This is a genomic window from Paracoccus caeni (assembly GCF_016629665.1).
Classification (GTDB): domain Bacteria; phylum Pseudomonadota; class Alphaproteobacteria; order Rhodobacterales; family Rhodobacteraceae; genus Paracoccus; species Paracoccus caeni.
This window is the reverse complement of record NZ_JAEPRQ010000002.1, coordinates 450,413-560,220: the sequence shown is the minus strand read 5'-3', so window position 1 is coordinate 560,220 and position 109,808 is coordinate 450,413. Positions and strand designations below refer to the sequence as shown.

The 109,808-nt window shown below is 62.3% G+C and carries 121 protein-coding genes, 1 tRNA gene and 1 riboswitch (2 of these 123 running past the window's edge); of the genes, 54 read left to right on the top strand and 68 right to left on the bottom strand.

The window, feature by feature from the left end; translation table 11 throughout:
• Window positions 1–373 carry the 3' portion of a hypothetical protein gene (locus JJJ17_RS09430; protein ID WP_200685720.1) on the top strand. Its footprint begins 56 nt before the window's first position, so the window shows 373 of its 429 coding nt (coding positions 57–429); the start codon falls outside the window, past its left edge; it ends in the stop codon at window positions 371–373.
• 72 nt (window positions 374–445) lie between these two features.
• On the opposite strand, the gene JJJ17_RS09425 is transcribed toward JJJ17_RS09430, so the two are convergent.
• Window positions 446–664 (bottom strand): hypothetical protein, encoded by a 219-nt coding sequence (locus tag JJJ17_RS09425; RefSeq protein ID WP_200685718.1) that lies wholly within the window; start codon window positions 662–664, stop codon window positions 446–448.
• Window positions 665–677: 13 nt separating this feature from the next.
• A complete protein-coding gene (locus JJJ17_RS09420; protein ID WP_234463994.1) occupies window positions 678–1,313 on the bottom strand; it encodes a peptidoglycan recognition protein family protein in 636 nt (211 codons plus the stop codon).
• 65 nt (window positions 1,314–1,378) lie between these two features.
• Between JJJ17_RS09420 and JJJ17_RS09415 the strand changes: the two genes are divergently transcribed.
• A complete protein-coding gene (locus tag JJJ17_RS09415) occupies window positions 1,379–1,588 on the top strand; it encodes a hypothetical protein (RefSeq protein WP_325168793.1) in 210 nt (69 codons plus the stop codon).
• Window positions 1,589–1,795: 207 nt separating this feature from the next.
• On the opposite strand, the gene JJJ17_RS09410 is transcribed toward JJJ17_RS09415, so the two are convergent.
• From JJJ17_RS09410 to JJJ17_RS09330, 17 genes are all read right to left on the bottom strand, one after another.
• Complete coding sequence (locus tag JJJ17_RS09410; protein WP_200685716.1) at window positions 1,796–2,158, bottom strand: hypothetical protein; 363 nt, start codon at window positions 2,156–2,158, stop codon at window positions 1,796–1,798.
• 457 nt (window positions 2,159–2,615) lie between these two features.
• Window positions 2,616–2,891: a hypothetical protein gene (locus JJJ17_RS09405; protein ID WP_200685715.1), complete on the bottom strand. Its 276-nt coding sequence runs from the start codon at window positions 2,889–2,891 to the stop codon at window positions 2,616–2,618.
• A gap of 7 nt (window positions 2,892–2,898) precedes the next feature.
• Window positions 2,899–3,642 carry a hypothetical protein gene (locus JJJ17_RS09400; protein ID WP_200685714.1) on the bottom strand — a complete coding sequence of 248 codons (744 nt, stop codon included), beginning with the start codon at window positions 3,640–3,642 and terminating at the stop codon, window positions 2,899–2,901.
• Between the two features lie 3 nt (window positions 3,643–3,645).
• Window positions 3,646–5,280 carry an SGNH/GDSL hydrolase family protein gene (locus JJJ17_RS09395; RefSeq protein ID WP_200685713.1) on the bottom strand — a complete coding sequence of 545 codons (1,635 nt, stop codon included), beginning with the start codon at window positions 5,278–5,280 and terminating at the stop codon, window positions 3,646–3,648.
• 13 nt (window positions 5,281–5,293) lie between these two features.
• Complete coding sequence (locus JJJ17_RS09390) at window positions 5,294–7,177, bottom strand: phage tail protein (RefSeq protein ID WP_200685712.1); 1,884 nt, start codon at window positions 7,175–7,177, stop codon at window positions 5,294–5,296.
• Between the two features lie 16 nt (window positions 7,178–7,193).
• Window positions 7,194–7,337, bottom strand: a complete 144-nt coding sequence (locus tag JJJ17_RS09385; RefSeq protein WP_200685711.1) for a hypothetical protein — start codon at window positions 7,335–7,337, stop codon at window positions 7,194–7,196.
• Between the two features lie 179 nt (window positions 7,338–7,516).
• Window positions 7,517–7,882 carry a hypothetical protein gene (locus tag JJJ17_RS09380; RefSeq protein ID WP_200685710.1) on the bottom strand — a complete coding sequence of 122 codons (366 nt, stop codon included), beginning with the start codon at window positions 7,880–7,882 and terminating at the stop codon, window positions 7,517–7,519.
• Entirely contained in the window at window positions 7,879–8,307 is a 429-nt protein-coding gene (locus JJJ17_RS09375) for a phage tail tube protein (RefSeq protein ID WP_200685709.1), read from the bottom strand. Before JJJ17_RS09375 ends, JJJ17_RS09380 begins: the two co-directional genes overlap by 4 nt.
• Before the next feature lie 25 nt (window positions 8,308–8,332).
• Window positions 8,333–8,755: a hypothetical protein gene (locus JJJ17_RS09370; RefSeq protein ID WP_200685708.1), complete on the bottom strand. Its 423-nt coding sequence runs from the start codon at window positions 8,753–8,755 to the stop codon at window positions 8,333–8,335.
• Window positions 8,756–8,758: 3 nt separating this feature from the next.
• Window positions 8,759–9,085: a head-tail joining protein gene (locus tag JJJ17_RS09365; protein ID WP_200685706.1), complete on the bottom strand. Its 327-nt coding sequence runs from the start codon at window positions 9,083–9,085 to the stop codon at window positions 8,759–8,761.
• A complete protein-coding gene (locus JJJ17_RS09360; RefSeq protein WP_200685704.1) occupies window positions 9,085–9,435 on the bottom strand; it encodes a DUF2190 family protein in 351 nt (116 codons plus the stop codon). The genes JJJ17_RS09365 and JJJ17_RS09360 overlap by 1 nt, the downstream gene beginning before the upstream one ends.
• A 77-nt stretch (window positions 9,436–9,512) precedes the next feature.
• Window positions 9,513–11,648, bottom strand: a complete 2,136-nt coding sequence (locus JJJ17_RS09355; RefSeq protein ID WP_200685702.1) for a head maturation protease, ClpP-related — start codon at window positions 11,646–11,648, stop codon at window positions 9,513–9,515.
• Entirely contained in the window at window positions 11,645–13,198 is a 1,554-nt protein-coding gene (locus JJJ17_RS09350; RefSeq protein WP_200685700.1) for a phage portal protein, read from the bottom strand. Before JJJ17_RS09350 ends, JJJ17_RS09355 begins: the two co-directional genes overlap by 4 nt.
• A gap of 5 nt (window positions 13,199–13,203) precedes the next feature.
• Entirely contained in the window at window positions 13,204–13,410 is a 207-nt protein-coding gene (locus JJJ17_RS09345; RefSeq protein WP_200685818.1) for a phage head-tail joining protein, read from the bottom strand.
• A complete protein-coding gene (locus JJJ17_RS09340; protein ID WP_234463993.1) occupies window positions 13,401–15,590 on the bottom strand; it encodes a phage terminase large subunit family protein in 2,190 nt (729 codons plus the stop codon). Before JJJ17_RS09340 ends, JJJ17_RS09345 begins: the two co-directional genes overlap by 10 nt.
• A gap of 2 nt (window positions 15,591–15,592) precedes the next feature.
• Complete coding sequence (locus JJJ17_RS09335) at window positions 15,593–16,261, bottom strand: terminase small subunit (protein WP_200685698.1); 669 nt, start codon at window positions 16,259–16,261, stop codon at window positions 15,593–15,595.
• A 118-nt stretch (window positions 16,262–16,379) separates the two neighbouring features.
• Complete coding sequence (locus JJJ17_RS09330; RefSeq protein WP_200685696.1) at window positions 16,380–17,102, bottom strand: hypothetical protein; 723 nt, start codon at window positions 17,100–17,102, stop codon at window positions 16,380–16,382.
• Between the two features lie 156 nt (window positions 17,103–17,258).
• Here JJJ17_RS09330 and JJJ17_RS09325 point away from each other — a divergent pair, with 156 nt between their 5' ends.
• Both JJJ17_RS09325 and JJJ17_RS09320 read left to right on the top strand, forming a co-directional pair.
• The gene (locus JJJ17_RS09325) at window positions 17,259–17,750 is read left to right on the top strand and encodes a YciE/YciF ferroxidase family protein (protein WP_200685694.1); all 492 of its coding nucleotides are present in this window, start codon (window positions 17,259–17,261) and stop codon (window positions 17,748–17,750) included.
• 543 nt (window positions 17,751–18,293) lie between these two features.
• A complete protein-coding gene (locus JJJ17_RS09320; RefSeq protein ID WP_200685692.1) occupies window positions 18,294–18,722 on the top strand; it encodes a hypothetical protein in 429 nt (142 codons plus the stop codon).
• Between the two features lie 108 nt (window positions 18,723–18,830).
• Here JJJ17_RS09320 and JJJ17_RS09315 read toward each other — a convergent pair whose 3' ends face one another.
• The 5 genes from JJJ17_RS09315 to JJJ17_RS09295 all read right to left on the bottom strand — a co-directional run bounded on the left by JJJ17_RS09315 (window position 18,831) and on the right by JJJ17_RS09295 (window position 21,646).
• The gene (locus tag JJJ17_RS09315) at window positions 18,831–19,313 is read right to left on the bottom strand and encodes a hypothetical protein (protein ID WP_200685690.1); all 483 of its coding nucleotides are present in this window, start codon (window positions 19,311–19,313) and stop codon (window positions 18,831–18,833) included.
• Between the two features lie 247 nt (window positions 19,314–19,560).
• Window positions 19,561–20,130, bottom strand: coding sequence for a hypothetical protein (locus JJJ17_RS09310; RefSeq protein ID WP_200685688.1), 570 nt, complete (start codon window positions 20,128–20,130; stop codon window positions 19,561–19,563).
• A 244-nt stretch (window positions 20,131–20,374) separates the two neighbouring features.
• Window positions 20,375–21,007, bottom strand: coding sequence for a DUF1376 domain-containing protein (locus JJJ17_RS09305; protein ID WP_200685686.1), 633 nt, complete (start codon window positions 21,005–21,007; stop codon window positions 20,375–20,377).
• A complete protein-coding gene (locus tag JJJ17_RS09300) occupies window positions 21,004–21,282 on the bottom strand; it encodes a hypothetical protein (RefSeq protein WP_200685684.1) in 279 nt (92 codons plus the stop codon). The genes JJJ17_RS09305 and JJJ17_RS09300 overlap by 4 nt, the downstream gene beginning before the upstream one ends.
• A 142-nt stretch (window positions 21,283–21,424) precedes the next feature.
• Window positions 21,425–21,646: a hypothetical protein gene (locus JJJ17_RS09295; RefSeq protein WP_200685682.1), complete on the bottom strand. Its 222-nt coding sequence runs from the start codon at window positions 21,644–21,646 to the stop codon at window positions 21,425–21,427.
• 441 nt (window positions 21,647–22,087) lie between these two features.
• On the opposite strand from JJJ17_RS09295, the gene JJJ17_RS09290 reads away from it, so the two are divergent.
• The 12 genes from JJJ17_RS09290 (at window position 22,088) to JJJ17_RS09235 (ending at window position 28,233) form a co-directional block, all read left to right on the top strand.
• Window positions 22,088–22,348, top strand: coding sequence for a helix-turn-helix domain-containing protein (locus tag JJJ17_RS09290; RefSeq protein ID WP_200685680.1), 261 nt, complete (start codon window positions 22,088–22,090; stop codon window positions 22,346–22,348).
• 640 nt (window positions 22,349–22,988) lie between these two features.
• Complete coding sequence (locus tag JJJ17_RS09285; protein WP_200685678.1) at window positions 22,989–23,360, top strand: hypothetical protein; 372 nt, start codon at window positions 22,989–22,991, stop codon at window positions 23,358–23,360.
• A 12-nt stretch (window positions 23,361–23,372) separates the two neighbouring features.
• Window positions 23,373–24,356, top strand: a complete 984-nt coding sequence (locus tag JJJ17_RS09280) for a DUF2303 family protein (protein ID WP_200685676.1) — start codon at window positions 23,373–23,375, stop codon at window positions 24,354–24,356.
• A 112-nt stretch (window positions 24,357–24,468) separates the two neighbouring features.
• Window positions 24,469–24,636, top strand: a complete 168-nt coding sequence (locus JJJ17_RS09275; RefSeq protein WP_200685674.1) for a hypothetical protein — start codon at window positions 24,469–24,471, stop codon at window positions 24,634–24,636.
• The gene (locus tag JJJ17_RS09270; protein WP_200685672.1) at window positions 24,633–24,800 is read left to right on the top strand and encodes a hypothetical protein; all 168 of its coding nucleotides are present in this window, start codon (window positions 24,633–24,635) and stop codon (window positions 24,798–24,800) included. Before JJJ17_RS09275 ends, JJJ17_RS09270 begins: the two co-directional genes overlap by 4 nt.
• Entirely contained in the window at window positions 24,797–25,159 is a 363-nt protein-coding gene (locus JJJ17_RS09265; protein ID WP_200685670.1) for a hypothetical protein, read from the top strand. Before JJJ17_RS09270 ends, JJJ17_RS09265 begins: the two co-directional genes overlap by 4 nt.
• 110 nt (window positions 25,160–25,269) lie before the next feature.
• Window positions 25,270–25,506, top strand: coding sequence for a hypothetical protein (locus JJJ17_RS09260; RefSeq protein WP_200685668.1), 237 nt, complete (start codon window positions 25,270–25,272; stop codon window positions 25,504–25,506).
• The gene (locus JJJ17_RS09255) at window positions 25,503–26,144 is read left to right on the top strand and encodes an HNH endonuclease signature motif containing protein (RefSeq protein ID WP_200685666.1); all 642 of its coding nucleotides are present in this window, start codon (window positions 25,503–25,505) and stop codon (window positions 26,142–26,144) included. Before JJJ17_RS09260 ends, JJJ17_RS09255 begins: the two co-directional genes overlap by 4 nt.
• A complete protein-coding gene (locus JJJ17_RS09250) occupies window positions 26,141–26,746 on the top strand; it encodes an MT-A70 family methyltransferase (protein ID WP_200685664.1) in 606 nt (201 codons plus the stop codon). The genes JJJ17_RS09255 and JJJ17_RS09250 overlap by 4 nt, the downstream gene beginning before the upstream one ends.
• A complete protein-coding gene (locus tag JJJ17_RS09245; protein WP_200685662.1) occupies window positions 26,743–27,006 on the top strand; it encodes a hypothetical protein in 264 nt (87 codons plus the stop codon). Before JJJ17_RS09250 ends, JJJ17_RS09245 begins: the two co-directional genes overlap by 4 nt.
• Window positions 27,006–27,215: a hypothetical protein gene (locus JJJ17_RS09240; RefSeq protein ID WP_200685660.1), complete on the top strand. Its 210-nt coding sequence runs from the start codon at window positions 27,006–27,008 to the stop codon at window positions 27,213–27,215. The genes JJJ17_RS09245 and JJJ17_RS09240 overlap by 1 nt, the downstream gene beginning before the upstream one ends.
• Window positions 27,190–28,233: a tyrosine-type recombinase/integrase gene (locus JJJ17_RS09235; protein WP_200685658.1), complete on the top strand. Its 1,044-nt coding sequence runs from the start codon at window positions 27,190–27,192 to the stop codon at window positions 28,231–28,233. The genes JJJ17_RS09240 and JJJ17_RS09235 overlap by 26 nt, the downstream gene beginning before the upstream one ends.
• Window positions 28,234–28,303: 70 nt before the next feature.
• On the opposite strand, the gene JJJ17_RS09230 is transcribed toward JJJ17_RS09235, so the two are convergent.
• Window positions 28,304–28,379, bottom strand: a tRNA-Trp gene (locus tag JJJ17_RS09230).
• A gap of 271 nt (window positions 28,380–28,650) precedes the next feature.
• Here JJJ17_RS09230 and JJJ17_RS09225 point away from each other — a divergent pair.
• Complete coding sequence (locus tag JJJ17_RS09225) at window positions 28,651–28,857, top strand: cold-shock protein (protein ID WP_200685656.1); 207 nt, start codon at window positions 28,651–28,653, stop codon at window positions 28,855–28,857.
• A gap of 124 nt (window positions 28,858–28,981) precedes the next feature.
• On the opposite strand, the gene JJJ17_RS09220 is transcribed toward JJJ17_RS09225, so the two are convergent.
• Together JJJ17_RS09220 and JJJ17_RS09215 are read right to left on the bottom strand one after the other, a co-directional pair.
• Window positions 28,982–29,362, bottom strand: a complete 381-nt coding sequence (locus tag JJJ17_RS09220; protein WP_200685654.1) for an acyl-CoA thioesterase — start codon at window positions 29,360–29,362, stop codon at window positions 28,982–28,984.
• A gap of 89 nt (window positions 29,363–29,451) precedes the next feature.
• Window positions 29,452–31,305, bottom strand: coding sequence for an ABC transporter ATP-binding protein (locus JJJ17_RS09215; protein WP_200685652.1), 1,854 nt, complete (start codon window positions 31,303–31,305; stop codon window positions 29,452–29,454).
• Window positions 31,306–31,534: 229 nt separating this feature from the next.
• Between JJJ17_RS09215 and JJJ17_RS09210 the strand changes: the two genes are divergently transcribed.
• Window positions 31,535–32,038, top strand: coding sequence for a DUF892 family protein (locus JJJ17_RS09210; protein WP_200685650.1), 504 nt, complete (start codon window positions 31,535–31,537; stop codon window positions 32,036–32,038).
• A gap of 10 nt (window positions 32,039–32,048) precedes the next feature.
• Here JJJ17_RS09210 and JJJ17_RS09205 read toward each other — a convergent pair whose 3' ends face one another.
• The 7 genes from JJJ17_RS09205 to JJJ17_RS09175 all read right to left on the bottom strand — a co-directional run bounded on the left by JJJ17_RS09205 (window position 32,049) and on the right by JJJ17_RS09175 (window position 37,793).
• Window positions 32,049–32,702, bottom strand: a complete 654-nt coding sequence (locus JJJ17_RS09205) for a CatB-related O-acetyltransferase (protein WP_200685647.1) — start codon at window positions 32,700–32,702, stop codon at window positions 32,049–32,051.
• A 180-nt stretch (window positions 32,703–32,882) separates the two neighbouring features.
• Window positions 32,883–33,296, bottom strand: coding sequence for a GFA family protein (locus tag JJJ17_RS09200; protein WP_200685645.1), 414 nt, complete (start codon window positions 33,294–33,296; stop codon window positions 32,883–32,885).
• The gene (locus JJJ17_RS09195; RefSeq protein WP_200685643.1) at window positions 33,293–33,688 is read right to left on the bottom strand and encodes a VOC family protein; all 396 of its coding nucleotides are present in this window, start codon (window positions 33,686–33,688) and stop codon (window positions 33,293–33,295) included. Before JJJ17_RS09195 ends, JJJ17_RS09200 begins: the two co-directional genes overlap by 4 nt.
• A 60-nt stretch (window positions 33,689–33,748) precedes the next feature.
• A complete protein-coding gene (locus JJJ17_RS09190; protein ID WP_200685641.1) occupies window positions 33,749–34,144 on the bottom strand; it encodes a VOC family protein in 396 nt (131 codons plus the stop codon).
• Window positions 34,145–34,157: 13 nt separating this feature from the next.
• Window positions 34,158–35,177 (bottom strand): ABC transporter ATP-binding protein, encoded by a 1,020-nt coding sequence (locus JJJ17_RS09185; RefSeq protein ID WP_200685639.1) that lies wholly within the window; start codon window positions 35,175–35,177, stop codon window positions 34,158–34,160.
• Window positions 35,174–36,790 (bottom strand): ABC transporter permease, encoded by a 1,617-nt coding sequence (locus tag JJJ17_RS09180; RefSeq protein ID WP_200685637.1) that lies wholly within the window; start codon window positions 36,788–36,790, stop codon window positions 35,174–35,176. Before JJJ17_RS09180 ends, JJJ17_RS09185 begins: the two co-directional genes overlap by 4 nt.
• A 7-nt stretch (window positions 36,791–36,797) precedes the next feature.
• Window positions 36,798–37,793: an iron ABC transporter substrate-binding protein gene (locus JJJ17_RS09175; RefSeq protein ID WP_234463992.1), complete on the bottom strand. Its 996-nt coding sequence runs from the start codon at window positions 37,791–37,793 to the stop codon at window positions 36,798–36,800.
• A gap of 632 nt (window positions 37,794–38,425) precedes the next feature.
• Between JJJ17_RS09175 and JJJ17_RS09170 the strand changes: the two genes are divergently transcribed.
• A complete protein-coding gene (locus JJJ17_RS09170; protein WP_200685636.1) occupies window positions 38,426–39,349 on the top strand; it encodes a PLP-dependent cysteine synthase family protein in 924 nt (307 codons plus the stop codon).
• A gap of 144 nt (window positions 39,350–39,493) precedes the next feature.
• Here JJJ17_RS09170 and acnA read toward each other — a convergent pair whose 3' ends face one another.
• Window positions 39,494–42,265, bottom strand: a complete 2,772-nt coding sequence (acnA, locus tag JJJ17_RS09165) for an aconitate hydratase AcnA (protein WP_200685635.1) — start codon at window positions 42,263–42,265, stop codon at window positions 39,494–39,496.
• Window positions 42,266–42,619: 354 nt separating this feature from the next.
• On the opposite strand from acnA, the gene JJJ17_RS09160 reads away from it, so the two are divergent.
• Window positions 42,620–43,525: a DUF1223 domain-containing protein gene (locus tag JJJ17_RS09160; protein WP_234463991.1), complete on the top strand. Its 906-nt coding sequence runs from the start codon at window positions 42,620–42,622 to the stop codon at window positions 43,523–43,525.
• Window positions 43,526–43,534: 9 nt separating this feature from the next.
• Here the strand turns inward: JJJ17_RS09160 and JJJ17_RS09155 are convergent, their stop codons facing one another.
• On the bottom strand, window positions 43,535–44,107 hold the full coding sequence (locus JJJ17_RS09155) for an ankyrin repeat domain-containing protein (RefSeq protein WP_200685633.1): 573 nt from the start codon (window positions 44,105–44,107) through the stop codon (window positions 43,535–43,537).
• Between the two features lie 232 nt (window positions 44,108–44,339).
• Between JJJ17_RS09155 and JJJ17_RS09150 the strand changes: the two genes are divergently transcribed.
• Window positions 44,340–45,239: a DMT family transporter gene (locus tag JJJ17_RS09150; RefSeq protein WP_200685632.1), complete on the top strand. Its 900-nt coding sequence runs from the start codon at window positions 44,340–44,342 to the stop codon at window positions 45,237–45,239.
• Between the two features lie 17 nt (window positions 45,240–45,256).
• On the top strand, window positions 45,257–45,862 hold the full coding sequence (locus JJJ17_RS09145; RefSeq protein WP_200685630.1) for an inner membrane-spanning protein YciB: 606 nt from the start codon (window positions 45,257–45,259) through the stop codon (window positions 45,860–45,862).
• A gap of 59 nt (window positions 45,863–45,921) precedes the next feature.
• On the opposite strand, the gene JJJ17_RS09140 is transcribed toward JJJ17_RS09145, so the two are convergent.
• A complete protein-coding gene (locus tag JJJ17_RS09140) occupies window positions 45,922–48,336 on the bottom strand; it encodes a penicillin acylase family protein (RefSeq protein WP_200685628.1) in 2,415 nt (804 codons plus the stop codon).
• A 184-nt stretch (window positions 48,337–48,520) separates the two neighbouring features.
• On the opposite strand from JJJ17_RS09140, the gene JJJ17_RS09135 reads away from it, so the two are divergent.
• From JJJ17_RS09135 to JJJ17_RS09125, 3 genes are read left to right on the top strand one after another with little or no spacing between them, the layout of a single operon-like run.
• On the top strand, window positions 48,521–49,387 hold the full coding sequence (locus JJJ17_RS09135; protein ID WP_200685626.1) for an NAD(P)-dependent oxidoreductase: 867 nt from the start codon (window positions 48,521–48,523) through the stop codon (window positions 49,385–49,387).
• Window positions 49,388–49,413: 26 nt separating this feature from the next.
• Window positions 49,414–49,800, top strand: a complete 387-nt coding sequence (locus tag JJJ17_RS09130) for a PaaI family thioesterase (RefSeq protein ID WP_200685624.1) — start codon at window positions 49,414–49,416, stop codon at window positions 49,798–49,800.
• 58 nt (window positions 49,801–49,858) lie between these two features.
• Complete coding sequence (locus JJJ17_RS09125; protein WP_200685622.1) at window positions 49,859–50,983, top strand: zinc-dependent alcohol dehydrogenase family protein; 1,125 nt, start codon at window positions 49,859–49,861, stop codon at window positions 50,981–50,983.
• Here the strand turns inward: JJJ17_RS09125 and JJJ17_RS09120 are convergent.
• Both JJJ17_RS09120 and JJJ17_RS09115 read right to left on the bottom strand, forming a co-directional pair.
• Window positions 50,970–51,755 (bottom strand): hypothetical protein, encoded by a 786-nt coding sequence (locus tag JJJ17_RS09120; RefSeq protein ID WP_200685620.1) that lies wholly within the window; start codon window positions 51,753–51,755, stop codon window positions 50,970–50,972. The genes JJJ17_RS09125 and JJJ17_RS09120 overlap by 14 nt on opposite strands.
• A 178-nt stretch (window positions 51,756–51,933) precedes the next feature.
• Window positions 51,934–52,539 (bottom strand): CatB-related O-acetyltransferase, encoded by a 606-nt coding sequence (locus tag JJJ17_RS09115; RefSeq protein ID WP_200685618.1) that lies wholly within the window; start codon window positions 52,537–52,539, stop codon window positions 51,934–51,936.
• A gap of 265 nt (window positions 52,540–52,804) precedes the next feature.
• Here JJJ17_RS09115 and JJJ17_RS09110 point away from each other — a divergent pair, with 265 nt between their 5' ends.
• From JJJ17_RS09110 to JJJ17_RS09095, 4 genes are all read left to right on the top strand, one after another.
• Window positions 52,805–53,620 (top strand): TIGR00282 family metallophosphoesterase, encoded by an 816-nt coding sequence (locus JJJ17_RS09110; RefSeq protein ID WP_200685616.1) that lies wholly within the window; start codon window positions 52,805–52,807, stop codon window positions 53,618–53,620.
• Between the two features lie 89 nt (window positions 53,621–53,709).
• Window positions 53,710–55,491 (top strand): SLC13 family permease, encoded by a 1,782-nt coding sequence (locus JJJ17_RS09105; protein ID WP_200685615.1) that lies wholly within the window; start codon window positions 53,710–53,712, stop codon window positions 55,489–55,491.
• Window positions 55,492–55,617: 126 nt separating this feature from the next.
• Window positions 55,618–55,845: a hypothetical protein gene (locus JJJ17_RS09100; protein ID WP_200685614.1), complete on the top strand. Its 228-nt coding sequence runs from the start codon at window positions 55,618–55,620 to the stop codon at window positions 55,843–55,845.
• Between the two features lie 147 nt (window positions 55,846–55,992).
• The gene (locus JJJ17_RS09095; RefSeq protein ID WP_200685613.1) at window positions 55,993–56,736 is read left to right on the top strand and encodes a YebC/PmpR family DNA-binding transcriptional regulator; all 744 of its coding nucleotides are present in this window, start codon (window positions 55,993–55,995) and stop codon (window positions 56,734–56,736) included.
• A 320-nt stretch (window positions 56,737–57,056) separates the two neighbouring features.
• Here the strand turns inward: JJJ17_RS09095 and JJJ17_RS09090 are convergent, their stop codons facing one another.
• Window positions 57,057–57,917, bottom strand: a complete 861-nt coding sequence (locus JJJ17_RS09090; protein ID WP_200685612.1) for a LysR family transcriptional regulator ArgP — start codon at window positions 57,915–57,917, stop codon at window positions 57,057–57,059.
• Between the two features lie 84 nt (window positions 57,918–58,001).
• On the opposite strand from JJJ17_RS09090, the gene JJJ17_RS09085 reads away from it, so the two are divergent.
• Both JJJ17_RS09085 and JJJ17_RS09080 read left to right on the top strand, forming a co-directional pair.
• Entirely contained in the window at window positions 58,002–58,595 is a 594-nt protein-coding gene (locus tag JJJ17_RS09085) for a LysE/ArgO family amino acid transporter (protein ID WP_200685611.1), read from the top strand.
• A 39-nt stretch (window positions 58,596–58,634) separates the two neighbouring features.
• The gene (locus JJJ17_RS09080) at window positions 58,635–59,543 is read left to right on the top strand and encodes a DMT family transporter (RefSeq protein WP_200685610.1); all 909 of its coding nucleotides are present in this window, start codon (window positions 58,635–58,637) and stop codon (window positions 59,541–59,543) included.
• Window positions 59,544–59,564: 21 nt separating this feature from the next.
• Here the strand turns inward: JJJ17_RS09080 and JJJ17_RS09075 are convergent, their stop codons facing one another.
• Complete coding sequence (locus tag JJJ17_RS09075; RefSeq protein ID WP_200685807.1) at window positions 59,565–60,938, bottom strand: M20/M25/M40 family metallo-hydrolase; 1,374 nt, start codon at window positions 60,936–60,938, stop codon at window positions 59,565–59,567.
• A gap of 179 nt (window positions 60,939–61,117) precedes the next feature.
• On the opposite strand from JJJ17_RS09075, the gene hemA reads away from it, so the two are divergent.
• Entirely contained in the window at window positions 61,118–62,347 is a 1,230-nt protein-coding gene (gene hemA, locus JJJ17_RS09070) for a 5-aminolevulinate synthase (protein WP_200685609.1), read from the top strand.
• 113 nt (window positions 62,348–62,460) lie between these two features.
• Window positions 62,461–63,759 carry a helix-turn-helix domain-containing protein gene (locus JJJ17_RS09065; RefSeq protein WP_200685607.1) on the top strand — a complete coding sequence of 433 codons (1,299 nt, stop codon included), beginning with the start codon at window positions 62,461–62,463 and terminating at the stop codon, window positions 63,757–63,759.
• Between the two features lie 111 nt (window positions 63,760–63,870).
• Here JJJ17_RS09065 and JJJ17_RS09060 read toward each other — a convergent pair whose 3' ends face one another.
• Window positions 63,871–64,920: a dipeptidase gene (locus JJJ17_RS09060; protein ID WP_200685605.1), complete on the bottom strand. Its 1,050-nt coding sequence runs from the start codon at window positions 64,918–64,920 to the stop codon at window positions 63,871–63,873.
• 138 nt (window positions 64,921–65,058) lie between these two features.
• On the opposite strand from JJJ17_RS09060, the gene JJJ17_RS09055 reads away from it, so the two are divergent.
• Complete coding sequence (locus JJJ17_RS09055) at window positions 65,059–65,382, top strand: antibiotic biosynthesis monooxygenase family protein (protein ID WP_200685603.1); 324 nt, start codon at window positions 65,059–65,061, stop codon at window positions 65,380–65,382.
• A gap of 75 nt (window positions 65,383–65,457) precedes the next feature.
• Window positions 65,458–66,093 (top strand): ParA family partition ATPase, encoded by a 636-nt coding sequence (gene parA, locus JJJ17_RS09050; protein ID WP_200685602.1) that lies wholly within the window; start codon window positions 65,458–65,460, stop codon window positions 66,091–66,093.
• Window positions 66,094–66,119: 26 nt separating this feature from the next.
• Here parA and JJJ17_RS09045 read toward each other — a convergent pair whose 3' ends face one another.
• The 6 genes from JJJ17_RS09045 to JJJ17_RS09020 all read right to left on the bottom strand — a co-directional run bounded on the left by JJJ17_RS09045 (window position 66,120) and on the right by JJJ17_RS09020 (window position 72,109).
• Window positions 66,120–66,860, bottom strand: a complete 741-nt coding sequence (locus tag JJJ17_RS09045; RefSeq protein WP_200685805.1) for an ABC transporter ATP-binding protein — start codon at window positions 66,858–66,860, stop codon at window positions 66,120–66,122.
• Window positions 66,857–67,843, bottom strand: coding sequence for a FecCD family ABC transporter permease (locus JJJ17_RS09040; protein WP_200685600.1), 987 nt, complete (start codon window positions 67,841–67,843; stop codon window positions 66,857–66,859). The genes JJJ17_RS09045 and JJJ17_RS09040 overlap by 4 nt, the downstream gene beginning before the upstream one ends.
• The gene (locus JJJ17_RS09035; RefSeq protein WP_325168791.1) at window positions 67,840–68,667 is read right to left on the bottom strand and encodes an ABC transporter substrate-binding protein; all 828 of its coding nucleotides are present in this window, start codon (window positions 68,665–68,667) and stop codon (window positions 67,840–67,842) included. The genes JJJ17_RS09040 and JJJ17_RS09035 overlap by 4 nt, the downstream gene beginning before the upstream one ends.
• Before the next feature lie 148 nt (window positions 68,668–68,815).
• Window positions 68,816–70,663, bottom strand: a complete 1,848-nt coding sequence (locus JJJ17_RS09030) for a TonB-dependent receptor plug domain-containing protein (RefSeq protein ID WP_200685598.1) — start codon at window positions 70,661–70,663, stop codon at window positions 68,816–68,818.
• Between the two features lie 131 nt (window positions 70,664–70,794).
• Window positions 70,795–70,986, bottom strand: a riboswitch (cobalamin riboswitch).
• A gap of 130 nt (window positions 70,987–71,116) precedes the next feature.
• On the bottom strand, window positions 71,117–71,794 hold the full coding sequence (locus JJJ17_RS09025) for an NAD-dependent deacylase (RefSeq protein WP_200685597.1): 678 nt from the start codon (window positions 71,792–71,794) through the stop codon (window positions 71,117–71,119).
• 12 nt (window positions 71,795–71,806) lie between these two features.
• A complete protein-coding gene (locus tag JJJ17_RS09020) occupies window positions 71,807–72,109 on the bottom strand; it encodes a hypothetical protein (protein WP_200685596.1) in 303 nt (100 codons plus the stop codon).
• A gap of 359 nt (window positions 72,110–72,468) precedes the next feature.
• Here JJJ17_RS09020 and JJJ17_RS09015 point away from each other — a divergent pair, with 359 nt between their 5' ends.
• From JJJ17_RS09015 to JJJ17_RS09000, 4 genes are read left to right on the top strand one after another with little or no spacing between them, the layout of a single operon-like run.
• The gene (locus JJJ17_RS09015; RefSeq protein ID WP_200685595.1) at window positions 72,469–73,161 is read left to right on the top strand and encodes an HAD family hydrolase; all 693 of its coding nucleotides are present in this window, start codon (window positions 72,469–72,471) and stop codon (window positions 73,159–73,161) included.
• Complete coding sequence (locus JJJ17_RS09010; protein ID WP_200685594.1) at window positions 73,158–74,108, top strand: DMT family transporter; 951 nt, start codon at window positions 73,158–73,160, stop codon at window positions 74,106–74,108. The genes JJJ17_RS09015 and JJJ17_RS09010 overlap by 4 nt, the downstream gene beginning before the upstream one ends.
• A gap of 50 nt (window positions 74,109–74,158) precedes the next feature.
• Entirely contained in the window at window positions 74,159–75,958 is a 1,800-nt protein-coding gene (lepA, locus tag JJJ17_RS09005) for a translation elongation factor 4 (protein WP_200685593.1), read from the top strand.
• Window positions 75,951–76,844: a toll/interleukin-1 receptor domain-containing protein gene (locus JJJ17_RS09000; protein WP_200685591.1), complete on the top strand. Its 894-nt coding sequence runs from the start codon at window positions 75,951–75,953 to the stop codon at window positions 76,842–76,844. Before lepA ends, JJJ17_RS09000 begins: the two co-directional genes overlap by 8 nt.
• A 76-nt stretch (window positions 76,845–76,920) precedes the next feature.
• Here JJJ17_RS09000 and JJJ17_RS08995 read toward each other — a convergent pair whose 3' ends face one another.
• From JJJ17_RS08995 to JJJ17_RS08980, 4 genes are all read right to left on the bottom strand, one after another.
• Entirely contained in the window at window positions 76,921–77,400 is a 480-nt protein-coding gene (locus JJJ17_RS08995) for an REP-associated tyrosine transposase (protein WP_200685589.1), read from the bottom strand.
• Window positions 77,401–77,452: 52 nt separating this feature from the next.
• The gene (locus tag JJJ17_RS08990) at window positions 77,453–78,484 is read right to left on the bottom strand and encodes a quaternary amine ABC transporter ATP-binding protein (RefSeq protein WP_200685587.1); all 1,032 of its coding nucleotides are present in this window, start codon (window positions 78,482–78,484) and stop codon (window positions 77,453–77,455) included.
• A 12-nt stretch (window positions 78,485–78,496) separates the two neighbouring features.
• Window positions 78,497–79,561: an ABC transporter permease gene (locus JJJ17_RS08985; protein ID WP_200685585.1), complete on the bottom strand. Its 1,065-nt coding sequence runs from the start codon at window positions 79,559–79,561 to the stop codon at window positions 78,497–78,499.
• Between the two features lie 92 nt (window positions 79,562–79,653).
• Window positions 79,654–80,640: an ABC transporter substrate-binding protein gene (locus JJJ17_RS08980; RefSeq protein ID WP_200685583.1), complete on the bottom strand. Its 987-nt coding sequence runs from the start codon at window positions 80,638–80,640 to the stop codon at window positions 79,654–79,656.
• Between the two features lie 586 nt (window positions 80,641–81,226).
• Here JJJ17_RS08980 and JJJ17_RS08975 point away from each other — a divergent pair.
• Window positions 81,227–81,592: a hypothetical protein gene (locus JJJ17_RS08975; protein WP_200685581.1), complete on the top strand. Its 366-nt coding sequence runs from the start codon at window positions 81,227–81,229 to the stop codon at window positions 81,590–81,592.
• Between the two features lie 18 nt (window positions 81,593–81,610).
• Here the strand turns inward: JJJ17_RS08975 and JJJ17_RS08970 are convergent, their stop codons facing one another.
• The 4 genes from JJJ17_RS08970 to JJJ17_RS08955 all read right to left on the bottom strand — a co-directional run bounded on the left by JJJ17_RS08970 (window position 81,611) and on the right by JJJ17_RS08955 (window position 83,786).
• Window positions 81,611–82,141, bottom strand: a complete 531-nt coding sequence (locus tag JJJ17_RS08970; RefSeq protein ID WP_200685579.1) for a hypothetical protein — start codon at window positions 82,139–82,141, stop codon at window positions 81,611–81,613.
• A gap of 159 nt (window positions 82,142–82,300) precedes the next feature.
• Window positions 82,301–82,696, bottom strand: coding sequence for a DUF6463 family protein (locus tag JJJ17_RS08965; protein WP_200685578.1), 396 nt, complete (start codon window positions 82,694–82,696; stop codon window positions 82,301–82,303).
• A gap of 15 nt (window positions 82,697–82,711) precedes the next feature.
• Window positions 82,712–83,260, bottom strand: coding sequence for a dihydrofolate reductase family protein (locus JJJ17_RS08960; protein WP_200685576.1), 549 nt, complete (start codon window positions 83,258–83,260; stop codon window positions 82,712–82,714).
• Between the two features lie 7 nt (window positions 83,261–83,267).
• Complete coding sequence (locus JJJ17_RS08955) at window positions 83,268–83,786, bottom strand: VOC family protein (RefSeq protein WP_200685574.1); 519 nt, start codon at window positions 83,784–83,786, stop codon at window positions 83,268–83,270.
• A gap of 177 nt (window positions 83,787–83,963) precedes the next feature.
• Here JJJ17_RS08955 and JJJ17_RS08950 point away from each other — a divergent pair, with 177 nt between their 5' ends.
• Window positions 83,964–84,344, top strand: a complete 381-nt coding sequence (locus JJJ17_RS08950; protein ID WP_200685572.1) for a hypothetical protein — start codon at window positions 83,964–83,966, stop codon at window positions 84,342–84,344.
• A 44-nt stretch (window positions 84,345–84,388) separates the two neighbouring features.
• Here the strand turns inward: JJJ17_RS08950 and JJJ17_RS08945 are convergent, their stop codons facing one another.
• Window positions 84,389–85,183 carry a helix-turn-helix domain-containing protein gene (locus JJJ17_RS08945; RefSeq protein WP_234463989.1) on the bottom strand — a complete coding sequence of 265 codons (795 nt, stop codon included), beginning with the start codon at window positions 85,181–85,183 and terminating at the stop codon, window positions 84,389–84,391.
• Between the two features lie 182 nt (window positions 85,184–85,365).
• On the opposite strand from JJJ17_RS08945, the gene JJJ17_RS08940 reads away from it, so the two are divergent.
• Window positions 85,366–86,385, top strand: a complete 1,020-nt coding sequence (locus JJJ17_RS08940; RefSeq protein ID WP_200685570.1) for an LLM class flavin-dependent oxidoreductase — start codon at window positions 85,366–85,368, stop codon at window positions 86,383–86,385.
• Between the two features lie 112 nt (window positions 86,386–86,497).
• Complete coding sequence (locus tag JJJ17_RS08935) at window positions 86,498–87,151, top strand: glutathione S-transferase family protein (protein WP_200685568.1); 654 nt, start codon at window positions 86,498–86,500, stop codon at window positions 87,149–87,151.
• 5 nt (window positions 87,152–87,156) lie between these two features.
• On the opposite strand, the gene JJJ17_RS08930 is transcribed toward JJJ17_RS08935, so the two are convergent.
• Window positions 87,157–88,068 carry an SDR family oxidoreductase gene (locus JJJ17_RS08930; RefSeq protein ID WP_200685566.1) on the bottom strand — a complete coding sequence of 304 codons (912 nt, stop codon included), beginning with the start codon at window positions 88,066–88,068 and terminating at the stop codon, window positions 87,157–87,159.
• A gap of 76 nt (window positions 88,069–88,144) precedes the next feature.
• On the opposite strand from JJJ17_RS08930, the gene JJJ17_RS08925 reads away from it, so the two are divergent.
• Window positions 88,145–88,747 (top strand): TetR/AcrR family transcriptional regulator, encoded by a 603-nt coding sequence (locus JJJ17_RS08925; protein WP_200685564.1) that lies wholly within the window; start codon window positions 88,145–88,147, stop codon window positions 88,745–88,747.
• A 222-nt stretch (window positions 88,748–88,969) separates the two neighbouring features.
• Here the strand turns inward: JJJ17_RS08925 and JJJ17_RS08920 are convergent, their stop codons facing one another.
• The 10 genes from JJJ17_RS08920 to JJJ17_RS08875 form a co-directional block, all read right to left on the bottom strand.
• Window positions 88,970–90,259: a hemolysin family protein gene (locus tag JJJ17_RS08920; RefSeq protein ID WP_200685562.1), complete on the bottom strand. Its 1,290-nt coding sequence runs from the start codon at window positions 90,257–90,259 to the stop codon at window positions 88,970–88,972.
• A complete protein-coding gene (locus JJJ17_RS08915) occupies window positions 90,249–90,560 on the bottom strand; it encodes a hypothetical protein (RefSeq protein WP_200685560.1) in 312 nt (103 codons plus the stop codon). The genes JJJ17_RS08920 and JJJ17_RS08915 overlap by 11 nt, the downstream gene beginning before the upstream one ends.
• A gap of 293 nt (window positions 90,561–90,853) precedes the next feature.
• Entirely contained in the window at window positions 90,854–91,864 is a 1,011-nt protein-coding gene (locus JJJ17_RS08910; protein ID WP_200685558.1) for a TerC family protein, read from the bottom strand.
• 184 nt (window positions 91,865–92,048) lie between these two features.
• Complete coding sequence (mnhG, locus tag JJJ17_RS08905; RefSeq protein WP_200685556.1) at window positions 92,049–92,540, bottom strand: monovalent cation/H(+) antiporter subunit G; 492 nt, start codon at window positions 92,538–92,540, stop codon at window positions 92,049–92,051.
• Window positions 92,537–92,818, bottom strand: coding sequence for a K+/H+ antiporter subunit F (locus tag JJJ17_RS08900; RefSeq protein WP_200685554.1), 282 nt, complete (start codon window positions 92,816–92,818; stop codon window positions 92,537–92,539). The genes mnhG and JJJ17_RS08900 overlap by 4 nt, the downstream gene beginning before the upstream one ends.
• On the bottom strand, window positions 92,815–93,300 hold the full coding sequence (locus JJJ17_RS08895) for a Na+/H+ antiporter subunit E (RefSeq protein WP_200685552.1): 486 nt from the start codon (window positions 93,298–93,300) through the stop codon (window positions 92,815–92,817). The genes JJJ17_RS08900 and JJJ17_RS08895 overlap by 4 nt, the downstream gene beginning before the upstream one ends.
• Window positions 93,297–94,943 (bottom strand): monovalent cation/H+ antiporter subunit D, encoded by a 1,647-nt coding sequence (locus JJJ17_RS08890; protein ID WP_200685550.1) that lies wholly within the window; start codon window positions 94,941–94,943, stop codon window positions 93,297–93,299. Before JJJ17_RS08890 ends, JJJ17_RS08895 begins: the two co-directional genes overlap by 4 nt.
• Entirely contained in the window at window positions 94,940–95,284 is a 345-nt protein-coding gene (locus JJJ17_RS08885) for a Na+/H+ antiporter subunit C (protein ID WP_200685548.1), read from the bottom strand. The genes JJJ17_RS08890 and JJJ17_RS08885 overlap by 4 nt, the downstream gene beginning before the upstream one ends.
• Entirely contained in the window at window positions 95,284–98,220 is a 2,937-nt protein-coding gene (locus JJJ17_RS08880; RefSeq protein WP_200685546.1) for a monovalent cation/H+ antiporter subunit A, read from the bottom strand. Before JJJ17_RS08880 ends, JJJ17_RS08885 begins: the two co-directional genes overlap by 1 nt.
• A gap of 294 nt (window positions 98,221–98,514) precedes the next feature.
• Window positions 98,515–99,861, bottom strand: a complete 1,347-nt coding sequence (locus JJJ17_RS08875) for an MFS transporter (RefSeq protein ID WP_200685545.1) — start codon at window positions 99,859–99,861, stop codon at window positions 98,515–98,517.
• Between the two features lie 243 nt (window positions 99,862–100,104).
• On the opposite strand from JJJ17_RS08875, the gene cyoA reads away from it, so the two are divergent.
• From cyoA to JJJ17_RS08825, 10 genes are all read left to right on the top strand, one after another.
• Complete coding sequence (gene cyoA, locus JJJ17_RS08870) at window positions 100,105–101,289, top strand: ubiquinol oxidase subunit II (protein WP_234463988.1); 1,185 nt, start codon at window positions 100,105–100,107, stop codon at window positions 101,287–101,289.
• 12 nt (window positions 101,290–101,301) lie between these two features.
• Complete coding sequence (cyoB, locus tag JJJ17_RS08865) at window positions 101,302–103,332, top strand: cytochrome o ubiquinol oxidase subunit I (protein WP_200685541.1); 2,031 nt, start codon at window positions 101,302–101,304, stop codon at window positions 103,330–103,332.
• Window positions 103,333–103,335: 3 nt separating this feature from the next.
• Entirely contained in the window at window positions 103,336–103,953 is a 618-nt protein-coding gene (gene cyoC, locus JJJ17_RS08860; protein ID WP_200685538.1) for a cytochrome o ubiquinol oxidase subunit III, read from the top strand.
• On the top strand, window positions 103,953–104,348 hold the full coding sequence (cyoD, locus tag JJJ17_RS08855; protein WP_200685536.1) for a cytochrome o ubiquinol oxidase subunit IV: 396 nt from the start codon (window positions 103,953–103,955) through the stop codon (window positions 104,346–104,348). The genes cyoC and cyoD overlap by 1 nt, the downstream gene beginning before the upstream one ends.
• Before the next feature lie 3 nt (window positions 104,349–104,351).
• Window positions 104,352–105,053, top strand: a complete 702-nt coding sequence (locus tag JJJ17_RS08850; protein ID WP_200685534.1) for an SURF1 family protein — start codon at window positions 104,352–104,354, stop codon at window positions 105,051–105,053.
• Window positions 105,054–105,079: 26 nt separating this feature from the next.
• Window positions 105,080–105,685 carry a class I SAM-dependent methyltransferase gene (locus JJJ17_RS08845; protein WP_200685532.1) on the top strand — a complete coding sequence of 202 codons (606 nt, stop codon included), beginning with the start codon at window positions 105,080–105,082 and terminating at the stop codon, window positions 105,683–105,685.
• Window positions 105,686–106,006: 321 nt separating this feature from the next.
• Window positions 106,007–107,605 (top strand): ABC transporter substrate-binding protein, encoded by a 1,599-nt coding sequence (locus tag JJJ17_RS08840; protein WP_200685530.1) that lies wholly within the window; start codon window positions 106,007–106,009, stop codon window positions 107,603–107,605.
• A gap of 129 nt (window positions 107,606–107,734) precedes the next feature.
• Window positions 107,735–108,727 (top strand): ABC transporter permease, encoded by a 993-nt coding sequence (locus JJJ17_RS08835; RefSeq protein WP_200685801.1) that lies wholly within the window; start codon window positions 107,735–107,737, stop codon window positions 108,725–108,727.
• Window positions 108,724–109,638 (top strand): nickel transporter permease, encoded by a 915-nt coding sequence (gene nikC, locus JJJ17_RS08830; RefSeq protein WP_200685528.1) that lies wholly within the window; start codon window positions 108,724–108,726, stop codon window positions 109,636–109,638. Before JJJ17_RS08835 ends, nikC begins: the two co-directional genes overlap by 4 nt.
• On the top strand, window positions 109,635–109,808 hold the beginning of the coding sequence (locus tag JJJ17_RS08825; protein ID WP_200685526.1) for an ABC transporter ATP-binding protein. 693 nt of this gene lie beyond the right edge of the window; only the first 174 of its 867 coding nucleotides appear in the window; it begins with the start codon at window positions 109,635–109,637; its stop codon lies off the right edge, out of view. Before nikC ends, JJJ17_RS08825 begins: the two co-directional genes overlap by 4 nt.

Sequence of the window (109,808 nt, the reverse complement as noted above, 5' to 3'; positions counted from 1 at the left end):
TGATGACTGGCCCATCGGCTTCATGGAGTTAGACCCAAAGGATCAAGTTGTCGCAACTGGCTTCACCGTTGGCATCGTTACTGCTTGTGCCAAGGGTGGTGCGGATGATTTTGACGAAGAAATCGTTTCCCAATTCGAGCTCGGGGCGGAACAAGCTTTTGATGATATTGGGATTGACCTTGCAGAGGACGCGAACAAAAAACGATATCAACAAGGGTTCGACGCCGCCCCAAGCTATATAGTCGCGTTGGGTGGCATCTCTGAAGCATGTCCAATCATCCAGGAGCAGCTTAACCGCGCACATGAGTGTTGGACATCCCCGAGAACGGACCCTAGCCGGTCAGTGCCTGAAAGTGACATTGAGCCATGCTAGGGATTGAGCGTCAAAGATGAATTCCTCATGTAAGGCCTCGCAGTGAAGACGGAAGCTTCGCGCGAGAACTACCTATTCCGCAGGCGTGTTCACCCGATCAGGCACAAAATACCCGATCGCGATTGCCGCGACGAAGCCGACCAGCGCCGACATCCCCGGCCCCGCCAGACTCGGCGCATAAGAGGCCATGACCTCGGCCCATGCCGTGCTGACAATCGAGCCAACGCCCGAGCCGGTCAGCAGCTTGTTGGTCGGCAGTGCCGACAGTTGGTTTGCAAGTGTTGTTTTCATGGTCAGGCTCCTTTCAGGAAAGCGCGAACAGTTCGCAGCGGACCATCTCGCGCAGACGGTCGCCGACAGTGATGGGATCGGCCGGGCCGGACATGCCGGGCAGGACGGTGATGTCCCATTTGTTCTTCTGGGTGACGCCAAGGCTCGGCTGGATCTCGGCGTGCGACAGCACGGACCAGCGCGACAGCGGAATGTCATAGACACGGCACAGACGGGCCGTCTCGCGGACCAGTGTGGACACCTGCTGCGCGGTGATCGGTGCCTTGCCCCACGTGAAGGGGCGCTCTTTCGCCCCGGCCATCGCGCAGATTGACAGTCCAATGGCGCCGCTGTTGGCATTCAACGTGTGCGAGCGCGACGTGGTCGGATCAACCGGCCAGCGCACTTTGCCCGCGCCGTCGATCAGCGCGTGATAGGCCTTCAGATCGGTGGCGTTCGGCTCATGCCCGCCACCGGTCCAGTGCCAATGGATCCGTGTGATCCCTGTCGGATGGCGGAACGGCAAGCCTTTGGCCTTCTGCGCCGCCAGAGCGGCGGCATAGGCGGCGCGGGTGCGCGGGCCGTCAATTCCATCAATCGGGCCGGGCCAGAAGCCCAAGGCGGCGCAGCGCGCTTGCTGCGCGCGCACCGCGTTCATCACGGCAGTCATCGGTATCTCCATGAAAAAAGCCCGCGCGAGGCGGGCGGGTGTGGGTTGCTGGTTCGGAGCGGACCGTGCAGAAGGCCGCCATGAAGGCGACTCACGACGACAAGACATTCACCCTGACCGGGCGATATTGGTCTGGAACCTACCCGCTCGAGGACCTGCCAAAGCAACTGGCGTTCTACCGCATGCTAAGGGCGGAATATCCCAAGTCCGGCACCAGCTATGACGAGACGATCGCTGAGTTGGAGCGCCTCACCAAGATTCTGACGCGAAAATAAGCCGCCTGCGGTATCATCGACTTCACTCTGGAGACGGAGGGCCGGTAGCTGCGTCTTCGGACACGGAAGGCGCGGCGATTAAAATACGCTGATACGCCATCGCCAACCGGCGCATTAGCCGTCACGGTGCGTGACGTCAATTATTTGCCATCATGTCGACAACGGGGTTCGTCAGTCTTGCCACACTAATAACGTATCTATTTTTGGTCACTCTGGCTCTATTCCAAGTCCTTGTAACATTTCTCTAAATTTCCCCGACGCACGTATATCCAAAAGTTTTGTGTAATCGCCTTCATAAGCAACAGGCAAATATGTCCCTGCTCCATAGCTTCCCAACACACCCTTCTCAGGGCTGAGGAACATCACAAAAGTTCCAGTATCTCTTTCTAAAAGTAGACGCCCGCCAATAAGCTCGCCCACAATCGACCCTCTGGTTGGTTGCGCACTAGCAAAGTTGCGATATTCTATTCTCACGTAATCTACCTGAAGCTGGCTCCCATTCAATGGCTTGATTTCTAATATTTCCATCTTGCGATGAAGATCAAGCCATAGACCTTCATAGCTATTCACATCACCCGATGAACCGCCTTTCCTCAGTTGGACGGCATCCTCTAATCTCCGTATAGATTCATCGCTATCAGCTAGATTAGCTCTCTCTGGCGCCTGGGACCAAAGAGGCTGCACATACGATGGCGACATCACTGCCGCAGCCAAGATTGCCGGAAGCAAGATCTCGGTAAAATTATGTCGAAGGTTCAATTTAGTCAGACCCGTTAAATACACGATGCGAGAAACTTGCCCCCCTCAGGACGCGGCATCTTCGCCTATAGAAAATCACTAGATAATGAAGTGCAAGATGCAAAAACAGCGACTAAATTACAGCCTTGAAAAAATATACACTTTTTTTGGGTTTCCGAACTTCTCCTGTAAACTTACGGCGCGCCATTCGCGCACAGTCTAGCTCTGTCCGTTGGATTGTTCACCCGGTCGTTAAGGCTTCCCCCGCATTTCAGCGTTACGGCGTCAGCTACCTTCCCCGACCAGGCGGCTGCGTGCGGTCATCCCAGTGCTGAATGTGCCCGCGCCCGAGCAGGATTTTGATGTCGCGGTTTTGCTCACGCATCATGTCGGTCAGATCCTCCAGCTTTTCACGGGTATCGAGGCGTTCGCGCTCGATCTGCTTTTCGAGACGCGCGATGTCTTTGGAGTTGGTTCCCATCTTGGCCTCCATTCTGACGAGCCAGACGCCAAGCCCGATGAAGGCCATGATGATGGCCCAGAAATCCCGCAGCGCTTCCAGCATTCCCAACTCAGGTCACAAACGGGATATCGATTCCGAGGCTGCGCTGTGCATAACCATGCACCAGGTGCGCGGCCTCGCGAGTGTCGGTGATTGTCAGACTGGCGTTGTACATCAGGGCGCTGTTGATCTGCACCGGGTTTACATAGGACGGCGTGTAGCCGCGCCCGAGGCGAAGCGGATGCGCGTTCGCGCTGATCTTTCGCGACAGGCCAGCAGGGTAGTCGATGACGCCGGAGGTCTGGCCGCTGCTGTGGTTCTCGATCCAGATATTGCTGCCGCCGACCTTCAGCGAACAGATCGCCCATTGGTTCATGATCGGGCCGTTCGCATTGACGGTCTGGTGGGTATCGTTGCTGAGACCGGCCAGCCCTGCGATCCGATCATTGGTGGCAAAACGCACCAATGCGACGCCGGCATTGCCCGGCCCGCCCCATCCACCGATGAAAGCCGATTCCGAGTTGGTCAGGCTGCGCACACACGCCACCAGCGTCATGAACGTCGTCTCGGGCACGCCGGTCTGCAGGTAGTTGGCGCCGCTCAGCTCGGCATAACCTTCTTCCCACAACGGTGAGCCGACAGCGACCGCGCCGCTTGTCTTGCCCGACCAGTCGGTCAACCCGACCTCTCTGCCGCTGCCGAGGAAGAAAGCCCCGGCCAGCTGCGGGCGAAACGGGATCTTGAAGGCCGCCAGCGGCGGATAGCCGGTGCCGGGCAGAGCGATGTTTCCGATGTCGAGGACGCGCGTTTTCATGGTTCAGCCTTTCAAGCTCAGTTCGACAAGGGTTTTGGCAATCATGGTCGCGCCCAGCGGATCGCTGACATGGGACTGGTCGCGCCACAGACCGGCCGCATTGGCGGTCGGGAAACCGGGCCAGCGATCCAGCAGCGAGATCACCTGATGACCGCGCGGGATCGCCCAGTTCCAAAGCGCATCCCGGTAATCCGCCAGCGGCGTGACCGCAGGCCCCTGCGATTCCGAGGGCACGACGAACACAAAGCCGATATCCGGCACCGCCAGGTGGCAGGCGTCCACGATCTGCTGCAGAGCCTCGACATAGACCGAGGGCGGGGAATTGGCGCTGCGGTAATCATTCGTGCCGAGGACGACCACGACGACATCAGGCTGCATCTCGGCCAGCGGCGTGGTCAGGTATTGGGTATAGTTCTTGACCCAGAAGCCCGCCGTGCCGCCATTGCCGAGCTTGAGCACCTGGACGCCCGCGACCGGCGCGCGGGTCGTGTAGATGTAGTCGATGACGACGGTGCCACCGCCGGTGTTATTGGTCACATCGAGGCGCAGACTGTGCGGCCCGTCGGCCAGACCGGAAATGTTGATGACCGCTCGGCTCTGCGAGTTGTTGCAGACCACCTCGACATAAGCGCCGCCGTCGATCGAGTAGCGGAAGCTGCCACCGTGGTGGCGATAGACGATCTGAATATCGGTGGCCTCAAAGTCGAGATACTGGATCGCCGCCGTGGTGCCCGTGGTCCAGGTCGAGTTGCCGTCCGGCCCCGCCCCATAGGGAAAGACAGACTGATTGGAGCCGTCGGTCTGATCCCAGCCGGTGGCGGTCCACGTCACGCCCGGCACGAATTCAAAGTGCTGGACGCCGGACCGGAAGCCGCCGCCGGCCATCTCGTAATCCTTGGCCAGCAGGTTGTAGAGCGCGCGCGGGATCGGCGCCTGTTCGATCCAGCTGTCGCCGATCAACGCGATCTTGGCCTTGGCGCCGGGCTCGCCCAGCTCGACCTTGCTGATGGCGGTGCGCCAGCGGTGCAGGTTGTTGTTGTCTGAATAGGTGAACGCCGCGTCCTGTGCAGGATCCGGCGCGGCCTTGCCCGGAAACATCACCTCCCCATCGTGAAGCCACATGAACACCTGTTCACCAGCTGCGAGGATCGGGACATAGGAGGGCTCGGTGCCCTCGACATCGACTGTTCCCGCCGCCAGGCCGTGACCAGCGACATTGCCATCCTCATCGACCCACATCAGCACCCGTTCACCGGCGGCGATCAGCGGCACCATCCCGCCGTTCTCGGGTTCGGCCTCGGGCAGCACCCGCTCGAAGAGCTGACTGGTCGGCACGCGTGCGCGAACGCCCCACCATGGGCCATTGGTCGGAGAATCCGGATCGTCGGGCGCGAAGAGCGGATCGTCTGCGAAGAGGCCAGGGGCCCGCGAGGCGATCCAGTCGCCCTCGATCGTGGTGATCAGGCCCAGCTGCGTCGGCAGATTGGCTTGGCCGAATTCGGCGGCGGAATTGCGGCTGAAGAAGGCTTTGGCAGAGCGGGCAAGGATCTCCGCGATGACACGGTTCATCTCGCTGTCATGCGACTGCTTCGTGGCCTGCCCGTTTGCAACAGGCAGACTATAGACGGGCATAGCCATCTTGCTCTCCGATTTAGGTGGTGGTGGCGCTGATGCTGGCGCTGAAGGTCGACGGGTTCCCGTTTCTGTCGATCGAGCGCGCGAAGTAATACCGGGTAGCCCCGGGCCCGAGGCCGGTATGGACCTCGGTCACCGCGGCATTGGCCGATCCGTAGATCGGACCCAGGAGCAGAACCGCGGCGCCGGCGTTGTCGACATCGGCGACGTAGATTTCCATCGCACGGTAATGCGAATTGTTCGGCGACCTGAAAGTGACCGCGATCTGCCCGGTACCACCGATCGCGCTGATAGGTGTCGGGGCGGGTGCGAGAAATGCTCCGGCAGATGCCGTGATCGGCCCCGCAACGACCTGTTCTGAGGTGCCAGACGGTGCGATCGTCCAAACCCGTATCTGATATGGTTTGCCCAGTTCGACCGGAGCGAGATAGCCGAACACCTTTCCGGCACCATCGACAACGTCGCTTTCGACCGAGCCGCCTGCCTGCCACGGATCGCTCCCCTGGCGATATTCCCACCCATATCCAAGCGTTGAGCTTGAGGGGGACGGATCGAAAGAAAACCGGATGCGCGCGATCGTGGTGTCTCCGGACGTCATGACGGTCGATGCGTCGCTGAGCAGGGTCACATTCTCCGGTGGTTTGACCCCCTTCACGTCAGGGTCGAAAGCTTCGATCGTAACATCCTGTTCGTCGGTCGCCGGGTTCCATGCATAGATTGCGGGCGAGGTCTCGCGTAGCGAAACCGGGCACCGCATAGCGGACCCTTCCAGGCCGATCGGGTCAAATCCGGGATGAATCATCTCGACCTCATAAATCCCGCTGCGGCTCAGATAGGGGGCAGGAAGGTCAAGCTGCATCACCGATAGGGCGACAAGATCAAATGCCTGACCCGGCAGGACGCCCGACCAACTCCGCTGCATGCGGGTGCGCCGGCCCATGATGGCCGCGACGTACTGAGCCTGCCGGTGATCTGTGACCAGCCCGAGATCATATCGTCCCGGCCGGGCCGTTCCACCATCCTCCGCCTGCGCGCCGGGCAGGATGAAGATCGGCGTCGTGGCCTCCTCATACATACGCAAGGGCGAGGTGTATGTAGCGGTGGGCGCGAAGGCAGCACCGAGCGAGTTGCGCACGCCGCGCATGACCATGCCGACCTCGCCAAGGGCCAGCTTCATGCCGGCCAGCGATTTGACGGTGCGGTTGCTCATCACCGCGCCAAGCTCTTCGGCCCGGGCGGCATATTCCCCCATGGCCTTGCCGCCGTCTCGCAGCAGCGGCAGCAGCAACGTGCTGTCCGAGGCGATAGCCTCCATGTAGAAGGTCATATCCTGCTGGTTCAGGTTCGCCTTTTCGAGTGTGTCGACATAGAGTTGCAGGGCTTTCGGTCCGGACAGTTTGCGGAACTGATCCGCCGTTACCCCGACTTTCGGCGCGACCACTTCGAAGAAATCCTTCATCGGACCGCCGCCGGTCGAGATGAAGTCGCCGACGCGATCGTTCATGTCTTTCAGGATGTCCGACAGCTTTTCCTGCTCGATGCCGACGGTGCGCGCACCCGCGGCCCAGCCCTGGAACTCTTCGGGCGTGGCGTTGGCCATGCGGGACAGGTTCTGGATCTCACCGGCCGCATTGATCGCTGCCGCCGACAGCCCGGCTAGTGCGACGGTGGCGGTCGCGGCTGCCGTCGCGATCGCCGCGCCAAGATTCTTTCCGATGCCGCCGAGCCTGTCCTGCAGCGAGCGCACGCCCGGCAAATCGCCAAGCGCGCCGAGGCGGCGGTTGACCTCGCCGCTGAAGCGCTGGATCCCCGTCCGCGCTTCGGCCATGCCGCGCTGGAACTCTTTCTGATCGACCGACAGGCCAACGCGAAGTCGGCCCACCACTGCTGATCTCGCCATCGGCTGACTTCCTTGGTTACGGGGATTGTGGTGCGCCGACGGCGCGGGCGCGCCACTGGCTCATTGTGGTGCGCGGCAGTTGCGCCTTCAGACCGGCAAGATACATCTGCACGTCAGGCTTGCCTTTGCCACGCGCCAGCAGCTTGTCGAGCTTCGGCACCTTCTTTTGCCGATGCAGGACCGCCGACAGCCATGCCGCGGTGATCGCAAGATCTTCTTGCCGCCGCAGTCTTTCCTGGGCGGTCTCAATCTCGATCAGGGCCAGCCGGGGTGTGATGTCCCAGAACCGTTCCGGATCGAGATCGAGCAGCAGCCAGGCGCGATGGAGCTTGGCGAGGTCTAGCGCCTCGCCTTCCGCTTTCCCGTGGTCTTCGCGCCGGTGGACCCTCCGGCATCTACGTCAGCGCCTGACGGAATGGCAGCGGCGATGAGCTTGCCGGGCAAGCTCATATCGGCGGCGAGCAGATCATCCGCCAGATAGTCGTCCGCGTCGGTATGGTGCCGGGAAAGCGCCAACTCGACCACGCGCAGCAGCGGGGTCATTTCCGGAGGAACCCCGGCGTCCAGGTCAGTGTCATCCTTGAACAGCGGCGCGAGGTCCGCGCCGAATTCCTGCTGCAGATGACCAATCCCACGGATGCCGAGATAAAGCCGGTAGGTCTTTCCGGCATGCTTGACGGTCACTTCGCCTGTAATCGCGCTCACGGCTCACCTGCTTCCGGTTCGATGAAGCTGGACAGGCGGAAGGTTACCTCTGCCGTCATCTTGTCATCGATCGGCGCCGAACGGTTATAGCCGTTGACGAAGCCGACGAATTGCTCAGGGGTGCCGCCCTCGGTGATGGTGATTTCAACGATCACATCCTCGCCGCTGGCCTTCAGCTCCCTGCAAAGGACATCCGAGGGCGAATTGGGGATGTAGTTCATCGGGATGGTCAGCTCGCCGCTGTCGATCAGTCCCGCAATGAACTGGCGACGACGGCCCGGCGATTTCATATGGGTGACCTCGACCTCATCGATCTGTTCGTCAGGCAGATCGAGGTCGCCGATCAGGGCAAGTTCGGTAAAGGTGGGCGTCGCCCCCCGACCGATGCGTACGGTGGAACCGTAGCCGATCATTCCATCAGCCATCGCTGTTTCCTTTCAGGGTTGTGGTTCAGGGAAGTGACGGTTCCGACCGCCAGGACTGCACCCGGAAACTCATCACCAGGGTGCCGACATTTTTTCGAGACGACGTGTGGCTGATCACCGAGGTGTCCTCGAGGACGCAGCGATGTTCGGGATTGCGCAACGCAGCGAGGACCGCAGCCTCGATCTCGGCGCTGTCATCGTCGAGGGTGTCCTCGATCTCTTCATCGCCGATCCGCCGCACCGCGATCTGCAGCAGCGTCCGTCTGGTCACCGTCTTTTGCGTGTCTCGCGCGCTCGGCTCCTGCGGGGTCAGAACCCCGATCACCGGCAGGGTTTCGTCATCGACCGAGCCGGGCCAGACTTTCATGATGGTGAAACCGGCGAAACGCGGATGGGCCGCGAGCGCTTCGCGCACCAATCGGCGATATTCACTGCGATAATGGGCCATGGTTCAGCTGACCTCTTGCAGCTCGCAGATGACAAAGGCGTCAATGCTGGGCGAGCCGCTGTTATGTGTGGTGGTGACCTTGAACCGGCGGCCATCGCCGATCCTGATGTGATCGCCGCGCCGCACCTCAGGTGCGAGGTTGCGTTCGACGCGCCATGTCGGCGCGTCGATCAGAACATTCTGCCCATCGGCCCCCTGAACCTCGATCGGCTGTTCCCGGAAGATCGACTGGATGTCCCGGGCGTCGATGCTGTTTTGAGGTTCGTACCGGACCTGCGCCCCGAACACGCCGGAAAGCAGGCCCGTCAGGCCGTTGAACAGGGATGTCATCAGGCGGCAGGCGCTGCGGGTGCGGCACCGTTGAGGCGGACAACACCGGTCGGCGACGGGTTTGCAGCGGCAGCGAGGGCGACGCCGATGAAGACATTCCCTGCAGCGGTAGCGGTGGTCGCGAGACCAGTCGACGAAATGTAGATCGCCTGACCAACGGTCCAAGCCTGTGCCGACACCTTTGCCAGTTCGTGTACCCCCTCAAGCGCGATCTCGACCGGCTCTGCAGGCTCCGCGGCGAACTGCGCCACGCCGACCAGTACGCCGACCTGAACGAGTGCGCCACTGGCCACACTGGCGGGCGCAGGCACTGTGACCACGTGGCCGGGTTGGATGAAGTTCTTTGCCATGTTTTTCCCTTTCGCTGTCGATGAAAGACAAAGGACGCCCGTAGGCGCCCTTTGTCTGCTCAGTGACCTGCGCCCGATCAGGCGCCGGCGTTTTTGTAGCCGCCGCGGAAGTCCGTTGCGCCACAACCGAAATCGAGCTCAACGGAATAGGCGACGCCCTGCTGTCCGAAAGGTTCATCCGTCCGCAGACGCGGCCCTTCCTCGCCCTGCAGGTAACCGTACATGAAGACAGGAACCTCAGCGGGATCGGCGAACAGGTACCACGCATTCCCGGCGATATAGGGCGTGGTCGCGGGAGAGAGGCGGCCCACATACGGGTTCACATTCGACGCCTGCGCGGCCTGAATAGGCGCAAGCAGTTGCATGGCCTCGAATTCCTTGTCGGGGCCGGTGAGCAGGATCTTGGGCTCAACGGCCAGGAAGGATTCGCCCGACACGCCTTTGCGCTTGCGCATGGCCGCATAGCCTGCGGAAACACCTGCGGGCGTCACCGCCGTAGCCGTGGCGGCTTTGGTGCCATCCGTCGTGTGGAAGACCTGCCGCGTGGTCTCGATGAGCGTCGGGCCATCGGCATTCGCCCCCGACAGCATCATGGCAAAGAACGTCGCATCCTCGAATGCCGCTACGGCCCGCCCACGGGTATTGATGATCCGGTCAATCGCGGAAAGATCGTCGTTGATCATCATGGTACGGCTGATGCGGAAGGCGCGAGCATAGGGGATCAGTGCAACGCTCTCCTTCTTGTCGCTGACCGTTCCATATTTGATCTCGCCCGATTCCTCGACCGGCAGCAGCGTCGGCCAGTCACCCACCTGAGCGATCGGGTGCGGACGAAAATCGGTGAAGTCGATCCGTTCGGCGATCGCGCGATAGACAGGGTTTGCAGCGGCATAGGCAGTTGCGAGGCGCTTATTGAGCGCATTTTCGAAGACAGCCGGAAAGTCGCTGGTGGTGTGCGACGAAAACGCCATTTCAATCGCCCGCTGCTCACCGGCACCGCGCGAAACCCGGTCACGGCGGCCCATACCTGCCATCGCCATCTCGGCCAACGTCATCGGCATGTATTCACGCGCCGGGCCGCGCACGTCGGTCGCGCGCGAAAGGCGCGCAACGATAGCGCCTTCGAGCCCTTGGCGGCGCGTCTCGCGTTCATCGCGGACGATACGGGCGCTCGGCCCACGGCCATTGATTTTCACCTTCTTGCCCCCTTTACCGGTCAGCTCGGCGTAAGCCTGTTTCGTGGACAGGCCGCGATTGACGAAATCTGCCGCCCGTTCCGGCGCGCCGTGATGCGCGCACATGTTGACGACAGCGATGATCCGAGCCGATCGCGCGGTAGGTTCATCGTCCTCTTCCGCCTCGGGCTCATCTTCCTCTGCGGCAGCAGGTTCGTCATCGTCACCTTCGGCGGTCGCGTCGTCGTCCTGATCCGCTTCGGTGTCTTGATCGTCGTCTTCCGCCATCGTGGTCTCTGCCTCCTCGTTGGCGGTGATGTTCTCGTCTTCCTCAGCGGCCGTACGGGCCGTGACCTTGGATTTCGGCATGGTTTTTCCTTTCTTGCCGCTGCTGGAGATTTTCCCGGCCATCATGGCCAGCACAGAAGATTGCGCGCGTGGGCGCGCAAGTGTCCCTGCGACTGCCCGGAGCTTGGCCGGGGCATTTTTGTAGATGCGATAGTCGAATGCCGCAGGTTCCTGGCCGTCCGCATCGTCATCGACATCCGTCGCAAAACCTGCCTCGACCGCCCCGGCGGCATCGAAATAGGTTTCGTCCTTCATGACCTTGCGCGCCTCTTCGAGCGGGATGCCGGCGCGCTTGGCATAGATGCCCGCATAGTTGTTCGCGATCAGGTCGAGCATATCGGCGACTTTGCGGTGATCTTCGGGGGTCCCCCGACCGTCAGTGAACATCTGCGCGGGATCATGGATCATCATCAGCGCGCCTGCCGTCATGCTGATACTGTCGCCTGCCATTGCGATGAGGCTGGCGGCAGATGCGGCGATGCCTTCGACGATCACGGTGACCGGGCCATCGTAGCCGCGCAACGCAGAATAGATCGCTTGACCCTCGGTTGCGATGCCACCGCCCGAATTGATCCTGACGGTCAGCGGTCCCGCCAGGTCGGCAAGGTTTTCTCGCACGCTCTGCGCCGTGAAATATTCCTCGTCCCAGAATGAGGATCCAACGGACCCGTAAAGAAGAAGTTCGTTCATCGGATGCTCCTCAGCTTATTGCCCCCGGATGATGCAGTGCGCGCCCGCGCCTGCATTTCCTCAATGACATCTTCCACGCCGATGCCCGCCGAGGTCTGTCGGGAAACATCGGCACGCGGATCGCTGTCGAAGGGCAGTTTCAAACGGTCGGCCTCATCGCGGTCCTGAGCAATTTCCTCAAGCAGGCGCTCAGGATCGATGCCGAGTTGTCGGATGACTTGCTGACGTGACGCGAAACCCGACCTGACTGCCTCGCGCAGGGCTGAGAACTCGCGTGCCGGATCAACGATGATCTTGCGCGGCGGAACCCAAGAAAGGCCAAGGTGCCCCCAGATATCACCCGGAAGACCTATCGTGATGAACTCTTCGGCGTCGATCGCTTCCCATGCGTCGATGAACCGGGCGGCAAGGGGCAGCATCATCTGGGGGATGATCATCAGATGCTGCCAGCCGCTGACATTCTGATCCATCTCCAGCCGTCCCATCCGGGCCGAACTGAAATTGACCTGGCTTAGATCACCGGTCAGAGCCTCATAGGAAATTCCAAGGTCCGCCGCGACGGATCGCAGCTCGCCGCGCGTGAACTCATCATAGCCGTCCACGCCAGGTGGGGCGGCGAACCTGACATCCTCTGAGTCGCCCAGATCGTAAATCAGTCCGGGTTCAAGCTCATCGAATGCGCTTTCACGCGATCCGTCGCCCCCGAAACGAAACGCTGCAAAACAGGCCGCGATCTTTTGGCGCATCAGCTGGGCGTCATTGTAATCGCCCAGGTCCTGAAGACGCATCATCACCGGCGCGAACCATGTCACACCGCGATTCTGTCCCGGGCGGTCCAGCCGGTAAATGTGCCAGATTTCATCCGCCGGAACCCGGACCGACACGCCGGTCGTGCTGTGGGGCGACCAATCGGCACCGGGATGGTCCGGAAAGAGCCAATAGGCCGAGCGGCGACCCTCAGAATCGTATTCGATGCCTTCCCGGATCTCCGAACCGTCCGGCGTCCAGCCGTAACGGCCCGTGTCGAGATAATCGGGTTCAAGAACCTCGAGCTGAAGCGGCAGACCGCCCGGTACTTCATCCGTATAGACGCGGATCAGAGCTTCGCCAGCGTTGACCACGGTTTTCATGACCAACTGCTGGAGGCCATAGAGGTTCAGGCGGCCAACCCGGTCGATCCGGCAGGTATCAAAATGCTGTTCGATCCTGCGCAGCCCTCGCTGGCGCAGCCGTTTGCTCATCTCTTCCTTCAAATCGGGGTAGGCGCAGGTCACCTTCGGAATGATGCCATCGCCGACAACCGATCCCGCAATCACATTCTGTGCCCGCTCGGCAAACGGGGTGTTGCGGACCATGTCCCGGCCATAGGCGGCCATCCGGTCGCGACCTCGCGCGGCGCCGTCGGCATCCGAGCGAGCGGCGCGAAGGCTAGAGGTCCGACGGCCAATCTTCGCAGCGTCGTAATGCGCGGTGATCGCCAGTTTGGCCCGGGCACGCCTTAACCCCCATTGCGGCGCAATCGCCGAAATGGCCCTGTCGATCATGTTCATCAGGATTATCCCTTGCGGAAGGCCGGATACTGGCGGCGCGGTGTGGCAACGAGACCAAGGTCCCGCGCCATTCTGCGCTCAAGGCGCATCATTTCATCGAGGCTGCGATAGGTGACCTTCTCGCCGTTGACCTCAAGACTGGTAACACCCTTGGCGATCATCATGACCAGCGTCTGATACTGTTCGATCGTCCAGGGTGCTTTCACAGCCATTTTCCTCTCCTGTTTCCTAGCCAGCCCGCCTGCCGTTGGCGGCGTGGCGGGCCGCTCTGATCCTGAACCGGTGGGTTCCGAGGTTCGTTCACGGTGGGTTCCGAATCTGAGACTGGATCAACGTCCTGTGCCTCGGTCTCGGAAGCCTCCTCGTTCGATGCGAGGATCAGGAAACTGTTTCGCGCATCCCAACTGGCCCAAGCTGCCGGCTGCATCCAATCGATCTTCTCGCCGCCCCGGATGATATGCATGGCGCGCGCCTGCACCAGATGATCGAGGCTTTCGTTGCGTACCATACCCGGTCGCTTTTCCCAGCCTTTGGTCCCGCGGCGCTCAGCCGTCATCTCGGTCAGGTGATCGTCGCCCATCCATTCCGGGATCAGGCAGGAATTGATTGTGCCTGCCTCGGCGCGGAGCGACGCCATCACAGCATCCTTCAGCCGATCCGTTGCCATGAACAGGATCTCGATATCCTTGGCGACCCGCCGCCGCCTGCTGCGCTGGCTCGCGCTTTCCGGTGCTTTCTTCCAGACCCGGTCGCGATGTTTCAGCCCCCCTTCGCCTCGAGTCAGGTGCCACAGATCACGCTGTCCGGCCTTCTTGCGACCGCGGTAGAACCGATAGGCGTTGTCTGTCGTGGCGCCGCCGCCGTGAAGGTCAACGCCGATCGCCACCGCCTTCATCCGCGCCTCTGTCCCGGCAATCGGCCAGGACCGTTCGGCCATCGGCACGAGCGCGGCCCAATCCTCGGCGGTCTCGAATGGTTTCAGCATCCGCGTCGGATCCCCGCCCGGCAGGGTGAAGATGTCGAACCTGTCGATCGGCATGTGCTGACCGTTCTCGCCCCATGCGGTCACGCCGACATCGAAGCGGGTGCCCTGCACGTCGACCGAGATGGTCAGGTACCGCGCCCAGCTGGGCGCAATCCCCTTTGGCAGATCGAGGCCGCGCGCCTTGTCCCTCAAGCCCTGCACGGTCACCTCCAGACCCGAATCCGCAGAACGCGGGAAATAGGGCTGCGCCTGTCCCGTGTTCATCGCCGTTTTCAGCTTCTCTTCGTCGCCGGTGGTCTCAAACGTCTCGACCGCCTGTTCATAGGTCGTGACCAGCTCGCGCCACGAGGCGAACGCCGCCGCCGCGCCGTCCAGCCAGTAGCTCAGCATATCGGTCTTGCGCACGATGCCGCTGTCGATCGGCACCAGCTTGGGCAAACCCCGGTCATCCATCTCGCGGCTTTCATGCAGCCAGCGGCCAGCCGAGTTCAGCTCACGCTTCAGATCGTGCCCGAACCCGAACCCACAATGCGGACAGATCATCTTTGCCGCTTCCCCGGCCTCCATCGGGTCAGCATCCTTCGGATACTTCAAACGCTTGAAGGTCGGCTCGAACTCGGCTTCGCAGTTCGGGCACGGCCAGTACCAGCGACCACGCGTGCCGAGCGGATAGAGCGACAAGACGCCATATTCGACCGGCGGGCAGTCATGCGGCGAAACCGGCCGCCACGATTCGTCCTTCAGCGGAGCGCCGGGGCTGCTTTCAACAACCACCATGCCGCGCGACAGGTAGGTTCGCGCCCGTGCCCGCATCAGCGAATAGCCGTCGCCCTCGCCATCTATGCTTTCCGGGAAGTGGTCGTAGTCGGTTCCCAGAACCATGCGGATGGTGGCCGAGCTCATCTTGGTGATGGTCGGCCAGTCGAGGGTGAGCTGCGTCCCGCCGGTGAACAGCTTGTGATAGATATTATCGGCGCCCCGACCATGCGCCTGTCTGTTGCGCAACTCTGGGCTGTTGCGCACCATAGGTGCGATCTTGTTGCGTTCGAACTCCGCCGCGGCCTCGCGCGTCATCTGGAACAGCGCGACCCGACCCGGATCAGCGGTAATCATGTAGGCGATCGCCGATTGCAGCATCTGCGTCTTGCCGGATTGCGATGGGCCGCAAAACGACAATCCACGATAGGACCGCGAGGCGATCATATCGGTCGGCTCGACCATGTAGGGTGTAACATCGCGTCGGAACGGCTGCCATTGCCCTGACACGTTGACACGCATGTATTTTTCAGCGGCCTCGGTGACGCTGATGCGCTGCGCCGGGCGCCACGCAGGCAAAGCCTGTTTCAGGGCGACCCGAGGATCCGCATAGGGCGGCAACGGCTCGAAGCGGTCCATCATCACGCCCATGATCAGATCAAGAGCCTTGCGCCGAGATCGACATCGGCAACGTCACCAAGCTCTTCCTCTTCGATCCGGTCTGCGATCGCCGTCAGAATATCCTTCGCGATCTGATCCACCGCCGCCACCTGGACAGCATTGAGGTCCAGTTCGCGTTCCAGACGATCGGGCATCCCCTCAAGACCATCGCGGACGATCTTGCCGATGCTTTCCAGCAGGTCGATCAGATCGGCGACAGGCGCGAGCTTGCCGCGGCGCAACTGAGCTTCCGACCAGCGCATATCGGCTTCGGCCAGTTCGCGGCGCTCGCGCGCCGACAGCTGCGCGGCCTGATCCCCGACCGTGACCCCGAGCGCTTCCGCCCGCAACAGGCTGATCTGGTTCTCGTTGTGCCGGTTGCGCTGCTCGGTGTCGGCCTCGCGCGCCATCCGCCACGCCCAGCAATGCGACAGGCGCAGGATATAGGCGCGACCATTGCCACCAACCTGCGCCACCGGCATTCCATCGCGGATCCATTTCGAGATGGTGTTGACCGTCACGTCGAGCGCGCGGGCAATCTCTTCCTGGTTCATATCCGCGTCGAGAACCGTTTCCGGCAGAGGGAACCGGCGCAGCATCTGCGCCAGATCGTCATCCACCTCGACCGGCAGCAGCTGCGGCGGGTCATCATGTTCAGACATGCCAGACCCCAACAACAACCCCATCTCCTAGCGCAGAAAATTCCCATAAAAGTTGCGAACATCGGGGCGCGAATGACCCCCGACAGATCACTTGCGGGGAAGGACCCGCATCGATCCCTCAGGCCTTGGCCGCCCGGCGCTCGACCATCTTGGCGAGGGTCCGACGCAGGTGACCCGGCAGCCGGTCGGCATAGACCTCGGCAGCCCCGTCGAAGAACCCAAGGCGCTCGCGATAGACCGGCGCGACCGACGTGAAGTGCAGCACCTTCTGGATCGAGCCATCCGGGTTCCGCCTCCAGATGCCGGGCGACAGTTTCGAACCGGCGCGCGGCACGAAGAACCCGGCGCGCTTGCGGTTGCGCTTGCGCGATGTGTCGGTTGTGTTGGCGGTTTTGTCCCGCTGAGACTGGACTGCCGACAGCGCCTGATTGCGCTCGCCCGTGGACCAGTTGCCGAAGGCATCGAGCTTTGCGCCGGATGCAGGTACCGCAGCCTGAATGTGTCCATCATAGGCAAGACGCGCACTCAGCAAGCCTTCCAGTCCCGTCTGCCCGCGCGGTCCGCCGAATTCCTGTGTCTTGAGGTAATGGCGCTTGCCCACCGTCGGGCGCTCCATCACCTCGGCCTCAAGCTTTGATGGCCGCGCGCCGCGAATGGTGAAGGCGTTTTTCGTGAACCGGGTTGGGCGGTCAAATACCTCATCCATCCGGTCCTGAACGTGCTGGAGCACGTCGGCGGCGGCGTCGTTCAAAGCCCAGGTGATCGCAACCTTGGCATCGCGCTCGCTGAGGTGGCGCAACGCTTTCTGCACATCCTGATCTCGGACGGAGATTTTGAGCATGGTCCACCTCTACAGGATGTAGGCCTTCCACCTGCGCGCCTGCCGGGGGCTGCGGCAGCTTCCCCTCTGACGTGAGCATCTGAACGGAACGGTGTGACCGAAGGCGACGTTTGATCGCCAGTTGCGACGAGGGAAAACACCGGAGGAGAGCAAGGCATGAAAACCCTGCAAGATGCATTCGATCACACCCTGCAAGATGTCTACTGGGCCGAGAACGCCCTTTCCAAAGCGTTGCCGAAAGTTTCCAAATCCGTGAACAACGCGGAACTTAAGAATGCCATCGACGATCATCTCAAAGAAACCAAGGGCCACATCAAGACCCTTGAGGCGGTATTCAAGTCGCTCGGCCAGGAGGCGAAGGGCGAAAAGTGCGATGCCATGGACGGTCTTATCAAGGAAGCCGATGGCCTAATCGAAGAGGCGTCGGGTCACGCGCTCGACGTTGCGCTGATCGGCGCGGCCCAGGCGGTCGAGCATTACGAGATCGCCCGCTATGGGACGCTGCGCGAATGGGCGAAAGAGCTGGGACACGACGAGGCCCATACGCTGCTGACGTCCATCCTCGACGAAGAGAAGGCCGCAAACAACAAGCTGACCGCACTCGCAGTGACAGCGGTGAATGCTGCGAAGAGTGCCAAGAAGAAATAGCGGCACCTGATCAGGTGATGTGCGCCCGAAAGGTAAAGAACCCTGCGGGCGCACATCTTAAGCAGAACTGGACAGGTCGCGAGTAGGTATCATTGCCCTCTGGGGCAACGACGACAATGCCCATAGGTTGTGCTTCCACCCCGGAGTAACGCCATGACGCAGCAGTTTATTAGAGCCACGTTTAGTCCCGCTTTGTCGCCAGAAGAGTGGGACATGATCTTGGATGCGCTTCGACCTTACAGCCACAATTCGCGATATAAGGCGCTGCTAGAGCGGCTAGAGTTTCAGACCGGTACGATGACGCCGAGCCCGCGCCGGCAGGCCTGACGCCTGAAACGATGAAAACCCGCGAGAGTTGATCTCAGCGGGCGCACGTCTGCAGCGTCCTCCAGTATCCGATCTGATGGGCGCGACGGTCATTGTGGCATGCGATGTATCTTCGCAACTGACGCCTGTCGCCATCTAGCTATGACGGGAGAGTTACTTCCCTCGAATCGAACTCGTTGGTCCACTTCACGGAAAGCGATCAAGGAGGTCAATCTGATGAAACGAATTTGGACTAGCCTGCTCATTCTCGCATTTGCCACACCGACACATTCCGCAGGTTCTAACCAAAACTGTGGTGGATGCCACGCGATGCTTCGCGATCAAGCGGAGATGCGTGCGCAGTCGCTTAGTGAAATGGACACGCAGTCCTATGCGGAGTCGTTCTTCGACGAAGCGGACAGTTCTGATGCGACAGACTCTTCCGGTTCATCTACAGCAGGAAAGGTTTCGAAGAAGGCAGTTACGGCTGTGGCGCGCCGCGCCGCCGGACCAACCGTCGGATATTACGCCGGTAAGGTGTTTGGGGAACGGATCGGCAGCAAGGTTGGCAGCATCTTGGGAGGCGGAGCCATGGGGTTAGGTGTCGGAGTGTTTTTGACACCGACCGAAATTGGATGTGGAACAGGGGAGCATTGCTCGAGATAAAACGACGTGCGCCCGCGAGGGATGATCCTAGCGGGCGCACGTCTTGATGATGGATAGAAATATACGCCCGTGCGATATAAGCGCGCAAGCAGCATTCTGAAGAAAATTTCACCCGTAACCCTGCATCCGATCCAGTGCCGCGCTGAGCGCCGGTATGAGAGCTTTGATGTTCGGACCCGCGTCTGACCACCCATGTTCGTCAAGCACGTCACGGAAGCTCTTCCCATGCAAGCAAATCGCATCGACCAGCACACGATCGTGGATCAGGCGCGCGCATTCCCCACCTCGGGCAGATCGACGGACGCGGCGCACCTCCAGCGCAACACCACCGCCGATTGCCTCGCGCAACCTCTGGATTGCGCGCCCCTCTGCCACATAGGCGTCCATGAAATCCCGTCCGGCTGATCCGCTGCCGCCGGTGCGGCCCTCAAGACTGGCCAGTTTCATGCCACCTGCATCGTGCCGTTCGACCAGATCCCGGTAAAGGCGGGCGATATTCACCTGTCCTTTGGTGAACGGCGATTGGGACGGCCTGCCATCGGCATCCTTGAGCTTGGCGGCGCGGCGGTCGAGATCGTCGAAGATGTCCATAGCCTGCGCCGCCTGAAAGCCGCGCCAGCCCGTTTCCTCGATCTTGTATCCAGTCTTCGATTTGGGTCGGGCATAACCACCTTCGGCGTCACCACCCGAGCCGGTCCGCGGGCCGGCGCGATCGGGATGGCAGGCCCGCAACCGGCGGCGGGCGTCGATCTGGCGATGAGGGCAGCAAGGCGCATCTGTTCTGCTGCGAGCCGCAGCGCACCGGCTGAACCATCGAAAACCGTCCTGCTCTGTTCGTTCATGCTGCACTCTCCCTTTTTTCAGCCCGGATGGCATGGATCTCTGCCATGTCCGCATCACGGCGGCGCAACCACGCCAGTTCGTCATCTGTTGCCCGCCCGGCGGCGCGGTTCTGTTCGATCACCCGCACCCGGTGCGCGTTGTTCGCGGCTTCCTCTTTCAGCTTCCCCTGCATGTAGCGGGGCGGGGGAGGGGGGCCATATCGCTTGGCCACGGCATAAAGCTCGATCGCCCAGCCCTCGGCGACGGCCCGGTCGCCCATTTCCGACCGCATCAGGCTGGGCGGATATGTGGCCTCGCGCGCCGGCGGCTTGCGCAGGTCAAATGCCCAGACCCGGATCAGGCCTTCATCCGGCCAGACGCCCTTGGTCGAGACAGCGTGCGCGGTGATCAACTCGACCATGCCGCGCAATTCGTCATCGGTCATATAGGCGAGATCACAGCGCAACCGCTCCATCGCCTTGTCATGATCCTCGGCGCCGCGTCCGCGCTTGCGCTTCAGCCCCGCAAGCGGTTCCAGCAGCAGCGCCTCAACCCGCGCCTTCGCTTCTGCATTCACACCCGACATTGCCATCATTCCCTTTTCTCAGCCTGCCGACCTCTCAACCGGCGCAACCGTGCGGGCGCGCCTCTTAAGGATGTCTATGTCTGTGTCTTTGTCGGTGTGATGTTATGTACCTTTCCTGTAGGGCAATTACAGTTGAGGTGCTGAAAACGTGCTGAAATATTACTGCCATCAACTGTAATCATTACAGTTCATTTCAGTTGATTTCAGCAGGATTACAGTTGCTTACATCAGTGCCGGAAAGCGGTCAGACATCCCCTCCATTCATCGAAACAACCTTCGGCGTTCCCAACACCGTCCCTGCGGCAACCCGGACGTTTTCCGTGGTCACGTAGAGATTGTTGTCTCGAAGCCATTCACCGATCTGCTCGACAGCGAACTCATTTTCGGCGATGCGCTTGGTGCCAACGCCTTCCTTGAGCTTCGCCCGTATCCTCGATTTCATCGTCGCCCAGGCGGCGACCTCACGCCCGCGCTCGCGGCCCCGCTTGCGCGTGAACTGATCGCGCACGATCTCAGCAATAACCGGATGCCCGAGGCGGGGCTTGGCACCGGCAGGGGCATTGTCGATATGGACAGGGCGCCAGCCATAAAGCGCGCCCTCGCGCGCTTCGCGCCACTGTTCGACATCGGCGCCGAACCGCGCTGCTTGGGCGAGGTCGATGTCATTGTCTGGTAAGGTGCCTGCGGGATCTTCTCGCATGCTCGCCGCCCAAAGCAGCAGCGCCGTCCCGATATCCTGCCGCCGGCCCGCGTGGATCGCAGAAGCAACGAAATGCGACGACAAGAGCCGGTCGACGTAAAGCGGCATCCAGTCGTACCCCTTCAGCCGATCACCATATTGCAGCGGATAAGCCCAGAATTCGACGGTATCCGTCATGCGGCGATCCCCGTTCTGCGATGCGAACGGTAGGCCGCGGTGGAATCCAATGCCGCCTGATAGCGGGACAGAAAATCATCGGCGTCAACACCGGCCCACTGGCAGACCCTGAAGAAATCAGGGCTGCCGAACCATTTGCGCGTTTCATTTACTTGCCGCCAGTTCAAGACACGCGGCGGGTCCAGTGCATCTTCCCACGCAAACGAAAGGACGTTGCACCACATGGCGCGGCAGGATTGGGGATCAATATGGTCGAATCTGGGCTCGATCAGCACAATAGCGCTCCGCATACGTTCACTTTCGAGCCCTCTCTGAAGAATTTTTCACCCTTTTTTTCAGCCGGATCACCACGGCGCGGGCGAGCCGCACCACGGTAAAGCAGGGGAGGATGACAACCGTCTGGACGACCCACATGCGTCACCCCTCGATCCGACGGGCGAGGCGTTCGACCGCCTCGGCATAGGACTGGATCCGGCGCGCAGCCCAATGGGGCATGTCGTGGCGGCATTGCAGCCAGTTGATGACGGTCCGTTCGGTCACCGTCCGATCCGGCACCTCATCACGCAGATAGTCGGCGGTGCGTCGCGCGACCTCTGCCTGCGACGGCGCGCGAAACGTCCGCCAAATCAGCTCGGCCATCCCCTTGCGCTCCGCGTCGGCGCTAGCCTTCTGTTGTGAAAGATTTTTCATCGAACATGCCCCATATTGATCACATGCAGAGTGAAACGGTGGGGCTTCAAAGGAGGGCGCGGCATGGTGGTTCATGCCGCGTCCTCAGAAGACCGAGGCCGCATAGGCTGCACTAAATCTTCAAGGCTGAGCGAATGACCGCGCCGACGTGCCGCCTCCATCAACTCGATAAATCGATCTGCGGGGATGCGACCCCGCACGCCCCAAGAGTGGACGGTTGTGTAAGGGAGGCCAAGATCGGCAGCGAGCGCTGCAACAGACGGCCAAATATGAGAGAACCTTTCCATGCCAGAAACTACGCATATTGCGCAGCTATCGTCAACACGCATTTCGGTCAGTTAACTTCGCATATCGCGAAGCTATGATCCGCCCTGTGAGAGAGGGCACCAAATGCTTGAAGAGTTGGGCGACGACATAAACGCTGTGGCAGCACGCCTTAAGGCGGCTCGCGAGGCGCTTGAACTCACAAAGCGGTCATTCGCGGAGCGTGCGGGCATGAGTGAAAACACATACGGCCCCTTCGAAAACGCCATTCGTCCGCTTAGCCTCGAAGCGGCAAAGAAGATACGGAAGGCTCATGGGCTCACCCTTGAGTTCATGTATTTCGGGAAAATAGACGATCTCCCGCATAGGATCGTGGCAAAGCTATAGGGGAGGCCGTCTGTTAAATCCGCCCAGAAGTCGAGCGGCAAACCTGTTTCCGCCCGCGCGGCCTTCATTGCTTCAAGTAGCCTCTCGTCAGTCATAGTTCCCTCCCAGCAGCAACCTTTAGGCGAACGTAAGCGGAACATCGCGCCGCAGGCAACGCCTTGACTTGACACCCCCAACTTCATCGCACGGCGAATCTGTGGATAACCTTGGTTGTCCGTCAACTCCTTCCGCGTGACCCAGTCTTACGCACTGACCAAGGCCAGTGGCAGGAGCCGCGAATCGCGTCTTCACCACAAGGCTACGCAATATGCGAAGTATTTATCTTGACGCCACGCATATTGCGAAGTTATGAGTTCGTATCGAAACGAGCGAAAGGAGGGCTTTCTGTCGTGTCTTCACAGATCATTTGTCTTCGGGCCGCCCAGCTCGCGCTGATCACGGTCGTTATCAACACCGCGCCGTCCTTCGCGGCCCATGCCATTCAGATCGGCGGCAGCGCACTGCGCACCGCTGTGGGCTGGTAGCTCGCCTCGTGCTGCCAGCAAGGGTGCCGTTTCCTGCATCGCACCCCAACTGGCCCGCGACCTCTCAGTCGCCTGTAGGTCGCGGGCTTTTTCTCTTTTTACCGAAAGGAACAATCATGGACGATACAGCCGGACGTCCGCCCGAACTTCGCAGCCTCGATCAGATGCTGTCTCTCGCCGACAACGGCGATTACCTCCCCGATCTGCTCGAACGGATCGAGGCTAACCACGTCGAGATGCGCCAGTTCGCGCAGGATTTCGCGACCGGCGCGAAGGGCAAAATCACGATCACCATCGACATGAAACTGGATCGGTTTGGTCAGGTCGAGATGTCGATCGAAGACAAGATCGTCGGCCCGAAGCCGCCTAAGCACAAAGCTGTTGGCTGGATCACCGGCAGCGGCGCCCTGACCACCCACAACCCCGCACAAAGCCGGATGGAGATCCGCGATGTGGGCGGAAAGCGCGAACTGCGCACCGCCGAGTAAGGAGAAACGACAGTGACAACCGAAGCACCCAAGAATATCGCAGAAACCATCATTGCCGAGCTCGGTCGCGTTGGTGATTTCCAGTATGTCGAGACACCGAGCGACGAAAAGCCGCAAGTCCCGTATATCATCGCCGCCCCTGAGGGCATCAAGCTCCACGATCTAACCAAGCAACATCGCGACGCGCGAGAGGCGCTTGTGCCGCTGCAGCGCACGGGCAAGGCAACGCTCCACGATCTCGACAGCCTGATCGACTGGACCAACCGATTTAAGAGCGACGCAACTGCATTGTTCGGACAGATCACACCGACACCGAAACTGACGACGGTGATCGACTATCACGGCGAGGGCGCGTCTACGGTCGATCCTCTGAATGGCGATCCGACGGCCAGCTACGGTCGCCATACGGGCACCTACCACTTCCCGGTATCAGAAGAGTGGAAGCGCTGGACCGCGATCAGCGGAAAAGCATTGGACAAGGATGTTTTTGGCGAGTTCATCGAAGAGAACGCCAAGGATTTTCTTGATCCTACGCCCGCACTGCTCGGCAACAACACGGATTCTGCCGAACAGTGGGAAATCCGCATGATCGAGATCGCGGCAAAGGTGCAAGGTCGCTTCGGTCAGTATGCGGCGCTGAACATGCTTTCTCGTGAATTCAAGGCGCATGAGGTTGGGCATCTGAATGTCTCGACCAACCGGGACACCGGCGAAGCACATGTCCAGTTCCTCACCGAGCATCGCGATCCCGATGGGCAACCTTTAAAACTGCCCAACCTGTTCATGATCGCAATCCCTGTTTTCGAGGAAGGCGCGCTGTATCGGCTGGCTGCGCGGTTCCGCTACCGCAAGGCTGGGTCAGAGGTGAAATTCATCGTCACACTCTACAACCCCGACGTTGCCCTCCGCGATGCCGCGCGAGAGGCGATGCGCAGCGCACATGAGCGCACCTCAGTTCCCTTGATGATGGGCGTGCCCGAAATCGGCGCGGCCTGACCACAGAGACCCGGCGCGGTGGTCGCGCCGGTGCCGGGGCGCATCAGCTGATGAAAGGCTGTCCCGAGTTGTCACCTCCCGCGCCCCGGCCATCCCTTCAAAGTACAGGCCGATGACCCGTCACGAAAACCTTCCCCCCGAACAGCCCGCCCATCCAATCGATGTGCCGGTCTATGATTTCGTCGAGCCGACGCCGCTGCAATCGACGCGCGGGCGCGATGTCCTGATGGCGATTGTAGCGACCGTTGCCACCATCGCCGCTCTCTGGGTGCTTCTATGAACGCGCCGATCGTTCATCGTGGGGTCGAGATCGTACGGCTCGACGTGCCCAGTACGCCGTTCGTCTGGTTCAATGACGAAACCGAAGGGCATGGCGAGGCAAACACGGTCGAAGAGGCGATTGCGCAGATCAATGCACACCTTGATGAGCAGGGTGCGCCATGACGCCCCTGATCTGCACCCCGAATTATCCCTGTTGGATCCCCGGTACCGGCTTTCGGCCGGTGATGGACACGGCCAGCGCTTGCGCGATCGACGACACGCCGATGACCGGGAAGATGCCGCCGGTTTTCTACGGCACCGATCACGTTGATCCGCTCGAGCTGCTGCGGTTCATCTTCCCCGGCGACGGCCAACTGATCAACGAGACACCGGCGGCGGTCCAGCTCATGCCTGTGTCAGTGCCGGAATCGCTGGTTGCGATGTGCGCGGCGCTGGCGGTGCTGCTGCTGTTCAAGCTGCTGCCGGAGGCAACTGCGGATGCCGAACGCCTGCGTGGCAAAGACAAGTCGGGGTGGTGCTGATGGCCCGCGGCTCATCCAGCTGATCGATTCCGCGCATCAGCGCTCTCTAGCGACTAACGGAACGGGGTCGCCCGCATGCGCCGGCTTAGGAAAACGCAAGGAATATGAAGATGAAAAACAAGCTCACCGATCTGAACAATCATCTGTTCGCGCAGCTCGAGCGCCTCTCGGATGAGGGGCTGTCCCTGGAGCAGATCGAACAAGAGGCCAAGCGTGCGGATGCCATCGTGTCAATCTCGGATCAGATCATGCGCAACGCCGATCTGTCTTTGCGCGCATGCAAGCTGGTCGCTGACCATGGCGATCGCTTTCTGAACCATCTGCCAATGCTGGCGAAACCAGAGTGAAGGGCCGGGCGATCACGTATCACGACGATGAGTTGTCGTGGATCGAAGCGCGCAAGGAAATGCCGCGCCGAGAACTGCATGCCATGTTCTGCGCCCGCTTCGAACGTGATGACGTGTCGCTCAACAACTTCAAGGCGCTCTGCAAACGGAGGGGCTGGATGACTGGACGCACCGGGTGTTTTGCCAAGGGTCAGGTGCCGCTGAACAAGGGCAAGCCTATGGCGCCTGAAGTCAAGGCGAAGTGTCTCGCCACCGCCTTCAAGCCCGGAAACATGCCGCACAACCATCGCGGCGCCGGTCATGAGCGGATCGACAGCAAGGACGGCTATGTCGTGATGATCGTCGATGAAACCAATCCCTGGACAGGCGCTGCGACCAGACCTGTCCACAAGCACCGCTATCTTTGGGAGAAGGCAAACGGGCCGATCCCCCCGGGGCACGTGCTGAAGTGCTTGGACGGCAACAAGATAAACTGCGACCCATCAAACTGGGAACTGATCCCGCAAGCGATGCTGCCTCGCCTGAACGGGCGCTTCGGACGGAATTACGATGCCGCCCCGGATGAGCTGAAGCCGACGATTATGGCGGTCACCAAGCTGGAGCACAGGGTTCGCGAAACCCGAAAGGGCAAGCGATGATCCACGATGACTGGCCCTTCACCAACCTAACCCAGATGAAATATGGCGTAATCCTTGCGGACCCACCGTGGGCCTATGAGATGCGTTCCGACGCGGGCTATGCAAAATCCCCCGAGGCACAATATGCCACCATGCCGACCGAGGCGATCGCAGCGTTGCCGGTGGCGCATCTGGCCGGACCAGATTGCCTGCTGTTCATGTGGTCGACGTGGCCGCATCTGCCAGCGGCGCTGGAGGTCATGAGGGCGTGGGACTTCAAATACGTGACAGGTGGCAGCTGGACCAAACGGACCCGGCACTGGAACGTAAACATGGGCACCGGCTATTGCCTGCGTTCCGCAACCGAGCCGTTCATCGTCGGCAAAATCGGCCAGCCCAAAATTAGGGACAAGGGCCAGCGCAACCTGATCGTTGCGCCCGAGGCAATCCCTGATGCGATCGAAGGTATCCGCCGCGAGCATAGCCGCAAACCACCCGAGATGCGGCAGATGATCGACAAGTTGCTGCCTGAAGTCTGGGGATGCGAGCTGTTCGCGCGCGAGCCGTGGGAAGGCCGCGATATCTGGGGCAACCAGACCGATAAATTCGAGATCGCGTTATGATTGCGCACCTGATCTTCGACCAGCCTGAGCCCCCGACCGGGCGAATCCATGCCCTCAGCCGTGCTGCGAAGATCGGCGCGGTCTATCCCCTCGGGGACGGCCGGGCGACGTGGTGGTGTTACGTCACCGAACAGCGCGGCGAGGCGAAGTCTGCCGAGGCGGCAAAAGCCGCGCTCGCCGGCGCATTCGGCCAGTGGATGGAGAGGGCAGGGGTCGCACAGACGGCGGCAATTGCCGAGGATCAAAGGGAGCTTTTCTGATGGCCAACAGGAAATCGAGCTTCACGCAGGCGGATGTGTCTCGCGCGATCAAGGGAGCGCAGGCCTGCGGTCTGCCGATTACACGGACGCTGATCGAGCCCAATGGCACAATCATAATCCACCATGACAGTTCCGGGGAATCGGATAACCTTACGCCGTTCCAAAAGTGGAAGGCAGAACAGGATGCACGTGCGGCTAAAGGGCATTAATCGCGTCAGCAAGAGGCTGGCCGACGGGTCGCGGGTAACCTACTTCTATGCATGGAAGGGCGGGCCCCGGCTGCCGGGCAAACCCGGCGACGCTGCATTTATGGACGCCTATAACAAAGCGACCAGGCAACGAGTGCCGCCGCGAGAGGGCACGTTGCAGGCAATCATCAATGCCTATCAGGACAGCCCGAAGTTCATCGACTTGGCCGACCGGACCAAGAAGGATTACATCCGCAATATTCGCGCGATCGAAGGCAAGTACGGCACACTGCCATTGGTGGCGCTGCCGGATCCTGCCACTCGAGGCGATATGCTAGACTGGCGCGACGGTATGGCGAAAACATCTCGGAGGCAGGCGGATTATATCTTCGCGACAATGGCGGCGATTCTTGCTTGGGCGAAGGACCGGGGCCGCATCACCTGCAATCCCTGCGAGAAACCGGGCAAGCTCTACAAATCCGGGCGCGCCGAAATCATCTGGGATACTGACGCAGAAACGGCCCTGAAAGAGGTCGCACCCAAACGCGTCTGGCTTGGATACATGCTCGGGGTATGGACTGGGCAGCGTCAGGGCGACCTGCTTAGGCTCACATGGAAGGCCTATGACGGCACTCATATCCGGCTACGCCAGAACAAAGGTGGGCGGCGGGTAACTATCCCGATCGGCGCACCGCTGAAGGATGTTCTGGACAGCACGCCCAAGCGGGCCGTGACGATCATGACCAACGAAGAGGGTAAGCCCTGGACCGGAGACGGCTTCAGGACCACGTGGCGCAAGGCCTGCGTTGCCGCGGGGATCATCGGCCCGGGAATCAAGGGGCCGACATTCCACGACACACGGGGCACATCGGTGACTCGATTAGCCCTTGCGGGATGCAGCACAGCCGAGATTGCGACGATCACCGGCCACTCCCTCAAGGATGTCGAGATGATCCTCGATGCGCACTATCTGAAGCGCGATGGCGGACTGGCAGAAAGCGCGATGATGAAGCGTGTTCAACACGAATCGAGAACATAAATTCCCAACTGCGCTCCCAACTGCCCATAGCTGTTCGGTGGCGCGAGTCGAAATAATTCAATGTTATCAATGGCAGGGGCAGGGGGACTCGAACCCACGACCCTCGGTTTTGGAGACCGATGCTCTACCAACTGAGCTATACCCCTGCGGTGCGGCTCTGATATGGGCTGCGCCGGGTGGCGTCAAGCGGTGAAACGGTGATCCATTCACGACCCCGAAATTCGCGTATTCATGGTTCCGCCGATTGTTGACACCGCACCTCACGATCTCTTGCGGGCCGGTCGGGATCGTGTTAGCCAATCGGTGCTACGTTGCTTCCATCTGCTATCTGTCTGCTCTTATTGCCACAGTCTGCTTTGAGAACTGACCGGCCGGGCTGTCGCATTCTGCGGACAGCACAAATCAGGAGAAGACACGATGGCTAATGGCACCGTGAAATGGTTCAACACCGAAAAAGGCTACGGCTTTATCGCCCCGGAAACCGGCGGCCGTGACATTTTCGTTCACATCTCGGCAGTCGAGCGTGCAGGCATCAACCGTCTGAACGACGGTCAGGCCGTGACCTTCGACGTTGAAAAAGGCCGCGACGGCCGCGAATCGGCGACCAATCTGGCTCTGGCCTGATCGCTTCGCATTCCGAAAGGCCGGGCAAGCATCCGCTTCGCCCGGCCTTTTTCGTTTTGGGGCCAGATCACGCCCGCCGCTTCTTCGTTGCAAAAATACCGATTGCGACGCCCGCCCGGTTGCCTCAGCCCCGAACAGGCCGCGCCGCGCCATTCTCGTCCAGCGCGACAAAGGTGAAGGTCGCCTCGGTCACCTGCATGCTGACGTCGCTGTCGCGCGGCCTGCGCCACGCCTCGACATGGATCCGCATCGAGCTTCGTCCGACATGGCTTAGATCGGCGTAAAGCGAGACCTCGTCCCCGACCTTGACCGGGCGGTGAAACTTCATCCCCTCGACCGCCACTGTCGATGCCCGGCCCCGTGCGGTCAGCGCCGCGACGGTCCCTGCGGCAAGGTCCATCTGGCTCATCAGCCAGCCGCCAAAGATGTCGCCTGCCGGATTGGTATCGGCGGGCATGGCGATGGTGCGGATGGTCGGGTCACCGGGAGGGGTCGAATCGGGCATCTGGCGCTCACTTGGCTGGACTTTTGCAAGACCTAGCCCAAACCGCCTGATTTGCCGCAGGATTTTTTCAAACCCTGCGGCTTTTGTGGTCAGGCCGCGCCGTCGGTCAGCAGGAAGCCACCCGATTGACGGCTCCACAGGCGCTCATACAGACCGCCGCGTGCCAGCAACTGGGCGTGGCTGCCCTCTTCGATGATCCGGCCCTCATCCATGACGATCAGCCGGTCCATCGCGGCAATGGTGGACAGCCGATGCGCAATCGCGATCACCGTCTTGCCCTGCATCAGCGCCTCCAGCCGCGACTGAATTGCGGCCTCGACTTCGCTGTCCAGCGCACTTGTCGCCTCGTCCAGCACCAGAATCGGCGCATCCTTCAGCGCCACCCGGGCAATGGCGATCCGTTGCCGCTGACCACCGGACAGCTTCACGCCACGCTCGCCCACATGCGCCTCAAGCCCGCGTCGGCCATAGCTGTCGGACAGCCCCGGCACGAAACCATGCGCCTCGGCCATCTTCAGGGCATGGGCGATCTGATCGTCGCTGGCATCGGGACGCCCATAGGCGATGTTGTCCCGGACCGAGCGATGCAGAAGCGAGCTGTCCTGCGTCACCACGCCAATCGCCGCCCGCAGACTGTCCTGCGTGACCTGACTGACATCCTGCCCGTCGATCGAGATGCGCCCGCCCTCGATATCGTGGAAACGTAGCAGCAGATTGACCAGCGTGGATTTCCCCGCGCCTGACCGGCCGACCAGACCGACCCTTTCGCCTGGTTTGATATGCAGCGTCAGATCATCCAGCACCGCCATCGGACGCGCGCCCTCGACCCCGCGATAGCGGAAGGTGACATTGTCAAAGCGCACGTCACCCGGACCACGGACCAGCGGCTTCGCACCCGGCACGTCGCGAACCTCGCGCGGCAGGGCAAGGCTTGAAATCCCGTCCCGCACCGTGCCGATATTCTCGAACAGGGCGGCGAATTCCCACATGATCCAATGCGCCATATTGTTCAGCCGCATCGCCAGCGGAACCGCCACCGCCACTGCACCGACCGCGATCATTCCATGCGACCACAGCCAAAGGCCCAGCCCGGTGACCGATGCCACCAGCGCCACGTTGATGATGTTCAGCGTGATGTCCTGAACGCTGCTCAGCCGCATCTGGGCGTGAACGGTTTTCAGGAAGCCGTCCATGCCTTCCTTCATCCACGCCTCTTCCCGCGCGGAATGCGAGAACAGCTTGACCGTCGCGATATTGGTGTAGCTGTCCACCACCCGTCCGGTCATCTGCGAACGTGCATCGGCCTGCGCCTGCGCCACCCGGCCCAGACGCGGCACGATCTGCCACAGCATGATGCCGTAAGCTACGGCCCATGCAAGGAAGGGCAGCGCCAGCCGCCAGTCCTGACTGCCCGCCAGCACCAGCGCGCCGATGAAGTAGATGAGGACATAGCTGCCCACATCCATGACCTTCATCATCACCTCGCGCACGGCCAGCGCCGTTTGCATCAGCCGCTGCGCGATCCGGCCGGCAAATTCGTCCTGAAAATAGCCGATCGACTGGCGGATCAGATAGCGATGCGCCTGCCAGCGGATGCGCTGCGGGAAATTCCCCATCAGCGACTGGTGCAGGATGAACGAGGCCAGCGTGTTAAGGACCGGCAGCACCACCAGCAGCACCACGGCCATCATTCCAAGCCACGCGCTATGCGTCGCCCAGAACTCTTCGCGCGGTGTTTGCGACAGCTCGTCGATGACGCTGCCAAGCCAGCCGAACAGAGCCACCTCGATCAGCGCGATGATCGAGGAACACAGGCACAGCAGGATCAGCCAAGGCAGCGCGCCCCGGCTGTAATGAAGAAGGAACCGGCCCAGTGTGCGTGGCGGCATGCCGGGCGATTCAAGGGGATAGGGATCAATGCGTCGTTCGAACCACGCGAACATGGTGTCACCAATGGTTTGAGTTATGTCTGATGCCCGGCCGCACTTGCTGCCCGACGATGTTGCCGCTGTCAAGCCTGCCCCGGCGTCCGCTTTGGCGCCGGATTAATACTTCGCAACCCGGCCGGGGGACCGGGAACGCAAAACGCACCTTGGCGTTCAGTTGTTGGGAATGCACCAGCGCAGGGCCTGGCCTGACAAATGCCCCTGTCGCAGCGTGATGGAGAGGACGATGCCCGTTAAAAATCTTGAAGACCTTTATCTGGACCAGCTCAAAGACCTCTATTCTGCCTGTCGTCAGTCGATGCCTGTCGTGACCGCGCTTGGCGGTGCCGCCAAGTCGAAGGAACTGGCCGAGGCGCTTATCTCCGGCAATCAGGGCATCGCCCGCGGCATGGAGGCGCTGGCCGAGATTTGCAGCCGCCATGACATCGACCCCACCGGCGAGCATTGCCGGGGGATGGAAGGCATCCTGTTCGAGGCCAAAAAGCACGCGCTTGAGACCGAGTTTGCAGATGAGGACGCGCAGGACGCCGCGATCATTACCCAATATCAGCGCATGGCCCATTACGCGATTGCCGGTTACGGCTGCGTCCGCACCTTCGCCAATCGCCTTGGCTTTGACGAGGATGCGGCGGTGCTGCAAGATTGTCTTGATCACACCCGCAGCGGCGACAAGCATATGACGGCCCTTGCCGAAGGCGGCATTAATGAGGCCGCGATGGACGGGAAATAATCCCCGCCGTTCAGGGCGCAAGGCGTGACAAGGCATCAATGTCCCCCTTCGCCAGCGCGCTGGTCGCGCGGTCTATTGCCGCGACCGGCCAGTGCCACCATTGCAGCGCATTCAGCCGTTCGATCTGATCCGGGGCAAAGCGCATGCGGATAATTCGCGCCCGATTGCCCGCGACCACGGCGTAATCGGGCACCTCGCCCGCGACTACCGCCCCCGCGCCGACGATCACGCCATTGCCGATCCGCGCGCCGGGCAGGATCACCGCACCGTCGCCCAGCCAGACATCATGGCCGATGATCGTATCCGGCAGGTTGCCCAGTTGACGGACGTAATCCATCAATCGCGTCTGATCGAAGATCGCGAAAGGATAGGTCGAGATCCCACCCATCGGATGATTGGCCGAAGCGGTGATGATCCTGACCCCATCGGCGATCTGCCCGAATTTCCCGATCCGCAATCGCTCGGGCGCGCCGGGATAGGTATAGGGGGCCAGCCGCGCCGCCCAGTCCGTTGGCGGGTCAAAGCTGCTGGCATAGGTGAAATCGCCGATCTCAAGATTGGGGTGATCGATCACCCGGTTGAGATGGACCAGACCACGGTTTTCGCGGCCATCGGGAAAATGCATGGGATATGCAGAAGAAGCGTCAAGAAAGCTGACGGGCATGGAGTATCCTTTCTAATCTGAACGGGAAGGGTCAGATTGCGGGATTGTCCATGGCACATACTCCTTTGCTGAAGGCGACATAGCATGGAAAGCGGTGAAGGAAAACCCGGTGACAACCGAAGCCAAAAGTGGCCATCGCACCTTCACCACCGTAGGGTGCGTGCTCTGCACGCACCGAGATCACAAATGCCGCGTCTCCGCTGCCGGGTTCCACCAGTTATCCGCCGCTCCATCCGCGTAATAAACCGGCGCCGCGATCAACTCGGCCTCGGGCACATCATCCAGCGCAGGAACCACCACCTGCACGAACCGCCCGCCCATTTCTTCGATACTGCCAGCGGTCCAGAGCCGCGTTCCGCAGCGCACACAGAACCAGTGATGCATGTCCAGATCGGCACCATCCGCCCGTGGCGTCTCGCGCAGATGCTCGGACCCCGACAGCAGCCGGAACCCGTCGGGATCGGGCAGGCGCATTTCCCAATAGCGGGTCTTGCGGCAGAACCGGCAGTTACAGCGCATCGTGCCCTCGGCTAGATCGCCATCCGCCTCGAAGCGCACAGCGCCGCAGAAACAGCTTCCGTGATAGGTTTTCATGCCGCCCCCCCGCGATGAAACACCGCCTCAAGATTGTTGCCGTCGGGATCGATGACGAAGGCCGCGAAGTAACCTGGATGATAGTCCGGCCGCAGACCGGGCGCACCGTTGTCGCGGCCACCGGCAGCCAATGCCGCCGCATGAAACGCCGCAACCGTCGCCTCATCGGTGGCAGCAAAGGCGACATGCACCCCTGCCGAGGCCGCCTTGCCGCTGCCGATCCAGAAGAACGGCACCTCATCGCGGCCAAAGCCCAGATGGCTGCCATGCCCCCCGGTCATCTCCTCGGTCACTTCCATCAGGACCGAGATGCCCAGTGGCTGAAGCGCCTGTTCATAGAAACGCCGCGAGGTGGCAATATCGGAAACCGTGTAGCCTACGTGATCTAGCATGGGAAAATCTCCTTTCCCGCAGATCATCGCCGGGTGGTGCTGACAATTCCCGTCAGCAACCTATTTGTAGCGCCCGCCGCGCTGAAGAACCTCGATCTGATAGCCGTCCGGATCGGCGATAAAGAAGAACCGCGCGATCACCTCGCCCCCCGGTGCGAAATCGACCAGCTTGCGGGGCGCATGGCCTGCCGCCTCCAGCCGGGCATGTGTCGCCTGAAGATCATCGACCGAAAAGGCGATATGGCCGTAGCCGTCGCCCAGATCGTAAGGCTTGGTCCGACCCTTGTTGATGGTCAGTTCCAGCTCGGTCTCGCTTTCGGCATTCGACAGATAGACCAGTGTGAAATCGGGAAAATCCAGCCGCTCGGCGATCTCCAGCCCGAAGACATCGCGGTAAAAGGCGACCGAGCGTGCCTCGTCCAGAACCCGGATCATCGAATGAATGTATTTCGCCATTGCTGTTCCCTCGCTATGCCGGATCGCGCAGCACCACGGCCTCGCCCCGCAGGCTGAGATCGACCGCAGCACCTTCGCCCAAACGCGGGCCGTTCATAACATCCACCTGCATTTCGCGCCCGGCGCAATCGACCCAATAGGTCATGTCATGGCCCTTGAATTCGACCCCGGTCACGCGGCCATTGCCTGCCTCTGCCGCCGCCTGCAATTCCAGCAATTCGGGCCGCATCGACAGCGTCACCTGTCCCTCGGCGGGGGCCGCAAGCCGCACCGTGCCAAGCGGCGTGTCGCAAAGCTCGCCACGTGCCGTGCCGGGGACCAGATTGGTGCGGCCAAGAAAGGTCGCCACGAAGGCATCGACCGGGCGGTCATAGATTTGCTGCCCCGTCCCATGCTGCACGATCCGGCCATCGCGCATCAGCGCCAGCCGGTCGGCGAAACTCAGCGCCTCTTCCTGATCGTGGGTCACGATGATGATGCCGATCCCCGCGTTTTTCAGCAAAGCCCGGATCTCGCGCCGCGTCGCATGGCGCAGCGCGGCGTCGAGATTGGAAAACGGCTCGTCCAGCAGGATCAGCGAAGGTTCGGCGGCAAAGCTGCGGGCCAGTGCGATTCGCTGCTGCTGCCCGCCCGACAGTTCATCGGGATAGCGGCTGCCATAGCCGTCCAGCCCCACCATCGACAATGCCCGTGCCACCGTCTGCGGGGTCTTCTCGCGCGCGCCGAACAGAATGTTGCGGGCCACATCCATATGCGGAAACAGCGCATAATCCTGAAACACCATGCCGATCCCGCGCTTCTCGGCCGGGGTCGCGGTGATGTCGCGGCCTCGCAGGCTGATCGCGCCATGATCCGGCGGCTCGAACCCGGCGATCATCCGCAGCGTCGTGGTCTTGCCGCAGCCCGAAGGCCCGATCAGCGCCAGAATCTCACCCGGAGCCAGATCGAAGGACACATCCTCGACGGCGGCAGGACCGGCCTTGCCGAATTGCCGCTTCAGATTGCGGACAGAGAGAAGGGGCGTGTCAGTCATCGCGGGCTGGATTCGGCTTTCTGGCGGTCGCTTTTGCTTTCGTATTTCAGGAACAGCCCGACGAAAAGACTCGAGAACAGGATAATGCTCAGCGCGAAGGGCGCGGCCTCGGCCATCATGCCCTCATTCGTGCGCCCGAAGACGTTCATCGACAGGGTTGTGTAGCCGGTCGGCGCAAGGATCAGCGTGATCGGCAGTTCCTTGACCACCATGATAAAGACCAACAGCCCGCCTGCGACAAAGGGCCTGCGCAAGCGCGGCATCACCACCGAGGCGAAGGACCGCAGGGGCGTGGCGCCCAATGATCGCGCGGCCTCTTCCTGACGCGCGCCGATCTGCAACAGGCCCATGCGGATCGGGCCGAAGGCAAGGGCCAGAAAGCTCATCACATAGGCGAAGATCAGGATCGCGTAGCTTTGGTAAAAAAACGGCACCGCCTGCAGCGCGAAGAATACCATCGCCAGCGCGAAGGCCAGCGGCGGGGTGGCGTAGCCCAGATAGGCCAGCCGGTCGATCACCGTCGCCAGCGGCCCCGGATGGCGCAAGATCAGCAGTACCACCGGCACGGCCAGCAGCACGGTCAGGAACGCCGCCGGTCCCGCCGTCCCAAGCGTCGCCAGCGCCGTTTGCCCCAGATGCCCCCAATCCATCTGCGGCAGGCCCAGCCGCATCCAATGCGCCAGCACCAGAAGCGGCATGCCCAGCGAGGCGATCACCACCAACGCGACAAACCCCCATGCCAGCACACGCATCCGCCCAAGCGGCATCGGTTGGGCCTTGCGCGCAGATCCCGTGCCGGTGCGCGAAAAGCGCCGGTTTCGCGTCACCGCATGCTGCGCAAACAGCGCCGCGACCGTGACCGCCAGCAGCATCAGCGACAGCCACGCCGCATAGGTGCGGTCGAACGCGCCGCTATATTGGGTGTAGATCGCGTAGCTGAAGACCTCATAGCGCATCAACGCAATCGCCCCGAAATCGCCGATCACGTACAGCCCGACGACCAGCCAGCTTGCCACCAGCGCGGGCCAAAGCTGCGGCAGCATCACATGACGAAAGATCGATGCCCGCGACTGGCCTAGACTGCGGGCGGTTTCCTCCAGCGCCGGGTCCATGCCCAGAAAGGCCGAGCGCAGGTTCAGGAACAGATAGGGGAAGGTGTAAAGCGACAGCGCCAGCCCGGCCCCCCACAATCCGCGCAAGGGCGGCAGGGTGATCCCGAACCAGTGTTTCGCAAAGCCGTAATAGCCCGACATGCCGATGATCGCATAGGCCATGACATAGCCCGGCACGGCCAGCGGCATCGCCATCAGGAACGACACCACGCCACGCCCGCGCAGATCGCTGCGGGTGACCAGCCATGCAGCGGGCAGGGCAATCGCCGTGCCGATGGCCAGCACGACCGCCACCAGCTTCATCGTGTTCAGCATCAGCAACAGGTTGCGTTGGCGGAAGACGATTGCGGACAGTTCTGCCGGGTCGGCCTCAAGCGCGCGCATCACCAGCCAGAAGACAGGCAGACAGGTGCCGATGCCGACCAGAAGCGCCGGGATCAGCAAAAGAACCGAAGGGCCGGACCTGCGTCCAGCCCCCCGGAATGTTGTGTTCAGGCTCATCCGAGGCTCACAGCAGCCCGGCGTCGCCCAAAAGCTTCAGCGTCCCGTCCAGATCGCCGATGGCGTTGATATCGACCTTGGGGCTGATCTCTTGCAGGGTTTGCAGCGGCTCCAGCGTCGGATCGGGGATGATCCCTTCGCGCACCGGATATTCGTTACCCTCGACGGTGATGTATTGCTGTGCGGTCGGCGACAGCAGGAATTCCACGAATTTCTGCGCGTTTTCCTGATTGTCCGAAACTTCGATCACGCCTGCACCGGCGACCAGCAGCAGGTTGCCGATATCGCCAGCGCCGAAATGGGTCTGCGCCACCGGATAGTCGGCATTCGCGCCGACATAGCGGCCCAGATAGTAGTTGTTGACCAGACCGTAATCGACTTCGCCATTGGCGATGGCTTCGATCTGGGTGCCGTTGTTGCGATAGACCTTGGCTTCGTTGGCGATCATGCCATCGATCCACGCTTTTGCAGCCTCGTCACCTTCGGCCACGCGGAAAGCGGTCACGAAAGCCTGGAACGAGCCGTTGGTCGGCGCCCATGCAACGCGGCCCTTGTATTTCTCGTCGGTCAGATCGGTGATCGACTGCGGCAGATCGGCTTCGGCCACACGCTCGGTCGAGTGGACCAGAACCCGCGAACGGCCCGAAGTGGCGACCCATTTGTTGTCATTGTCGCGGAAGATTTCCAGCACGTCGTCGCTGAACCCGTCCGGCAGCACCGCGAACTGACCCGACAGCGCGCCAAGCGCACCGGCGTCCTGCGCCCAGAACACATCTGCGGGCGTATCGGCGCCCTCTTCCTGCAGCAGCGTCGCCATTTCCGAGGTCGAGCCATAGCGGACCTCGGCGGTGATGCCGGTCTCTGCTTCGAACTGCTTGATCAGGGGCGCGACCAGTGCCTCACCCCGACCGGAATAGATGGTCACGGTGTCGGCGGTGGCGACGGTCGCCATCCCTAGCACGATCGCCGTGGCGGTGCTCATTGCCGTGATCGTCTTTTTCATTCCTGTCCCTTTCCTGAAATACCCCGCGATATGCGCGGGAAATGAATGGCTAACCGAAATCCGGCACCTGAAGAAAAGGTCACGCCGGGCCCGATGGTCGCTTGCAGCGCGCGGCCCGATCACGAACCGATCTGCCGCATGTCTGGGTGACTGCGGTTCGGGAAAAGCCAGAGGCCCCGTCCTGTCCGCCGATGCAGCTTGCAACCTGCGTCAATCAAATAGCCTACAAAAGTAGTCGGTCAAGAAAAATTTACGTTTTTTGTTGGACTTAGCGGTAACGGACAATGATTTGCACGATGTGCAGAAAGGCACCGCTTCGGGTTGCAGCGAAGCGCTCTGGGTCGCTTGCGGCACGGGGTGGACAGGCGCGCAGCAGCCAGCCTCTGCAAGCGATTTGCCCAAATGACGCACCGCGCGTCGCAGGTCATGCGCCAGCACCCCGCTGTCCGATGCTTTCGGTGGGAGCCACTGTCTCGCTTAGTGAGGGCGTTTCAACTTTCCGTCAGATGATCCGAAAATGGGTATCCGCTCTGTCATGTCCTCTGCCGCGAGCGGTGGCTTGGCACCCATAGCCGCCGTTCGACACTTCCCCTAAAACGGACTGACCAGACACGTTCAGGACAGGAGCAGCCATGTTGACCTCGGCCCTCGATCTGATCGGCCACACGCCGCTGGTCTCCTTGGACCGGATCCATGCCGGACCGGGCCGGATTGTTGCCAAGGCCGAATTTCTGCAGCCCGGCGGCAGTGTGAAGGATCGCGCGGCCAAGGCCATCCTGCTTGCCGCGCGACAGGACGGGCGGCTGAAACCGGGAATGCCGGTGGTCGAGATGACCAGCGGCAATATGGGGGCGGGTCTTGCGGTGGTATGCGCCGCGCTGGGTCATCCGTTCATCGCGACGATGTCGGCGGGCAACAGCCCCGCCCGTGCCCGGATGATGGAGGGGCTGGGCGCAAAGGTGGTTCTGGTCCCGCAGGTTGACGGAGCCCCGGGGCAGGTCACCGGCGCCGATGTGACTGCCGCAGCCGACGAAGCCGCCCGGATCGGTCGCGAGGAAGCGGCTTTTTATGTCGATCAGTTCAATGCGGTGGAAGGCATCCTTGCCCATGAGACCAGCACCGGGCCGGAGATCCTTGAACAATATGGCGGCAGGGTGGATGGCTGGGTCGCGGCGGTCGGCACCGGCTGCACTTTTATTGGCGTGGCCCGCGCGCTGAAGGCCGCCAATCCCGCAACCCTATGCGTCGCGGTTGAGCCAGAGGGAAGCGAACCACTGGCAGGACGGCCTGTCACCAAGCCCCGCCATATCGTTCAGGGCACCAGCTATGGTGCGATCCCGCCGCATTGGGATGCCGGGCTGATGGATTTCAGCCTGACGGTGACGGATGAAGAGGTCGAACACTGGCACCGACAGCTTGCGATCCGCGAAGGTCTGTATGTCGGCTATTCCGCCGCAGCCAATGTCTGCGCGGCGGCCAAGCTGCTGGCGTCGGGCCGGTTGGGCGGAAACGCCACCGTTGCGACGGTGCTGTGTGATACCGGCCTGAAATACTGACCGCAGCGGCTGCCGCATCGGCGCCCCCGGTCCCGGCGGGGGCAAGGCTGCTTCGCGAACCCGCCAGATCGCCCGGACACGGCTTTGACAATTGAAAAACCCCGGCGCGATGGCCGGGGTTTTCCTTTTCCATGACGCTGACGATCAGCTTTTCGCCAGATTGCGCAGCACGTATTGCAGCACGCCGCCGTTCTTGAGGTATTCAATCTCGACCTCGGTATCGACGCGGGCCTTGATCTGGATCTCTTTCACCGTGCCATCGGCATAGGTGATCGTCGCCGGAACCAGCGACAGCGGTTTGAAATCGCCCTCAAGCCCGCCGATCGAGATCACCTCGTCGCCCTTCAGGTTCAGGTTCTTGCGGTTCTGGCCGTCGGTGAACTCGAACGGCACCACGCCCATGCCCACGAGGTTCGAGCGGTGGATACGCTCGAAGCTTTCGGCGATGACCGCCTTGACGCCCAGAAGGTTCGTCCCCTTCGCCGCCCAGTCGCGCGAGGAACCGGCACCGTATTCGATGCCGCCGATGACGATCAGCGGCGTGCCCTGATCGGCATAGGACATGGCCGCGTCATAGATCGCCGCCTGATTGCCCGACACGTCTTTCGAGAAGCCGCCTTCGACCCCGTCCAGCATCTCGTTCTTGATGCGGATATTGGCGAAGGTGCCGCGCATCATGATTTCGTGGTTGCCCCGGCGCGAGCCGTAGCTGTTGAAATCACGCGGCGCGACCTGACGCTCGGTCAGATAGCGGCCTGCCGGGGTGTCGGCCTTGAAGGAACCGGCCGGGCTGATGTGGTCGGTGGTGATCATGTCGCCCAGCAGCGCCAGAATGCGGGCGTTGCTGATATTGTGGATCTCGCCTGCTTCCTGCGCCATGCCGCGGAAATAGGGCGGGTTCTGGATATAGGTCGAGGTCGGCGGCCAGTCATAGGTCTCGCTGTCGGTCACTTCGACCGCCTGCCAACGCTCGTCACCCTTGAACACGTCGGCATATTTGGCCTGGAACATCTCGCGGGTCACGACGGTCTCGACCAGCTCGGCAACCTCTTTCGAGCTTGGCCAGATGTCTTTCAGGAAGACCGGCTTACCTTCGGCGGTATAGGCCAGCGGCTCGCGGGTGACGTCGATATTCATGTCACCGGCAATGGCATAAGCCACGACCAGCGGCGGCGAGGCCAGATAGTTGGCGCGGACATCCGGGCTGATCCGGCCTTCGAAGTTGCGGTTGCCCGACAGGACCGACACCGCGACCAGATCATTGTCGTTGATCGACTTGGAAATCTCGGGCTGCAACGGGCCCGAGTTGCCGATGCAGGTGGTGCAGCCGAAACCAACAAGGTTAAAGCCAAGCGCGTCCAGATCGTCCTGAAGATTTGCGGCCTTCAGATATTCCTCGACCACCTGCGAGCCCGGAGCCAGCGAGGTTTTCACCCAGGGCTTGCGGGTCAGGCCAAGCGCGCGTGCCTTGCGCGCCACCAGACCGGCGGCCATCAGCACATAGGGGTTCGAGGTGTTGGTGCAGGACGTAATCGCCGCAATCACCACCGAGCCGTCATGCAGCTTGTAATCCTGCCCCTCGACGGTGCCGGAATTATAGCCGTCGTGATGGCCGGGCAGGTCGGTCGGGGCAGGGGCGCCGCCTTCTTCGTTCCAATCCTTGATTTCCGCGCGCGCCGGATCGGGCAGCTTGCGGGTGCCGCAGATGTATTTCTGGAACTCGAAGGCCGAGTCGGTCAGGGCCACGTGATCCTGCGGACGTTTCGGACCCGAGATGGCGGGCACGACATCGCCCTGATCCAGCTCCAGCGTCGAGGAATAGACCGGCGCGTAATCCTTGCCGCGCCAGAAACCGTTCTCTTTCGCATAGGCCTCGACCAGCGCGATGCGATCTTCCTCGCGGCCGGTCTGGCGCAGATAGCGCAGCGTTTCGTCATCGATCGGGAAGAAGCCGCAGGTGGCGCCATATTCCGGGGCCATGTTGGCGATGGTCGCGCGGTCGGCCAGCGGCATGTTGTCCAGACCGTCGCCATAGAATTCGACGAATTTGTTGACCACGCCATGCTTGCGCAGCATCTGCACGACCTTCAGCACCAGATCGGTGGCGGTCAGACCTTCGCGCAGCGCGCCGGTGATCTTGAAACCCACCACTTCCGGGATCAGCATCGAGATCGGCTGACCCAGCATCGCGGCCTCGGCCTCGATCCCGCCGACGCCCCAGCCAAGGACGGCAAGGCCGTTGACCATGGTGGTGTGCGAATCGGTGCCGACCAGCGTGTCGGGATAGGCGACGGTCGCGCCGTTTTGATCGGTATCGGTCCAGACGGTCTGGGCCAGATATTCAAGGTTCACCTGATGGCAGATGCCGGTGCCGGGCGGAACAACGCGGAAGTTGTTGAATGCGTTCTGCCCCCATTTCAGGAAGGTATAACGCTCAAGGTTACGCTCGTATTCCAGCTCCACGTTGCGCTCGAACGCACGGGGGGTGCCGAATTCGTCGATCATGACCGAGTGGTCGATGACCAGATCGACCGGGTTCAGCGGGTTGATCTTCTGCGGGTCGCCGCCAAGCGCCTTGATGCCGTCGCGCATTGCCGCAAGATCGACCACGGCGGGAACGCCGGTGAAGTCCTGCATCAGAACGCGGGCCGGGCGATAGGCGATCTCGCGCGGGTTTTTCCCACCCTTTTCAGCCCATTCGGCGAAAGCCTTGATGTCATCCACGCTGACGGTGCGACCACCATCCTCAAAGCGCAGCATGTTTTCCAGCACCACTTTAAGCGACGCGGGCAACTTGGAAAAATCGCCAAGGCCGGCTTCGGTAGCGGCGGCGATCGAGTAATAATCAACCGTCTGCGCGCCCGATTTCAGCGTGCGGCGGGTCTTGGCGGTATCGGTTCCGGTTTGGATCGGCATCGGGGGCCTCCCTGTCTGCGAATTGGATGGGTCTGGCTTGCGTGACCTGCTTTGCCCGATGCGTCGGGCGGGTGCAAGGGAGTCGCATCAGAATTGTATGCAATCGCATACCATTCCTTTCGCTGTTGCTCAAGAGGCACGCTTCTGTGTTCTCGCTGCTGCTAACAAAGCGTTGATTTGTTCATTTGTCCTGGCTGGGTCTATGCAGATCCTCGACTTTCACGGAATTGGACGACTGGATTGATGACATCTGCGACAGCCTCAGATGATCGCTATGTGCTCGCAATGCTACAGCGCCTGACGACAAGAAGCATCCTTCTTGCGGTCATTGCCCCTTTGATGGGCGGCGTTGCCATGGCGCAGGACACAATGTCCGCCAGTTCCGCACCTTCCAGCGGCAGGTCCGGGCATGAGGGCGCGAATGGCGGCTTCCCCGCGGCTCCGGTCATTGTCGCGCCAAACGATGCCGGACGCGCCGCACCGGCCATGGGTCAGGCTTTCGCGCCGCCCGAAACCGCGACCTATAACGCCTTCGCCGCCTCGGACATGGCTCCGCCGCCGATGGAGAACTATGATTTCGCGCCCCCGGCGCTGCCGGTGGTGGTCGAGCTTTTCACCTCACAGGGCTGTTCGTCCTGTCCGCCCGCCGATGCGATGCTGTCCAATCTGGCCAATCAGCCGGATGTGCTGCCGCTGTCCTATCACGTCGATTACTGGGACTATCTTGGCTGGGCCGACAGCTTTGCCCGCCCCGAATTTACCGAGCGGCAGGAACTTTACGCCCGCGCCTCGGGCGAGCGTTCGGTCTATACGCCGCAACTGATCGTGGACGGTCAGGATACGGCGGTCGCGCCGGGCCCGTCGCAACTCATGGGTCTGATCGACGCCAACCGCGTCTCTCCGGCCATGGTCAGCGTCCGCCGCGAAAGCACTGAAAACGGCGAGACGATCGAACTGATGCCGCTGTCCGATCTTGGCGGCTCGGTCGATATCCTGCTGGTCCGCTACGCACCCGAGCGCAAGGTCGAGGTGACGGCGGGCGAGAACCGGGGCAGGGTGGTCACCTATACGAATGTGGTTCTGTCGATGGATCGTCTGGCGGAATGGGACGGCGCGAACCCGCTGCGCATGACCGTCAATCCCGATGGCGCGGCCGACGACCAGATGCCCGCCGATACCCGCCATGTCGTGCTGGTCCAAAGCGACAGACGCGACTCGGACCATCCCGGCCCGATCCTCGCCGCGATCCGTCTGGACTGAAGCCGTCCTTCATCGAGGGTTTTGGCCCGCCGCCTGTTTCAGGATCGCGATCAATTCCGGGTCGGCGTCGCCCTCCAGCGCCATATCAAGCGCCGTCTTGCCGTCCTTTCCCACCGCTTCCGGGTCAGCGCCCGCCTCAAGCAGGGCCGCCACCACATCAGGCCCGTTTTCCTGACTCGAAACCTGCATGATCAGCGGCGTCCACCCGCGAATATCCCGCGCCTCGGGATCGGCGCCTTTGGCGATCAGGACCGGCACCGCCTCGGGTTCGGTGACGATATGCAGAAGCGTTACCCCCTCATCATTGCCGCCGTTGATCTCGGCCCCCTGAGCGAGCAGCAGGTCCAGAATGCGTTCCTCGAAATAAACGTCCTGCAACTGCATCGGCTGAAACCCGAACCGCCCGACCGAGGTTGCAAGCGAGGGCGTCACCGCCAGCATCTCCCTGACCGCATCGACGGCACCTTCCGCGACCGCGTCATGGAAGCGTTCCACAAGCTGATCGTCTTGCGCCGCCGCGACGCCCGGACTTCCCCCGCCAAGAAGCATCGCCAGCACCGCCTTGCCAAATTTGCGCATCATTTTGTCCCCGGCATCCTCATCCCGGTATCAAAGCCGCAACACCCACCGTTCGCAAGCGGTGTACAGGCTGTGCACATCCCGTGCCCGCGCGGTGCATGCTTTGTGCAGCCAAAATCCCAGCATTTCCTGACAAAACCATCGCCCTGATATCTCCGTTGCGCAAATATCGACAGCAACGCCCGCAGCCGTTGCGCGGCTTGCATGTCGTGCAATCCCGCCGCATCAAGGCGTCATGAGCGAATGGATCAACCAGATCACCGGCACGCCCGAGGGCGCGCGCGTCGCGACCATGCTGGCTTTGTCGGCGGCCTTCCTGCACGCGCTGTTCGGAGCCCTGCAAAAGGGCCGCCACGACCCATGGATCAGCCGCGCCGTCATCGACATCTGCTATGGCCTGATCGCCCTGCCACTGGCCCTGTTCGTGGTGCCCTGGCCCGAGCCCGCGCTCTGGCCGGTCCTGTTCGGCGCCATGGTGATCCACATCGCCTACAAGGTCGCGCAGGCCCAGACCTATCAGCGCGGCGCCTATACCGTGGTCTATCCGGTGGTCCGGGGCAGCGGGCCGCTATTCGCCGTCATCGCCGCCGGGCTGGTCTTTCACGAACATTTCAACCTGATCCAGTGGCTGGGCGTGCTGCTGCTGGTCGGGGCGATCTTTGGCCTTGCCGCCTATAACCTCCGCCACGTCACCGTCGGCCGCGACACGCTGGTTCCGGCGCTGTGCTGGGCGGTGGTGACCGGGGCATTCGTGGCGCTTTACACCACCTATGACGCATGGGGGATACGGCTCTCGCCCGATCCATTCACCTTCCTTGCATGGTTTTTCCTGTTCGATTCCCTCTTCATGCCGCTCTGGACGCTGCCGCGGCTTGTCCGGCTGCGGCGCGACGAGATCCCGGCGCTTGCGGTGCGCGGATTTATCGGCGCGCTGGTCGCCTTTGCCAGCTTCGGCTCGATCATGCTGGCCACCCGGATCGACGATGTCGGTCGCGCGGCGGTGCTGCGCGAAACCTCGACCGTGTTCGCAGCCCTTGTCGGCTGGCTCGTCCTGCGCGAAAAGGTGGGGCCGGTGCGTGTGGCGCTGATGGCGCTGATCGCCGCCGGCGCCCTGATCGTGGAAATGGCCGCCTGAGACCGAAGGAGCAAGCGATGAAAGAACCGAAACCCTGGGTCAAACCGGCGCTGGAGCTTGGACCGCTGCTGCTGTTCTTCGCGGTCTTCATGTGGAAGCGCGGCGAGACGGTCACGCTTTGGGGACAGGATTACACCGCGCTGGTCTTTGCCACGCTGGTCTTCATCCCGGTCCTTGCGGTCGCCACGCTGATTCAGTGGAAGCTGACCGGCAAGCTGGCCCCCATGCAGATCGCCACGCTGGTTCTGGTGGTGGTTTTCGGCGGTCTCTCGGTCTGGCTGAACGACCCGCGCTTCTTCAAGATGAAGCCGACGATCATCTATCTGCTCTTCGGCGTAGTATTGGGCTACAGCCTGCTTGCGGGCAAGGAATGGCTGCGTCTGGTGCTGGGCGAGGCGCTGCCAATGGATGCCGAGGGCTGGCGCAAGCTGACCCTGCGGATGACATTGCTGTTCTTCGCGCTGGCCGTGGCGAACGAGCTTGTCTGGCGCTTCATGTCCGAGACGACATGGGTTTATTTCAAGACCTTCGGCATGCCGGTGGTACTGTTCGTATTCCTGATGGCGAATGCCGGGCTTTATAAGGCGCATGCGCTGGAGAAGACGGACGAAGGGGCCGAATAAGCCCCTCTGCTGCTTTCCCTCACAAGTGCAGGGATTTCCCTATTACGCCGCCTGCCGCCTCACTGCGGCACCAGATTGGTGATGCCGGTCGCCGCCGCGCGCGCAAGGTCGGGGTCCAGTGACATGCCGATATACTCGCCGCGCCGCCACAGATCGGCCAGATCGTCGTAGTGGCGTGACAGCGGATGCCCCGATTGCCCGGTCGAGGTGATAAAGACCGAGCTGTCGGGATCGGCAAGGTCATAGACCCCGCGATAGCCCGGCCCGCTGATCGCCTCGAACGGGGTGGCGCCGAAGCCCATCGTATCGGTGCGATTGACCGAAAATGCCCCGCCCGAGATCGACTGCGTCAGGTTCACGATCCACCGCAATGCAGGCATCCGGCCCAATCCCGGATGAACGTGCCGCGCCTGATGCGCGTCGCCCCACCGCCAGCTTGTCACATCCGGGCCATACCGCTCGGTCAGGGCCAGAATGGCGCGGTCCAGTGCCTGCCGGGCGATGGTGGTGCAATCCTCGACCGGGGCGCTTTGGACGATGTCGCACCATGCCGCCGCGCCGTTGCGGTTGCGGAAGACGGCATCGATGAAACCCGGATGCAGTTGCAGGATATCGTCGGAAAGCGGCCCCAACTCGTCGCGGATCAGGCGGTCCTGCAACGCGCCCATCCAAGCCGCGTAGATCAGCGGCTCGGGCAGATGCTCGTTCATTGCGCCGTCCCATTCGGCCAGCAGGTTCAACGCATCCTGACGCTGACGCTCGGGCGTGCCTGCGGCGGCGGGCTCGTCGGTGAACCACAGATCGGCACCGACCAACGGCAGAAGCGAGCGGGCCGCCGGGCTGACCATGTCAAGCTGCGCGGCGATGAAGCTGTCGCGCGAATGGATTTCGCGATCCTCCAGCAGCCGGGTCAGCCGCCCGCGCCGCATCGCCATCGCGCCACGTTCTTCGGTCGCGATGACCAACTCGCTACCGGGGTCAGAGCGGTTCGCCGCGATCTGCCGGATGCCGGTCCAGTCGGCATTGGCGTCCCAACCCGGAACCGGCATGGCGCCGCCCGTCGGATGCCCTTCGGCCCGGACCGGCTCGACCCCGACGATCTGCTGCCGGATGCCCGACGCATCGGCCAGCGACACGGTCATTGAGGGCGCGACCACCTGTTGCATCACCGATGCCGCGCTGTCGATGTCATGGGCGTGCATCAGCCCCATCAGCGCGGTCATCGTCGTGTCGGTCCGCGAAAATCCGGTCCAGCGAAGCGCCGGAACGAAGCCCTGCGGCGTTACATCGGCCAGACCGGGGTCCAGCCCCGGGATCAGCGGGCCATTGCGGCTGAACCGCAGAATGACGGTGCGGTCGGGTTCGTCCAGAACGCGGATCACCTCGCTGCGGCTGTTGAAATCGGTCCAGCCGTCCAGCCCGCGATAGCGATGCGCCGCGCCGGGCTGCACCTCTTCGATGGCGATGTCGGCATCGTCGAGCGGCGCAGGCGACAGACCCCAGGCAAGTTGCGGGTTACGGCCCGAGAAGATCACCGGCATCCCCGGTATCGTTGCGCCGATGACGCCGCCGGAACCGAGTTGCAGCCGCGCCAGATAATAAAGCGCCGGTGCGATCAGCGGGGCCTGCGGATCATTGGCCAGCAGCGCGCCATTCGCCGCCGTGCGCTCGGCCACCGCTGCAAAGGCGTTTGCGCCAAGGCCGCGACCGGGGACCAGAACGTCGCCGACGCTGCGATCATTCGTGGCGGGACGACGGCTTTCGGGCGCGGCAAAGCGGGCACCGGGAAAGAGCGACTCGTAGCGGGGCAGGGGGCCGGTGCCGCCTTCGCCAAGCAGCAATTCTGGTCCGCGTTCCGGCCATGCCAGCGACAGCCTTGCCCGCAGGATTTCAGCCGCTGCCGCATCGCTGGAGGTGATCGCCAGTAGCTTCAGGATCGCAAGGGAATCGGCGGGCTGCCAATAGGCGATGTCCTGCGGCGCCAGAAAGAATTCCGGCGCGCCCCGGCCAAGCGCCTGTTCGTTCACCTCGGCGATCCACTGATTCACACCGGCGGCATAGGCTTCCAGCGCGGCTTTGGTCGGCGCATCCTGTGCGGCCAGCGAATCCGAGGCGGTGCGGTAAAGTTCCAGCCGCCGGGCCAGATCGTCGGAGGGAAAGGCACCCGCGCCATAGACCTCGGCCAGCCGGCCTTGGGCGGCGCGGCGCAGCAGGGTCATCTGGAAAAGCCGGTCCTGCGCATGGGCAAGGCCAAGGGCGAAGAACACGTCCTCATCGCTTTGGCCGAAGATATGCGGGACGTTTTCGGTGCTGCGGACGATCTCGACCGGGCCGGAAATCCCCTGCACCGCATAGGTCGCATTGTAATCGGGCAGCGAGCGGACGGCGAAATACCATGTCAGGATCGCGGCCAGAACCAGAAGCACGATCAGCGCGACCGTCATGCGCAGAAGCCAGCGGAAAAGTGTCAGCATGTCGGGCAGGAATCCATGTGCCGGTCTGATACCTGTCTGGGGCCGCTGGCCTTGACCATGGCGCGTCGGGGTGGTGGGGTGCTCATAAGGCAGGATCGGCGGCATTTCAACGCGGCCGGACCATTGGCACATCATGTTCCGCAGGCGCTGCGGAAATATCACGCGATGAGAAGGAAGACGGCGGATGGCAAAGGTGGCGTTTCTGGGGCTTGGGGTGATGGGCAACCCGATGGCGGGGCATTTGCAGGCTGCGGGCCATCAGGTCACGGTCTATAACCGCACCGCCAGCAAGGCCGAAGCCTGGGCCGCCGCCCATGGCGGCAGCATGGCCATCACACCGCGCGAGGCGGCGGAAGGTGCCGAATTCGTGATGGCCTGCGTCGGCAATGACGACGATCTGCGGCAGGTCTGCACCGGCCCGGACGGCGCGTTCGCAGGCATGGCTACGGGCGCGGTCTTTGTCGATCACACGACGGTCTCTGCCTCGGTGACGCGCGAGCTTGCCGAAAAGGCGGTGGCTGCGGGGCTTGGCTATGTCGATGCGCCGGTCTCGGGCGGGCAGGCGGGGGCCGAGAATGGCCAGTTGTCGGTGATGTGCGGCGGTGAGGCTGCGGATTTCGACCGCGCCGCGCCGGTGATCGACGCCTATGCCAAGATTTGCCGCCTGATGGGTCCGGTCGGCGCGGGCCAGATGACCAAGATGTGCAACCAGATCGCCATTGCCGGGCTGGTGCAGGCGCTGTCGGAATCGCTGGCCTTCGCCCAGAAGGCGGGCCTTGATGTCGAAAAGGTGGTCGAGGTGATCAGTCAGGGCGCGGCGGGAAGCTGGCAGATGGTGAACCGGCACAAGACCATGGCGGCGGGGCAGTTCAACCACGGCTTCGCGGTGGACTGGATGCGCAAGGATCTGGCGATCTGTCTGGCCGCGGGGGACGAGGTCGGCGCGCCGATGCCCGTCACCGCGCTGATCGATCAGTTCTACAAGGATGTGCAGATCATGGGCGGCGGCAGATGGGACACCTCGTCCCTGATCGCGCGGCTGACCCCCTGAACCGACGAAAAAGACGTGAGGCGCAGATGATCGAACAGACCATGACCGGGAAGATCGAGTTCTCTATCACCGGGGTCAGTGACAGCGAAGCCTTGGGCGAGATGCCGGTGACCGAAGGGATTCTGAACCCCTTCGGCACCATCCACGCAGGCGCGCTTGTCTGGTTTGCCGATGTCATCGCGACCAATCTGGTTCTGGGCGGCGAGCCGGTGAGCACCGGGATGGAAAGCTTTCCTGTCGCGGTCACACTGAATGCGCAATTGCTGGCCAACACCCGCGAGGGCAGGCTGACGGCGCGGGCGGAATGGGTCAAACGGGGGCGCCGCGTCTCGACCGTCAGGACATTGGTGCGCGACGATGCCGACCGGGTGCTGCTGGACCTGACCTCGACCCATGTGGCGGCGCGCGGCTAGGATGGCTTGACAGGTTCAGGTGCAGGCGAAACTCTGCCCGGCGGGGGAGGACAGCGCCATGCAAACGACCGGAGCGATCTTGCGGCAATCGGGCCTGCCCCGACCCTATCGCGACAGCAAGCCCCTGCACCTGACCCAGATTGATCTGGACGATCCCGGTCCCGGCGAATTGCTGGTCCGTATTGCGGCGGCGGGTCTGTGTCATTCCGATCTGTCGGTGATCAACGGCGACCGTCCGCGAAACATGCCGCTGGTTCTGGGGCACGAGGCGGCGGGCGTGGTCAAGTCCGTCGGCCCCCATGTCACCCGCTTTGCGCCCGGCGATCATGTGGTTCTGGTCTTCGCGCCGTCTTGCGGCCATTGCCTGCCCTGCGCCGAGGGGCGGCCCGCCTTGTGCGAGCCGGCGGCGGTAGCGGCGGGCAAGGGCAGCCTGATCTCGGGCGGGAAGCGCATCCATGCCGGCGGCGAGGTGATCGACCACCATATCGGCGTTTCGGCCTTCGCGGGCCATGCCGTCGTGGCCGAGGCGTCCTGCGTCAGGATCGCCCCCGAAATTCCGCTGGACCGGGCGGCGCTTCTGGGATGTGCGGTGCTGACCGGGGTAGGGGCGGTGGTGAATACGGGCGCGCTTCGGGCCGGGCAAAGCTGCGCGATTGTCGGGCTTGGTGGCGTCGGACTGGCCGCGCTGCTGGGCGCGGTCGCGGCAGGCGCGGGTCAGATCATCGCCGTCGATCTGTCCGACGAAAAGCTGAAGATCGCGCAGGAGCTTGGGGCGACCCATACCGTCAATCCCGCCGATCCCGATGCTTTGGATCGTCTGCGGCGGATCACCGGCGGCGGTGTCGATCTGGCGGTAGAGCTTGCAGGCGCGGTTCCGGCGCTTGAATTCGCCTATGAGGCCGCGCGGCGTGGCGGCACCGTGGTCACCGCCGGTCTTCCCCGGCCCGAGGCGCGGCTTCCGGTCTCGCCGGTCACGCTGACCACGGGCGAGAAAATCCTGCGCGGCAGCTATATGGGCTCTTGCGTGCCGGTGCGCGATATTCCCCGCTATGCCGGGCTGATGATGGCGGGCAAGCTGCCCATCGACCGGCTGGTGACGCACGAGCTGCGCCTTGATCAGATCAACGAGGGTTTTGACCGGCTGGCAGATGGCAGCGCCATCCGGCAGATCATCCGCTTCTGAGCCTGCCCGCGCGGGCGCGGGTGACCTCGGCCAGTTTCGGCTCGATCAGATGCAGGGCGGCCAGCAACGCCTTGCCAAAGCCGTCCTCGCGCATGCTGGCGATGCCGGAATGGGCGGCGCAGACGGTGCGGACATCCTGCCATGCGCTGGCCAGCCGATGGGCCCAGTCGCTGAAATCCTCGGCCGCGTCCGGTCGGTGCTCCAGCGCGTCGGCGGTCGTTGGGTGAAAGCTGACCGGCGGCTGTCGCAGGATCTGGCGCACCAGATGCGGCAGCACGATCAGCGTGTCATCGACATGCAGGTTCCTGCTGGCAGGATGATAGGCCAGAACCGATCCGGCATGGATGCGGGGATTGCTGCTGATGAATTCGATCCCCGCTGGCAGGGAAAACCGCAGGTCATCGGCGTAAAGCTCGGCAAATTCGGCCGAATCGACAGTGACCGGCTGCCAGTCCAGATCGGGGATGATCTCGCGATGGCGCCGCGAGCCATAAAGACGCGCGCGCGGGAAGCGGGCGGCGATGGTCCGGCAATGCAGGGTATGGAAGGGATGCAGGTTCAACACCGCCTCGACCAGACGCCCGCGATCGGTCAACTCGGCGATTTGACGGGTGATTTCGGTGCCGAAACCATAGGAATCCAGAAAGACGAACCGCCCCGAGGATAATCGCACCAGCGAGGACTGAGTCCCGATGTTCATCACGCCGACAAGGCGCAGATTTCCGCGAATGTTCCAGAATCCGTTGCCCAGATCCAAGAGATGCTCGGCCATACAACCCCCTCAGGTATAGGTGGTTAACGGCAAACTAAACTTTTGGTTCCAGAAAATCGTGATCGGATCACAGTTTTTGCATAAAATGTGGGCAGACACGGTCAGATAGGGCCACGGCTTGACTGCGCAGGTCGCTTTTGGGGGGCGAACTGTCCGGCGCGATCAGCCCATGTTCGGATCAGACAATCAGCGAGAAAAGATCGAATCTTTGTCTGGGATGAAGCGCCTTTTCAAAGAAGGCCTGGTTGCGTTGGATTTTCTCGTCCGACCAATCCCACCACTTTATTTCCAGCATCTGTCTGACAACGGATTTGGAGAAACGTGACCGGATAAGCCGTGCCGGCACACCGCCAACGATTGCAAATGGAGGCACATCCGAGGTTACGGTCGCTCCGGCGGCGATCACCGCGCCATGTCCGACGGTGACACCGGATAGGATATTCGCTTTGTCGCCGATCCAGACATTATGCCCGATCTCGACCGTCGAGCGGGTCAGGATTTCCTTGAAACCGAATCTTTCATTGAAATGAACCTGTTGGTTCGGAAGATCGGTCCGGTGATTGCCTGAATGGATCGAGACGAACCGTCCGATTGCGCAATATTTGCCGATCTTAACCTGACCGCGCGCGTTAAAGTGTTCATTTATATTGGTATAGCTGCCGCAAAGTATCGTTCCGGCGACCATCCAGGTCCGTCTGTGGCCACGAATGGTTTTGGCCCTCGGGTCCGAGATTTGGCGAAGGTTGATGAACTCTTCGGTCTCTGCTTGGGTAAACAGTCCCATCGAAATCTCGCTGTGTCTGGGGGTCGGCACGATATACTTTGGTGGTGCGGAACTGACAAGCAATGGGGGGCAGTGACGTGGTGTCCATCGGAACTTTTCAGCTTGTTGTTTTGCATGTTCAGCGACTTCGTGCGCCCGGCCTGCTAGAAAGCCGCAAACGAATCCGCTGCGGCGAGCGCCGTTCGCCGCGCAGCCTTTGGCGCGACGACCCCGCCCGGAACCAATCCTGCTTGAGCGACGGAAATCTTTCGTATAGCGGTCGCGTATGAGGATTTTATTTCTTGGCGATGTTATGGGCCGCTCTGGTCGCCGCGGGATCGTCGAGCGTTTGCCGCAGTTGCGGGCGGCGCTGAAGGCGGATCTTGTCGTGGTGAATGCCGAGAATGCCAGCGGAGGACGCGGCTGCACCGCCGGTCATGCGCAATTGCTGCTGGAATCGGGTGCGGACTGCCTGACACTGGGCGATCATGCCTTCGATCAGAAAGACATGATGGCCTTTATCGACCGCGAGCCGCGGATCGTCCGGCCGCTGAACTTTGCCAAGGACGCGCCGGGGCGGGGTCATGCCGTCGTCAGCGATGCGCGCGGACGCAAGCTGCTGGTCGTGCAGGCGCTTGGGCAGGTGTTCATGTCGCGGCCCTATGACGACCCGTTTTCGGCGCTTGACGCGGTGCTGCGCGCCCATCCGCCCGGCGGCATGGTGCAGGCAACACTGGTCGATTTCCATGCCGAGGCCACCAGCGAAAAGATGGGCGCGGGCCATTTCTGCGACGGTCGCGCCAGCGCCGTTCTGGGCACCCATACCCATGTGCCGACCGCCGATGCGCAGATCCTGTCGCGCGGCACGGCCTATCTTTCGGATGCCGGAATGTGCGGCGATTACGACAGCGTCATCGGCATGGAGAAGACCGAACCCCTTCGCCGTTTCGTCACCGGCATGAACCGCGAGCGTTTCACCCCCGCCGAAGGCGAGGCGACGCTGTGCGGTGCGCTGGTCGAGACCGATGATCGCACCGGCATGGCGCGCAGCATCACGCCGGTCCGTCAGGGAGGGCGTTTGCAGCCCTCGCCCGCCATGTGACCAGCCCGGATTGCCCGTTATCGGCATGTTGAGGTTGCCTTTTATTCACAGTGACAGCGTGGGCCACGGCCCGATGATGCGGAGAGCAGATGTTCGGAATTGAACTGACCGGGATGACGGCAACCGTTGCCGCGCTGGTGATCATGGGGGTCACCTTCGCGCTGTTCGTCTGGGAGAAGCACCCGCCCGAGGTCATCGCCATCGCCTCGGCGGGGGTCATGCTGGTGCTGGGCCTGATGCCGCTGGATTCGGCGGTGGGCGTGCTGTCGAACTCGGCGCCGTGGACCATCGCCTTCATGTTCATCATCATGGGCGCGCTGCTGAGAACCGGATCGCTTGAGATGATGTCCGTGCTGGTCTCATCCAAGGCCAGCGAGCACCCGAAGATGACGATTGCGGCGTTGTTCGCCTTTGTCATCTGCGCCTCGTCGATCATGAACAATACGCCTGTCGTGGCGGTGATGATCCCGATCATGATTCAGGTCGGCCTGAAGGCAGGTTTCGGCCCGTCGCGGCTGCTGATGCCGCTCAGTTACATCACCATTCTGGGCGGAATGCTGACGCTGATCGGCACCTCGACCAACCTTCTGGTCGATGGCGTCGTGCGGCGGCAGGGGATGGAGCCGTTCGGCATCTTCGACATCACGCCGGTCGGCATCTGCGTCGCCATTGCCGGGGTCGGCTATTACGTCCTGATCGGTCGCCGCCTGCTGCCCGAAAGAACCACGCTGAGCGGCACTTTGGGCGCGCAGCAGCGCGACATGAAATATTTCACCGAGGTCGCCGTTCCCGCCGACAGCAAGCTGGTTGGCCAGAAAGTGCTGGAAGTGCCGATCTTCAAGCGCGAGGCGGTGCGGGTGATCGACGTTCTGCGCGGCGATGCCTCGCTTCGTCGCGATATGTCCGAGGTGGTGCTGGAACCCGGCGACCGCGTGGTTCTGCGGACCGAAATGTCGAACCTGATGGAAATGCAGAAAAGCAAGGATTTCCAGCTTGTTGACGAGCTGAGTTCAGTCGCCACTGAAATGGTCGAAGTGCTGATCACGCCGGGTGCGCGGATCGTCGGACGGCGTCTGGGCGATATGCGTCTGCGGCGTCGTTACGGGATCTATGTGATCGCAGCGCATCGGCGGAACCAGAATGTCGGGCGGCAGATGGACGACATGGTGGTGCGGGTCGGCGATACGCTGCTGTTGGAGGGCACGCCCGAAGATATCGGGCGTCTGGCCAACGATATGGAATTGGTCAACGTCACCAAATCGACGGCAAAGGCGTTCCGCCGCAACCTTGCGCCGGTTGCGATCCTGTCGCTGATTGCCGTCGTCGGTCTGGCGGCGATGGATGTCGCGCCGATCATGGCGTTGGCGTTTCTCGCCTCGGCAGTGGTTCTCATCGCGCGTTGCGTTGATCCTGATGAGGCCTTCGGCTTTGTCGATGCCCGGCTGATGGCGATGATCTTCGCCATGCTGGCGATTGGCGAGGCGCTGGAACATACCGGCACGGTGCAACTGATCGTCGATCTGGCGGCGCCGTATCTGAAGGACATGCCGCCGTTCCTGACGCTGGTCTGCGTCTATTTCCTTGGCCTTGTGATGACCGAGATCCTGTCGAACAACGCGGTCGCGGTGATCCTGACGCCCATTGCCATCGCGCTGGCACAGCAGCTTGGGCATGATCCGCGGGCCTATGTGGTGGCGGTGATGTTCTCGGCCTCGGTCGCCTTCGCGACGCCCATCGGCTATCAGACGCATCTGATGGTCTATGGTCCGGGCGGCTACAAGTTCAGCGACTTCATCCGGGTCGGTGTGCCGATGGATATCGTCACCGGCCTTGCCGCCTGTTTCGCGATTGCGATGTTCTGGCAGCTCTGAAGGGGAAGCCCGCCTTGTGATTTCTGCAATGCTGCATTGCGGCATTGGCGATTGAAGATGCGGGGGGAAGTTCCGATATATCGGGCAGGGAGGAAACCGCTTTGTGTCACACGAAGGAGTTTGCACATGGCCAGCACTGCAACGCTTGAGACGAAAATCTCGGCCCTGACCCTTTCCGCCTTCGCCGCGCCCTTCAAGGCGCTGTGGCGTGGCGTGGTGATCCTGTTCGAAACTTCGTCGCGGATGCAGGCGCTTGAAAGCCTGTCGCGCGTGCCGGATGCCGAACTTGATGCGCGCGGGTTGAACCGCGACGCCGAAATTCGCCGGATCATGGGCGTGGCGATGCTGCCCTGATCGGGCAGGGATCACGGATCAATGCAGTTTCAGCGCCGCCCCGGTCTTGTGGGCGGCGCTTTCGTTTGCGTCTTCGTCTTGCGACGGCGGGGGTGGCTGGACTAAAAGCAGCCGAATCCAGAATGATTGCATTGCGAAGGACCGACCATGGCAGGCCATTCCAAATGGGCCAATATTCAGCATCGCAAGGGCCGGCAGGACGCCGCCCGTTCGAAGCTGTTCTCGAAACTGTCGAAAGAGATCACCGTTGCCGCCAAGATGGGCGACCCTGATCCCGAAAAGAACCCGCGTCTGCGGCTGGCCGTGAAAGAGGCCAAGTCGAATTCCGTCCCCAAGGACGTGATCGACCGCGCGATCAAGAAATCGCAGGGCGGCGACGCCGAGAATTACGAAGAAATCCGCTACGAGGGTTACGGCCCCAACGGTATCGCGTTGGTCGTCGAGGCGATGACCGACAACCGCAACCGCACCGCCTCGAACGTGCGCAGCTATTTCACCAAATCGGGCGGCGATCTGGGGCAGACGGGCTCGGTCAGCTTCATGTTCGACCGGGTGGGCGAGATCATGTATCCGCTGTCTGCGGGCGATGCCGACACGGTGATGGAAGCCGCCATCGAAGCGGGCGCGGATGATGTCGAGACCGACGAGGAAGGCCACTGGATCTATTGCGCGGATACCGCGCTGAACGAGGTCTCGACCGCACTTGAGGCGGCGCTTGGCGAATCCGAGACGGCGAAGCTGATCTGGAAGCCGCAATCGCCGACCGAGATTGCCGATGTCGAGACGGCGCAGAAGCTGATGAAGCTGATCGACACGCTGGAAGACGATGACGACGTGCAGAACGTCACCGGCAATTTCGATCTGTCGGAAGAGGTCGCCGCTCAGTTGTAGGCGGCCCTTGCCTCGCTGAAGTCAGAGCACCCGCCCGGAATCAAGTCGCCCTTGGGCGACGCCGGGCAGTGCCCGACCGCCCGGACGGGCGGGCATTTTGGTGAGGCTGCGCGCAACAGATAGCGACGACGGGGTGGCACGATAAAGCGCGTATAACCATTGTCGCAGGCGCCCACCCGCGGTCGGGCACTGCCCTCTGCTCTCCCCATTCTTCATCGCGCTCACTTATCTTCGACCGACGGACCTTGCCGGGGGCGGGGGAAGGGGGCTCTGCCCCCTCGTCGCGTGCCGCGACCTCCCCCCGTGGCAGCGCTATGGGGTCAACTCAGCAGGGTTGCACGGGCGGTCTTGCGGATCGCCTCGGTCAGAGGGGCGATGGCTCGCGCGGTGATGCGGCTGACCTGCCAGTAAAGCGGCACGTCCAGCGGCAGCGCGGATTTCAGGTCCATCAGGCGGCGACTGGCCAGTTCCTCGCGGATCATGATCTCGGGGTTCATCGCCCAGCCAAGTCCAAGGCGCGTTGCCTCGACAAAAGCCTGCGACGACGGGATGCGGTGCATCGGCAGGGTGATCTTTTGCCCGGTGGCCATCTGCGCCCAGCGGCTTTGCAGCGTGTCCTTGGCGTTGAAGCAAAGCGACGGTGCGGTGGAAAGGTTCGCCGCCGTCACGCCGCCCTTGAAATGCTTGCGGGCGAAATCGACGCTTGCGGTGGCGCGGTAGCGCATCCGGCCCAGGGGGAAGCTGTCGCAGCCGGTGACCGGGCGGCTGTCGCTGGTGATCGCGGCGATGACCTGACCGCTGCGCAGCCAATCCAGCGCATGATCCTGATCGTCGATGACCAGATCGACGAAGCCCGGCGCCGAGGGCAGCACCGGCATCACCCAGCTTGCCAGACTGTCGGCATTGACCGCGATCCGCAGGACCGGCGGGCGGTCGCTGCGGTCGGGCAGGGTGCTTTCCAAGAGCCGCACCTGATCCAGATGCGCGGCGAGGCGGTGGCCGGTCTCGGTTCCGGTGACGGGCGGGCCGCGATCAACCAGCACCGCGCCCATCCGGTCTTCAAGCGCGCGGATGCGTTGCGAAATTGCCGAAGGCGTAACGTTCAGCGCAGAAGCCGCCGCCTCGAACGAGCCGCGGCGCAGCACTTCGGTCAGGGCGGCAAGGGCGGGATAGTCGATCATTAGCGCAGCTTCATTGGGATAAGGTAAATTCACTTTAGCTAAATCGGCGCCCATGGCATCAGCAAGCGAAATCAGGAGGCGTCGATGATTTCATGGCTTGCCGGTTTCGGAACCGGGTTTTCGCTGATCCTTGCCATCGGGGCGCAGAATGCCTTCGTGCTGAAGCAGGGGCTGATGCGGCGGCATGTTCTGGCGGTCGTGCTGTTCTGCGCGCTGTCGGATTCGGTGCTGATCGCGGCTGGCGTGTCGGGCATGTCGGGGATCGCGACGGCGATGCCGTGGTTTGCCGATGCGATGCGATGGGCGGGGGCGGCGTTTCTGATCTGGTATGGGGCGCGGTCCTTCCGCGCGGCGCTGGCGGGCGGAGGTGCGTTGCGGCCCGAGGGGCGGCAGGCGGGGCTGGCCGCCACTTTGGCGACGATTGCGGCGCTGACCTGGCTCAACCCGCATGTCTGGCTGGATACGGTGGTGCTGCTGGGCGCGATTTCGGCGCAATGGCCGGATAAGATGGCTTTTGCGGCAGGGGCGATCTGCGCGTCGTTTCTGTTCTTCTTCTCGCTGGGCTACGGGGCGCGGCTGCTGACGCCGGTTTTTGCCCGACCGCGCGCCTGGCAAGTGCTGGAGATCTGTGTCGGTTGTGTCATGTGGGCCATCGCTTTGGCCCTGATCGCCGGATAGGCGCTTGCATGGCACGGGAAATCTGCTCAATTGCAGATCATGCAAATGCAGAGTGATACGCGCCGCGACCTGATCGGGATTGGCTGGATGCTGGCGACGGGCCTTTGCTTTGTCGCGGTGAACGGGATCGTGCGCGGACTGGATGGGGCGCTGCCCGCCTCGCAGGCGGCATTCATCCGGTTTCTCATCGGACTGGTCTTTCTGATCCCGGCGCTGGTTCCGGCGCTGCGGCGGGGATTCTCGCCGCAGATCTGGGGGCTGTTCGTCGGGCGGGGCGCGCTGCATGTGGTTGCGGTGATCGCGTGGTTCTATGCGATGTCGCGGATCACCGTGGCCGAGGTCACGGCCATCGGCTTTCTCAATCCGATCATCGTCACCATCGGCGCGGCCCTGATCATGGGCGAGCGACTGGCGGCGCGGCGGATCGGGGCCATCGTGATCGCCCTGATCGGTGCGCTGATCGTGCTGCGGCCCGGTCTGCGCGAACTTGATCCGGGGCATCTGTCGCAGATACTGGCCTCGGTCGCGTTTGGCGCGTCCTATCTGGTGGCGAAGCGGATTTCGGATCAGGTGCCGGCCTCGGTCGTCGTCGCGATGATGTCGCTGACGGTGTCGATCGGCCTTGCGCCGATTGCACTGGCCGCTTGGGTGCCGCCGACATGGGGGCAGGTGGGCTGGCTGGGGCTGGTCGCGGTCTTTGCGACGCTTGGCCATTACACGATGACGCGGGCTTTTGCCGCCGCGCCGATGACGGTGACGCAGCCGGTGGTGTTCCTGCAACTGGTCTGGGCCAGCCTGCTGGGGGTGCTGGTCTTTCACGAGCCGCTGGACGGGTGGGTGCTGATCGGCGGCGGGCTGATGATCGGCGCGATCAGCTACATCACCTTCCGCGAGGCGCGGCTGCGGGGCAGGGCCGTGACCCCGTCGGTGGCGGCAACCAAAGTCTGAGGTCGCCGCCGCCCGGTAACGTTACCGCAACGCCGCCACGATCCGCGCCCAGGAGCGGGAGCCCTTGGCGAAGCTTTCAACGTCATATTTCTCGTTCGGGGAATGGATGCGGTCGTCGTCATGGGCAAAGCCCACCAGCACCGAATCCATCCCGAGGATATGCTTGAAATCCCCCGCAATCGGGATCGAGCCGCCCGAGCCGATAAAGGCCGCCTCGCGTCCCCATTCATCAGAGAGCGCCGCCCGGACCGATGTATAGGCCGGATCGGCGGTGTCCATGACGCTGGCCGGGCTGCCGCCATGTTCGTGAAACTCGACACTGCAATCGGCGGGCAGGAAACGGGCGATATGGGCACGGAAGGCGGCGCGGACCTTTGCCGGGTCTTGCTTGCCGGTCAGCCGGAAGCTGACCTTGGCGCGGGCCTCGGCGGGCAGGACGGTCTTGAAGCCGTCGCCGGTATAGCCGCCGGTGATGCCGTTGATTTCCGCCGTGGGCTGGTTCCACATCATTTCCAGGGGCGTGCGGCCCTTTTCGCCGATTGGGTTTTGCAGGCCGATACGCCCCAGATAATCCGCCACGTCAAAGCCCAGCGATTCCCAATCGGCGCGCTTCTGATTGCTCAGATCCTCGACGCCGTCATAGAACCCCTCCAGCACGACCCGGCCATTCTCATCCTTCAGCGCGGCCAATGCCTCGGCCAGCACCATGATCGGGTTGGCCGCGACGCCGCCATACATGCCGGAATGCAGATCGCGGTCGGCGGCGCGGATGATCACCTCTTCGCCGACCAGCCCGCGCAACTGCGTGACGATGGCCGGGCGACCATCCGAATAAAGCTCGGTATCGCAGATCATCGCCAGCGAGGCGCGAAGCTCGTCTGCATTCTCGCGCATGAAGGGCTGCAGAGAGGGCGAGCCGGATTCCTCTTCCCCTTCCAGAAGCAGCACCAGATCGCTGGGCAATTCGCCATGGACGGCCTTCCATGCACGGAACGCCTCGACGAAGGTCATCAACTGGCCCTTGTCGTCGGACGATCCGCGCGCGCGGATCACCGGGCCGTTGGGCGTGTCGGCGATCTGGGCGTCGAAAGGATCAAACTCCCACAGCGACAGCGGATCGACGGGCTGCACGTCATAGTGACCGTAGAACAGAAGCGGGCGGGCGCTGCCCTTTTGCGAATGGGCGACGACCATCGGATGACCCGGCGTGTCGCGGACAGCGACGTCAAAGCCCAGTGACGCCAGTTCATCGCGCAGCCATTCCGCCGCCTTGCGGACATCGCCCTTATGCGCCGGATCAGTCGAGATCGAGGGAATGCGCAGGAAGCCCAGCAGCCGGTCAAGCGCGTTCGGAAGATCCTCATCCAGCGCCTTCAGAACCTGTTCAAGTTTCATATCATCGGACATGAGAGCCTCCGTTTTCCGAGTGGTTTTATAGGTTTTCGCAATGATGCTTTAGTCTCACTGCGACAATTTCGCCCTGTCATTTTGGTGATTTGGGCGTTATCAACGTTGCACCGTGCGTGATCGGACAATGATTGCACCCAGCCAGCTATGCAAGGGAACGCTCCGCAATGAATTATGACGCCGCTCTGGATCAGGCCATAGGCCGCTTGCACGAGGAAGGTCGCTACCGCACCTTCATCGATATCGAGCGGACGAATGGCCAGTTCCCCCATGCCGTCTGGACCCGCCCCGATGGCGTGCGTCAGGACGTGACCGTGTGGTGCGGCAACGACTATCTGGGAATGGGTCAGCATCCGGTGGTTCTGGCCGCCATGCACGAGGCGCTGGACGCCGTGGGCGCAGGCTCGGGCGGGACACGGAATATCTCGGGGACGACGATCTATCACAAGCGGCTGGAAGCCGAACTTGCCGATCTGCACGGGAAAGAGGCCGCCCTGGTCTTTTCCAGCGCCTATATCGCCAATGATGCGACGCTTTCGACCCTGCCGAAGCTGTTCCCCGGCCTGATCATCTATTCCGACGCGCTGAACCATGCCTCGATGATCGAGGGGATCAAGCGCAATGGCGGCGAGAAGCGGATTTTCCGCCACAATGACGTGGCCCATCTGCGCGAATTGCTGCAGGCCGACGATCCTGCTGCGCCGAAGCTGATCGCTTTCGAATCGATCTATTCGATGGATGGCGATTTTGGCACGATCGAGGCGATCTGCGATCTGGCCGATGAATTCGGCGCATTGACCTATCTGGATGAGGTTCATGCCGTCGGCATGTATGGCCCCCGCGGTGGCGGCGTGGCCGAGCGTGACGGGCTGACCGACCGCATCGATATTTTCAACGGCACCCTGGGCAAGGCCTTTGGCGTCTTCGGCGGCTATATCGCGGCCAGCGCGAAGATGGTGGACGCGATCCGGTCCTATGCGCCGGGCTTTATCTTCACCACCTCGCTGCCGCCTGCGGTGGCGGCAGGGGCGGCGGCCTCGATCCGGTTCCTGAAATCGGCCGAGGGGCAAAAGCTGCGCGATGCCCAGCAATTGCACGCCAGAATCCTGAAAATGCGGCTGCAAGGGCTTGGCATGCCGATCATCGATCATGGCAGCCATATCGTCCCGGTCCATGTCGGGCATCCGGTCCATTGCAAGATGCTGTCCGACATGCTGCTGAACGACTATGGCATCTACGTCCAGCCGATCAATTTCCCGACCGTCCCGCGCGGCACCGAGCGGCTGCGCTTTACCCCGTCACCTGTGCACGATCCGAAGCAGATCGACCATTTGGTCCGCGCTATGGATGCATTGTGGTCGCACTGCGCACTGAATCGCTCAGAATTGAGTGCGTAACGAATTCCACGGGTGAACTGCTCTCGTCAGCGTGATAACCTGCCGTTAAATAAACGTTGTTACCGTCCGATTCGGTCGGGGCAATAACAGACGGGCGATAGGGCAGACCAAAAATGAGCAGGCTGCGGGATGATACCCCGGCAGAGGAGAATATGCGGGTGGAGGAGATCGTTGATCATTTCCTCGACGAAGACACACGCCTCGGTGACATCATGCGGGGCGAGCGGGCGACATTGGGAAAATCGCTTCTGGATGTGCAGCGAGAGCTGAGAATCCGTGCCTCTTACGTCGCCGCCATAGAAAATTGCGATATCAGCGCGTTTGATACGCCCAGCTTCATTGCCGGCTATGTCCGGTCCTATGCCCGTTATCTTGGCATGGACCCGGACTGGACCTTCCGCCGCTTCTGTCTGGAATCGGGCTTTCAGCCGACGCATGGCATGGCCCCTTCCGCCGCCGGACCGAAACCGGCGCGGCGTCCCTCGGACCCGGCAGAGGCGCTGGCAAATCCGCGTGCCTTGTTCATTCCGCAGGAAGAAAGCTTCTGGTCGAGTGTCGAGCCTCGGGCGATTGGCGCGGTGATGGTGCTGATCCTGCTGGTGGCGGGGTTGGGCTATGGCGGCTGGACCGTGCTGCAAGAAGTGCAGCGGGTGACGCTGAGCCCCGGTGACGAGACGCCGGGCGTGGTGACGGCCTTGGATCCGACCGAGACGGCAGGCATGACCGGCCCAGCGCTGGACATGACCGATCCGGCCGAACTGGCGCAGAACCTGCCCGAACCTGAGGGTCTGGACCGGCTTTATCGTCCGCAGATACTGGAAGCGCCGGTCCTGACCGCGCGTGACGGGCCGATTGCGGCCATCGATCCGGGCCTGATCGCGCCCGACCTGCCCACCGAGACGGTCGTTGCCGAAGGGCAGCAGACCCTGCATCCGGTGGTCGATCCCGCCAGTGCCATTCAGAACGCGCTGGCACAGGCCAATGCGACCAGCAGCACCGAAATGGGCCCGCATATGCCCGAGGGTCAGCCGGGGGCGATGACCGTCGCCGCCGATGCCCCGGCGCTGGAGCTTCTGGCGGCGCGTCCGGCTTGGGTGCGGGTGACCAGCAGCGATGGCACCGTCCTGCTTGAAAAGATCATGGATGCGGGTGAGCGCTTCACCCTGCCCAGTCTGGAAGAGGCGCCGTTGCTGCGCACCGGCAACTCTGGCGCGGTCTATTTCGCGGTGAACGGCCAGACCTATGGCCCCGCCGCGCCGGGCCCGCAGGTGGTGAAGAATATCGAGCTGTCGCAGACGCATCTGATGACGACCTACGCGCTGGCCGATCTGAATGCCGACCCTGAACTGGCGCAGATGGTGGCGATGGCGCAGGCGCCGATGCCCGAAGGTGAAGTGCAGGCGACCGAGTAAACGGGATCGAGATTGAATGAAGAAAGCCCGGTAAGTGCCGGGCTTTTTTGTTCTTTCGGACGCCGGGGGCGCTGCCCCCGGACCCCCCGGGATATTTGCGTGAAGAAGAACTCAGCCGCCCCAGGTTCGGGCGAGCAGGCCGATCCAGTTTTCGCTGGCGATCTTGCGGATCAGCGCGTCGCCGTAACCGTGGTCCTGCATGGCCTTAATCAGCGCGGGGAGCGCGGCGACATCGGGCAGATCACGCGGCATCAGTGCGCCATCGAAATCAGAGCCAAGCGCGACACCGTCTTCACCAAGGAAGCCAAGCAGGTGATCAAGGTGGCGCAGGATCGTATCAAAGCCTTCCAGCGGCAGGCGCTTTCCGTCCTTGCGCAGGAAGCCCGAGGCATAGTTGAGACCGACGAGGCCCTGTGCATCGGCGATCACTTGCAACTGACGGTCGGTCAGGTTGCGACTGCTGGCGCTGATCGCATGGACGCAGCTATGGCTGGCGACCAGCGGCGCATTCGACAGGGTGGCGACATCGTTGAAGCCCGCCTCGTTCAGGTGCGAGAGATCGATCATGATGCGCAGCGCATTACATTCGCGGACCAGAGCGCGGCCCAGATCGGTCAGACCGTCGCCGGTATCGGGGCTGGACGGGAAGGCGAAGGGCACGCCATGGCCGTAACGGGTGGGCCGCGACCAGACCGGGCCAAGCGAGCGCAGCCCCGCCGCGTGCCACAGATGCAGGGCGTCCATGTCGCGGATCGCCTCGACCCCTTCCATATGGAGGATGGCGGCGATGCGGCCCTTTTCGACGGCGCTGCGGATATCGGCGGCGCTTCTGACGATGTCCAGCGTCCCGGTGCGTTCCAGCGCTTTCAATGCGGCGGCCTGACGGAAGGCATGGGGCAGGGCCTCGTCATGCGGGATCTCGGCGGGCAGGGGCATCGCGAAGGGCGGATTCTGCATGATGCGGATCGCCTCGGCATCGTTCGGGGTCGAGGGCGAGGGCGTCCACATCGCGAAGAAGCCACCGATCAGTCTGCCCGCCTTGGCGCGCGGCAGGTCGATATGGCCGGTGCCGTCGCCTTCAAGCCAGACCTGCGGGCCGTTGTCGCCAGCCGTCACCACCCGCTGGATGAAATCGTTATGTCCGTCGAAGACCGGGATCATCTGCTGCTCCTGCCTGATGCCGTTTTGCAGAACATGCACTTTGGGGCCGATGGCGGCAATGGTCTGAAACCGGGGCGCTTTGCACCGTGCCGGAATCGGCTTAGGCTGGCTGTGACGCGAGCCAGAGGAGGGCCAGCCATGCCAGATATCAGCCTTGATTTCGAAGGTCAGACCGTCATCACCACCTTCGAGGTCACCCCCGGCAGTGCCCATGACGTTCTGGATCTGCTGACCGATGCCTGGGATCACGTCATCCGGCATCAGACCGGCTATATCGCCGGTGCGATCCATCTGAACGACGCGCAGACCCGCATCGCCACCTATTCGCAGTGGCGCGACCGCAAGGATTATCAGGCGATGCTGCGCAGCGCGGAAATGCGTCAGCGCAATCGCGAAATCAACAGCATGTGCAAGAGTTTCGAGCCGGTCATGTATGAGGTTCAGGCGGTTTTCAGGGGTTGATGCTGCATCCGCAAAAAGGCCGTGCAATCGCAGCGTCGCCTCGCTAACCTTTCAAAAAACCGGCGGGGGAGTGCGATGGCGGGCAAGATCATCACGGTGGCGCAGCAGAAGGGCGGTTCGGGCAAGACGACCGTTGCGGTCAATCTGGCGGTGGCACTGCATCAGCGGGGACATTCGGTCGCGCTGGTCGATACCGATCCGCAGGGCAGCATGGGCCGCTGGTTCATCGAGCGGATGCAGGCGCAGGGCGAGGATGAGGCGATGGATTTCTCGACCTCCTCGGCCTGGGGGGCGAGCTACGAATCCGAGAAGCTGAAGAAGCGCTTCGATTACGTGATCATCGACACGCCACCAAAGATCGACAGCGATCTGCGCCCGGCCTTGCGGGTGGCCGATCTGGTTCTGGTGCCGGTGGCGACCAGCCATGTCGATTTGTGGGCGACCGAGGGTGTGCTGGATCTGGCGCGGCGCGAGAAGGCTCCGGTTTTGGTAGTACTGAACCGGGTGCGCCCGAATACGCGGCTGTCCGTGGAGGTGGCCGAGAAGGCGGCAGAGCTTGGGGCAGAGGTGGCGGATGCGCAGCTTGCCAATCGCGTTGCTTATGCCGAGACTCTGGGCCTTGGTCTGGGCGCGACCGAGCGGGCCAAGGATCGCGCTGCCCGCGAAGAAATCGTCGCGCTGACGGATGAGGTTCTGGGCGTGATCGGGTGAGGGTTTTCCTCCGTGACGGCTAACGGCTAGATTAGCAGGATCGCCACGCCCTCTGCGGTCTGGACACGCTCTACCCGGATGCCGAATGCCTCTTGCAGCAGCGCATCGGTCAGCACTTCGTCGGGCGGGCCATCCGCCAGCACCTGGCCCTTTGCCAGCAGCACCAGCCTTGTGCAGAACCGCGCCGCCAGCCCCAGATCGTGGATCGAGGCCATGATCCCGCGCCCCTCGGATGCCAGCGTCCGGAAGAGCCGCATCGACGCCAGTTGCTGCGCCGGATCAAGTCCCGCCGCCGGTTCGTCCGCCAACAGAAGCGGCGTATCCTGCGCCAAGGCACGGGCGATCAGGGCGCGGTTCTGTTCACCCCCGGACAATCGCAGAGCAGTGCGTTTGCGGAAATCCTCAAGTCCCATGCGGGTGATGGCGGCCTCGATCGCGGTGCGGTCGGCGGCGCTGCGGCCGCTGCCGGGCCAGGGGATGCGGCCGAGGGCGATCAGATCCTCGACGCTGACCGGCCAGGCGACTTCGCGTGATTGCGGCAGATAGGCGACGGTGCGGGCGCGGCTGCCTGCATCCATCGCGGCCAGCGAGGATTGGCCGGTGAAGGGCAAAAGGCCAAGCGCGGCCTCCATCAGCGTCGATTTACCCGCGCCGTTGGGGCCGATCAGGCCGACGAATTCGCCCGGTGACAGGGACAGGCTGACATCGTGCAGCACCGCGCGTTTGCGGCGGGTGACGCTGAGATGGGCAAGGGTCATCTGCATCAGACGCGACCCCCGCTGCGGGTTTTCCAGATCAGGTGCAGGAACAGGGGCGCGCCGACGATGGCGGTCAGGACGCCCAGCTTCAGATCACGCTCGGGCAGGATCAGCCGGACGGCGATATCGGCGGCCAGCAGCAGCACCGCCCCGCCAAGCGCCGAGGCGGGCAGCAAGACCGAGGGGCGCGCGCCGACGAAGGGCCGCAGCACATGCGGCACGACCAGCCCGACAAAGCCGATGGCACCTGCCACCGCCGTCGCCGGGCCGACGATCAGCGCCACCCCCGCGACAAGCCGCCAGCGCAGACCGCCGGCACTGACGCCCATCGATCCGGCGGCGCTTTCGCCAAGGGTCAGCGCATCCAGCCCCCGCCGCGTGGTCCAGACCAGCACCGCGCCAAGCGCCATCGGCGGAACTGCCAGCGCCACATGCAGGATCGAGCGGTCGGCCAGCGACCCCATCAGCCAGAACACGATCTCATTCGCCGCATAAGGATTGGGCGAGAGGTTCAGGACCAGCGTGACCCCGGCCCCGGCCAGCGCCGAGATCGCCACGCCCGCAAGGATCAGCGTCACCGAGCCGCCTCGCGGCCCGGCCAGCGCCATCAGCAGTCCCACCCCGATTGCCGCGCCGGTGAGGGCCGCCAGCGGTAGGGCAAGGGGGGCCGTCACCGACAGGCCGGTCTGGATCGCGATGACCGCGCCAAGGGCAGCCATGCCGGAGACGCCGATCAGGCCGGGCTCGGCCAAGGGATTGCGGAGATAGCCTTGCAGCGCCGCGCCGGTCAGGCCCAGTCCGGCCCCGATGGCAAGGCCAAGAATGGCGCGAGGCAGGCGGATTTCCTGCATGACGATGGGCACCGGCCCGTCGCCGCCAAGGATCAGCGCCTTCAGCCCGGCCAGCCCGTCGATCCCCGCCGGTCCGGTCAGGATCGAGGCCAGAACCAGCGCGGCTGTCAGCAGAATCAGAAGGGTAAAAAGGGGCTTCATTCCAACGATCTTATGGCATTCAGCACGGCCGGAGTCCCGCAGACCCAATCGGCATCGGTGACTTCGCTTTTCTCGGGGCTCAGCATGGCCAGTGCCGGATGGTCAAGGATTGCCTCGCTGCGCGACTGACCCGGCCATTTCGCGCCGGTGATCAGCCGGTCGGGACGGGACATGACCAGCAATTCCAGCGGCAGCGGGCTGGTGAAGCGGATGCCGTAATCGTCGGCGATGTTCCTGAACCCCGCCGCCGTGACAATGGTGCCTGCCAGCGTATCGCCCCCCGAAGTGAAGCTGTTGGCATAATAAAGCGCCGCGCGCCCGCGATCCCTATGTTCGGTGGCGGCCTTTAGGTCCGTGTCGAAGCGCGCCAGCAGATCGGCGGCTTCGGCCTCGCGGTCCAGAAGCGTGCCGATATGGGTGATCTGGTCGCGGATGGCGGGGATGCTTTCGGCTGGGGGCAGTACCTCGACCCGGACGCCAAGGCGGCGCAGCATGGCGACGGTCGGGCCGGTGCTGTATTCGCCCGCCAGAACCAGATCGGGGCGGAGAAGATAGATTTCCTCGGCGCGGGCGTGGTTGGCGGGATAGGCGAGGGCCTCCTCGGCCATGGCCGACATTTCTGGGTTCTGGGCCAGCGCAGTGACCGAGACGAGTTGCCCCGGAGCGGCCAGTAGCATCGCAAGTTGATCGGTGCAGAGGTTGATCGAAACGACCCGCTGAGGCGCGGCTTGAGCAGGGGCGGCGAGTATGGTTGCTGCGGTGATGCAGGAAGCGAAGACTTGGACGATTTTCCGGATAGGGTCGAGGTGCCAGCCCGAATTCACGCTGCCCGTCCGCGGACGGGCACTGCGCTTAGCTGTGATTTGCAAACTCGAAGATGAAAAATGCGCGCGAAACAATATGGCGAACGCACTGTAGAGCGCCCATCCGTCAGACGGGCGCTGCCCTTCGCGCTCGGGCGCGTATGGTGCCTCAGAACGAGGCACGAACGCCCACATAGACCGCGCGGTCCGAGGTGCCGTAGCTGTCAACCAACTGATATTGCTCATCGAAGATATTTTCGAGCCGCAGATAAGCCTCGGCATTCTCGCGGACCGGATGGGTCAGCAATAGATCGACCGTGGTGAAATCCTTCATATCATCCGGGCGTTTGGCGACATGGCGCAGGTTCAGATGCGCCTTGGTGCCGAAGGAAAATTCTGCTTCGATACCCAGATTGAGCAGATGGACCGGAACCTTGGCCCATTCGGACGCCACATCATTATCCGTATAAGTATAAGCGCCGGTCAGGGCATAGCCCGGCGCGAAGGCGTAACGGCCGTCAAGTTCGACCCCTTTGCGGCGGGCGGTGCCATCGACCTGATTGTAGCCGTCATCGGCCCACTCTGGCGTGTCGCGGTCATCCCAACCGATCAGGTTCTCGGCCTTCAGCCAGAAGGCGGTGGCGCGCAGATAGCTGTCTTCGCCCCAACGCTTTTCGATGCCGATCTCGACCGACTCGCTTTCTTCGCGCTCCAGCGTCGGATCGCCGTAGGGGCCGTAAAGTTCGTAAAGCGACGGCGCACGGAAGCCGTTGCCGATCGAGCCGCGCAGCAGCAGGTCATCCTGCAGGCGATAGACGCCCGCCAGACGGCCAGAGGTGAAATGGCCGAAACGCGAATGATCGTCACGGCGCAACGAGACAGCCAGATCGGCGCGCTCGCCCAAGGGCGAGGTCACTTCGGCGAACACGCCGTTCATCCTTGTGTCGCCATTGCCGGCGGAATTGCCCGAGGCGCTTTCCTTTTCGGTATCCGCGCCAAAGACGAAGCGGCCGCCGGTCGCGCCCAGATCGGTTGCGCCCTGATAGGCCAGAGTTGTGCGAGAGCCGACAAATTCCGACCCCCAGCCATCCGACCAACTGGTCCGGTTCTGATGATAGCGCGTGGCCGACAATTCGTGATCGACCGCGCCGGTCTGGAACTGGACGAAACCGCGCAGGCCAAAGCTTTTGCGGTCTGTATAATCATCGCCCGGCGAGCCCGCCGCATCGCCCATCCAATCGTCGAAATGGCCGGTGCTGTTCTCGCGGAAGCCATTCACCCCGAAGGTGACGCCGTTCTGCAGGCTATGCGACGCATAAAAGCTCAACCGGGTCGCCTTGTAGCCATCTTCCTCGAAATTGCCGTCATTCTCGTCCTTGGCCGAGAAGCCGTCGGTGCGGACACGGGTGGCCGAAAAGGCCAGATCGGTATCCCCCTGCCGGAAGGTGATGCCATAGCTGCCAAGCAACGTATTGTAGCTGCCAGATTCCAGGGTGAAATGATGGCGAATGCCGTCTTCCGTCGGGCGCAGCGATTGCAGGCTCAGCACGCCCGAAATCGCGCGCGAGCCGTAAAGCGCCGATTGCGCCCCCCGCAGCAGTTCGACCCGCGAAATATCAGCCCCGATCAGCCCGCCGATATCATAGGCAGGCTGGCCTGCGGCGACGTCGCTGACATCGATGCCGTCGATCTGAACCGGCAGGTAATGGGTGGGCGCGCCGCGCACGCGAAGCGCGCCGGTGGTGCCCAGCGGGCCGCTTTGGTTCAGCCAGACGCCCGGCAGGCGAGAGATGCTGCTTGAGATCGGCTCGGCCGCGCGGCCATCCAGATCCTCGGCGTCGAGGACCGAGACGGAACTGCCGGAACGGTCGCGTTCGGTTTCTTCGCGGTTGGCGCTCAGCGTGATGGTCTGCAGCAGCACCGGCTGATCGGTGATCTCTTGCGCCGACAATGGCAAAGCGGGGATCAGGGACAGGGCGGCGCTGGTGGTCAATACGGCGCGGATGCTGCGGCGCATGGGGCGTTCCTTCGGGTGACCCGGACCGGAGCCATGCCGGGCGGGCGGGATGACATCTGTTCCGCAGGGCTGCGGAACGGCACATATCACCACGACGGAGCGTCCGCTTTGCACATGCGCCCCGCATGCACTCAGGGTGATTGCCTTGGCAGGTCTCCTGACTTCGCGGGTCATCGCTTGGCCGGGCCTTCCCGCCCGCAACATGCAGGCAGTGGCATCATCCGGCCTCGCTCGCCGCTGACAGTTGCGGGGGCAGTCGCGGAATCGCACCGCGTTCCCTTTTCACCGGGCAAAAACCCGGAACCGAGGCATATCGGGATTAACCAATTCGTGAGGACAGGGGAAGAAAATTCAGGGGTGTTGCGACCAAAGGTGGTGGCTGTGTTGCGCGCTTGCCTTGACGTCACGCCGGATCAGGCGGAATGCATGGTGGCAGCGTGGTATTCAGGTGCCTCAGCCCAGCGAGGCGACCCATTCCGGCACGGTCTGGCTGGCCGGTCCCAGAATGCGGCGGTCGAAGTCGTGGGCATTGGCGCTGGCGTCTAGGTTCAGCTCGATACATTCCGCGCCGGACCGCGCCGCGTGCTGCACGAAACCGGCCGCCGGATAGACATTGCCCGAGGTGCCGATGGCCGCGAAAATCTCGGCTTGTTCCAGCGCCTCCCAGATCTGCTCCATGAAATAGGGCATCTCGCCGAACCAGACGATATCGGGCCGGGTCGCCTGTTTGCCGCAGAAGGGGCAGGGGTCGGTGACGTTCATCACCATCGGCGCATCCCAACGCTGCCCGCAGGCGGCACACAAAGCCCGGACCAGCGAGCCATGCATGTGGATCACCTGCGCGCTGCCGCCGCGTTCGTGCAGGTCGTCCACGTTCTGCGTCACCAAGGTCAGATCGTGCTCTCGCGCCAGCCAGGCCAGCGCCTCATGCGCCGGATTTGGCTTGGCCGCTGCCGCCTTGGCGCGGCGCTCGTTATAAAAGCGCTGGACCAGTTCGGGATCGCGGGCGAAGCCTTCAGGCGTCGCCACATCCTCGATATGGTGATTTTCCCACAGCCCGTCGCTGGCGCGAAACGTCGCCAGCCCGCTTTCCGCCGAAATCCCGGCGCCGGTCAGAACGGTGATGCGCAAGGCCCTGTCGCCTTAGCGGCAATAGGCCTCGGCCCGCTCGGCAAAGGCCTTGTAGCGCGTCCAGAAGGCATTGTCGGCATTGCTTTTCGACATGCGGACCTCCTGCGCCTCGTGCGGGTTGCGGAAGAAGTTGGCCGCGCGCCGCTGATCCGAACGCGACAGGCTTTGGTTCGCGACCTGCTGGATGCAGCCGCAAAGCGGTGCATTGCCGCGCGCCCGGTCAGAGCGCACACAGGCGCTGTCGATCGGACCCGCCATAGCCAGCGGCGCTGTCATCACGATGGCAGCCGCCGCAATCAGAATGCGGTTGAACATGGAACTGTCTCCTCGGTTTCCTGGTCCTCGTGGCGAGAGGCCGGTTTGAATCCGGTCTTTAATTTCCCGCTCAGGTCACAAGATATAGCAGAAATGTCATCACCGCTCAATCTGTAGCGGGAAACCGGATCGTCTGGTCAAGCTGCCTGACCTGTCAATATCTTGTGCCGTGATCAGGCACCTGTCGGCCCACAGCGCGCCCGGATCGCGACACGCGAATCGCCACGCCCGATGTTCTGTGATGGGCCGTGACTGAGAGGGGCAGGGGCAGGCCGAAGGCGCCACCGATTTGACAAGTTCGTATGGGCATGGTCTCGCTTTCAGCGGGGGCAATCCATCGGCAGCGCAGAGGGGCCAGCATGATTAACGCCATCGGGCTGGATGCCGATGACACGCTGTGGGAGAACGAGACTTTCTTCCGCGTGACCGAGGCAGAATTTGCCGCGCTTCTGGCCGAACATACCGACGCGCCGATCAGCGACCGGCTGTATGATATCGAGCGCAAGAACCTTGCCCGCTATGGCTTTGGCATCAAGGGCTTCATCCTGTCGATGGTGCAGACCGCGCTGGAAGTGACCGATCAGCGCATCGATCCCCGCGCCATTGCCCGTATTCTGGAACTCGGTCAGGAGATGCTGGCCCATCCCGTCGATCTGCTGGCAGGCGTCCCCGAGGCGCTTGACGCGCTGGAGGGTCGTCGCCTGATCCTGATCACCAAGGGCGACCTGATCGATCAGGAACGCAAGGTGGCCGCCTCCGGTCTGGCGGAGCGGTTCGAGGCGGTCGAAATCCTTGCCGACAAGACGCCCGAAGCCTATTCGCGCGTCCTTTACCGACACGGCATCGCGCCGGGCGATTTCCTGATGGCGGGCAATTCGATGAAAAGCGATGTGCTGCCGGTGCTGGAACTGGGCGGGCATGGCGTCTTCATCCCGCATGAACTGACATGGGCGGTGGAAAAGACCGACGCGCCGGATCATCCGAAGCTGCGCCAGATCGGCTCGATCTCGGAATTGCCGGGGCTGGTTGCGGAACTGGACGAACGGCCATGACACCGAATGCCCGCGCCGCCGGGTTGATGACCCTGTCGATGGCGCTGTTCGCGGTCGAGGACGCCTTTCTGAAGCAGATGACCACGCTGATGCCGGTCGCACAATTGCTGGCGATGCTGGGGCTGTTGGGGCTGGCGATCTTCTGGACGCGGCTGGCATGGCAGGGAAAGCGGCTGTGGTCGCCCGCCCTGCGTCATCCGCTGGTCGTCACCCGAAATCTGGGTGAGGTGGCGGGCAGCGTCTGTTTCGTCACCGCTTTGGCTGTGGGCGAACTGGCCTCGGCAGCGGCGATCCTGCAGGCGCTGCCGCTGATGATCGTGCTGGGCGCGGCGTTGTTTCTGGGCGAGACGGTCGGCTGGCGGCGGTGGCTGTCGGTGGGGGTGGGCTTTGTCGGCGTGCTGATGATCCTGCGACCCGGTACCGATGCATTCCAGCCCGCAGCACTTTGGGCGCTGGCCAGCGTCGTCGCGCTGACCGCGCGCGATCTGGCGACGCGTCGGATCGCGGCGGAAATTCCCTCGGATCAGTTGTCGGCTTCGGCCTATGGGGCGATGGTGCCGGTCTCGCTGATCTTGCTGGCGGTGATGCCGGGAGGGCCGGTGATGCCGACGCCCGCCGGGATCGGCATGATCCTTGGCGCGGCGATCTTTGGCGCTGCGGGCTATGCCGCGCTTGTCGCCTCGACCCGGCAGGGCGAGGCATCGGTCATCGCGCCCTTCCGCTATACCCGGCTTGGCTTTGCCCTGATCGTCGCCGCGCTGGTCTTTGGCGAACGCCCCGACGCCATGACGCTTGCCGGTGCCGGGCTGATCGCGCTGGCCGGCGGCTATGCCATGTGGCGCGAGGCGACCCGCCGCCGCCGCACCCCGTGCAGCCTTGCCAAGACCCCCGCTGACAGCGCCGTCGACAGCCCCATCGACAGCGTCGTGAAACCCGGCGAAAGCTGATCCAGCGAAACCCTCTTCCCGCGCCCCTTCAGCCCCTGTATAGCCCCGCCATGACCGAGCTTGACCTGATCCGCAATTTCTCCATCGTGGCGCATATCGACCACGGTAAATCCACGCTGGCCGACCGGCTGATCCAGATGACGGGGACTGTCGCCGAACGCGACATGAAGGCCCAGATGCTGGACAGCATGGATATCGAGCGAGAGCGGGGTATCACCATCAAGGCCAATACCGTGCGGATCAGCTATCCGGCTGAGGACGGTCGCACCTATGTGCTGAACCTGATCGATACGCCTGGCCATGTGGACTTCGCCTATGAGGTCAGCCGGTCAATGCGCGCGGTCGAAGGCTCGCTTCTGGTCGTGGACGCGACGCAGGGGGTCGAGGCGCAGACGCTGGCCAATGTCTATCAGGCGATCGACGCCGATCACGACATCGTCCCGGTGCTGAACAAGATCGACCTTCCGGCGGCAGAGCCCGACCGGGTGAAGGCGCAGATCGAGGATGTCATCGGCATCGACGCATCGGACGCGATCCCGATCTCGGCCAAGACCGGCATCGGCATTCCCGACGTGCTGGAGGCGATTGTCCAGCGCCTGCCCGCGCCGACCGGCAACCGCGATGCGGCGTTGAAGGCGATGCTGGTCGATAGCTGGTATGATTCCTATCTGGGCGTCGTGGTGATGATCCGCGTCATGGACGGGGTGATCCGCAAGGGCGATCAGGTCAAGATGATGCAGACCGGTGCCACCTATCGGCTGGACAAGCTGGCGGTGCTGACGCCTGCGATGAAGGATATCGATCAGCTTGGACCGGGCGAGATCGGCGTTTTCACCGCCTCGATCAAACAGGTCCGCGACACGCGTGTGGGTGACACTGTCACCCATGAACGCAAACCCGCCGACAAGCCGCTGCCCGGCTTCAAACCCGCGCAGCCGGTGGTGTTCTGCGGCCTCTTCCCGGTCGATGCCAACGATTTCGAGGCGTTGCGCGACGCCATCGAGAAACTTGCCCTGAACGATGCGAGCTTCAGCTATGAGATGGAAACCTCGGCCGCGCTTGGCTTTGGCTTCCGCTGCGGCTTCCTTGGGCTGTTGCACCTCGAGGTGATCCGCGACCGTCTGGAGCGCGAATACGATCTGGACCTGATCACCACCGCCCCGTCGGTGGTTTTCAAGCTGCATATGCGGGACGGAGAGATCCGCGACCTGCACAACCCCGCCGACATGCCCGATCTGACCCATGTGGACCATATCGAGGAACCGCGGATCAAGGCGACGATCATGGTGCCCGATGAATATCTGGGCGACGTGCTGAAGCTTTGCCAGGACCGCCGCGGCATCCAGTTGGACCTGACCTATGCGGGCTCGCGCGCGATGGTCGTCTATGACCTGCCGCTGGCCGAGGTGGTTTTCGACTTCTACGACCGCCTGAAATCGGTGACCAAGGGCTATGCGTCCTTCGATTACCAGATCAGCGAATACCGCGAGGATTTTCTGGTCAAGATGTCGATCCTTGTGAATGACGAGCCGGTGGACGCCCTGTCGATCATGGTCCACCGCGACCGCGCCGAGGCGCGTGGCCGGGTGATGGTCGAAAAGCTGAAAGAGCTGATCCCCCGGCACATGTTCAAAATCCCGATCCAGGCCGCCATCGGCGCCCGAGTCATCGCCCGTGAAACCCTGTCCGCCATGCGCAAGGACGTGACCGCCAAGTGCTATGGCGGCGACGCGACGCGGAAGAAAAAGCTGCTGGAGAAGCAGAAGGCTGGTAAGAAGAAGATGCGCCAGTTCGGGAAGGTGGAGATCCCGCAGACGGCGTTTATTCAGGCGTTGAAGATGGATGGGTGAGGAACTCAATAGTTGGAAATTCGAGGTCGTGGAGAGCAGCTGTGTCGCCGTCACGGCTGGCCCATTCGCGGGCAGAATTGGTTTCAACGATGATGATGAATGGATTGGTCGAGATTGGCTGCTAAAATACGGTAGCTACGCAGCTTTTTCAGACTACGATGCAGTTTTGTGGCACGAAGCATTGGCACATGATGACGACTATCTTCCTCTTGAGAATGAGCGTGAAATAGGAACTGCTTGCGCATACGTATATTTTGGTGATCCAGTTATCACCAAAGGGTATTTTATTATACCGCATTCTCACCTCCGTAAGGCAATGATGAGTGATTTATTTAGTAGATATCACGTCATAATGGAGCAACTGGGAGGGCGGAAATATGGAATAAAGAAGATATCCAGTCAGCATAGCCTAGATATTCTAAACGAATATGCATTTATTGTTAATGAGCTTTTGGAAAGAGAGATCTCGCGGATGACTAGCCCAAGGGCGGGGACCAAAGTCTTTTTGTGCCATGCCAGCGAGGACAAGGAAATTGTAAGGCGTATATATCGAGATCTAATCAGTTTCGAACTGTCGCCATGGATGGACGAGTTTGAAATAAAAATAGGTGAGTCGATAGTCGATAAAATAAATGAGGCGGCCACCGTTTCGGATTTTGCAATATTCTTTATATCAGAAGCATCTTTAGGAAAGGCGTGGGTAAAGAAGGAATGGAATGCGTTCTTGGCCCGTTCACTGTCAGGCAATGGGCCAAAAATAATACCCGCCCGATTAGATAATGCGGAAATTCCGGCTATAATAGCAGATATCCGGTACGCCGATTTTCGGGAATCCTACATCGAGCCGCTCAATGAAATTATTCGCGCCTTACCACAGCAAACGTAGCAAGAGTAGGGTGCGTGCTCCGCACGCACCATTCCACCTCGCGACCACAACCAACGGTGCGTGCAGAGCACGCACCCTACGTTACGATCCCTGCGGACTTGTCGCGGTGATATGAGGAGAAGGGCCAATCCTCGGGGCGCTCGACATAGCCGTGTTTCACAGGATTGAACCAACAATATCGCATATGCGCCGCGAAATCATTTTCATCGCGGATGTGATGCTCCCAAAACCTCCGCTGCCAAACCCCACGCTCGCCTCGCAGGACGTGGCTCTCGCGTAGCTTTCCCATCGGCACGCTTCGCGAGAACCTTGCCTTGATCAACCGCCACCGCGTCGAATAATCGCAATCCCCCTCGGGCAGTCGCCAGATGCAATGCAGATGATCCGGCAACACCACCCATGCCTCGATCCCGAAAGGCCGCTCGGCCCGCGTCACCTCGACCGCGCGGCGCAGCGTCGCGACATGATCGACCAGCAACCGCCCGCCGCGATCCGCAAGCGCGACGGTGAAGAAGATCGGAACCCCGGAATAACGAAGGCGAAGATAGCGCGACATGCGCCATCTTCGCCCGAAGCTGGTTAAGAAACCGTATGCGGCGACGGCACTTCTAGCCCGGATGCCGCGGCACCAGCGCACGCATCAGCGTGGACATGTCCAGCACGCCGACCGGCTTGCCCTCGGCCATGACCCGATAGCGGCGGTCCATCGCCCCGCCCGATACGGCGATGACGCTTTCCAGATTGTCGGTATCGCTGATCTCGCCCGAAACCTCGCCCTCTGCCGGACCCTCTTGCATGACCGAGCGGACCCGCAGCACCCGGGCGCGGTTGATGTCGCGCACGAAGTCCTCGATGTAAGGGTCCGAGGGGTTCAGCAGGATGTCCTGCGGCTCGCCCTGCTGGACCACGGCGCCGTCCTTCAGGATGACCAGATGGTCGGCCAGCTTCAGCGCCTCGTCCAGATCGTGGGTGATGAAGACGATGGTCTTGTGAAGCTCGTTCTGCAATTCGATCAGCAGATCCTGCATGTCGGTGCGGATCAGCGGATCAAGTGCCGAGAACGCCTCGTCCATCAGCATGATCCCCGAATTCGAGGTCAGCGCCCGGGCGATGCCCACCCGCTGTTGCATGCCGCCCGACAATTGGTGCGGATATTGCCGGCCCTGACCGCCAAGGCCCACACGCTCCAGCCAGCGGCGGGCCTCGACCTCGTAATCGGCGCGTTTGACGCCCTGCGTCGCCAGTGCCATCCCGGCATTGTCCAGAACCGTGCGATGCGGCAGCAGGCCGAATTTCTGGAACACCATCGACATGGTCTTGCGGCGCAACTCGCGCAGCTTGGTCTCACCGAAGGTCAGGATATTCTCGCCATCGACCAGAACTTCGCCCGAGGTCGGCTCGATCAGCCGGTTCAGGTGCCGGATCAGGGTGGATTTCCCCGAACCGGACAGGCCCATGACCACGGTGATCTCGCCCTCTTTCATGTCCACGTTGATGTCGCGCAGGCCAAGGACGTGGCGGCGGGTCTTCAGAAGCTCGGTCTTGGACATGCCGCCAAGCACATCGGCCAAAGCGGATCTGGGATTGTCGCCGAAAATCTTGTACAGATTGCGGATCGAAATCTTGAGTTTGTCGCTCATCGCAATCCCTCCTCAGTGCCGCGAAGACTGGCTGACATCGATGCGCGCCAGCGATGCCTTGGTGACACGGTCCAGCACGATGGCCAGCAGCACGATGCCGAAACCCGCAATCAGGCCGACGCCCAGTTCGAGGTTGCGAATACCGCGCAGCACCAGCACGCCCAGACCGGGGGCCGAGACCAGCGAGGCGATGACGACCATCGCAAGGCTCATCATGATGGTCTGGTTGACGCCCGCCATGATGTTCGGCAGCGCCAGCGGGATCTGCACCCCGAAAAGCTTCTGGCGGCTGGTCATGCCAAAGGCATTGGCGGCCTCGATCACGTCGCGATCGACCAGACGGATGCCCAGATCGGTCAGCCTGACCACCGGCACGATCGCGTAAAGGATGATGGCGATGCCGTAGAGCTTTGGCTCCGTCACCGAGAAGAGGAAGATCAGCGGGATCAGATAGACGAAGGCTGGCAGCGTTTGCAGCATGTCGAGGATCGGCGTCACGATCCGTTGCAGCCGGTCACTGCGCGACATGGCGATGCCAAGCGGCACCCCGAACAGCACGCAGATGAAGGCACAGACAAAGATGATCGCCAGCGTCTGCATGGCGGCGGTATAGTGGTCAACCACGGTCAGGAAGCCCAGCGAGGCTGCGACCAGCAGAACCACGCTCCACGACCGGGCGACGAACCACGTCACCAACAGCAGGATCGGCAGCATAATGAACCACGGCGTCGCGGTCATCAGCCACAGCATTTCCCGCAGCATCCAGCTCAGCGGTTGGGTCAGCGGGTCCAGCACGATCCGAAGCGCGTCGCGCGCCGACAGGAAGGCGCGTTCCAGACCGATGGTCAGATCGCGGGTCTGCGGGATCGCCTGACAGGCATCGTGAAAATTGTTCAGCGAAGGCAGCGGCAAATCCCAGAAAGAGCCGCCGCTGCCGCCCCCACCCGAGGCCCCACCGGCACCACTGCGCGCCTGCGCCATCAGATCGGCCATCGACATCGGGCCATCGCCGCCCGCGCCGCCGTCGCACCATTCCCTCAGGCCCAGAGCGTCAAAAAACTTGGCATAGCTCGCCATCTTCCCTCCGTGGATCGCGCCACTTGAATGTTTGGTAAGGAAGGGGTCGGCACCGTGATGGCGCCGACCCGTGCTTGCGTGGTATCAGACGATTATTGCTGCAGCAGAGCCGACAGCTTCTCGCGGGCGCCATCCGACAGCCAGCCGGACCATTCGTCCTTGTTGTTGGTCAGGTAATGCACCGCGACCTCTTCTGCCGAGGCGCTGTTTTCATCCTGCCATGCCAGAAGCGCGCTCATATCGTCGGTCTTGAAGGTCATTTTGCGGAAGAAGTCCACGATCTCGGGCTTTTCCTCGACCAGCTTCGCGGTGACCGCGGTGACGATCGGCGCGGCCGGGAATTCCGAGACCTGCGGATCGGGCGCATTCGGGTTTTGCAGCGGGGTGAACTTGGCCTCGTCATATTCGCCCAGCGACACCTGGGTCATGTCGTATTTGCCCAGCGGCACCGTCGGACCCCAGTAATAGCCGAACCACGGCTCTTCCGCGGTCACAGCCGAGCCCATCGAGGATGCCAGCGTCTCGCCCGAACCATGGTTGAACACCTTGATCCCCGAGGATTCCAGATCCAGCGCGCGGATCAGGTTGTCGCTGACCACCCGGCAACCCCAGCCTTCGGGGCAGTTGTTGAACACGCCACCGACCAGTTCGGGATTCTCCATCACGCCCTGAATGGTCTTCAGTTCGGGATGCGCCTCGGCCAGATAGGTCGGGATCCACCAGCCCTCGACCCCGCCGGGATCAAGCACCTGGGCGACCGTTTCCATGGTCCCGGCTTCTTCCAGCTTGGTGTAAGCCTCGCCAGCCGAGTTCAGCCACAGGTCGGTGACCACGTCCGGTTCGCCATTTTCGGCGACCGAGGTGATGGCAGGGATGGTATCGGAATTCACCAGGCTGACCTTGCAGTCATAGCCCTGTTCCAGCAGGAACTTGGCGACTTCGGTGATGACTTCGGCCGAGGCCCAGCCCATCTGCGCAATCGACAGATCGCCACAGGCGGCTTCGTCCTGGGCGAAGGCTGCCGTGGACATCAGGCAACCCACGGCACCGATGACGGCAAAAGACGTGAACTTATTCATTACTCTCCCTTTCGATTTTTGATTTTGACCGAGCTGGAGAATAGAGATAGCGGCAGGTTGGGCCGATCAAGTCCGACAAACGACGGCTTCGCATCCAAAAACGACGCGGCGTCAGGCCGCGGTAAGCGTCATCAGACACTCGAGAGTTGATATTCTCTCTCTCGGTCATGGCCTACCTCATAGTCGATCCGGGCAGGAAGGTAAACCTGCCGCGGCAGGAAAGTCCTTGTATGTCCTTGAAAATTCCCGATCTCGCGCCGGGTTGTTGATTGGCCAATCAATAAAGATTCACCCAGCTATTTCCGACCTTTCAAGCCGGATTTTCAGAGGAAAATAAAATCTCCGACCTGTCTCTTTAGACATGCCATAAATATTGGCATGCCCTTCGGCACCGCGTCATTCTGAAAGTCGGATAAGACAATTTATCCTGCATTTTCATCTGCCATGGCCGCGTTTTCTGTTGCGGAAAATACAAGTTAATTTCGGCAGACCGTCAGCGTCATTTCAGCGATGTTCACCGCCGGATCGGTGCCGCCCCGGCAAACGGCCTTGCGGTTGCCGGGTTCACGCCACTGCAGGTTGCGGGGTGACAGGCGGGACGATTCTGGCGATGCTGGTGAAACGGCATGGCAAATCAAGGGCGACGCGGCCCAGCGGCGTCCACAGAACCGGAGGAAAGCTGATGCATATGGTCATGGTGATCTGCGGCGGTTTCATGCTGCTGGCCACCTTCGCGCTGTTCGGAAAGCTGTGGGGCGGAGACGCCGCAGGCATTTCCACCGCCATCCGGGCATTCATCCCGGTCTGGCTGTTGATTACGCTGGTCAATATGTGGGTGGGGGTCACGCAGGCGGGCTATACCTACTCGCAAGAGGCGCCGATCCTGCTTCTGAACTTCGCCATTCCCGCCGCTGTCGCCATCACCCTTGTCGGTGTGGTGCTGAAAGCCTGACAGCGGCGGGATTGCAGATCACTCGACGGGGGTAATGACCGTCTCGTCATATTCCAGCCCGGCCAGATCCGGGTAAAGCTGGCCGATCATGGCGCTGTGCTGCGGCGTTTCCATCCGCACCAGATACCACTTGTCGCCATCTTCCAGCGCAAGGGTCGAGCCGACGGTCTGCATCTTCTGCTCGCCGATGCCGGTGATCGTGTCGGTCGGCACGATCGCATAATCGCGGCCTTCCTCGCTGGTGCCGGTGGTCGCGCCGTCGATGTCATAGGTGAATTCGATGATCTCGGCCTGCTCCAAGACCGCGCCCATCTGTTGCGCGATCATCGGCTTCAGCGTCTCAAGATCGCCGCCTGCCTGCGCCGCCATCATCTCCAGAATGGCCGGGGGCATGTTGTCGATCATGTTTTCATAATTGCCGTTCTCAAGATCCGAGATCAGCGTGTCGAATGCTTCGGCGATGGCCGTGCGGTCGGCGTCGTCAACCTCGGCCAGAAGGGGGGTGGCGGCCAGAATGCCAGCCAGGGCAAATGCGGAAAGTGTCTTCATTTTTTGGTTCCGGTGTAAAAAGTCAGTTAAAGGTCAATGCTCTGACGGAATGATCGCAGCACGCCACGGATTTCGCGGGACTCCGCGTAGCTTGTCAATTGGCGATGATACTGATCGGCGCTGACTTGCCAGTTCAGTATGCTTCCGGGACAGGCCCGGTTACGCCCATCCCCGGCGCGGTTTGCCCAGCAGCATCAGCCCCGAGGCGATCAGGACCAAAGGAAAGCCGCTATTCGGCATGATCGCTGTCAGCAGCAAGGCCCAAAGCGCCAGTATCACCACCGGAAAGCGCGGCAGCAACTGTCCGCGCCGGTCCAGCCATAGCAGCAGCAGGCCCAGCAACAGCGTCGGCAGCGCCAGACTGCCGGGCCATAGCCAGAACGCCATTCCGTTCAGGATCATCGCCTCGCTTTGCTGCGTCAGGGGCTGCCAATGCTCCATCGTCCAGAACAGACCGCCAAGCCAGCCCGCCAAGAACGGCCCCGCCTCGATTGCGAAAAGCGTCAGATGCAGGATGCAGGTGACGATCAAAAGCCATGCGCCTATGCGAAACATCAAGGAACTCCGGGGTCAGGTCAGGGCGTAGCGCAGGATCACCGCCGAACTGCCGACCTGCTCGCAATCCAGAAGCCGCATATTGATCGGCGTCTCCATCGGCCTGAAAAGCGGCGTTCCCCCGCCCAGCAGGACGGGGGCCACGGCCACGCGATATTCGTCGATTAGCCCGGTGGGCAGCAGATCGGCGACCAGATCGGCGCTGCCGAAGATGAACAGATCCTTGCCGGGTTCGGCCTTCAGCGCCCCGATCGCCTTGACCACGTCACCCTGCAGCAGGGTCGAGTTGTTCCACTCGGCCCGCTCCAGCGTGTCGGAAGCGACGTATTTCAGGATTCCGTTCATGAAGATGGCGGTCGGGTCAGACTGTGCCGACCAGTATTCCATCATCCCCTCATAGGTCCGCCTGCCAAAGATCAGCGCGCCGACCTCTGCGGTCTGGCGGTCCGAGAATGCCTGCATCTCGTCGCCCCAGATGGTTTCGTGGAAGCGAAGATCCCAAGCCTCTTCGCCCTCGAAATATCCGTCGAGCGTCATGACATTCCAGACGACCAGCTTGCGCATTTCAGCCTCACATTTCAGGTGCTGGATATTGGTCCCAGAATCCGGGCTGCGGATCAATCTGTTCCACCACGTCGACCAGAACCCCGGCGGGATCCCGCGTCATGAAACGGCGCTGGCCCCATTCCTCATCCGTCAGCGGATGGATGATCGGCGCATTCTCGGCGGTCAGTTTCTGGTAAAGCGCCGCCGCGTCCGCGACCTCGATGGTCAGGATCATCCCCTTGCCGTCGAAACTTTCCGGCCCCGGCGGGACAGAGGGGTGATCGGGATGCATGAAGGCCAGCACCGCGCCCCGTGTGCCTTCCTCGCCCGGCCCGTAAAGATAGACGAACCAGCTTGCCTCGAACGCGGCCTGAAAGCCGAAATGGCGGGTATAGAAATCGCGCGCCTCGAACAAAGCGGGCGTGGTGATCAGCGGATAAAGATCGCGGACGAACATCTGGGGTTTTCCTTCGTTTGTTTCGGCCATGGCCGGGGTGGAAAGCGCGACCGCAAGCGCGATCAGAATATGTCGCAGAGGGCGCATCAGCATGCCTTTCGGGTTGTTGCTGCGGCCAGTCTGTCCGCTTGGCTGCATCGTCTCAATTACCTGACGGGTCATCATTCACGCCCGGCGCGGCATCCGTTCCGATGACCTCCGGCGTAATCGACGAGGGGCAGGGCGATCTGCAGGATGGCCGCAGTTGAAAAAGGAGACATGGAAATGACCATCGACAGATTGCTGATACTGGACGCGCTGACCTGCCTTGCCATGGGGGCGCTGCTGGTCATCGGGGGGGTGTGGCTGGCCGGGCTTTTGCACCTGCCGCCGATGCTGCTGTTCTATGCCGGGCTGGTCCTGTTCCCGGTGGCGCTGCTGATGGCGCTGATCGGAATGATGGACCGCCCGTCGCCTGCGGGCGTGTGGCTGGTGATCCTTGGGAATGCCGGTTGGGTGCTGGCAAGCCTGCTGGTGCTGCTGGTGACACAGCCGAACGCATTCGGCACGGCCTTCGTGCTGTTGCAGGTGGTTGTGGTGGCGGTGCTGACGCTGGCCGAATACCGGGCGCGTCCCGCAGCAAGCCAGAGCGGCGCCCGCGCCTGATTTCAGGGTGAAGGGCGATCAAGGGCGGCGCGTGCCGCCCTTTTTCATGCCTCGGCTGCCGCTTGTGCCATCAGGGTCCGGGTCGCCTCATCCGCCGGGAAGAAGCTCTCGATGGCGATTTCCGACAGGGTGATGTCCATCGGCATCCCGAACAGCGTCGTGGTTGAGAAGAAGGACAGATCGCCAATCGGCGTCGCAAGCCGCAGCGGCACGATGATCGAGGCCGGGTCCATATGCGGCACATCCTCGGGCGCGGGCCATTGCTGGGTCTCGCGCAGAAGATCGTTCAGACCGGGATCGCCGGTCAGCGCGAATTGATGCTTCAGACGGCGGATCAGATGCCCGCGCCATTCCGCCAGATTGACGATCCGGTCCGCCAGCCCACCCGGCGCCAGCGTCAGACGTAGCACATTCACTGGTGGTTCAATCAGGCTGTGATCGGCCACGCATTGCATGATCCGCCGCGCCGCCGCATTCGTCGCCACCGCGTTCCAGTGCCGGTCCAGCGCCAAAGCCGGGCAGGGGTCGTGCCCGTCCAGCACCTGCCGGATCGCCGCCTCGGCCTGCGCCAGCGCCGGATTGGCCAGATCGCGCGCCTTGTAAACCGGCGCGAACCCTGCCGCGACCAGCATCAGGTTCCGTTCGCGCAAAGGCACGTCCAGCACCTCGCACAGCCGCAGGATCATCACCCGCGTCGGCTGGGACCGCCCGGTTTCCAGAAACGACAGGTGGCGCTGCGAAATCTCGGCATCCAGCGAAAAATCAAGCTGGCTGCGGCGGCGAAAGTCCCGCCACCAGCGCAGATGTTCGCCAAAGTTCATCGTATCATCAAGCATCATGCCCGAATGATAGCCCGCAGACGCGGAACGGCAATGACCTTGCAGGTCATTGTGCAGGAATGCACAGAGCTTGTGCTCCGGCTGCCGGTGCCGCCATTTGTGAACAGACCGCCGCGTTCCTACATATGCTGCAACCAAATCCATACGAATGTCGCCGGCGAACCGGCGACCCGGAGACGACGATGAAGAATATCGGATTCCTGTCCTTCGGCCATTGGTCGCCCGACCGTGGCTCGCAAGTTCGCACGGCCTCGGACGTGTTGCTGCAATCGATCGACCTTGCCGTCGCCGCTGAAGAGCTTGGCCTCGACGGGGCCTATTTCCGCGTCCACCACTATGCGCGGCAACTGGCCTCGCCGTTTCCTCTGCTGGCCGCGATCGGCGCACGCACCAAGACCATCGAGATCGGCACCGGCGTCATCGACATGCGCTATGAAAACCCGCTCTACATGGTCGAGGACGCTGGTTCCGCCGACCTGATCGCGGGTGGACGGTTGCAGCTTGGGATCAGCCGCGGCTCGCCCGAACAGGTGATCGATGGCTGGCGTCATTTCGGCTATCAGCCGGGTGAGGGCGAGACCGAACAGGACATGGCCCGCCGCCATACCGAGGTGTTCCTTCAGCAACTGGAGGGCAAGGGCTTCGCGCGTCCCAATCCGCGCCCGATGTTCCCGAACCCGCCGGGCCTGCTGCGGTTGGAACCGCATTCCGAAGGTCTGCGCGACCGGATCTGGTGGGGCTCAGCCTCGGATGCCACGGCTGTCTGGGCGGCAGAGCAGGGGATGAACCTGCAAAGCTCGACCCTGAAACTGGATGAGTCGGGCGAGCCGTTCCATGTCCAGCAGGCCCGGCAGATCCGCGTCTATCGCGATGCGTGGGAGAAGGCCGGTCACGACCGCACGCCCCGCGTCTCGGTCAGCCGCTCGATCTTTGCGCTGACCAATGACGAGGATCGGCGCTATTTCGGCCGGGGTGGCAAGGATGACGACCAGATCGGCAATATCGATACGTTCCGTGCCATTTTCGGCCGCAGCTATGCCGATGAGCCCGACAAGCTGGTCAAGGCGCTGCGCGAGGATGAAGCGATTGCCGAGGCCGATACGCTGCTGCTGACGGTGCCGAACATGCTGGGCGTCGATTACAACGCCCATGTGATCGAAAGCATCCTGACCCATGTTGCGCCCGAACTGGGCTGGCGCTGAGACAATACGGAAAACGCGGCCCCGTCGGGCCGCGTTTTTCGACCAATGGGCACTGGCTGGACTTAAACGCCTGCCTTTGCCATGCTGTCGGCACTGCTGAGGAAGCGTGCCAATGATCCCCACTATTACCGCATTCGCAAACTCACTCGATCAGGGCGCGGGCCTTGCGCGCGACATGCGCGTCCGCTGGGCGCTGGAAGAGGTCGGCCAGCCCTACAACACCCGCCTTGTCTCGTGGGAGGCGATGAAACAGCCCACCCATCTGGCATCGCAACCCTTCGGTCAGATCCCCAGCTACGAAATGGGCGATCTGATCCTTTTCGAATCCGGCGCAATCGTTCTGCATGTCGCCTTGCACAATCCGGGCCTGTTGCCGGAAGAAGCCGATGCGCGGGCGCGGGCGATCACCTGGCTTTTCGCCGCGCTCAACACGGTTGAGCCGCCGATTTTCGACATGGACATGGCCCAGATTATCGAGACCGAAAAGCCGTGGTATGACGAACGCCTGGCGCTGCTCAAATCGCGCATCCGCGACCGCTTGCGGGTTCTGACCGCGCAACTGGCGGGTAACGACTGGCTGGAAGGCGGGTTCAGCGCAGGCGATCTGATGATGATCGCTGTCCTCAGAATGCTGCACGGGACCGAGCTTCTGGCTGAATTTCCCGCCATCGCCGCCTATGTCGCCCGAGGCGAGGCCCGCCCGGCCTTTCGCCGCGCCTTCGACGCCCAGCTTGCCGATTTCAAAGCCAGTTCGCAGGCGGACTGAGCAACCTACGCCGCCAGCCCGGTCAATTCTTCGGATGCCTGCCACAGCCGCGTCGCCACTTCGGCATCGACGGCCTGCGCCGGGATCGCCGCCTTGATCGGATAGCCGCGAGTTTCGCGGAACCTGTGGGGGCCGTAATATTCCCCCGAAGCCGCCTCGGGCGCGGTTGCGGCATAAAGCGTCGGCAGCGCGCCCTGTGCGGCAGGCTGGAACGCGAAACTCAGCACCGTGCGAGCCATGCCGATGATGCTCCACCGGCCCGGCGCGTTATGCAGCAGATCGGTGCGTGAGACACCCGGATGCGCCGCCATGCTGGCGATGCCCCAGCCATTCGTCCGGCTGCGGCGATGCAGTTCCAGCGCAAAGATCAGACAGGCCAGCTTCGATTGGCTATAGACGCTCATCGGGCGATAGGCGCGCTCGGCATTCAGATCGGCAAAGTCGATTGCCCCGTTCCGCGCCGCAATGCTGGACAGCGACACGACCCGCGCATCCTTGCCGTTCTTCAGCAGCGGCAGCAGCCCGATGGTCAGCGCGAAATGGCCCAGATAGTTGGTGCCAAGCTGCAATTCGAACCCGTCCACAGTTTCCTGCCGTTTCGGCGGCACCATCACCCCGGCATTGTTGATCAGCAGATCCAGCCGCTCGGCCTTGGCCCGCATGCGCGCGCTGAACTGATCGACCGAATGCAGATCCGCCAGATCCAGCGGCTCGAACCGGATCTTGGCGTCCGGCACCGCCGACCTGATCCGCTGCACCGCCGCCTCACCCTTGGCCGGATTGCGCCCGGCGATGATCACATCCGCCCCGGCAGCGGCCAAGGCCAGCGCATCCTCATATCCAAGCCCGCCCGTCCCGGTCACAACCGCAAGCCGCCCGTCCTGACGCGGCATGTTGGATGTCGTCCACTGTCCCATCTCGACGCCTTTCAATCTATGATCACTTGAATTAAGATAATTACACTGAGTGCAAAAATGCATCAAGGGCAAAAATATGGCGAAAGCTGAGCAGGCCGGTCTGCCGGGCGAGGGGCTGCGCGAACGCAAGCGGCGCGAGACCGCGCAGCGGATCACCGATGCCGGGATCGCGCTTTTCATCGCGCGCGGATACGAGGCGACGACACTGGACGATATCGCTGAAAAGGCGGGGATTTCGCGGCGCAGTTTCTTTTCCTATTTCAAGTCCAAGGACGACATTCTGCTGTCCTTGCAAAGCGGCACCGGCAAGATGTTGGTGGCGGCTTTGCATGATGAACCCGTGGAAAAACCGCCGCTCACCGCCATGCGCGATGCGGTGATCCGGGTCTGCGCGCCGTTTCCGATGGACGAAATGATGGCGATGGACCGGCTGATGCGCTCAAGCGAATCGGTGCAGGCCCGCAAACAGGCCAGCTATATCGAACATGAGAAGCTGTTATTCGAGGCGCTGCGCCAGAAATGGCCCGATCCCGCGCGCGAGGTTTCGCTGCGGCTGCTGGCAATGCTTTCCATCGGCACGATCCGCCTGTCGCTGGACGAGATGAGCCGAACCGGCGGCGCAAGACCCCTCACCGACCTGCTCGCCCAATATTTCGACGCATTGGACGGCACACTGTAGGGTGCGTGCTCTGCACGCACCTTGCACCGCGCCAAAGGTGCGTGCAGAGCACGCACCCTACGCAACACCCACCGTTCGCAAGCTGTGTACAGCCTGTGTACGGCCTGTGCATCCCCGGTGTACGCCCTGTGCAGCCAAAACCCCAGCATTTGCTGGCGTTCCCGCACCCGCCGCTTCTCCGTTGCACAAATACCCAATGCAACGCCCGCAGCCGTTGCGCGCCTATCCGGCGTTCTCGGCCTCTTTCTTCGTGACCAGCACCTTGTCGATCCGCCGCCCGTCCAGATCGACCACCTCGACCGTCCAGTCGCCGATCTCGATCCGCGCGCCCAGTTCCGGCAGCACGCCTGCATGATCCAGCACCAGCCCGGCGACCGATTCATAGCCGCGATCATCCGGCAGCGAGATCCCGATCATGTCGGCGAACTCATCCGCAGGCATCCAGCCCGCAACCAGCCAGCCGCCATCCTCGCGCGCAATCGCCTTGGGCTCGTCATCGCCCGGTTCGGGGAAGTCACCCGCAATCGCCTCGAGCACATCCATCGAGGACACGACGCCCTCGAAATGCCCGTATTCATCATAAACCAGCAGCATATGCGTCGGCGTCTGCTTCAACTGCTCGATCACGTTCAGCGCCGGCAGACCCTCGCGGATGACCGGCACCTGCTGGATCAGCGGGCGGATATCGGGCGTATTTGCGGCGGTCCGGCCCAGCATGTCCTGACAGTTCAGGACGCCGATGATCTCGTCATCGGTGCCATCGCGGATCGGCAGACGCGACCGGCGGCTGTTGATGAAGGTCTGCTTGATCTCGTCGATGCTGTCGCGGATATCGACCATCTCGACCTCATGGCGCGGCGTCATCAGCCCACGCGCGGTGCGGTCGGCGATCCGCATGACGCCTGCGATCATGTCTTTCTCGGCAGGCTCGATCACGCCTGCAAGCCGGGCTTCTGAAATGACGACCTTGATCTCTTCGTCGGAGATTCCCCGGTCGCTTTCCCCCGACTGGCCCAGCAGCGACAGCACCGCCTTGCCGGATTTGTCCAGAACCCAGACGATCGGCGCCGCAATCCGCGAGATCCACAGGATGATCGGTGCGATCCGGCTTGCCACCGTCTCGGGAGAGCGCAGCGCGATCTGTTTCGGGACCAGTTCGCCCACGATCAGCGACAGATAGGTGATCGCGACGACGACGCCACCGACGGCCAGCGTCTGCGCCATTGCGGGCGAAACGCCCATGCCGACCAGATAGGCGGCCAGCCGGGTGCCCAAGGTTGCGCCCGAAAAGGCGCCCGACAGGATGCCGACCAGCGTGATGCCGATCTGGACGCTGGACAGGAACCGGCCGGGTTCCGCACCCAGTTCAAGGGCGGTCTGCGCCCCGCCGCTGCCTTGCTCGGCCATGACCTTCAGCCGGGCGGGCCGGGCCGAAACGATGGCCAGTTCGGACATGGCCAGAAGGCCGTTGAACATGGTCAGAAGAAGGACGATGGCGATTTCAAGAAACATGGTTTCCACGATGATGCGAATAAGGGTGAGGGCGGGCGGTCATCTGCGCAGCATTGATGCGCAGGCGCCCGGCAGCAGACAGGCCGTCGCCGAAGCAGGTCAGACTGATCGGGCTGGTGGGCGGGACTGCAAGCGAATGCCGCTCGCGCCGCGGATCACGGGCGATCTTGGTCAGGATGTCGAAAGATTCGGGTCGTCTGGTCGGATTGGCCGACTTTCGTCGGTCCTCCTCCGGTCCTTCGCCATTGTCCTCGGACAGATGGGCTGGGGCTGACGCGCCCCGATTGTCATGGTCCTGCATCGATCCTGTTCTGGTGCAATTGATACGACCTCGGGCGAAATCTTTGCCCGATCCCCATTGTGGAATGGCAGGGCAGGACAAAGCAAGGGCATCTGCACAAGTTTTTTAACCTTTGGGCGGGAAGCGCCGATATTCCCTGCGGTCACGGGGCTGCGTGTCTCCTGAGGTCCGGCACGCTCTTTTCTGCCATCGGCTGCGGCGTGGGGCGAGATGGAGCATCTGATATGAAACAGTGCCCATCCATCGGACGGGCACTGTCTTGCTTTCAGTTCAGTCAACCGTAGCTGCGGGTCTTAGTGATGGCCGTCCGACTTCTTCTCGGTCAGGGCTGCATCAGGCTGCGTGCCGGAGGTCTTCCAGATCGAATAGGCCACGCCTGCACCAAGGATGGCGAAGGTGATGCCCAGCGACCATTCCGGCGGGAACTTCTCCCAGCCAAGGGCGTCGGCGATGAAGATCTTCGAGCCGATGAAGATCAGCAGAACCGACAACGCGTATTTCAGATACGAGAAGCGGTGCAGGATCGCTGCCAGCGCGAAATACAGCGCGCGCAGACCAAGGATCGCGAAGATGTTCGAGGTATAGACGATATAGGGATCGGTGGTGATCGTGAACACCGCAGGGACCGAGTCGACCGCGAAGACGATATCGGCGATCTCGATCATCACCAGCGCCAGCAGCAGCGGCGTGGCAAAGCGGACGATCTTGCCGGTCTTCGGATGCGGCAGCTTCACGATAAAGGCGTTGCCGTGGAAATCATCGGTCACGTTGAACCGGCGGCGCATGAATTTCAGCAGCTTGTTCTCGCCGATATTGTGATGCTCTTCCGACACGAACAGCATCTTGATCCCGGTAAAGACCAGGAACAGCGCGAAGATATACAGAACCCAGTGATATTGCTCGACGATGGTTGCGCCAAGGAAGATCATGATGGCGCGCAGCACGATCACGCCCAGAATACCCCAGAACAGCACCCTGTGCTGATATTTGCGCGGGATGGCGAAGAAGCTGAAGATCAGCGCCATCACGAAGATATTGTCCATCGCCAGCGTCTTTTCGACCACGAAAGCGGTCAGATATTGCGCGGCAGGCTCGCCCCCCATCTGCCAATAGACAAAACCGCCAAAGGCAAGGCCCATGGCGATATACATAGCCGACAGTTTGAGACTGGAAGACACGCCGATCTCATGATCGCCCTTGTTCAGGACGCCAAGGTCCAGAACCAGCAGACCAATGACCAGCGAGATAAAGAGCAGCCACATCCAGACCGGCTGGCCCATGAAGGAAAGAAGCAGAAAATCCATGTTCACCTCACCTTGTTGGTTATGTGCTGAGGCCAACGGAAGATGACTGAACTGCGACAGACCCCTGGCATCGAGCACGCTCGATGCGGTCCGACATCACGACAATGGGTGTCGTCAGAGGGGCCCGGTCCCGCCCGCACTAACTGGTAAAGCGAAATCCCGGTTTCAAGGGACGAAAGGCGGATTATTCGCCTTTTTTCTCTTCATCGGGCGATTTTTCTGCCGAAACCGTGCCTTGCGCGGTGGTCACGGGGATTTCGCTGGTTTCGGGATCTTCCTGTTCCTGCGTATCCTCGGACGGATCTTCCAGCGTCGTGTCGATCGGACCGTCGCGCATTTCGGGCGGCAGGATCGGCGAATTTTCCGCCCGGTCACGATGCAGGGCGGCTCGGCCCAGAAGCATCAGCGTCACCGGGATCGTCACCATCACGCAAAAGCCGATGACCAGTTCGTGGAAGATGAAGCGGCCCTCGAAATGGCTGGCAAGGATGGCCGAGGCGATGATGATGCCGCCGGTTCCCCAGCTTGTGCCCAGAGTAGGGGCGTGGATGCGGTCATAAAACCGCTCCAGCCGGGCAAAGCCCAATGCGCCGATCAGCGTCAGGGTCGCGCCCAGCACCACGAAGAACGAGGCAAGGATCGCGATCCACAGCGGGATATTGTCCAGCGCGTTCATTCGATCACCTCGCCCCGGAACAGGAACTTGGCCAGCGCGACCGTCGCCACAAAGCCCATGACCGCGATCACCATCGCCGCCTCGAAGAAGAAGATCGAGCCAAGCCGCATTCCGGTGACCAGAAACAGCAGCATCACCGTCAGATACAGCGTATCCAGCGCCAGAACCCGGTCCTGCGCGCGCGGCCCCTTGACGATGCGGGTGCCGGCCAGACAGGCGGCCAGCGCCAGTGCGAATTGCGCATAGCTTAATGCGAAGGTCAGGATCGTCGCGCTCATTCGAAGATCTCCATCAGCATCGGCTCGTATGTTTCCTTGATGACCTTGCGATAATGCTCGGCCTCTTTGTCGTCGAAGATGTGGACGGTCAGCATTCCGGTCTCGGACACGTATTCGATCCATGCCGTGCCCGGCGTCGAGGTGACGATGATCGACAGCACCGCCAGCGCGTTCTGGCTGCGCAGCGTCAGGGGCACGACCAGAAAGGTCGAACTGCGTTTGCCGTTGCCCTCGGTCAGGATCAGCCGGGTCACGGCGATATTCGAACGCAGCACATCCATGAACAGCGTCCATAGCAGGCGCGGGACCACCGACCAGCGGCGGATGCGCGGGCGTTCGGGGTGCAGCGCCGCCATGGCCCGGCCCGCGACCAGCGCGATCATGCTGCCCAGAAGCAGATGGCCGGGCGAGAAGCTGGTCAGCACCATCCAGAACAGGACCAGCGCGACCGACAGCATCGGATGCGGGATCAGGCGGCTCATGGCTGGGTCTCCTCCTGAATCTCGGCACCTTCGCGGTCGGCGGCGCGTGGCGTGGCGAAGACGCCATAGGCATAGCTTGCCGTCTGGTGCAGATCCTGTGCGGTGCCTTGGGTATAGCGCAGCGTCACCTCGGATTTGACGGTCATCAGGCCCAGAACGCTGATCAGCGCGATGATCGGTGCGATCTCCAGCGCAAGGACGCGCGGGGCGGTATCCTCGCCCGCCCAGAAGGTCTGGATGCCGATCCGCGCCAGACCGATCAGCGTGGCAAAGCCCGAGATGATCAGCATCGCGATGAACGCCCAGTTGAGGCCCGGCGGCAGTCCGTTATCACCGATCAGTTGCTGGATGATCGCCACCTTGCCGATAAAGCCGGGCAGGGGCGGCAGCCCCGCCAGCATCATCAGCGAGATGCCGAAACAGGCGCCCAGAACGGTCATCGTCACCGGGATGGCCAGCCCGGCATCGGGCACCTCATCGACATCGGCATCGTCGATACCATAGGCATCCGCCGTCAGCGCCAGCATCGCGGCAATGCCGCCATCCTCACGGCTCATCGGCTCGATCAGCAGAAACAGCGTGCTGGTCGCGAGGGTCGATCCGATCATGTAGTAAAGCGCGCCCGACAACAGCTCGGGCCCGCCGCCCGCCACGGCAAAGCCCGTGACCGCCAGCACCGTCCCTGACGAGATCAGCACCGAATGCGCGGCCATCCGGCCAAGCCCCTGCGAGGCCAGAAGCCCGACAAGCCCAAAGATCAGCGTCGCCATGCCAAGGATGATCAGCATCCCCGCGCCAAACCCGGTCGAGGCCCCGGCGCTTGGCCCGAAAAGCAGCATCGACAGCCGCAGGATCGCATAGACGCCCACCTTGGTCATGATCGCGAACATCGCGGCGACCGGCGCAGCGGCGGCCATATAGGCGGTGGACAGCCAGAAGGACAGCGGCCAACTTCCCGCCTTGACCAGAAACGCCACCGCCATGATCGCCACGGCGGCATGCAGCAACGGCCGGTCCTCGGGCGACAGGGACGAGATCATGTTCGCCAGATGCGCCATGTTCAGCGTGCCGGTGATGCCATAGATCAGGCTGACCCCGATCAGGAACAGCAGCGAGGCGGCAAGGTTGATCGCGATGTAATGCAGGCCCGCGCGGACGCGAAGCTGTCCCGAGCCGTGCAGAAGCAGGCCATAGGACGCCGCCAGCAGCACCTCGAAGAAGACGAAGAGGTTGAACAGATCGCCGGTCAGGAAGGCGCCGTTCAGGCCGACCAGCAGGAACTGGAACAGCGAATAGTAATGCTGTCCCTGCCTGCTCCAGCTTGCCGAGGCATAGACCAGAGACGGAATCGCCAGCAGCGCGGTCAGCACCAGCATCAGCGCCGACAGCCGGTCGAGGACCAAAACGATGCCGAAAGGCGCCTGCCAGTCGCCCAGCAGGTAGAACCCGATGCTGCCATTGCCGTCGGCCCCGCCCGATTTGGCGCGAATGACCAACTCGATCGCGATCAGCAATTGCGCGCAGGTCGAGATCAGGCTCAGCCAGAACTTCGCCTTCCGCTGCCGGTCATCGTAAAGCAGCATCAGCGCGCCCGTGATGAACGGGATCAGGATCGGCGCAATGATCAGGTGTTGATGGATCACTGGCTGCGCTCCTTCCCGTCAACATGGTCGGTGCCGGTCATCCCGCGCGAGGCGATCAGCACCACGAGAAACAGGGCGGTGGTCGCGAAGCTGATGACGATGGCGGTCAGGACCAGCGCCTGCGGCAGCGGGTCGGCGTAATTGCTGGGATCGACGAAGCCGCCTTTCGGCATGATCGGCGGGCGTCCGGGTGCCAGCCTGCCCATCGAGAAGATGAACAGGTTCACTGCATAGGACAGCAGGCACAGCCCGATGATCACCTGAAAACTGCGCGGACGCAGAAGCAGCCAGATGCCCGAGGTGGCAAGGATGCCGATTGCGGCAGACAGGATGATTTCCATCAGGCGGTCTCCTTCATTCCGGCTTTCGCACCCTCTTCGGCAAGTGCCGCTTTCTTGGCCTTGGCGGCGCGATCTTCCTCATCCTGTTCGCGCAGACGGCTGGCGCGCAGCGACTGGTGGGCGATGGCGATGAGCATCAGGACCGTGGCCCCCATGACCAGCGCGAAGACCCCGACATCGAACAGCATGGCCGTGGCGGCGGGCACCTGTCCGATCACCGGCAGGTTCACGTATTGCGCATAGGCGGTCAGGAACGGATAGCCAAAGATCCACGCCCCGATCCCGGTCCCTGCGGCCATCAGCAGGCCGAAACCCATCCAACGGATCGGCAAGACGGTGATCCGCGCCTCGACCCAACGGACATTGGTGGCCAGATATTGCAGCAGGAAGGCGATCGCCATGGTGACGCCGGCCGCAAAGCCTCCGCCCGGCAGGTCATGGCCGCGGAAGAAGAAATAGGCCGAAACCATGATCAGCAGCGGGAACATCCACAGCATGATGACCGAAGGCACATAAAGATAATCGGTCAGGTGTTCCTGCGTGGTGATCTTTTGCTGTTCCGGCTGCTCGACACTTTCCGCCGAAGGACGGAAGCGGCGCAGCAGGCCGTAAACGGTCAACCCGACAATCGCCAGAACGCCAATCTCGCCGAATGTGTCGAAGGCGCGGAAATCGACAAGGATGACGTTCACCACATTGGTGCCGCCGCCCTCGTAATAGGCATTGCCAAGGAACCAGTCGCCGACATTTGGGACCAGCGGGCGTGTCATCAGCGCATAGGCGATGACCGCGATGCCGCTGCCCCCGATCACGGCGATGACCAAATCGCGGAAGCGGCGGATCTTGGCGGGCCGCAGCGTATCCTCGACGATTTCCTCGCGGCGCTTGGGCAGCCAGCGCAGGCCAAGAAGCAGCAGAACCGTGGTGACCACCTCGACCAGCAATTGCGTCACCGCAAGGTCGGGCGCGGCGAACCACACGAAGGTCAGGCAGGTGATCAACCCGGCACCGCCCAGCAGCACCAAAGCGGCGAAGCGGTGATATTTTGCCTGCCATGCCGCGCCGATGGCGCAGGCCGCACCGACCAGCCACATCAGCCCAAAGGCGGGGCTGGGCGTGTTCAGCCGCAGATCCTGTGCGAAATGCAGGTTTCTCCACAAAGCCGCCGTGGCGAACAGGACCGAGGCCATCACAAGGATGCGCAACTGCGGCTGCAATTCCTCGGTGCCGATGCGGCGGAAAACCGACCGGGGCCAGCGCCAGCTTATCTGCAGTTGCAGCCAGTCATAGATCTTCTGCGCCCGGATCATGTGGAACAGCGGCGGGCCTTCGGGTCCGTTCGGGACCGTCCGCGCCGTGGTCAGGAAGATGAACGTGCCGACCACGATGGCGACGACGCTCAGCAGCAGCGGCGCATTGACGCCGTGCCAGATGGCGATATGCGCCTCGGGGGTGTTGGGGCCAAGCACGGCTTGGGCGGCGACGTTCAGGATCGGCTCCAGCGTCAGGGCGGGCAGGATGCCGATCACCACGCAAAGCAAGACCAGCATCTCGACCGGGCGGCGCATCCACGGGGTCGGTTCGTGCGGGGTCTGCGGCAGGTCGGTGGCGGTTGGGCCAAAGAACACCGTGACGATGAAGCGCAGCGAATACGCGACCGAGAAGGTGCTGCCGATCACCGCCAGATAGGGCAAGGCATTGTCCAGCCATGTGCCGTTATGCCAATCGACCGCCTCGGCAAAGAACATCTCTTTCGACAGGAACCCGTTCAGCAGCGGCATCCCCGCCATCGACGCGGCTGCGGTGATCGCAAGAACCGAGGTGATCGGCATGACCCGGATCAGCCCGCTCAGCTTGCGCATGTCGCGGGTGCCGGTTTCATGGTCGATGATCCCGGCGGTCATGAACAGCGAGGCCTTGAAGATCGCGTGATTGCAGATGTGGAAGATCGCCGCAAAGATCGCCATCGGGCCGCCGATCCCGGCCAGTGCGGTGATCAGGCCCAGATGGCTGATCGTCGAATAGGCCAAGAGACCTTTCAGGTCGTGCCGGAACAGCGCGATCACTGCGCCGACGATCATGGTAATCATCCCGGTGCCCGCGACCGCATAGAACCACGCCTCGGTCCCTCCGAAAGCGGGCGAGAAGCGGACCAGCAGGAACACGCCCGCTTTCACCATGGTCGCGCTGTGCAGATAGGCCGAAACCGGCGTCGGCGCGGCCATGGCGCCGGGAAGCCAGAAATGGAACGGGAATTGCGCCGATTTGGTAAAGGCGCCCAGCAGGAACAGCGTCAGCGCCGCGCCGTAAAGATCGCTCTGCCGGATCAGATCGCCCGAGGCCAGCACGGTTTCCAGATCGTAACTGCCGACGATATTGCCGACGATCAGCATCGCGACCAGCAGACACAGACCGCCAAGGGCGGTGATCATCAGCGCGGTCCGCGCCCCGTCACGGGCGGCACCGCTTTGGTGCCAGAAGCCGATCAGCAGGAATGAGATGATCGAGGTCAGTTCCCAGAACACCACCATGATCAGGATGTTGCCCGAGATAAGGATGCCCTGCATGGCGCCGGTAAACGCCAACAGCAGGGCGAAGAACCGGGGCATCCGGTCCTGACCCTCCATGTAATAGCGCGCATAGATGACGACCAGAATGCCGATGCACAGCACCAGCAGCGTGAACAGCCACGAAAACCCGTCCAGCCGCAGGGTGATATCCAGCCCAAGCGAGGGCACCCATTCGATATTGCCGCGCAGCGATCCATGTGTCGCGATCGTCTGCCGGAAGCCCAGCAGAATCGCGACGCCCGCGGCAAGCGTCAGGCCCGAGACCCAGGCGGCGGCGCGGTGGGCATTGTGCGAAAGACTGAGAAGGGCAAGAGATGCAACGAACGGAAGGAACGCCAAAATCGAAAGCAGGTTCTGTTCGGCCATCGTCCCGTCCGTACTCCGTTCGTCGTTAACCCGGCTCCGGGCAATCGCCGTCCCCTGTCCGGATGACAGTGGGGGCAAATGTCTGGCCATGGAATATACACCGATTGCCGTCTGAAGGCGCGGGGATCAAGGCCTTATCGTTCATTCCTTAACACTAATTGGCACATATGCCTCACGTATCCGTGTGCAAGGGGCCGTCGGTTGCATTCTGATGCAAAAACACGCGGAAAGGTAAGGTTTCCGCGTGCTCGGTAATTTTACCTATGTCTGTGGGCGGGACGCCCCGCGCGCGCCTCAGCGGCGGGTATCGTCAACGCTTCCGACCGAAGATTCGGCCCTGAACTCAAGCTGACGGACCACCCACAGGGCGATGACCGTGCAGATCGCGCCCGACAGCAGATACAGGCCTGCGGCAAAGAGTCCCAGCCAAGTGGACAGGAACAGGGCGGTGATCGGCGCAAAGCCTGCGCCGAACATCCACGCAAAGGCCGACACGAAGGCCGAGGCGGTATAGCGGTTGCGCTTTTCGAACATCGAGGCGACCGCGCCCGAGGATTGGCCGAAGCTCAGACCAAGGATGATGAAGCCGACGATCATATAGGCCGATTCGCCGCTTGCCCCGCCACGCAGCAGGACCGGGGCCAGCAGGCTGAAGGCGCCGATGGCGACCGCGCCCCACATCAGCAGGTTCCTGCGCCCGAAACGGTCCGACAGATAACCCGAGGCAACCACCGACAGGACGCCAAATGCGGCGCTGACCGCGGTGAGGTTCAGGAAGAAGGTCAGGGTCTCTTCGGTGTAAAGATAGACCCAGGACAGCGGGAAGACCGTGACCATGTGGAACATCGCAAAGGTCGCCAGCGGCACGAAGATGCCCACGACGACGGCGCGGCCATCCTCGGACACGGTGTCGCGGATGCGGGTGGCCTGCAATTCGCGGGTCTCGAACTGCTCCTGAAATTCGGGCGTAGCGATGATCCGCAGCCGCGCGAACAGCGCCACCACGTTCACCGCGAATGCGACGAAGAACGGATAACGCCAGCCCCAGTCAAGGAAATCCTCGGCCGACATGCTGGCAACGAGATAGGAAAACAGCAGCGCCGCGACGATCAGACCGATCGGCGCGCCAAGCTGCGGGATCATCGCATAGAAGCCGCGTTTCTCGCGCGGGGCGCTGACCGCCAGAAGCGACGACAACCCGTCCCATGTGCCGCCAAGCGCGATCCCCTGACCGATGCGCAGCAGTGCCATGACCGCAATCGCCCACCAGCCAAGTGTATCGTAAGACGGCACCAGCCCCATGGCCACGGTCGAGGTGCCCAGCCCGAATAGCGCCAGCGTCAGCTTGGCCACGCGGCCATGGCGACGGTCGATCCGCATGAAGATGGCGGTGCCGATCGGGCGGGCGACGAAGGCCAGCAGGACCAGAACGAACGACCAGAGCGTCCCGGAAAGCGGATCCAGAAACGGAAACAGCCGCGATGGAAAGACGATGACCGAGGCGATGGCGAAGACGAAGAAGTCGAAAAATTCGGACGTTCGGCCGATGATCACACCGACTGCGATATCCGAGGGCGAGACCTCGTAATCGGTTGCGTCGTGTCCGCGCGTATCGCGGGCGGTTTCAGAGGAATTGACCATATCGGCGGCGCTCCGTGATCGACATGACGAGGCAGAAAGACGCAGATCGGCTGCAATCATGGCAGAATCTGCAAGAAATCCCGTGCAGCCATGATACATTACCGCAGGAATGCACACGCGACAAATTGTCTTCTGTCTCATCCGAGGCATCAGTTTTATCGGGTGCGCCATACGCTGAGGCAAGCCAAGTGATGGCGGGGCAACGTCCCTAGACCGAGGGCATCGAAGAACATGGCACCAATCTTGAAACGGCTAACCTTGCTTGGCGCGCTTCTGGCGCTGTCTGCCTGCAAGTTCGAAGTTCTGTCTCCTTCAGGGGATGTCGCGGCACAGCAACGCGACCTGCTGGTGATCTCGACCTTGCTGATGCTGATCATCATCATTCCGGTCATGGCGCTGACGGTCTGGTTCGCATGGCGCTATCGCTCGGCCAACCGTCAGGCGACCTATGCGCCGGATTGGGATCACTCGACCAAGCTGGAGCTGGTGATCTGGGCGATTCCGCTGCTGATCATCGTCTGCCTTGGCGCGCTGACCTGGGTTGGCACGCATCTTCTGGATCCTTACCGCCCGCTGGACCGCATCAGCGCGACCCAGCCTGCACGGGATGAACAGCCGCTGCGGGTGCAGGTTGTCGCACTCGACTGGAAATGGCTGTTCATCTATCCCGAAGAGGGGGTGGCGACCGTCAACCAGTTCGCCGCGCCGGTGGACCGCCCGATTGAGTTCACGCTGACCTCATCCTCGGTCATGAACGCCTTCTATATCCCGGCCATGGCCGGGATGATCTATGCGATGCCGGGGATGCAGACGACGCTGCATGGCGTCTTTAACGAATCCGGTGAATATCAGGGACTTGCGTCGCATTATTCAGGCGCTGGTTTCTCTGGCATGCGGTTCAAGGCCGAGGCGCTGGACGATGCGGGCTTCGACGCCTGGATCGCCGAGGCGAAAGAGAGTGGCGAGACGCTGGACCGCGCCCGCTATCTGGAACTGGAAGCGCCCAGCGAGAATGTCGCCCCGATGATCTTCGCCGAGGTTGAACCGCGCCTGTTCCAGCGCGCCGTCAATATGTGCGTCGAGGAAGGCAAGATGTGCATGTCCGAGATGATGGCCATCGACGATCAGGGCGGCATGGGGCTTTCGGGCGCGGTCAACGTCGCCGCGCTGACCTATGACAAATACGAGCGTCGCGGCACCGCCCGTCCGATTCTGGGACTGGAGCCCTTCCGTGTCGTGGGCATCTGCACCGCCGACGAGTTGGAGCAGATGTTCGCCTTCGCCGATGCGACCAGCAACTACACCCCCCGCGACGTATCGCCGCTGCGTGGGCGTGGGCTCAGCGAGCCGCAGGGCATCTTCAGGGGGATCACCCCCACCGACCTCACCCAATCCACGCCGCAAACCGGCGTCGACAGGAACCTCTGAGCGGATCTCGACATGGCAATTCCCAGTGACATTGAAACCACTTTCCTGTTCGGTCGCCTGAACCTTCACGCCATCCCTGCAGACCCGATCGTCTGGGTCACGTTTGTCTTCGTCGCCATCGGCGGCGCGGGCCTGCTGTGGCTGCTGACCAAATACAAATGGTGGGGTTATCTGTGGACCGAATGGTTCACCTCGGTCGATCACAAGAAGATCGGCATCATGTATATAGTGCTGGCGCTGATCATGTTCGTGCGCGGCTTTGCCGACGCGATCATGATGCGGTTGCAGCAGGTGCTGGCCTTCAACGGCTCCGAGGGCTACCTGAACGCCCATCACTACGACCAGATCTTCACCGCCCATGGCGTGATCATGATCTTCTTCGTGGCGATGCCCTTCGTCACCGGGTTGATGAACTATATCGTGCCGCTGCAGATCGGCGCGCGCGACGTGTCCTTTCCGTTCCTGAACAACTTCTCGTTCTGGATGACGGTGGGCGGCGCGTCGCTGACCATGGTGTCGCTGTTCATCGGTGAATTCGCACAGACCGGCTGGCTGGCCTTTCCGCCGCTGTCGGGGATCGGATACAGCCCCTATGTCGGGGTCGATTATTACATCTGGGGGCTACAGGTCGCCGGAGTGGGCACCACGCTATCCGGGATCAACCTGCTGGTGACCATTATCAAGATGCGCGCGCCGGGCATGACGATGATGCGGATGCCGGTCTTCACTTGGACCGCGCTTTGCACCAACATCCTGATCGTGGCCTCGTTCCCGGTGCTGACGGCGACGCTGGTTCTGCTGACGCTGGACCGCTATCTGGGCACCAACTTCTTCACCAATGATCTTGGTGGCAATCCGATGATGTATATCAACCTCATCTGGATCTGGGGCCACCCCGAGGTTTACATCCTCATCCTGCCCCTGTTCGGCGTCTTTTCCGAGATCACCGCGACCTTCACCGGCAAGCGCCTGTTCGGCTATACCTCGATGGTCTATGCGACCGTCTGTATCACCGTCCTGTCCTATCTGGTCTGGCTGCACCACTTCTTCACGATGGGGTCGGGGGCTTCGGTGAACTCGTTCTTCGGGATCACCACGATGATTATCTCGATTCCGACCGGGGCGAAGATCTTCAACTGGCTGTTCACCATGTATCGCGGCCGCATCCGGTTCGAGCTGCCGATGATGTGGACCGTGGCCTTCATGCTGACCTTCGTGCTGGGCGGGATGACGGGCGTGCTGCTGGCCGTGCCGCCTGCGGATTTCGTGGTCCACAACTCGCTGTTCCTTGTGGCGCATTTCCACAACGTCATCATCGGCGGCGTGCTGTTCGGCTGCTTCGCGGCGGTGAATTACTGGTGGCCGAAGGCCTTCGGGTTCAAGCTGGACCCGTTCTGGGGCAAGGTCTCGTTCTGGTTCTGGGTCGTGGGCTTCTGGGTCGCGTTCATGCCGCTTTACCTGCTGGGCCTGATGGGCGTCACGCGCCGCGTGCGGGTGTTCGATGATCCCAGCCTGCAAATCTGGTTCATCATCGCAGCGATTGGCGCCGTGATGATCGCCATCGGCATCGCCGCCATGTTCCTGCAATTCTACGTCTCGATCAGAAACCGCGAGAAGCTGCGCGACGACAGCGGCGACCCGTGGGAGGGGCGCACACTGGAATGGGCAACCTCGTCGCCGCCGCCGGATTACAACTTCGCCTTCACCCCGGTCAGTCACGGGCTGGATACGTGGTGGGACATGAAGCGCTTCGGCCAGACCCGGCCGCGCGCCACCTATATCCCGATCCACATGCCGAAAAGCACCGGGACGGGGGTGATCATCTCGGCCCTCTGCACGATCTGCGGCTTTGCTCTGATCTGGTATATTTGGTGGCTGGCGATCCTGTCCTTCGTCGGCGTCGTCGCCGTGGCGATCGCGCATACCTTCAACTATGACCGCGATTTCCACATCCCCGCCGATGTGGTGAAAACGACCGAGGACGAACGCGACCGCGTTCTTGCGACATTGCCCGCGGCACAGCCTGCGATTCAGGGGGTCTGACCGATGAGCCAAGTCCACACAACCGCCCCCGGAGATTTCTGGGAGACAGAGCCGCATCACCACGAAGACGGCGCCTCGACCAGCGTCGGCTTCTGGATCTACCTGATGAGCGACTGTCTGATGTTCGCGGTCCTCTTCGCCTGTTTCGGCGTGCTGGGCGGCAGTTATGCCGCCGGGCCGGGTCCGCAGGATCTGTTCGACCTGAACCTGATCGCGCTGAATACCGCCTTCCTGCTGATCTCGTCGATCACCTTCGGCTTTGCGATGCTGCGGATGATGCTGAACGATCAGCGCGGCACGCTGATCTGGCTGTTCATCACGCTGCTCTTCGGTCTCGCCTTCCTTGCGGTCGAGATCTACGAGTTTCACCACCTGATCCATGTCGGCGCGGGGCCGCAACGCTCGGCCTTCCTGTCGTCCTTCTTCGCGCTGGTCGGCACGCACGGCCTGCACGTCGCCTTCGGCTCGATCTGGCTCGTCACGCTGATGGTGCAGGTCAGCCAACGCGGGCTGATCCCGGCGAACCGCCGGCGGCTGATGTGCCTCAGCATGTTCTGGCACTTCCTCGATGTGATCTGGATCGGGGTGTTTACCTTCGTCTATCTGTTGGGGATGATCTGATGGCTCAGCAACACGGACACACCGCGCATCACGACGACGCGCATGGCCATGACGACGGCCACGATCACGGCAGCTTCAAATCCTACATGACCGGCTTCGTCCTGTCGGTGATCCTCACGGCGATCCCCTTCGCGCTGGTCATGTCGGGCGGCTTTGAAAGCAGGCTCTGGACGGCGCTGGTCGTGGTGGCCTTCGCGGCGGCGCAGGTCTTTGTCCACATGGTCTATTTCCTGCATATGAACACCTCCAGCGAAGAGGGCTGGACCATGCTGTCGCTGATCTTCACCGTCATCGTTGTGGTGATCATGCTGGCTGGGTCGCTGTGGGTCATGTATCACCTGAACACCAACATGATGCCGCAGATGAACCACGAGGCACTGGGCATCGGGTCGTAGCCCATGTCCCTGACGCGCGGCCAACAGGCCATCATCGCCATCTCGGCGCTGGTTACTGTCGTGCTGATCGGCCTTGGCGTCTGGCAGGTCCAGCGCCTTGGCTGGAAGCTTGACCTGATCGCCCGCGTCGATGAAAGGGTGGCGGCCCAGCCGGTCGCCGCGCCGGGCCCGGCCGACTGGCCTGCCTTGACCGAAAGCGCTGACGAATATCGCCGCGTGACCGTCTCGGGGCGCTATGCCGAAGGGCAGGATACGCTGGTGCAGGCTGTCACCGCACTTGGGCCGGGCTTCTGGGTGATGACGCCGCTGACCACCGATGACGGCTGGACCCTGCTGATCAATCGCGGCTTCGTGGCCGCCGACAATCGCGACGACCGGCCTTTGCCACCGGGCGAGGTTGCTGTGACAGGCCTGTTACGCCTCAGCCAGCCCGACGGCGCCTTCCTGCGCGCCAATGATCCTGCCGCCGAGCGCTGGTATTCCCGCGACACCGCCGCCATCGCCGAAACACGCGGTCTCTCGAACACCGCGCCTTATTTCATCGACGCCGATCGCGCGGGCGATGCGCAGCCGGTGGGCGGGCTGACCGTCATTCATTTTCGCAACAACCATCTCAGCTATGCGCTGACATGGTTCGCCATGGCGGCTGGTCTGGTCCTCTTGACCACCTTCGCCCTTCGCCGCGATAAATCCCGCAGCGAGTGAACCGCCGCAGGGCAAAAGGGAACGACATGGACTGGAACGAGGTCTTTTCAGGCAGCAACTACCGCTACGGCACATCGCCCGCCGGCTTCGTCGCGGCCAACATGACCCCCGAAACCCCCGGCCAGCGCCTTCTGACCGTGGCCGAGGGCGAGGGGCGCAATGCTGTCTGGCTTGCCGCCCAGGGCTGGCGCGTCACCGCGGTCGAGGGGTCGCCGAACGCCGTCGCCAAGGGCCGACGGCTTGCCGAAGGGCAGGGAGTGCAGATCGACTGGATCATCGCCGATCTGGACGATTTCGACTGGCCGACCGGGCATTTCGACGCGGTACTGGGCTGCTTCATCCAGTTCGCCGAGCCGACCTTCCGCGACCGCATCTTCGCCGGTCTCGCCGCGGCGCTGAAGCCCGGCGGCACGCTGTATTTGCACGGCTTTTCAACACGTCAGCGCGAACAGGGCTACACTTCCGGCGGCCCAAGCGCGGTGGATCAGCTTTACACCCTCCCAATCCTGCGCCGCGCCTTCCCTGACTGGCCCAAAACCCTTGCCCGCGATTATGACGACGCCCTCAGTTCGGGCGAGGGGCACCAAGGCGCCGCTGCCCTGATCGACTTCATCGCCCGCAAACCGTCCTGATCCCAGCCACGCAACACCACCGTTCGCAAGCTGTGCACAGCCTGTGCACATCCGGTGCATACAAAGTGCACGCCCGGTGCCGCCAAAATCCCGGCATTTGCTGACGTTCCGCACCTTCGGCTGTCTCCGTTGCGAAAATACCGGCAGCAACGCTCGCACGCTGTTGCGCGGCCAGTTTTCGGCGCGCTGAAAACCCTGTTTGCACTGGGTTGCAATCGTTAACAAACGCCCTTGCCACCCGGCTCATGTTGGTTCACCCTTCACATCATGCAACTCTGCGCGAAAAGCAGAGAACGTCGAAAAACGACAGGGAACCCCGACATGAAACACCTTCTGACTCCTCGTGCGATTCTGCTGGCCTCGGCCATCGCGCTGGCCCCCGCCGCCTATGCCGAAACCCCGGCCGACACGCTGGTCATCGCGCATACGATTGATGACATCATCAGCATGGACCCGGCGCAAAGCTTTGAATTTTCAGGCAATGATGTGTTGCAGAACACCTATGACCGGCTGGTCGATTTCGATCCGCTGGATCTGGAAAAGGGCTTTCAGCCCGCACTGGCCGAAAGCTGGGAAGTCAGCGAGGACGGCCTGTCGATCACGCTGAAAATGCGCGAAGGCATCACCTTCCATTCCGGCAATCCGGTCCGCGCAGAGGATGCTGCTTGGTCGCTGCAACGTGTGGTCAAGCTGAACAAGACCCCGGCCTTCATCCTGACGCAATTCGGATTTACCCCCGAAAACGTTGAGGAAAAGATCACCTTCGACGACACGTCCGTGACGCTGCACATGGACAAGCCCTATGCGCCGACCTTCGTGCTGAACTGTCTTACCGCCACCGTAGCCAGCGTCGTGGACAAGGAAACCGTCGCCCCGAATGCCGAGGGCGAGGATTTCGGCAACACCTGGCTGACGACAAACGAGGCCGGTTCGGGCGCCTATACGCTTAGCCAATGGCGCGCGAACGAGGCGGTGCAACTGGCTGCCTATGAAGATTATTTCCAGGGCGCGCCCGCGATGAAACGCGTCATCGTCCGCAATGTCGCCGAATCCAGCGCGCAGCGGTTGCTGCTGGAACAGGGCGATATCGACGTGGCCCGCAACCTCTCGCCATCCGACGTGGCGGCGATCGAGGGCGGCGACGGTCTGAAAGTGCAGGACGAGCCGCGCGGACGGATTCTCTATATGGGTCTGAACCAGAAGGATGAGGTTCTGTCTAACCCCGCCGTGGTCGAGGCGATGAAATATCTTATCGATTACAAGGGGATAGAGGACAGCTTCTTCAAAGGCATGTTCGTGACCCATCAGGCGTTCCTGCCCAAGGGCTATCTTGGCGCGCTGGAAGATCAGCCCTGGACCTATGACGTCGAGAAGGCGAAACAGATCCTCGCCGATGCCGGGATCGAGGGCGGCACCATCACCACCAAGGTCCGCGATCTCAAGGAATATGTGGACGTGGCCCAGACCCTTCAGGGCGCCATGGCCGAGGCGGGCTTGACGCTGAACATCGAACAGATGACCGGCGCTCAGGTGCTTGACGCCTATCGCGCCCGCGAAGTGCCGATCTTCATCGGGGAATGGGGCCCGGATTACGCCGACCCGAACACCAATGCCGCGACCTTCGCCTTCAATCCCGACAACAGCGACGAAGCTGCTGCGACCGGCCTTCTGGCATGGCGCAACGCCTATGCCGTGCCGGAAGCGATGAACGAGGCAACCCTGGCCGCGACCCAGGAACAGGATGCGGATAAGCGGGCGCAGATGTATATCGACATCCAGAAGCAGTATCAGGCCGAAGCGCCGATCGTGCCGCTGTTCCAGCGGATCGAGCCGACCGGGCTACAGGCCAATGTCCAGAACTGGAATTCGGGTAAGGCGGTCTCGTCGGTGATCTACCGTCAGGTGACGAAAGGCGAATAAGCCTTGGCCCTCACCGATTCCGATACCGGCGCGCGGGGCAATCCTGATACTGGCGCGCGGGGAGCGACCCCGCCGCCATCCCCCGATCCGTCGCATCGCCGCGCCGCCCGTCGCCGCCGCGCCCGCAGCATCGGCGGCACCCTGCTGTCGCTGATCCTGACGCTGTTGGGGCTGTTGCTGGTCACCTTCATCATCGGTCGGGTTATGCCCATCGATCCGGTGCTGAAGGTCGTCGGCGAGCGTGCCACGCAGGCGCAATATGACGCGGCCTATCAGGCGATGGGCCTTGATCAGCCGCTTTATATCCAGTTCGCCACCTATATCGGTGATGTTCTGACCGGCGATTTCGGACGCTCGATCTCGACCGGGCAGCTTGTCATCAACGATATCAAGCGCGTTTTCCCCGCGACGTTGGAGCTTGCCACCCTAGGCACGCTGATTGGCGTCTTTGTCGGCGTCCCCTTGGGCGTGATCGCCGCGGCCCGCCGTGGCGGCATCGTTGATCAGATCGCGCGGGTGGTGGCGCTGGTCGGCTATTCGATGCCGATCTTCTGGCTGGGGCTGATGGGACTGCTGGTCTTTTACGGCATGCTTGGCTGGGTCGGAGGACCGGGACGACAGGGCATCATCTATGACGGCATGGTGCCCACCGTGACCGGCCTGATCCTTGTCGATGCGCTGATCGCAGGCGATTGGGGCGCGCTCAAGGACGCCTTCAGCCACATCATCCTGCCTGCCTCGCTGCTGGGCTATTTCAGCCTCGCCTATATCAGCCGGATGACCCGCAGCTTCATGCTGGAACAGCTTTCCTCGGAATATATCACCACCGCCCGGGTCAAGGGCCTGTCCGAGCGTGCGGTGATCTGGCGCCACGCCTTCCGCAATATCTCGATCCCGCTGGTGACGGTCATCGCGCTGTCCTTTGGCTCGCTGCTGGAAGGTTCGGTCCTGACCGAGATCATCTTCTCATGGCCCGGTCTTGGCCAATACATCACCAAGGCGCTGCTGTCGGGCGACATGAACGCCGTCCTAGGCGGCACGGTCGTCGTCGGCGTCTGCTTCGTCGCGCTGAACCTTTTCAGCGACCTTTTGTATCGCGTGCTGGACCCGAGATCGAAATGAGCGACACCCACATCTCCCGCCGCGAATGGCTGCTGACCGATGCGCCGCAAACCCGCCGTCAGGCACGGTTGGGCGCGATCTATCAGGGCTGGCTGACCTTCCGCGCCAACAAGCTGGCGATGTTCGGGCTGATCATCCTGATCCTGCTGATCGGCATCGCGATCCTTGCGCCGCTGATCTCGCCGCAAAGCCCGTTCACCCAGAACCTCGCCGGGCGACTGCAACCGCCCTCTTCCGAACATTGGCTGGGCACCGACCACCTTGGCCGGGACATCCTGTCGCGGCTGATCCACGGCTCGCGGATCACGCTGTTCATCGTCGGCACCGTGGCTCTGATCGCGCCGGTGATTGGGCTGTTCATCGGCACCGTCGCGGGCTTTGCGGGCGGTTGGGTCGATCAGGTGCTGATGCGGATCACCGATATCTTTCTGGCTTTTCCGAAGCTGATCCTTGCGCTGGCCTTCGTCGCAGCACTTGGCGCCAGCATCGGCAACGCGGTCCTTGCGCTGGCCCTGACCGCATGGCCGCCCTATGCCCGCCTTGCCCGGGCCGAGACGCTAACCATCCGCCACGCCGACTATATCGCCGCCGCCCGGCTGCAAGGCGCCGGCCCGATGCGGCTGCTGATCAAACATATCTGGCCGCTTTGCATCTCGTCGCTGATCGTCCGGGTCGCGCTCGACATGGCGGGGATCATCCTGTCGGCAGCGGGGCTGGGCTTTCTGGGGCTCGGTGCGCAGCCGCCAATGCCGGAATGGGGCGCGATGATTTCGGACGGGCGCACCTATATCCTCGACTTCTGGTGGGTCGCCGCCATGCCGGGCCTTGCGATCTTCATCGTCAGCCTTGCCTTCAACCTGCTGGGCGACGGGCTGCGCGACGTGCTGGACCCGAAAGGCGGCAAGTCATGACCCCGCTGCTTTCCGTCCGCGACCTCCGCGTCACCTTCCCCACCCGTCAGGGCATATTCGAGGCCGTTCGCGGCATCAGCTTCGACCTTGGCCGCGAAAGACTTGGCGTCGTCGGCGAATCCGGTTCCGGCAAGTCGATGACCGGCCGCGCGATCCTTGGCCTTGTCCGC

What these genes read in the sequence shown, in the direction of transcription:
- JJJ17_RS09350 (WP_200685700.1), bottom strand. Translation starts at nt 13,198, where the DNA reads ATGAACATGATCGACAGGGCCATTTCGGCGATTGCGCCGCAATGGGGG.
- JJJ17_RS08885 (WP_200685548.1), bottom strand. Translation starts at nt 95,284, where the DNA reads ATGGAAATCATCCTGTCTGCCGCAATCGGCATCCTTGCCACCTCGGGC.
- JJJ17_RS09090 (WP_200685612.1), bottom strand. Translation starts at nt 57,917, where the DNA reads ATGATCGACTATCCCGCCCTTGCCGCCCTGACCGAAGTGCTGCGCCGC.
- JJJ17_RS09395 (WP_200685713.1), bottom strand. Translation starts at nt 5,280, where the DNA reads ATGGCTATGCCCGTCTATAGTCTGCCTGTTGCAAACGGGCAGGCCACG.
- JJJ17_RS09275 (WP_200685674.1), top strand. Translation starts at nt 24,469, where the DNA reads ATGACCCGTCACGAAAACCTTCCCCCCGAACAGCCCGCCCATCCAATC.
- lepA (WP_200685593.1), top strand. Translation starts at nt 74,159, where the DNA reads ATGACCGAGCTTGACCTGATCCGCAATTTCTCCATCGTGGCGCATATC.
- JJJ17_RS09030 (WP_200685598.1), bottom strand. Translation starts at nt 70,663, where the DNA reads ATGCGCCGCAGCATCCGCGCCGTATTGACCACCAGCGCCGCCCTGTCC.
- JJJ17_RS09175 (WP_234463992.1), bottom strand. Translation starts at nt 37,793, where the DNA reads ATGAAAAAGACGATCACGGCAATGAGCACCGCCACGGCGATCGTGCTA.
- nikC (WP_200685528.1), top strand. Translation starts at nt 108,724, where the DNA reads ATGAGCGACACCCACATCTCCCGCCGCGAATGGCTGCTGACCGATGCG.
- JJJ17_RS08900 (WP_200685554.1), bottom strand. Translation starts at nt 92,818, where the DNA reads ATGAGCGCGACGATCCTGACCTTCGCATTAAGCTATGCGCAATTCGCA.
- JJJ17_RS09260 (WP_200685668.1), top strand. Translation starts at nt 25,270, where the DNA reads ATGAAAAACAAGCTCACCGATCTGAACAATCATCTGTTCGCGCAGCTC.
- JJJ17_RS09185 (WP_200685639.1), bottom strand. Translation starts at nt 35,177, where the DNA reads ATGACTGACACGCCCCTTCTCTCTGTCCGCAATCTGAAGCGGCAATTC.
- JJJ17_RS09390 (WP_200685712.1), bottom strand. Translation starts at nt 7,177, where the DNA reads ATGGCGAGATCAGCAGTGGTGGGCCGACTTCGCGTTGGCCTGTCGGTC.
- JJJ17_RS08930 (WP_200685566.1), bottom strand. Translation starts at nt 88,068, where the DNA reads ATGGGACAGTGGACGACATCCAACATGCCGCGTCAGGACGGGCGGCTT.
- JJJ17_RS09015 (WP_200685595.1), top strand. Translation starts at nt 72,469, where the DNA reads ATGATTAACGCCATCGGGCTGGATGCCGATGACACGCTGTGGGAGAAC.
- JJJ17_RS09060 (WP_200685605.1), bottom strand. Translation starts at nt 64,920, where the DNA reads ATGATCCCGGTCTTCGACGGACATAACGATTTCATCCAGCGGGTGGTG.
- JJJ17_RS08935 (WP_200685568.1), top strand. Translation starts at nt 86,498, where the DNA reads ATGATCCCCACTATTACCGCATTCGCAAACTCACTCGATCAGGGCGCG.
- mnhG (WP_200685556.1), bottom strand. Translation starts at nt 92,540, where the DNA reads ATGAACGCGCTGGACAATATCCCGCTGTGGATCGCGATCCTTGCCTCG.
- JJJ17_RS09215 (WP_200685652.1), bottom strand. Translation starts at nt 31,305, where the DNA reads ATGTTCGCGTGGTTCGAACGACGCATTGATCCCTATCCCCTTGAATCG.
- JJJ17_RS09155 (WP_200685633.1), bottom strand. Translation starts at nt 44,107, where the DNA reads ATGATGCGCAAATTTGGCAAGGCGGTGCTGGCGATGCTTCTTGGCGGG.
- JJJ17_RS09295 (WP_200685682.1), bottom strand. Translation starts at nt 21,646, where the DNA reads ATGGCCGAGCTGATTTGGCGGACGTTTCGCGCGCCGTCGCAGGCAGAG.
- JJJ17_RS08925 (WP_200685564.1), top strand. Translation starts at nt 88,145, where the DNA reads ATGGCGAAAGCTGAGCAGGCCGGTCTGCCGGGCGAGGGGCTGCGCGAA.
- JJJ17_RS09105 (WP_200685615.1), top strand. Translation starts at nt 53,710, where the DNA reads ATGTTCGGAATTGAACTGACCGGGATGACGGCAACCGTTGCCGCGCTG.
- JJJ17_RS08945 (WP_234463989.1), bottom strand. Translation starts at nt 85,183, where the DNA reads ATGATGCTTGATGATACGATGAACTTTGGCGAACATCTGCGCTGGTGG.
- JJJ17_RS09145 (WP_200685630.1), top strand. Translation starts at nt 45,257, where the DNA reads ATGAAAGAACCGAAACCCTGGGTCAAACCGGCGCTGGAGCTTGGACCG.
- JJJ17_RS08920 (WP_200685562.1), bottom strand. Translation starts at nt 90,259, where the DNA reads ATGTTTCTTGAAATCGCCATCGTCCTTCTTCTGACCATGTTCAACGGC.
- JJJ17_RS09365 (WP_200685706.1), bottom strand. Translation starts at nt 9,085, where the DNA reads ATGACATCCCTGTTCAACGGCCTGACGGGCCTGCTTTCCGGCGTGTTC.
- JJJ17_RS09285 (WP_200685678.1), top strand. Translation starts at nt 22,989, where the DNA reads ATGGACGATACAGCCGGACGTCCGCCCGAACTTCGCAGCCTCGATCAG.
- JJJ17_RS08895 (WP_200685552.1), bottom strand. Translation starts at nt 93,300, where the DNA reads ATGAGCCGCCTGATCCCGCATCCGATGCTGTCGGTCGCGCTGGTCCTG.
- JJJ17_RS09320 (WP_200685692.1), top strand. Translation starts at nt 18,294, where the DNA reads ATGAAACGAATTTGGACTAGCCTGCTCATTCTCGCATTTGCCACACCG.
- JJJ17_RS09095 (WP_200685613.1), top strand. Translation starts at nt 55,993, where the DNA reads ATGGCAGGCCATTCCAAATGGGCCAATATTCAGCATCGCAAGGGCCGG.
- JJJ17_RS09100 (WP_200685614.1), top strand. Translation starts at nt 55,618, where the DNA reads ATGGCCAGCACTGCAACGCTTGAGACGAAAATCTCGGCCCTGACCCTT.
- JJJ17_RS08915 (WP_200685560.1), bottom strand. Translation starts at nt 90,560, where the DNA reads ATGCAGGACCATGACAATCGGGGCGCGTCAGCCCCAGCCCATCTGTCC.
- JJJ17_RS09120 (WP_200685620.1), bottom strand. Translation starts at nt 51,755, where the DNA reads ATGGCCGAGCATCTCTTGGATCTGGGCAACGGATTCTGGAACATTCGC.
- parA (WP_200685602.1), top strand. Translation starts at nt 65,458, where the DNA reads ATGGCGGGCAAGATCATCACGGTGGCGCAGCAGAAGGGCGGTTCGGGC.
- JJJ17_RS09080 (WP_200685610.1), top strand. Translation starts at nt 58,635, where the DNA reads ATGCAAATGCAGAGTGATACGCGCCGCGACCTGATCGGGATTGGCTGG.
- JJJ17_RS09125 (WP_200685622.1), top strand. Translation starts at nt 49,859, where the DNA reads ATGCAAACGACCGGAGCGATCTTGCGGCAATCGGGCCTGCCCCGACCC.
- JJJ17_RS09075 (WP_200685807.1), bottom strand. Translation starts at nt 60,938, where the DNA reads ATGAAACTTGAACAGGTTCTGAAGGCGCTGGATGAGGATCTTCCGAAC.
- JJJ17_RS09240 (WP_200685660.1), top strand. Translation starts at nt 27,006, where the DNA reads ATGGCCAACAGGAAATCGAGCTTCACGCAGGCGGATGTGTCTCGCGCG.
- JJJ17_RS08850 (WP_200685534.1), top strand. Translation starts at nt 104,352, where the DNA reads ATGTCCCTGACGCGCGGCCAACAGGCCATCATCGCCATCTCGGCGCTG.
- JJJ17_RS09310 (WP_200685688.1), bottom strand. Translation starts at nt 20,130, where the DNA reads ATGTCGGGTGTGAATGCAGAAGCGAAGGCGCGGGTTGAGGCGCTGCTG.
- JJJ17_RS08970 (WP_200685579.1), bottom strand. Translation starts at nt 82,141, where the DNA reads ATGAAGACACTTTCCGCATTTGCCCTGGCTGGCATTCTGGCCGCCACC.
- cyoD (WP_200685536.1), top strand. Translation starts at nt 103,953, where the DNA reads ATGGCTCAGCAACACGGACACACCGCGCATCACGACGACGCGCATGGC.
- JJJ17_RS09110 (WP_200685616.1), top strand. Translation starts at nt 52,805, where the DNA reads ATGAGGATTTTATTTCTTGGCGATGTTATGGGCCGCTCTGGTCGCCGC.
- JJJ17_RS08845 (WP_200685532.1), top strand. Translation starts at nt 105,080, where the DNA reads ATGGACTGGAACGAGGTCTTTTCAGGCAGCAACTACCGCTACGGCACA.
- JJJ17_RS09160 (WP_234463991.1), top strand. Translation starts at nt 42,620, where the DNA reads ATGGCGCAGGACACAATGTCCGCCAGTTCCGCACCTTCCAGCGGCAGG.
- JJJ17_RS08985 (WP_200685585.1), bottom strand. Translation starts at nt 79,561, where the DNA reads ATGGCGAGCTATGCCAAGTTTTTTGACGCTCTGGGCCTGAGGGAATGG.
- JJJ17_RS09020 (WP_200685596.1), bottom strand. Translation starts at nt 72,109, where the DNA reads ATGTTCAACCGCATTCTGATTGCGGCGGCTGCCATCGTGATGACAGCG.
- JJJ17_RS09290 (WP_200685680.1), top strand. Translation starts at nt 22,088, where the DNA reads ATGCTTGAAGAGTTGGGCGACGACATAAACGCTGTGGCAGCACGCCTT.
- JJJ17_RS08840 (WP_200685530.1), top strand. Translation starts at nt 106,007, where the DNA reads ATGAAACACCTTCTGACTCCTCGTGCGATTCTGCTGGCCTCGGCCATC.
- JJJ17_RS08880 (WP_200685546.1), bottom strand. Translation starts at nt 98,220, where the DNA reads ATGGCCGAACAGAACCTGCTTTCGATTTTGGCGTTCCTTCCGTTCGTT.
- acnA (WP_200685635.1), bottom strand. Translation starts at nt 42,265, where the DNA reads ATGCCGATCCAAACCGGAACCGATACCGCCAAGACCCGCCGCACGCTG.
- JJJ17_RS09425 (WP_200685718.1), bottom strand. Translation starts at nt 664, where the DNA reads ATGAAAACAACACTTGCAAACCAACTGTCGGCACTGCCGACCAACAAG.
- JJJ17_RS09085 (WP_200685611.1), top strand. Translation starts at nt 58,002, where the DNA reads ATGATTTCATGGCTTGCCGGTTTCGGAACCGGGTTTTCGCTGATCCTT.
- JJJ17_RS09305 (WP_200685686.1), bottom strand. Translation starts at nt 21,007, where the DNA reads ATGACGGATACCGTCGAATTCTGGGCTTATCCGCTGCAATATGGTGAT.
- JJJ17_RS08960 (WP_200685576.1), bottom strand. Translation starts at nt 83,260, where the DNA reads ATGCGCAAGCTGGTCGTCTGGAATGTCATGACGCTCGACGGATATTTC.
- JJJ17_RS09180 (WP_200685637.1), bottom strand. Translation starts at nt 36,790, where the DNA reads ATGAGCCTGAACACAACATTCCGGGGGGCTGGACGCAGGTCCGGCCCT.
- JJJ17_RS09065 (WP_200685607.1), top strand. Translation starts at nt 62,461, where the DNA reads ATGAGCAGGCTGCGGGATGATACCCCGGCAGAGGAGAATATGCGGGTG.
- JJJ17_RS09375 (WP_200685709.1), bottom strand. Translation starts at nt 8,307, where the DNA reads ATGGCTGATGGAATGATCGGCTACGGTTCCACCGTACGCATCGGTCGG.
- JJJ17_RS09010 (WP_200685594.1), top strand. Translation starts at nt 73,158, where the DNA reads ATGACACCGAATGCCCGCGCCGCCGGGTTGATGACCCTGTCGATGGCG.
- JJJ17_RS08955 (WP_200685574.1), bottom strand. Translation starts at nt 83,786, where the DNA reads ATGCGCCCTCTGCGACATATTCTGATCGCGCTTGCGGTCGCGCTTTCC.
- JJJ17_RS08995 (WP_200685589.1), bottom strand. Translation starts at nt 77,400, where the DNA reads ATGTCGCGCTATCTTCGCCTTCGTTATTCCGGGGTTCCGATCTTCTTC.
- JJJ17_RS09370 (WP_200685708.1), bottom strand. Translation starts at nt 8,755, where the DNA reads ATGGCCCATTATCGCAGTGAATATCGCCGATTGGTGCGCGAAGCGCTC.
- JJJ17_RS09245 (WP_200685662.1), top strand. Translation starts at nt 26,743, where the DNA reads ATGATTGCGCACCTGATCTTCGACCAGCCTGAGCCCCCGACCGGGCGA.
- cyoC (WP_200685538.1), top strand. Translation starts at nt 103,336, where the DNA reads ATGAGCCAAGTCCACACAACCGCCCCCGGAGATTTCTGGGAGACAGAG.
- JJJ17_RS08950 (WP_200685572.1), top strand. Translation starts at nt 83,964, where the DNA reads ATGACCATCGACAGATTGCTGATACTGGACGCGCTGACCTGCCTTGCC.
- JJJ17_RS09130 (WP_200685624.1), top strand. Translation starts at nt 49,414, where the DNA reads ATGATCGAACAGACCATGACCGGGAAGATCGAGTTCTCTATCACCGGG.
- JJJ17_RS09250 (WP_200685664.1), top strand. Translation starts at nt 26,141, where the DNA reads ATGATCCACGATGACTGGCCCTTCACCAACCTAACCCAGATGAAATAT.
- JJJ17_RS09400 (WP_200685714.1), bottom strand. Translation starts at nt 3,642, where the DNA reads ATGAAAACGCGCGTCCTCGACATCGGAAACATCGCTCTGCCCGGCACC.
- JJJ17_RS08980 (WP_200685583.1), bottom strand. Translation starts at nt 80,640, where the DNA reads ATGAATAAGTTCACGTCTTTTGCCGTCATCGGTGCCGTGGGTTGCCTG.
- JJJ17_RS09190 (WP_200685641.1), bottom strand. Translation starts at nt 34,144, where the DNA reads ATGGCGAAATACATTCATTCGATGATCCGGGTTCTGGACGAGGCACGC.
- JJJ17_RS09315 (WP_200685690.1), bottom strand. Translation starts at nt 19,313, where the DNA reads ATGGACATCTTCGACGATCTCGACCGCCGCGCCGCCAAGCTCAAGGAT.
- JJJ17_RS09325 (WP_200685694.1), top strand. Translation starts at nt 17,259, where the DNA reads ATGAAAACCCTGCAAGATGCATTCGATCACACCCTGCAAGATGTCTAC.
- cyoB (WP_200685541.1), top strand. Translation starts at nt 101,302, where the DNA reads ATGGCAATTCCCAGTGACATTGAAACCACTTTCCTGTTCGGTCGCCTG.
- JJJ17_RS09115 (WP_200685618.1), bottom strand. Translation starts at nt 52,539, where the DNA reads ATGGGACTGTTTACCCAAGCAGAGACCGAAGAGTTCATCAACCTTCGC.
- JJJ17_RS09420 (WP_234463994.1), bottom strand. Translation starts at nt 1,313, where the DNA reads ATGACTGCCGTGATGAACGCGGTGCGCGCGCAGCAAGCGCGCTGCGCC.
- JJJ17_RS09330 (WP_200685696.1), bottom strand. Translation starts at nt 17,102, where the DNA reads ATGCTCAAAATCTCCGTCCGAGATCAGGATGTGCAGAAAGCGTTGCGC.
- JJJ17_RS09055 (WP_200685603.1), top strand. Translation starts at nt 65,059, where the DNA reads ATGCCAGATATCAGCCTTGATTTCGAAGGTCAGACCGTCATCACCACC.
- JJJ17_RS09270 (WP_200685672.1), top strand. Translation starts at nt 24,633, where the DNA reads ATGAACGCGCCGATCGTTCATCGTGGGGTCGAGATCGTACGGCTCGAC.
- JJJ17_RS09405 (WP_200685715.1), bottom strand. Translation starts at nt 2,891, where the DNA reads ATGCTGGAAGCGCTGCGGGATTTCTGGGCCATCATCATGGCCTTCATC.
- JJJ17_RS09210 (WP_200685650.1), top strand. Translation starts at nt 31,535, where the DNA reads ATGCCCGTTAAAAATCTTGAAGACCTTTATCTGGACCAGCTCAAAGAC.
- JJJ17_RS09220 (WP_200685654.1), bottom strand. Translation starts at nt 29,362, where the DNA reads ATGCCCGATTCGACCCCTCCCGGTGACCCGACCATCCGCACCATCGCC.
- JJJ17_RS09360 (WP_200685704.1), bottom strand. Translation starts at nt 9,435, where the DNA reads ATGGCAAAGAACTTCATCCAACCCGGCCACGTGGTCACAGTGCCTGCG.
- JJJ17_RS09205 (WP_200685647.1), bottom strand. Translation starts at nt 32,702, where the DNA reads ATGCCCGTCAGCTTTCTTGACGCTTCTTCTGCATATCCCATGCATTTT.
- JJJ17_RS09040 (WP_200685600.1), bottom strand. Translation starts at nt 67,843, where the DNA reads ATGAAGCCCCTTTTTACCCTTCTGATTCTGCTGACAGCCGCGCTGGTT.
- JJJ17_RS09150 (WP_200685632.1), top strand. Translation starts at nt 44,340, where the DNA reads ATGAGCGAATGGATCAACCAGATCACCGGCACGCCCGAGGGCGCGCGC.
- JJJ17_RS08875 (WP_200685545.1), bottom strand. Translation starts at nt 99,861, where the DNA reads ATGGTCAATTCCTCTGAAACCGCCCGCGATACGCGCGGACACGACGCA.
- JJJ17_RS09265 (WP_200685670.1), top strand. Translation starts at nt 24,797, where the DNA reads ATGACGCCCCTGATCTGCACCCCGAATTATCCCTGTTGGATCCCCGGT.
- JJJ17_RS09340 (WP_234463993.1), bottom strand. Translation starts at nt 15,590, where the DNA reads ATGGGCGTGATGATGGACCGCTTCGAGCCGTTGCCGCCCTATGCGGAT.
- JJJ17_RS09000 (WP_200685591.1), top strand. Translation starts at nt 75,951, where the DNA reads ATGGGTGAGGAACTCAATAGTTGGAAATTCGAGGTCGTGGAGAGCAGC.
- JJJ17_RS09135 (WP_200685626.1), top strand. Translation starts at nt 48,521, where the DNA reads ATGGCAAAGGTGGCGTTTCTGGGGCTTGGGGTGATGGGCAACCCGATG.
- hemA (WP_200685609.1), top strand. Translation starts at nt 61,118, where the DNA reads ATGAATTATGACGCCGCTCTGGATCAGGCCATAGGCCGCTTGCACGAG.
- JJJ17_RS09170 (WP_200685636.1), top strand. Translation starts at nt 38,426, where the DNA reads ATGTTGACCTCGGCCCTCGATCTGATCGGCCACACGCCGCTGGTCTCC.
- JJJ17_RS09235 (WP_200685658.1), top strand. Translation starts at nt 27,190, where the DNA reads ATGCACGTGCGGCTAAAGGGCATTAATCGCGTCAGCAAGAGGCTGGCC.
- JJJ17_RS09140 (WP_200685628.1), bottom strand. Translation starts at nt 48,336, where the DNA reads ATGCTGACACTTTTCCGCTGGCTTCTGCGCATGACGGTCGCGCTGATC.
- JJJ17_RS09195 (WP_200685643.1), bottom strand. Translation starts at nt 33,688, where the DNA reads ATGCTAGATCACGTAGGCTACACGGTTTCCGATATTGCCACCTCGCGG.
- JJJ17_RS08965 (WP_200685578.1), bottom strand. Translation starts at nt 82,696, where the DNA reads ATGTTTCGCATAGGCGCATGGCTTTTGATCGTCACCTGCATCCTGCAT.
- JJJ17_RS09200 (WP_200685645.1), bottom strand. Translation starts at nt 33,296, where the DNA reads ATGAAAACCTATCACGGAAGCTGTTTCTGCGGCGCTGTGCGCTTCGAG.
- JJJ17_RS08910 (WP_200685558.1), bottom strand. Translation starts at nt 91,864, where the DNA reads ATGGATTTTCTGCTTCTTTCCTTCATGGGCCAGCCGGTCTGGATGTGG.
- JJJ17_RS09345 (WP_200685818.1), bottom strand. Translation starts at nt 13,410, where the DNA reads ATGGCTGTGAAAGCACCCTGGACGATCGAACAGTATCAGACGCTGGTC.
- JJJ17_RS09225 (WP_200685656.1), top strand. Translation starts at nt 28,651, where the DNA reads ATGGCTAATGGCACCGTGAAATGGTTCAACACCGAAAAAGGCTACGGC.
- JJJ17_RS09335 (WP_200685698.1), bottom strand. Translation starts at nt 16,261, where the DNA reads ATGTCTGAACATGATGACCCGCCGCAGCTGCTGCCGGTCGAGGTGGAT.
- JJJ17_RS09355 (WP_200685702.1), bottom strand. Translation starts at nt 11,648, where the DNA reads ATGAACGAACTTCTTCTTTACGGGTCCGTTGGATCCTCATTCTGGGAC.
- JJJ17_RS08940 (WP_200685570.1), top strand. Translation starts at nt 85,366, where the DNA reads ATGAAGAATATCGGATTCCTGTCCTTCGGCCATTGGTCGCCCGACCGT.
- JJJ17_RS08990 (WP_200685587.1), bottom strand. Translation starts at nt 78,484, where the DNA reads ATGAGCGACAAACTCAAGATTTCGATCCGCAATCTGTACAAGATTTTC.